At 35.4% G+C, this 112751-nt stretch carries 133 protein-coding genes (2 of these 133 cut by a window edge); 74 read left to right on the forward strand and 59 right to left on the reverse strand.

What is annotated here, in order from left to right; all coding sequences use genetic code 11:
- The 3 genes in view from K5783_RS00335 to K5783_RS00345 are tightly spaced (at most 49 nt apart) and all read right to left on the reverse strand, a layout consistent with a single transcriptional unit that may run on beyond the window.
- Positions 1-1023, reverse strand: partial view of an MFS transporter gene (locus K5783_RS00335; RefSeq protein WP_297471557.1) — the 5' portion only. It extends 132 nt beyond the left edge of the window; the window shows 1023 of its 1155 coding nt (coding positions 1-1023); it begins with the start codon at positions 1021-1023; the stop codon falls past the left edge of the window.
- The gene (locus K5783_RS00340) at positions 1020-1709 is read right to left on the reverse strand and encodes a class I SAM-dependent methyltransferase (RefSeq protein WP_278974458.1); all 690 of its coding nucleotides are present in this window, start codon (positions 1707-1709) and stop codon (positions 1020-1022) included. Before K5783_RS00340 ends, K5783_RS00335 begins: the two co-directional genes overlap by 4 nt.
- A gap of 49 nt (positions 1710-1758) precedes the next feature.
- On the reverse strand, positions 1759-2484 hold the full coding sequence (locus tag K5783_RS00345; protein ID WP_297471562.1) for an archaeal proteasome endopeptidase complex subunit alpha: 726 nt from the start codon (positions 2482-2484) through the stop codon (positions 1759-1761).
- A 107-nt stretch (positions 2485-2591) separates the two neighbouring features.
- Between K5783_RS00345 and K5783_RS00350 the strand changes: the two genes are divergently transcribed.
- Positions 2592-2975, forward strand: a complete 384-nt coding sequence (locus K5783_RS00350; RefSeq protein ID WP_297471564.1) for a winged helix-turn-helix domain-containing protein — start codon at positions 2592-2594, stop codon at positions 2973-2975.
- Between the two features lie 67 nt (positions 2976-3042).
- On the forward strand, positions 3043-4317 hold the full coding sequence (locus K5783_RS00355; RefSeq protein ID WP_297471566.1) for a Glu/Leu/Phe/Val dehydrogenase: 1275 nt from the start codon (positions 3043-3045) through the stop codon (positions 4315-4317).
- Here K5783_RS00355 and K5783_RS00360 read toward each other — a convergent pair.
- Positions 4314-4691 (reverse strand): toprim domain-containing protein, encoded by a 378-nt coding sequence (locus tag K5783_RS00360; RefSeq protein ID WP_297471568.1) that lies wholly within the window; start codon positions 4689-4691, stop codon positions 4314-4316. The two genes, K5783_RS00355 and K5783_RS00360, sit on opposite strands and share 4 nt — an antisense overlap.
- A 50-nt stretch (positions 4692-4741) precedes the next feature.
- On the opposite strand from K5783_RS00360, the gene K5783_RS00365 reads away from it, so the two are divergent.
- Positions 4742-5425: a type 1 glutamine amidotransferase gene (locus K5783_RS00365; RefSeq protein ID WP_297471569.1), complete on the forward strand. Its 684-nt coding sequence runs from the start codon at positions 4742-4744 to the stop codon at positions 5423-5425.
- Between the two features lie 25 nt (positions 5426-5450).
- On the opposite strand, the gene K5783_RS00370 is transcribed toward K5783_RS00365, so the two are convergent.
- Complete coding sequence (locus tag K5783_RS00370) at positions 5451-5615, reverse strand: hypothetical protein (RefSeq protein WP_297471571.1); 165 nt, start codon at positions 5613-5615, stop codon at positions 5451-5453.
- A 100-nt stretch (positions 5616-5715) separates the two neighbouring features.
- Here K5783_RS00370 and K5783_RS00375 point away from each other — a divergent pair, with 100 nt between their 5' ends.
- Positions 5716-6051 carry a hypothetical protein gene (locus K5783_RS00375; protein WP_297471573.1) on the forward strand — a complete coding sequence of 112 codons (336 nt, stop codon included), beginning with the start codon at positions 5716-5718 and terminating at the stop codon, positions 6049-6051.
- Here K5783_RS00375 and K5783_RS00380 read toward each other — a convergent pair.
- Positions 6037-6405: a hypothetical protein gene (locus tag K5783_RS00380; protein ID WP_297471575.1), complete on the reverse strand. Its 369-nt coding sequence runs from the start codon at positions 6403-6405 to the stop codon at positions 6037-6039. The two genes, K5783_RS00375 and K5783_RS00380, sit on opposite strands and share 15 nt — an antisense overlap.
- A gap of 720 nt (positions 6406-7125) precedes the next feature.
- Between K5783_RS00380 and K5783_RS00385 the strand changes: the two genes are divergently transcribed.
- Positions 7126-7290, forward strand: coding sequence for a DUF1059 domain-containing protein (locus K5783_RS00385; RefSeq protein ID WP_109876797.1), 165 nt, complete (start codon positions 7126-7128; stop codon positions 7288-7290).
- Positions 7291-7312: 22 nt separating this feature from the next.
- Entirely contained in the window at positions 7313-7969 is a 657-nt protein-coding gene (locus tag K5783_RS00390; RefSeq protein ID WP_297471578.1) for an EMC3/TMCO1 family protein, read from the forward strand.
- Between the two features lie 244 nt (positions 7970-8213).
- Here K5783_RS00390 and K5783_RS00395 read toward each other — a convergent pair whose 3' ends face one another.
- Both K5783_RS00395 and arsM read right to left on the reverse strand, forming a co-directional pair.
- On the reverse strand, positions 8214-8636 hold the full coding sequence (locus K5783_RS00395) for an arsenate reductase ArsC (RefSeq protein WP_297471580.1): 423 nt from the start codon (positions 8634-8636) through the stop codon (positions 8214-8216).
- Between the two features lie 5 nt (positions 8637-8641).
- Positions 8642-9400 (reverse strand): arsenite methyltransferase, encoded by a 759-nt coding sequence (gene arsM / locus K5783_RS00400; RefSeq protein WP_297471582.1) that lies wholly within the window; start codon positions 9398-9400, stop codon positions 8642-8644.
- 63 nt (positions 9401-9463) lie between these two features.
- On the opposite strand from arsM, the gene K5783_RS00405 reads away from it, so the two are divergent.
- Entirely contained in the window at positions 9464-9844 is a 381-nt protein-coding gene (locus tag K5783_RS00405; protein ID WP_297471584.1) for a helix-turn-helix domain-containing protein, read from the forward strand.
- A 310-nt stretch (positions 9845-10154) separates the two neighbouring features.
- On the forward strand, positions 10155-10376 hold the full coding sequence (locus tag K5783_RS00410; protein WP_297471586.1) for a hypothetical protein: 222 nt from the start codon (positions 10155-10157) through the stop codon (positions 10374-10376).
- 324 nt (positions 10377-10700) lie between these two features.
- On the opposite strand, the gene K5783_RS00415 is transcribed toward K5783_RS00410, so the two are convergent.
- Positions 10701-10829 carry a hypothetical protein gene (locus K5783_RS00415; RefSeq protein WP_297471588.1) on the reverse strand — a complete coding sequence of 43 codons (129 nt, stop codon included), beginning with the start codon at positions 10827-10829 and terminating at the stop codon, positions 10701-10703.
- A gap of 272 nt (positions 10830-11101) precedes the next feature.
- On the opposite strand from K5783_RS00415, the gene K5783_RS00420 reads away from it, so the two are divergent.
- Positions 11102-11500 (forward strand): response regulator transcription factor, encoded by a 399-nt coding sequence (locus K5783_RS00420; protein WP_297471590.1) that lies wholly within the window; start codon positions 11102-11104, stop codon positions 11498-11500.
- Between the two features lie 59 nt (positions 11501-11559).
- Here K5783_RS00420 and K5783_RS00425 read toward each other — a convergent pair whose 3' ends face one another.
- Positions 11560-12504, reverse strand: coding sequence for an ATP-binding protein (locus K5783_RS00425; protein ID WP_297471592.1), 945 nt, complete (start codon positions 12502-12504; stop codon positions 11560-11562).
- Between the two features lie 411 nt (positions 12505-12915).
- Here K5783_RS00425 and K5783_RS00430 point away from each other — a divergent pair, with 411 nt between their 5' ends.
- Both K5783_RS00430 and K5783_RS00435 read left to right on the forward strand, forming a co-directional pair.
- On the forward strand, positions 12916-13053 hold the full coding sequence (locus K5783_RS00430) for a hypothetical protein (RefSeq protein ID WP_297471594.1): 138 nt from the start codon (positions 12916-12918) through the stop codon (positions 13051-13053).
- 155 nt (positions 13054-13208) lie between these two features.
- Positions 13209-13856, forward strand: a complete 648-nt coding sequence (locus tag K5783_RS00435; RefSeq protein WP_297471596.1) for an isochorismatase family cysteine hydrolase — start codon at positions 13209-13211, stop codon at positions 13854-13856.
- 69 nt (positions 13857-13925) lie between these two features.
- Here the strand turns inward: K5783_RS00435 and K5783_RS00440 are convergent, their stop codons facing one another.
- Both K5783_RS00440 and K5783_RS00445 read right to left on the reverse strand, forming a co-directional pair.
- Positions 13926-14810 carry a nucleotidyltransferase domain-containing protein gene (locus tag K5783_RS00440; RefSeq protein ID WP_297471598.1) on the reverse strand — a complete coding sequence of 295 codons (885 nt, stop codon included), beginning with the start codon at positions 14808-14810 and terminating at the stop codon, positions 13926-13928.
- Between the two features lie 75 nt (positions 14811-14885).
- Positions 14886-15071 carry a hypothetical protein gene (locus K5783_RS00445; protein WP_297471599.1) on the reverse strand — a complete coding sequence of 62 codons (186 nt, stop codon included), beginning with the start codon at positions 15069-15071 and terminating at the stop codon, positions 14886-14888.
- A 94-nt stretch (positions 15072-15165) separates the two neighbouring features.
- Between K5783_RS00445 and K5783_RS00450 the strand changes: the two genes are divergently transcribed.
- The 6 genes from K5783_RS00450 to K5783_RS00475 all read left to right on the forward strand — a co-directional run bounded on the left by K5783_RS00450 (position 15166) and on the right by K5783_RS00475 (position 19994).
- Complete coding sequence (locus tag K5783_RS00450; RefSeq protein WP_297471601.1) at positions 15166-15378, forward strand: hypothetical protein; 213 nt, start codon at positions 15166-15168, stop codon at positions 15376-15378.
- Positions 15375-15803 carry a bifunctional nuclease domain-containing protein gene (locus tag K5783_RS00455; protein WP_297471602.1) on the forward strand — a complete coding sequence of 143 codons (429 nt, stop codon included), beginning with the start codon at positions 15375-15377 and terminating at the stop codon, positions 15801-15803. Before K5783_RS00450 ends, K5783_RS00455 begins: the two co-directional genes overlap by 4 nt.
- A 65-nt stretch (positions 15804-15868) precedes the next feature.
- The gene (locus K5783_RS00460; protein ID WP_366939160.1) at positions 15869-16675 is read left to right on the forward strand and encodes an ATP cone domain-containing protein; all 807 of its coding nucleotides are present in this window, start codon (positions 15869-15871) and stop codon (positions 16673-16675) included.
- Positions 16676-16776: 101 nt separating this feature from the next.
- Positions 16777-16923, forward strand: coding sequence for a hypothetical protein (locus K5783_RS00465; RefSeq protein ID WP_297471605.1), 147 nt, complete (start codon positions 16777-16779; stop codon positions 16921-16923).
- Positions 16924-17078: 155 nt separating this feature from the next.
- Positions 17079-19196 (forward strand): 3-hydroxypropionate--CoA ligase, encoded by a 2118-nt coding sequence (locus K5783_RS00470; RefSeq protein WP_297471607.1) that lies wholly within the window; start codon positions 17079-17081, stop codon positions 19194-19196.
- A 36-nt stretch (positions 19197-19232) separates the two neighbouring features.
- Positions 19233-19994: an enoyl-CoA hydratase-related protein gene (locus K5783_RS00475; protein ID WP_278974480.1), complete on the forward strand. Its 762-nt coding sequence runs from the start codon at positions 19233-19235 to the stop codon at positions 19992-19994.
- Between the two features lie 57 nt (positions 19995-20051).
- Here the strand turns inward: K5783_RS00475 and K5783_RS00480 are convergent, their stop codons facing one another.
- Positions 20052-20573 carry a plastocyanin/azurin family copper-binding protein gene (locus tag K5783_RS00480; RefSeq protein ID WP_297471609.1) on the reverse strand — a complete coding sequence of 174 codons (522 nt, stop codon included), beginning with the start codon at positions 20571-20573 and terminating at the stop codon, positions 20052-20054.
- A 94-nt stretch (positions 20574-20667) separates the two neighbouring features.
- Here K5783_RS00480 and K5783_RS00485 point away from each other — a divergent pair, with 94 nt between their 5' ends.
- From K5783_RS00485 to K5783_RS00505, 5 genes are all read left to right on the forward strand, one after another.
- On the forward strand, positions 20668-21009 hold the full coding sequence (locus tag K5783_RS00485; RefSeq protein WP_297471610.1) for an ArsR family transcriptional regulator: 342 nt from the start codon (positions 20668-20670) through the stop codon (positions 21007-21009).
- Positions 21010-21027: 18 nt separating this feature from the next.
- Positions 21028-21630 (forward strand): hypothetical protein, encoded by a 603-nt coding sequence (locus tag K5783_RS00490; protein WP_297471612.1) that lies wholly within the window; start codon positions 21028-21030, stop codon positions 21628-21630.
- A 91-nt stretch (positions 21631-21721) separates the two neighbouring features.
- Positions 21722-22072 carry an iron-sulfur cluster insertion protein ErpA gene (erpA, locus tag K5783_RS00495; RefSeq protein WP_109876785.1) on the forward strand — a complete coding sequence of 117 codons (351 nt, stop codon included), beginning with the start codon at positions 21722-21724 and terminating at the stop codon, positions 22070-22072.
- Between the two features lie 152 nt (positions 22073-22224).
- Positions 22225-23370 (forward strand): DNA primase DnaG, encoded by a 1146-nt coding sequence (gene dnaG / locus K5783_RS00500; RefSeq protein WP_109876784.1) that lies wholly within the window; start codon positions 22225-22227, stop codon positions 23368-23370.
- An 8-nt stretch (positions 23371-23378) separates the two neighbouring features.
- On the forward strand, positions 23379-24062 hold the full coding sequence (locus tag K5783_RS00505; RefSeq protein WP_297471615.1) for a DUF120 domain-containing protein: 684 nt from the start codon (positions 23379-23381) through the stop codon (positions 24060-24062).
- Here K5783_RS00505 and K5783_RS00510 read toward each other — a convergent pair.
- The 13 genes from K5783_RS00510 to K5783_RS00570 all read right to left on the reverse strand — a co-directional run bounded on the left by K5783_RS00510 (position 24059) and on the right by K5783_RS00570 (position 34880).
- Entirely contained in the window at positions 24059-24676 is a 618-nt protein-coding gene (locus K5783_RS00510) for an FAD synthase (RefSeq protein WP_297471617.1), read from the reverse strand. The genes K5783_RS00505 and K5783_RS00510 overlap by 4 nt on opposite strands.
- A 44-nt stretch (positions 24677-24720) precedes the next feature.
- Positions 24721-25758, reverse strand: a complete 1038-nt coding sequence (gene dph5, locus K5783_RS00515; RefSeq protein WP_297471619.1) for a diphthine synthase — start codon at positions 25756-25758, stop codon at positions 24721-24723.
- On the reverse strand, positions 25758-26843 hold the full coding sequence (locus K5783_RS00520; RefSeq protein ID WP_297472672.1) for a M20/M25/M40 family metallo-hydrolase: 1086 nt from the start codon (positions 26841-26843) through the stop codon (positions 25758-25760). Before K5783_RS00520 ends, dph5 begins: the two co-directional genes overlap by 1 nt.
- Before the next feature lie 42 nt (positions 26844-26885).
- Positions 26886-27728: a lysine biosynthesis protein LysX gene (gene lysX / locus K5783_RS00525; protein ID WP_297471621.1), complete on the reverse strand. Its 843-nt coding sequence runs from the start codon at positions 27726-27728 to the stop codon at positions 26886-26888.
- Entirely contained in the window at positions 27725-27892 is a 168-nt protein-coding gene (locus tag K5783_RS00530; protein WP_109876778.1) for an alpha-aminoadipate/glutamate carrier protein LysW, read from the reverse strand. The genes lysX (K5783_RS00525) and K5783_RS00530 overlap by 4 nt, the downstream gene beginning before the upstream one ends.
- A 22-nt stretch (positions 27893-27914) precedes the next feature.
- A complete protein-coding gene (locus K5783_RS00535) occupies positions 27915-29081 on the reverse strand; it encodes a 2-isopropylmalate synthase (RefSeq protein WP_297471623.1) in 1167 nt (388 codons plus the stop codon).
- Between the two features lie 117 nt (positions 29082-29198).
- Positions 29199-29618: an HTH-type transcriptional regulator LysM gene (gene lysM / locus K5783_RS00540; protein ID WP_297471625.1), complete on the reverse strand. Its 420-nt coding sequence runs from the start codon at positions 29616-29618 to the stop codon at positions 29199-29201.
- On the reverse strand, positions 29605-30786 hold the full coding sequence (locus K5783_RS00545; protein ID WP_297471627.1) for an acetylornithine/succinylornithine family transaminase: 1182 nt from the start codon (positions 30784-30786) through the stop codon (positions 29605-29607). The genes lysM and K5783_RS00545 overlap by 14 nt, the downstream gene beginning before the upstream one ends.
- Positions 30779-31582 carry a [LysW]-aminoadipate/[LysW]-glutamate kinase gene (locus K5783_RS00550; protein ID WP_297471629.1) on the reverse strand — a complete coding sequence of 268 codons (804 nt, stop codon included), beginning with the start codon at positions 31580-31582 and terminating at the stop codon, positions 30779-30781. The genes K5783_RS00545 and K5783_RS00550 overlap by 8 nt, the downstream gene beginning before the upstream one ends.
- Positions 31583-31584: 2 nt before the next feature.
- A complete protein-coding gene (argC, locus tag K5783_RS00555; protein WP_297471631.1) occupies positions 31585-32631 on the reverse strand; it encodes an N-acetyl-gamma-glutamyl-phosphate reductase in 1047 nt (348 codons plus the stop codon).
- Between the two features lie 28 nt (positions 32632-32659).
- Positions 32660-33517, reverse strand: coding sequence for a lysine biosynthesis protein LysX (lysX, locus tag K5783_RS00560; protein ID WP_297471633.1), 858 nt, complete (start codon positions 33515-33517; stop codon positions 32660-32662).
- Positions 33517-33684 (reverse strand): alpha-aminoadipate/glutamate carrier protein LysW, encoded by a 168-nt coding sequence (locus tag K5783_RS00565; protein WP_109876771.1) that lies wholly within the window; start codon positions 33682-33684, stop codon positions 33517-33519. Before K5783_RS00565 ends, lysX (K5783_RS00560) begins: the two co-directional genes overlap by 1 nt.
- Positions 33681-34880: an argininosuccinate synthase gene (locus tag K5783_RS00570; protein WP_297471636.1), complete on the reverse strand. Its 1200-nt coding sequence runs from the start codon at positions 34878-34880 to the stop codon at positions 33681-33683. Before K5783_RS00570 ends, K5783_RS00565 begins: the two co-directional genes overlap by 4 nt.
- A gap of 132 nt (positions 34881-35012) precedes the next feature.
- Here K5783_RS00570 and K5783_RS00575 point away from each other — a divergent pair, with 132 nt between their 5' ends.
- From K5783_RS00575 to K5783_RS00585, 3 genes are read left to right on the forward strand one after another with little or no spacing between them, the layout of a single operon-like run.
- Complete coding sequence (locus K5783_RS00575; RefSeq protein WP_297471638.1) at positions 35013-36038, forward strand: ABC transporter substrate-binding protein; 1026 nt, start codon at positions 35013-35015, stop codon at positions 36036-36038.
- Positions 36038-36802, forward strand: a complete 765-nt coding sequence (locus K5783_RS00580) for an ABC transporter ATP-binding protein (RefSeq protein WP_297471640.1) — start codon at positions 36038-36040, stop codon at positions 36800-36802. The genes K5783_RS00575 and K5783_RS00580 overlap by 1 nt, the downstream gene beginning before the upstream one ends.
- A 5-nt stretch (positions 36803-36807) precedes the next feature.
- Positions 36808-37566 (forward strand): ABC transporter permease, encoded by a 759-nt coding sequence (locus K5783_RS00585; protein ID WP_297471642.1) that lies wholly within the window; start codon positions 36808-36810, stop codon positions 37564-37566.
- A gap of 3 nt (positions 37567-37569) precedes the next feature.
- Here the strand turns inward: K5783_RS00585 and K5783_RS00590 are convergent, their stop codons facing one another.
- Positions 37570-38670, reverse strand: coding sequence for an MFS transporter (locus K5783_RS00590; RefSeq protein WP_109876766.1), 1101 nt, complete (start codon positions 38668-38670; stop codon positions 37570-37572).
- Positions 38671-38775: 105 nt separating this feature from the next.
- Here K5783_RS00590 and K5783_RS00595 point away from each other — a divergent pair, with 105 nt between their 5' ends.
- The 4 genes from K5783_RS00595 to K5783_RS00610 all read left to right on the forward strand — a co-directional run bounded on the left by K5783_RS00595 (position 38776) and on the right by K5783_RS00610 (position 43144).
- The gene (locus tag K5783_RS00595; RefSeq protein ID WP_297471645.1) at positions 38776-39738 is read left to right on the forward strand and encodes a homocysteine S-methyltransferase family protein; all 963 of its coding nucleotides are present in this window, start codon (positions 38776-38778) and stop codon (positions 39736-39738) included.
- A 32-nt stretch (positions 39739-39770) separates the two neighbouring features.
- Complete coding sequence (locus K5783_RS00600) at positions 39771-42269, forward strand: dihydropteroate synthase (RefSeq protein ID WP_297471647.1); 2499 nt, start codon at positions 39771-39773, stop codon at positions 42267-42269.
- A gap of 163 nt (positions 42270-42432) precedes the next feature.
- On the forward strand, positions 42433-42765 hold the full coding sequence (locus K5783_RS00605) for a hypothetical protein (RefSeq protein ID WP_297471648.1): 333 nt from the start codon (positions 42433-42435) through the stop codon (positions 42763-42765).
- Between the two features lie 241 nt (positions 42766-43006).
- Positions 43007-43144, forward strand: a complete 138-nt coding sequence (locus K5783_RS00610) for a hypothetical protein (protein ID WP_297471649.1) — start codon at positions 43007-43009, stop codon at positions 43142-43144.
- Between the two features lie 98 nt (positions 43145-43242).
- Here the strand turns inward: K5783_RS00610 and K5783_RS00615 are convergent, their stop codons facing one another.
- Positions 43243-43980 carry a 5,10-methenyltetrahydrofolate synthetase gene (locus K5783_RS00615; RefSeq protein ID WP_297471650.1) on the reverse strand — a complete coding sequence of 246 codons (738 nt, stop codon included), beginning with the start codon at positions 43978-43980 and terminating at the stop codon, positions 43243-43245.
- A gap of 73 nt (positions 43981-44053) precedes the next feature.
- On the opposite strand from K5783_RS00615, the gene K5783_RS00620 reads away from it, so the two are divergent.
- Genes K5783_RS00620 through K5783_RS00630 form a run of 3 tightly spaced genes read left to right on the forward strand, consistent with a single transcriptional unit; the run spans position 44054 to position 45410 of the window.
- Positions 44054-44602, forward strand: coding sequence for a CoA pyrophosphatase (locus K5783_RS00620; protein ID WP_297472674.1), 549 nt, complete (start codon positions 44054-44056; stop codon positions 44600-44602).
- A gap of 37 nt (positions 44603-44639) precedes the next feature.
- Entirely contained in the window at positions 44640-44798 is a 159-nt protein-coding gene (locus K5783_RS00625; RefSeq protein WP_048115676.1) for a 50S ribosomal protein L39e, read from the forward strand.
- Positions 44799-45410 carry a 50S ribosomal protein L31e gene (locus tag K5783_RS00630; RefSeq protein WP_297471651.1) on the forward strand — a complete coding sequence of 204 codons (612 nt, stop codon included), beginning with the start codon at positions 44799-44801 and terminating at the stop codon, positions 45408-45410.
- Positions 45411-45441: 31 nt separating this feature from the next.
- On the opposite strand, the gene K5783_RS00635 is transcribed toward K5783_RS00630, so the two are convergent.
- From K5783_RS00635 to K5783_RS00645, 3 genes are all read right to left on the reverse strand, one after another.
- A complete protein-coding gene (locus K5783_RS00635) occupies positions 45442-46386 on the reverse strand; it encodes a cell division protein FtsZ (protein WP_297471652.1) in 945 nt (314 codons plus the stop codon).
- A 73-nt stretch (positions 46387-46459) separates the two neighbouring features.
- On the reverse strand, positions 46460-47728 hold the full coding sequence (locus tag K5783_RS00640) for a tRNA (N(6)-L-threonylcarbamoyladenosine(37)-C(2))-methylthiotransferase (protein ID WP_297471653.1): 1269 nt from the start codon (positions 47726-47728) through the stop codon (positions 46460-46462).
- A 3-nt stretch (positions 47729-47731) separates the two neighbouring features.
- The gene (locus K5783_RS00645; RefSeq protein ID WP_297471654.1) at positions 47732-49093 is read right to left on the reverse strand and encodes an aspartate ammonia-lyase; all 1362 of its coding nucleotides are present in this window, start codon (positions 49091-49093) and stop codon (positions 47732-47734) included.
- A 148-nt stretch (positions 49094-49241) separates the two neighbouring features.
- On the opposite strand from K5783_RS00645, the gene K5783_RS00650 reads away from it, so the two are divergent.
- The 3 genes from K5783_RS00650 to K5783_RS00660 all read left to right on the forward strand — a co-directional run bounded on the left by K5783_RS00650 (position 49242) and on the right by K5783_RS00660 (position 52612).
- Entirely contained in the window at positions 49242-50636 is a 1395-nt protein-coding gene (locus K5783_RS00650) for a multicopper oxidase domain-containing protein (protein ID WP_297472676.1), read from the forward strand.
- A gap of 65 nt (positions 50637-50701) precedes the next feature.
- Positions 50702-51634: a D-2-hydroxyacid dehydrogenase gene (locus K5783_RS00655; RefSeq protein ID WP_297471655.1), complete on the forward strand. Its 933-nt coding sequence runs from the start codon at positions 50702-50704 to the stop codon at positions 51632-51634.
- A gap of 111 nt (positions 51635-51745) precedes the next feature.
- Positions 51746-52612: a hypothetical protein gene (locus tag K5783_RS00660; RefSeq protein ID WP_297471656.1), complete on the forward strand. Its 867-nt coding sequence runs from the start codon at positions 51746-51748 to the stop codon at positions 52610-52612.
- Here K5783_RS00660 and K5783_RS00665 read toward each other — a convergent pair.
- Both K5783_RS00665 and K5783_RS00670 read right to left on the reverse strand, forming a co-directional pair.
- Entirely contained in the window at positions 52609-53124 is a 516-nt protein-coding gene (locus tag K5783_RS00665) for a thr operon leader peptide (RefSeq protein ID WP_297471657.1), read from the reverse strand. The two genes, K5783_RS00660 and K5783_RS00665, sit on opposite strands and share 4 nt — an antisense overlap.
- Positions 53121-53789 carry a hypothetical protein gene (locus K5783_RS00670; protein ID WP_297471658.1) on the reverse strand — a complete coding sequence of 223 codons (669 nt, stop codon included), beginning with the start codon at positions 53787-53789 and terminating at the stop codon, positions 53121-53123. Before K5783_RS00670 ends, K5783_RS00665 begins: the two co-directional genes overlap by 4 nt.
- Before the next feature lie 369 nt (positions 53790-54158).
- On the opposite strand from K5783_RS00670, the gene K5783_RS00675 reads away from it, so the two are divergent.
- The gene (locus K5783_RS00675; protein ID WP_297471659.1) at positions 54159-54329 is read left to right on the forward strand and encodes a hypothetical protein; all 171 of its coding nucleotides are present in this window, start codon (positions 54159-54161) and stop codon (positions 54327-54329) included.
- Positions 54330-54730: 401 nt separating this feature from the next.
- Here K5783_RS00675 and K5783_RS00680 read toward each other — a convergent pair whose 3' ends face one another.
- The 3 genes from K5783_RS00680 to K5783_RS00690 form a co-directional block, all read right to left on the reverse strand.
- On the reverse strand, positions 54731-55060 hold the full coding sequence (locus tag K5783_RS00680) for a pyrimidine dimer DNA glycosylase/endonuclease V (RefSeq protein ID WP_297471660.1): 330 nt from the start codon (positions 55058-55060) through the stop codon (positions 54731-54733).
- Positions 55057-55242 carry a hypothetical protein gene (locus tag K5783_RS00685; protein ID WP_366939131.1) on the reverse strand — a complete coding sequence of 62 codons (186 nt, stop codon included), beginning with the start codon at positions 55240-55242 and terminating at the stop codon, positions 55057-55059. The genes K5783_RS00680 and K5783_RS00685 overlap by 4 nt, the downstream gene beginning before the upstream one ends.
- A 74-nt stretch (positions 55243-55316) precedes the next feature.
- Entirely contained in the window at positions 55317-56159 is an 843-nt protein-coding gene (locus K5783_RS00690) for a cobalamin-dependent protein (protein ID WP_297471662.1), read from the reverse strand.
- 178 nt (positions 56160-56337) lie between these two features.
- Here K5783_RS00690 and K5783_RS00695 point away from each other — a divergent pair, with 178 nt between their 5' ends.
- Entirely contained in the window at positions 56338-57717 is a 1380-nt protein-coding gene (locus K5783_RS00695; protein WP_297471663.1) for an NAD(P)H-binding protein, read from the forward strand.
- A 37-nt stretch (positions 57718-57754) separates the two neighbouring features.
- Here the strand turns inward: K5783_RS00695 and K5783_RS00700 are convergent, their stop codons facing one another.
- Complete coding sequence (locus tag K5783_RS00700) at positions 57755-58291, reverse strand: YbgA family protein (protein WP_297471664.1); 537 nt, start codon at positions 58289-58291, stop codon at positions 57755-57757.
- A 148-nt stretch (positions 58292-58439) separates the two neighbouring features.
- On the opposite strand from K5783_RS00700, the gene K5783_RS00705 reads away from it, so the two are divergent.
- From K5783_RS00705 to K5783_RS00720, 4 genes are all read left to right on the forward strand, one after another.
- Positions 58440-59339, forward strand: a complete 900-nt coding sequence (locus K5783_RS00705; RefSeq protein ID WP_297471665.1) for a peptidase — start codon at positions 58440-58442, stop codon at positions 59337-59339.
- Between the two features lie 246 nt (positions 59340-59585).
- The gene (locus K5783_RS00710) at positions 59586-60041 is read left to right on the forward strand and encodes a 50S ribosomal protein L15e (RefSeq protein WP_297472678.1); all 456 of its coding nucleotides are present in this window, start codon (positions 59586-59588) and stop codon (positions 60039-60041) included.
- Between the two features lies 1 nt (position 60042).
- Complete coding sequence (locus tag K5783_RS00715; protein WP_297471666.1) at positions 60043-60597, forward strand: hypothetical protein; 555 nt, start codon at positions 60043-60045, stop codon at positions 60595-60597.
- Between the two features lie 66 nt (positions 60598-60663).
- Positions 60664-61026 (forward strand): DUF6659 family protein, encoded by a 363-nt coding sequence (locus K5783_RS00720; RefSeq protein WP_297471667.1) that lies wholly within the window; start codon positions 60664-60666, stop codon positions 61024-61026.
- Positions 61027-61114: 88 nt separating this feature from the next.
- Here K5783_RS00720 and K5783_RS00725 read toward each other — a convergent pair whose 3' ends face one another.
- The 3 genes from K5783_RS00725 to K5783_RS00735 all read right to left on the reverse strand — a co-directional run bounded on the left by K5783_RS00725 (position 61115) and on the right by K5783_RS00735 (position 63671).
- Positions 61115-61777 carry a TlpA family protein disulfide reductase gene (locus tag K5783_RS00725; protein ID WP_297471668.1) on the reverse strand — a complete coding sequence of 221 codons (663 nt, stop codon included), beginning with the start codon at positions 61775-61777 and terminating at the stop codon, positions 61115-61117.
- 96 nt (positions 61778-61873) lie between these two features.
- A complete protein-coding gene (locus K5783_RS00730; RefSeq protein WP_297471669.1) occupies positions 61874-62965 on the reverse strand; it encodes a HAMP domain-containing sensor histidine kinase in 1092 nt (363 codons plus the stop codon).
- A 121-nt stretch (positions 62966-63086) separates the two neighbouring features.
- Entirely contained in the window at positions 63087-63671 is a 585-nt protein-coding gene (locus K5783_RS00735) for a response regulator (RefSeq protein ID WP_297471670.1), read from the reverse strand.
- 89 nt (positions 63672-63760) lie between these two features.
- On the opposite strand from K5783_RS00735, the gene K5783_RS00740 reads away from it, so the two are divergent.
- From K5783_RS00740 to K5783_RS00765, 6 genes are all read left to right on the forward strand, one after another.
- Positions 63761-64150, forward strand: coding sequence for a response regulator (locus K5783_RS00740; RefSeq protein WP_297471671.1), 390 nt, complete (start codon positions 63761-63763; stop codon positions 64148-64150).
- A 78-nt stretch (positions 64151-64228) separates the two neighbouring features.
- On the forward strand, positions 64229-64708 hold the full coding sequence (locus K5783_RS00745; RefSeq protein ID WP_297472680.1) for a HEAT repeat domain-containing protein: 480 nt from the start codon (positions 64229-64231) through the stop codon (positions 64706-64708).
- Between the two features lie 2 nt (positions 64709-64710).
- On the forward strand, positions 64711-65736 hold the full coding sequence (locus K5783_RS00750; RefSeq protein WP_297471672.1) for a plastocyanin/azurin family copper-binding protein: 1026 nt from the start codon (positions 64711-64713) through the stop codon (positions 65734-65736).
- Between the two features lie 174 nt (positions 65737-65910).
- Positions 65911-66402, forward strand: coding sequence for a hypothetical protein (locus K5783_RS00755; RefSeq protein ID WP_297471673.1), 492 nt, complete (start codon positions 65911-65913; stop codon positions 66400-66402).
- Positions 66399-66962, forward strand: coding sequence for a hypothetical protein (locus K5783_RS00760; RefSeq protein WP_297471674.1), 564 nt, complete (start codon positions 66399-66401; stop codon positions 66960-66962). Before K5783_RS00755 ends, K5783_RS00760 begins: the two co-directional genes overlap by 4 nt.
- Positions 66959-68113: a hypothetical protein gene (locus tag K5783_RS00765; RefSeq protein ID WP_297471675.1), complete on the forward strand. Its 1155-nt coding sequence runs from the start codon at positions 66959-66961 to the stop codon at positions 68111-68113. The genes K5783_RS00760 and K5783_RS00765 overlap by 4 nt, the downstream gene beginning before the upstream one ends.
- On the opposite strand, the gene K5783_RS00770 is transcribed toward K5783_RS00765, so the two are convergent.
- On the reverse strand, positions 68114-68245 hold the full coding sequence (locus tag K5783_RS00770) for a hypothetical protein (RefSeq protein WP_297471676.1): 132 nt from the start codon (positions 68243-68245) through the stop codon (positions 68114-68116).
- 43 nt (positions 68246-68288) lie between these two features.
- On the reverse strand, positions 68289-68579 hold the full coding sequence (locus K5783_RS00775; RefSeq protein WP_366939161.1) for an ATP synthase subunit C: 291 nt from the start codon (positions 68577-68579) through the stop codon (positions 68289-68291).
- A 130-nt stretch (positions 68580-68709) separates the two neighbouring features.
- On the opposite strand from K5783_RS00775, the gene K5783_RS00780 reads away from it, so the two are divergent.
- The 3 genes from K5783_RS00780 (at position 68710) to K5783_RS00790 (ending at position 69885) form a co-directional block, all read left to right on the forward strand.
- Positions 68710-68931, forward strand: a complete 222-nt coding sequence (locus K5783_RS00780; protein WP_297471678.1) for a hypothetical protein — start codon at positions 68710-68712, stop codon at positions 68929-68931.
- Between the two features lie 27 nt (positions 68932-68958).
- Positions 68959-69363 (forward strand): very short patch repair endonuclease, encoded by a 405-nt coding sequence (locus tag K5783_RS00785; RefSeq protein ID WP_297471679.1) that lies wholly within the window; start codon positions 68959-68961, stop codon positions 69361-69363.
- Between the two features lie 300 nt (positions 69364-69663).
- The gene (locus K5783_RS00790) at positions 69664-69885 is read left to right on the forward strand and encodes a hypothetical protein (RefSeq protein ID WP_297471680.1); all 222 of its coding nucleotides are present in this window, start codon (positions 69664-69666) and stop codon (positions 69883-69885) included.
- A gap of 11 nt (positions 69886-69896) precedes the next feature.
- Here K5783_RS00790 and K5783_RS00795 read toward each other — a convergent pair whose 3' ends face one another.
- The 4 genes from K5783_RS00795 to K5783_RS00810 all read right to left on the reverse strand — a co-directional run bounded on the left by K5783_RS00795 (position 69897) and on the right by K5783_RS00810 (position 74541).
- On the reverse strand, positions 69897-70592 hold the full coding sequence (locus K5783_RS00795) for a PmeII family type II restriction endonuclease (RefSeq protein WP_297471681.1): 696 nt from the start codon (positions 70590-70592) through the stop codon (positions 69897-69899).
- A 108-nt stretch (positions 70593-70700) separates the two neighbouring features.
- A complete protein-coding gene (locus tag K5783_RS00800) occupies positions 70701-72053 on the reverse strand; it encodes a DNA cytosine methyltransferase (RefSeq protein WP_297471682.1) in 1353 nt (450 codons plus the stop codon).
- A gap of 90 nt (positions 72054-72143) precedes the next feature.
- Entirely contained in the window at positions 72144-73295 is a 1152-nt protein-coding gene (locus K5783_RS00805; protein WP_297471683.1) for a hypothetical protein, read from the reverse strand.
- Positions 73296-73311: 16 nt separating this feature from the next.
- Complete coding sequence (locus K5783_RS00810; RefSeq protein WP_297471684.1) at positions 73312-74541, reverse strand: hypothetical protein; 1230 nt, start codon at positions 74539-74541, stop codon at positions 73312-73314.
- A gap of 192 nt (positions 74542-74733) precedes the next feature.
- Between K5783_RS00810 and K5783_RS00815 the strand changes: the two genes are divergently transcribed.
- From K5783_RS00815 to K5783_RS00840, 6 genes are read left to right on the forward strand one after another with little or no spacing between them, the layout of a single operon-like run.
- Positions 74734-75291 carry a hypothetical protein gene (locus K5783_RS00815; RefSeq protein WP_297471685.1) on the forward strand — a complete coding sequence of 186 codons (558 nt, stop codon included), beginning with the start codon at positions 74734-74736 and terminating at the stop codon, positions 75289-75291.
- Positions 75288-75494: a hypothetical protein gene (locus K5783_RS00820; RefSeq protein ID WP_297471686.1), complete on the forward strand. Its 207-nt coding sequence runs from the start codon at positions 75288-75290 to the stop codon at positions 75492-75494. The genes K5783_RS00815 and K5783_RS00820 overlap by 4 nt, the downstream gene beginning before the upstream one ends.
- Before the next feature lie 51 nt (positions 75495-75545).
- The gene (drmB, locus tag K5783_RS00825; RefSeq protein WP_297471687.1) at positions 75546-82130 is read left to right on the forward strand and encodes a DrmB family protein; all 6585 of its coding nucleotides are present in this window, start codon (positions 75546-75548) and stop codon (positions 82128-82130) included.
- On the forward strand, positions 82123-82668 hold the full coding sequence (locus K5783_RS00830) for a phospholipase D family protein (protein ID WP_297471688.1): 546 nt from the start codon (positions 82123-82125) through the stop codon (positions 82666-82668). The genes drmB and K5783_RS00830 overlap by 8 nt, the downstream gene beginning before the upstream one ends.
- On the forward strand, positions 82665-84155 hold the full coding sequence (locus tag K5783_RS00835; RefSeq protein ID WP_297471689.1) for a hypothetical protein: 1491 nt from the start codon (positions 82665-82667) through the stop codon (positions 84153-84155). Before K5783_RS00830 ends, K5783_RS00835 begins: the two co-directional genes overlap by 4 nt.
- Positions 84156-84177: 22 nt before the next feature.
- Positions 84178-84915, forward strand: a complete 738-nt coding sequence (locus K5783_RS00840) for a PD-(D/E)XK nuclease family protein (protein WP_297471690.1) — start codon at positions 84178-84180, stop codon at positions 84913-84915.
- Between the two features lie 17 nt (positions 84916-84932).
- Here K5783_RS00840 and K5783_RS00845 read toward each other — a convergent pair whose 3' ends face one another.
- Positions 84933-85355: a RusA family crossover junction endodeoxyribonuclease gene (locus K5783_RS00845; protein WP_297471691.1), complete on the reverse strand. Its 423-nt coding sequence runs from the start codon at positions 85353-85355 to the stop codon at positions 84933-84935.
- A 109-nt stretch (positions 85356-85464) separates the two neighbouring features.
- Between K5783_RS00845 and K5783_RS00850 the strand changes: the two genes are divergently transcribed.
- The 5 genes from K5783_RS00850 (at position 85465) to K5783_RS00870 (ending at position 93941) form a co-directional block, all read left to right on the forward strand.
- A complete protein-coding gene (locus tag K5783_RS00850; RefSeq protein ID WP_297471692.1) occupies positions 85465-86868 on the forward strand; it encodes an MBL fold metallo-hydrolase in 1404 nt (467 codons plus the stop codon).
- A gap of 723 nt (positions 86869-87591) precedes the next feature.
- Positions 87592-88689, forward strand: coding sequence for a DNA double-strand break repair nuclease NurA (locus K5783_RS00855; protein WP_297471693.1), 1098 nt, complete (start codon positions 87592-87594; stop codon positions 88687-88689).
- On the forward strand, positions 88689-90272 hold the full coding sequence (locus tag K5783_RS00860) for an ATP-binding protein (protein WP_297471694.1): 1584 nt from the start codon (positions 88689-88691) through the stop codon (positions 90270-90272). Before K5783_RS00855 ends, K5783_RS00860 begins: the two co-directional genes overlap by 1 nt.
- A 17-nt stretch (positions 90273-90289) precedes the next feature.
- Positions 90290-91531, forward strand: coding sequence for a DNA repair exonuclease (locus tag K5783_RS00865; RefSeq protein WP_297471695.1), 1242 nt, complete (start codon positions 90290-90292; stop codon positions 91529-91531).
- Positions 91521-93941, forward strand: coding sequence for an SMC family ATPase (locus tag K5783_RS00870; RefSeq protein ID WP_297471696.1), 2421 nt, complete (start codon positions 91521-91523; stop codon positions 93939-93941). Before K5783_RS00865 ends, K5783_RS00870 begins: the two co-directional genes overlap by 11 nt.
- A gap of 155 nt (positions 93942-94096) precedes the next feature.
- Here the strand turns inward: K5783_RS00870 and K5783_RS00875 are convergent, their stop codons facing one another.
- The gene (locus tag K5783_RS00875) at positions 94097-94234 is read right to left on the reverse strand and encodes an AbrB/MazE/SpoVT family DNA-binding domain-containing protein (RefSeq protein WP_297471697.1); all 138 of its coding nucleotides are present in this window, start codon (positions 94232-94234) and stop codon (positions 94097-94099) included.
- A 140-nt stretch (positions 94235-94374) separates the two neighbouring features.
- On the opposite strand from K5783_RS00875, the gene K5783_RS00880 reads away from it, so the two are divergent.
- Positions 94375-95838, forward strand: coding sequence for a CFI-box-CTERM domain-containing protein (locus K5783_RS00880; RefSeq protein WP_297471698.1), 1464 nt, complete (start codon positions 94375-94377; stop codon positions 95836-95838).
- On the opposite strand, the gene K5783_RS00885 is transcribed toward K5783_RS00880, so the two are convergent.
- Positions 95835-96572, reverse strand: coding sequence for a DUF6293 family protein (locus K5783_RS00885; protein ID WP_297471699.1), 738 nt, complete (start codon positions 96570-96572; stop codon positions 95835-95837). The genes K5783_RS00880 and K5783_RS00885 overlap by 4 nt on opposite strands.
- A 65-nt stretch (positions 96573-96637) precedes the next feature.
- On the opposite strand from K5783_RS00885, the gene K5783_RS00890 reads away from it, so the two are divergent.
- On the forward strand, positions 96638-96769 hold the full coding sequence (locus tag K5783_RS00890; protein ID WP_297471700.1) for a hypothetical protein: 132 nt from the start codon (positions 96638-96640) through the stop codon (positions 96767-96769).
- Positions 96770-97040: 271 nt separating this feature from the next.
- Here the strand turns inward: K5783_RS00890 and K5783_RS00895 are convergent, their stop codons facing one another.
- Positions 97041-97478, reverse strand: coding sequence for a hypothetical protein (locus tag K5783_RS00895; RefSeq protein ID WP_297471701.1), 438 nt, complete (start codon positions 97476-97478; stop codon positions 97041-97043).
- A complete protein-coding gene (locus K5783_RS00900) occupies positions 97468-97713 on the reverse strand; it encodes a hypothetical protein (protein ID WP_297471702.1) in 246 nt (81 codons plus the stop codon). The genes K5783_RS00895 and K5783_RS00900 overlap by 11 nt, the downstream gene beginning before the upstream one ends.
- Positions 97714-97959: 246 nt before the next feature.
- On the opposite strand from K5783_RS00900, the gene K5783_RS00905 reads away from it, so the two are divergent.
- Positions 97960-98757 (forward strand): hypothetical protein, encoded by a 798-nt coding sequence (locus tag K5783_RS00905; protein WP_297471703.1) that lies wholly within the window; start codon positions 97960-97962, stop codon positions 98755-98757.
- 67 nt (positions 98758-98824) lie between these two features.
- Here K5783_RS00905 and K5783_RS00910 read toward each other — a convergent pair whose 3' ends face one another.
- Together K5783_RS00910 and K5783_RS00915 are read right to left on the reverse strand one after the other, a co-directional pair.
- Complete coding sequence (locus K5783_RS00910; protein ID WP_297471704.1) at positions 98825-99013, reverse strand: HIT domain-containing protein; 189 nt, start codon at positions 99011-99013, stop codon at positions 98825-98827.
- Between the two features lie 52 nt (positions 99014-99065).
- On the reverse strand, positions 99066-100037 hold the full coding sequence (locus K5783_RS00915; RefSeq protein WP_297471705.1) for a hypothetical protein: 972 nt from the start codon (positions 100035-100037) through the stop codon (positions 99066-99068).
- A gap of 114 nt (positions 100038-100151) precedes the next feature.
- Here K5783_RS00915 and K5783_RS00920 point away from each other — a divergent pair, with 114 nt between their 5' ends.
- The gene (locus K5783_RS00920) at positions 100152-100724 is read left to right on the forward strand and encodes a PEFG-CTERM sorting domain-containing protein (protein ID WP_297471706.1); all 573 of its coding nucleotides are present in this window, start codon (positions 100152-100154) and stop codon (positions 100722-100724) included.
- 105 nt (positions 100725-100829) lie between these two features.
- Here K5783_RS00920 and K5783_RS00925 read toward each other — a convergent pair whose 3' ends face one another.
- Positions 100830-101663: a CBS domain-containing protein gene (locus tag K5783_RS00925; protein WP_297471707.1), complete on the reverse strand. Its 834-nt coding sequence runs from the start codon at positions 101661-101663 to the stop codon at positions 100830-100832.
- 180 nt (positions 101664-101843) lie between these two features.
- Here K5783_RS00925 and K5783_RS00930 point away from each other — a divergent pair, with 180 nt between their 5' ends.
- The 4 genes from K5783_RS00930 (at position 101844) to K5783_RS00945 (ending at position 105255) form a co-directional block, all read left to right on the forward strand.
- The gene (locus tag K5783_RS00930; protein WP_297471708.1) at positions 101844-102728 is read left to right on the forward strand and encodes a CBS domain-containing protein; all 885 of its coding nucleotides are present in this window, start codon (positions 101844-101846) and stop codon (positions 102726-102728) included.
- A gap of 258 nt (positions 102729-102986) precedes the next feature.
- A complete protein-coding gene (locus tag K5783_RS00935) occupies positions 102987-103805 on the forward strand; it encodes an aspartate dehydrogenase (protein WP_297471709.1) in 819 nt (272 codons plus the stop codon).
- A 92-nt stretch (positions 103806-103897) separates the two neighbouring features.
- Positions 103898-104854: a quinolinate synthase NadA gene (nadA, locus tag K5783_RS00940; protein WP_297471710.1), complete on the forward strand. Its 957-nt coding sequence runs from the start codon at positions 103898-103900 to the stop codon at positions 104852-104854.
- A gap of 5 nt (positions 104855-104859) precedes the next feature.
- The gene (locus K5783_RS00945) at positions 104860-105255 is read left to right on the forward strand and encodes a tetratricopeptide repeat protein (RefSeq protein WP_297471711.1); all 396 of its coding nucleotides are present in this window, start codon (positions 104860-104862) and stop codon (positions 105253-105255) included.
- On the opposite strand, the gene nadC is transcribed toward K5783_RS00945, so the two are convergent.
- From nadC to K5783_RS00960, 3 genes are read right to left on the reverse strand one after another with little or no spacing between them, the layout of a single operon-like run.
- The gene (nadC, locus tag K5783_RS00950; protein ID WP_297471712.1) at positions 105252-106070 is read right to left on the reverse strand and encodes a carboxylating nicotinate-nucleotide diphosphorylase; all 819 of its coding nucleotides are present in this window, start codon (positions 106068-106070) and stop codon (positions 105252-105254) included. The two genes, K5783_RS00945 and nadC, sit on opposite strands and share 4 nt — an antisense overlap.
- A gap of 43 nt (positions 106071-106113) precedes the next feature.
- The gene (spt4, locus tag K5783_RS00955) at positions 106114-106302 is read right to left on the reverse strand and encodes a transcription elongation factor subunit Spt4 (RefSeq protein ID WP_109876714.1); all 189 of its coding nucleotides are present in this window, start codon (positions 106300-106302) and stop codon (positions 106114-106116) included.
- A gap of 1 nt (position 106303) precedes the next feature.
- The gene (locus K5783_RS00960; protein WP_109876900.1) at positions 106304-106900 is read right to left on the reverse strand and encodes a DNA-directed RNA polymerase; all 597 of its coding nucleotides are present in this window, start codon (positions 106898-106900) and stop codon (positions 106304-106306) included.
- 167 nt (positions 106901-107067) lie between these two features.
- Here K5783_RS00960 and K5783_RS00965 point away from each other — a divergent pair, with 167 nt between their 5' ends.
- The 4 genes from K5783_RS00965 (at position 107068) to K5783_RS00980 (ending at position 111292) form a co-directional block, all read left to right on the forward strand.
- Positions 107068-108180, forward strand: coding sequence for an Mrp/NBP35 family ATP-binding protein (locus tag K5783_RS00965; protein ID WP_297471713.1), 1113 nt, complete (start codon positions 107068-107070; stop codon positions 108178-108180).
- Positions 108181-108221: 41 nt separating this feature from the next.
- Positions 108222-108686 carry a GTP-dependent dephospho-CoA kinase family protein gene (locus K5783_RS00970; RefSeq protein WP_297471714.1) on the forward strand — a complete coding sequence of 155 codons (465 nt, stop codon included), beginning with the start codon at positions 108222-108224 and terminating at the stop codon, positions 108684-108686.
- A gap of 153 nt (positions 108687-108839) precedes the next feature.
- The gene (locus K5783_RS00975) at positions 108840-109217 is read left to right on the forward strand and encodes a hypothetical protein (protein WP_109876712.1); all 378 of its coding nucleotides are present in this window, start codon (positions 108840-108842) and stop codon (positions 109215-109217) included.
- Positions 109218-109252: 35 nt separating this feature from the next.
- On the forward strand, positions 109253-111292 hold the full coding sequence (locus tag K5783_RS00980; protein WP_297471715.1) for a sodium-translocating pyrophosphatase: 2040 nt from the start codon (positions 109253-109255) through the stop codon (positions 111290-111292).
- On the opposite strand, the gene K5783_RS00985 is transcribed toward K5783_RS00980, so the two are convergent.
- Positions 111289-111471, reverse strand: a complete 183-nt coding sequence (locus K5783_RS00985; protein WP_297471716.1) for a hypothetical protein — start codon at positions 111469-111471, stop codon at positions 111289-111291. The genes K5783_RS00980 and K5783_RS00985 overlap by 4 nt on opposite strands.
- A gap of 54 nt (positions 111472-111525) precedes the next feature.
- On the reverse strand, positions 111526-111783 hold the full coding sequence (locus K5783_RS00990; protein WP_109876710.1) for a DUF2024 family protein: 258 nt from the start codon (positions 111781-111783) through the stop codon (positions 111526-111528).
- Positions 111784-111987: 204 nt separating this feature from the next.
- On the opposite strand from K5783_RS00990, the gene K5783_RS00995 reads away from it, so the two are divergent.
- A protein-coding gene (locus K5783_RS00995) for an adenylate/guanylate cyclase domain-containing protein (RefSeq protein ID WP_297471717.1) crosses the window boundary here: on the forward strand, positions 111988-112751 show its 5' portion. 55 nt of this gene lie beyond the right edge of the window; only the first 764 of its 819 coding nucleotides appear in the window; it begins with the start codon at positions 111988-111990; the stop codon falls past the right edge of the window.

Here is a 112751-nt window from a genome sequence, read left to right on the forward strand (position 1 = left end):
AGTTGGTCCTATTGCCCAACCCATTCCAAAAATTGTTTCATATGCGCCAATTATTTTCCCTGATATTGCTTTTCTAGTTTTGCTCAAAACAATCTCTAGTGTAAGAGGGAAGAATATGCTGAACCCGAATCCCATCAAAACCAGCGCAATTCCAAAAGTTACTGTTGAATCTGCAAAAACTGACATTGCCAATCCTATTGATGCTGCACTTGTTCCGGCAATCAGAGTTCGACTTGTATTTCTTGCCAACTTTCCAGCTAATGCAAGAGACACAACTCGTGATATCCCAAAAACAAAATAGAGTAGCAAGATATCGGAATCTGTCATGCCTCTGTCATTTAGAAATGCGGGATAAATTGTGAGTATGATTCCGAATGATGATGTACAAAAAATCAGCAATATTATGGCTTCTGGAAATTTTTTCATCTCTTTGATTGATGAAAATGAAAATCCTCCATGATGATTTCTGACGCTTTTTCTTGAGGCTAAAAGAGAAGTGATTATTCCAGCAGCTAGGATAAATGCCGCAATTTGGAATAGAATTCTGTATGTGACATCAAGGCTTTCTAGTACTGCTGTTCCAAGTAATGGGCCCACCATAAAACCAATTACAAAAAACATTGTAAACCAAGAAATATTTCTGACTCTGTTTTTCTCAGTGCTTTCATTAGATATTATGGATTCGCATGGTGGCCAAAAAAAAGCATGAGCTATTCCTGTCATAATTCTGAATCCCATTATTTCTGGAACTGATTGTGCAATTGATAAAAGGTAGATTGATGTAGAGTTGATTGTAGCTCCTAATGCAAGCAGATAACCATTGTTGATTCTATCAAGAAGAATTCCTACAAATAACGGGATGAACATGTAGGGGATGAAATTTGTTAATCCGATTAATCCGAGCTCAGAATATGTGGCACCGATTACATTCTTTGCAAAAACTGGTAGTATTGGACCGTGCAGTCCGTATGAAATTCCTATAATTAGACCTGTGATGTTGACTAATATCAGAACTCTGTTCATTTGTATGCGGCAACCATTATTGCCCCACCCATAAGATCTTTCTCAAATTCGACTCTGGAAAATTTTTCTAGTAATAATGCTTCAAGCTTTTTGTTTGCAGGCCATCTTTTGAATGTCCCATACAACGTTCCAAACTTTAATCCTAATCTTCCACCTGCAACAAACGCTAGAATGGGGAGAATGCATCGCAGATAAAATGAAACTCCTGCTCTGATGAATGCTTCATCTGGTTTTCCCAAATCCACAATCACAAATCTTCCGTCATTTTTTAAAACTCTGTGAATCTCAGAAATTGCAATCCTCAAATTGATTGCATCCCTTAACGAATACCCGCACAAAACTGCGTCAAATTCTTCATCTCTAAATGGAATGTGTTCAAAAACCCCATTTGCCATATCTGGTGATTTATCAAAATGCTTACCTGTGTTTTTTAGCATGGGGACTAGAGGATCATAAAGTGTAATTGAAATTTTTCCATCAGTTAATTTCATTGCAGTCTTTGACATGTTGCCAAAACCAGAACCTGCGTCAAGAATTTTATTCCCTGGAAGAACTCTTCCCGAAATTCCGCGATTTCTATGCTCTACGTCTTTACCTAATGAAATTATGGAATTTACTTTGTCATAAACAGGAATAATTTCTCGAAGTACATCCATTACTTCGCCCCAATAACTTCCTAAACCCATATTTATCGTCTCAGTATGATTGGTTGAATAGTTTTCAAATCTAAAACTTCTATTGAGTGTTAAACTTTGATGCGTTTTTAGAATAATTTTCCACGTCTGATTCGGAAACTTTCTCAAAAACTTTTGTCTTGTCTGTTATCTTTGCCATCTTTACATTGCTTGCACCATCTTTCTGTTCTGCCTTTAGATTGATTGCTGCAATTGCAAGTCCTGCTGCATCCTCCAAACTCATGTCTTGGCTGTAATATTTTTCTAAAAATTCATTGACATCCTCTGCACCTGCACCAATTGCCACTGCTGAATATTGCAAATAAGTTCCACTTGGATCTGTGACATAGATTGATCCTCCCTTTTGATCAATTCCTGCAATAATCATGGAAACTCCATTTGGACGGACTCCGCCATATTGTGTAAATTGGTGTGCTTGATCAGCTAAATGCTTGGCAACTGTTGAGACTTCTACTGATTCATCATAAGTCATTCTGTTTCCTTGTGAAAAGAATCTTGCACTATCTACTTGCACACGTGCATCTGGGATGTATCCTGCTGCGGCTACGCCAATGTGATAATCAACTTGAAAAATTTTCTGTGTAATGTTCTTAGTTTGTAATGGACGTGGTTTTTCCTCTACTGCTAAAATGACTCCTTCTTTGCTAAGAATTCCAATTGCAATGGTTCCTCTTTTTACTGTCTCAATTGCATATTCTACTTGGTAAATTCTACCATCTGGAGAATACATGGTTGGTGTCATATCGTAACCACGTGATGCCATCATGTTATCACGAGTCCATTCTCAGTCAATTTAAGGGTAATTGTCCTTGCCTGAATATGGAAAAGATCTGGAAATAGGGTTTTAAGCAAAATTCTACATATTTTTATTATATGTCAAATCAACTCCTGGAATTCAAAGAAATCATTCGATCAAAACATGTCTTTAATACAAGAAAACCCGACAAACAAACTCGGAAATTATTTCTCTACCTGTTCACAAGTACTAGGGGCGGATTCACTCGTTTAAGAATAATTATGCATCTTCTTGAAAAACCATTCAACACGCATCAGTTAGCGCAAACCCTTGATCTTGATTACAAGGCCGTTCAACACCACATGAGAGTTCTTGAAAAAAATAATATGGTCTCAAAAATTGGGGAAAAATATGGTGCAATTTTTCATCTCTCTAACTTCCTTGAATTAAACATCCATACTTTGGAAGAGGCAATAGATAAGCTAGATAGAAAACTAAATCAGAAAAAAATATACCTGTGATTTTATATTTGCCGATCTGAAATTTTGAATCAAACTTAATATAATATGATCAATTTTGAAAATTATCTTGGTCAAGAATGATCCTTTTGTAAACGCTACACAGCAAGTAAATGATGCTTGTGATCTTCTTGGAATTAAAGATCCTGGATTGCGTGAATATCTTGCAATGCCAAATAGAGTTTTGAGAGTAAAGATTCCAGTAAAGATGGATAATGGTAAAATCAGAATTTTCACAGGTTTTAGAAGTCAGCACAATAATGATCGAGGTCCCTACAAAGGTGGTATTCGTTACTTCAATCCTGAAGGTGGCGTTGAATACATGGAACGCGAAGTTATGGCACTATCATCTTGGATGACTTGGAAATGTGCAATTGTTGATATTCCGTTAGGTGGAGGAAAAGGTGGCGTCTATGTTAATCCTAAAACTGAAAAAATCAGTGAAGCCGAACTAGAGCGATTGACAAGAGGTTTTGCATTTAAAATATTTGAAGTGATTGGTCCTGGAAAAGATATTCCAGCTCCTGATGTTTACACAACAGGAAAAGAAATGACGCAAATCATGGACACTTACAGTAAACTAACTGGAAACATTTACTCTCCTGGTGTGATCACTGGAAAACCAATCTCCATGGGAGGATCTCTTGCAAGAAATGTTGCAACTGGTTTAGGTGCAGCATATTGTGTAAGGGAAGCTGCAAAAACAATGAAACTTAGTCTGAAAGGTGCCAAAGTCGTTTTGCAAGGATTTGGGAACGCTTCAACATTTGCCGGTGAATACCTGGAAAAAATGGGGGCAAAAATCATTGGTGTTAGTGACTCTAAAGGTTCAATATCTATTCCCAATGGTGCCAAAGTTAGTAAAATTATTGAATATAAACAAAAACACGGCTCTGTTGTTGGATTTCCAGGGAGTAAAAAGATCTCAACTGAAGAACTACTTACTACAAAATGTGATGTTCTAGTTCCAGGTGCATTGGAGAATCAAATTAATGCAAAGATTGCAAAGAATCTGAAATGTAAAATTATTGCCGAAGCTGCAAATGGGCCAACATTGCCAGAAGCTGATCCAATAATTTTCCAAAAGAAAATACTGGTAATTCCAGATATCTTGGCAAACTCTGGCGGTGTGTGCATCTCATACCTAGAATGGGTCCAAAATAACATGGGCTACTACTGGACATTTGATGAGGTTGCAAACAAGATGGAGAAAAATATCACTAAAGGATTCAAAGATGCATATGAAATGTCAAAGAAACACAAAGTTGACATGAGAAAAGCTACGATGGCTTTAGCAGTTCAAAGAGTTGTTGAGGCATTTAACGAAAAAGGAATCTGGCCTTAGACTAGAAAAGATTCGTAACAAACTAATTGTTCAATAAACATTATCTTTCCTTTTGTAATTAATCTTAGTTTTCTTTTAAAAGACAGATCGATATTTGTTCTTCTTTGCAGCAGTTGAATTGTTTTCCAAGTTAGGTGTCTTCCTTTTCTGTCTCTGTCAAAAAGTATGATGAGGTTTTGATATTTTGCAACGCTGTCTGTAAAGTCTATCATTCCTTTAAACTTGTGAAATTCTAACACTCTTCCAGAATATCCTAACTTTCTCAATGCATCAGTGTCCCTCTTTCCTTCTACAACAACCACGCTTTTTTCCTTTGAGTTCAATTGAAAAACAAAATTTTTCAATTCCCTAATTTCTTGTTCGGAAACTAACACACAAACTAAACTTGTTTTAACATATTAAGCACTTTTGCTAATAGAAAATAGTGTCTGATGTTTTACTTGTACAGAATACTAGGATTGAAGGCTCTGGATATCTTGGTGAACTCCTTAAAGAAGATGGGTTTGAAATCACCTCTGTTAATGCCAAACACGAACGACTACCTGAAAAAAAATTCTCTCTAGCAGTAATTTTAGGTGCGCCTGAAAGCGCAAATGATGACTTGGTATATCTTAAGGCTGAACAGAAACTAATCAAAGACTACGTTCAAGAAAACATTCCTGTATTGGGGATATGCTTGGGTTCCCAATTAATTGCAAAAACTTTTGGTGCCAAAGTATACTCTGGGCCTAAAAAAGAAATTGGATTTTACAATGACTTGAAAATATCTAATGATTCTCCATTATTTTCAGGCTTTACAAATCCATTCACTGTATTTCATTGGCATGGTGATACATTCGATTTACCTGAAGGTGCAATCAGATTAGCCTCATCTGAAAATTATCTCAATCAGGCATTTCAATACAAAAGCGCAATTGGGTTGCAATTTCATTTGGAAGTAAATGAGGAGATGGTGAATTTGTGGCTTGACAATGCTGAGGAAAAACTTCAAAAAATTTCATATATTGATCCACAAAAAATTCGATCAGATATTGTTGAAAATATTTCGACTGTAAAATCAAATATGAATAATTTTTACAACAATTTCAAATCGTCATTTGCCCTTTGACCAAAGTTTAACATAGATAAAGTTATTATTTTTCACGCTTTGGTTTTGAATGAGCTTTAATCATGTGTTTTTTGGTCCTTTCAGGATCGGTAAATTCCATGTTACAGATTTTACACGTGTTTGAAAAAGTTGTTTCTCTTTTTAGTATATTTTTCACCACACTTTTGTTAAATGAAATCTTTGTTTTCATGATAAAATCCTGAATTTATGATTATAAGGCATTGCTTAACATTGTTAATCCATCAAGACTAGCAACAATAGTTAAAGTCCCATAAAACATACAATCAATATTGGCAGAATCCAAAAAATACAGAGATCGAATTTACATTGTAAAAGACATTATTCTCACACTATCTGAATATGGGGAGTTGAATCAGACTTCGTTGTTTAGTTTTTGCGGATTAAACATTACAAAACACAAAGAGATCTTAAATAATTTGGAAGAAAATGACATCATACAAAGAACAGAGACAGTAGAGGGAAAAAGGATCATTACTATTTTCAAAGTTACTCCTAAGGGCATGAATTTTTGTCATGAAATACTAGAACCATATGAGCAATTATTCCCAAGAAGCGGAAAATCTTCTGATCCCTCAGTAAATCTAGGTTGTTTATTCTTCGTCTAAATGAAATTTAGACGATATGTCCTTGTCCAAATCATCTCGTTTTCGCAGATAGTTGGTGTATCTTTGGTTCCAGTTGCTAAGCGAGCGAAATTGCTGTATGCCTGCAACCAGCCAAATTCCAGAAGTGACCAATACGGCAGTCAGCAAAACTGTCAACAATATTGCAAATTCACCTTCATTTTCTATCAAATGAAGGAATTTTGGATGTGTCATCATGTATAGCGATATTCCAATGGCAAGTGGGGCTAAAATTACTGCAGAAAATGAGACGCCTAACATCAATCCCCTGAGTTGCTGAATTTTTTCAATGAATAAATCCATTGAGCTTAGAATATTGTTGTGGTTATCTGACATATTCTTCCTCATCAATATTTAGGAAAATTTGTTTTATGTGTTTTGAATTTTTCATGAATGGTAAAACAGCATATTCTTCAAGCAGTCTCATTTCTACTCTATAATCAATTTGAAGTATATAGGAAATACTTAACAATGTTAATTCAGTTTTATTAGAAATTATGCCAATCACTAGTATGAAGAAAAAAGTAGAGGTGGAGGATGATGATTTGGATAAAAGAAATGAAGACTGGTGGAGGTTGGAAAAATCCCAGATAGGGAGGAGGCGATTTTGTTAGATATGACTTTTTGTTGCAAAGGGATATGCGAAAACTTGGAATTAACTCCAGTTCCAACTTCGTTGCGCTACCAATTAGGACATAAGAGATGTACAATGTGTTCTATTTTTGTTGAAACAAAAAAACTGAGATGTCCATGTTGTGGTGTACGTCTAAGAACTAAATCACGAAACAAGAAACACTCTGAAGAAGAATTATCTAATTAACAATGTTAAGCATTATCTAAATACTAATTTCTCAATAATTAATTAATGCAGAAGCAACTACTCCAAATGGGAAATAATACCTGTATTGCTACCCTTGACACATGTCCTAGTTTTCGTTGTATGCCTCTAAATAAGAAGTAATATTTCCAATTGCTTCTGCATTGTATTTTCTAAATTACTCTATAGTTAACAATGTTAACTGAACTATATTACTAACAAATTTCCAAAATTACTCAATGACAAAGTTAAGATGTGGAGATTATGGGTTTGAGTGCGATTTTGTCTCAGAAGGAGAACTAGAGAAGGTATTATCTGAGTTTGGAAAACATACTGAAGACGAACATGGAATAGATTATTCAAAAGAAGCACTAATGCAGTTAATCCTGAGAAAAACTCGTTGAATGAATTTGAAGTGACGGTTTCATGGTTGAATGGATAGATCATAATGCCATATTGTTATTACTAGATTCTATTTTCTTGCAAGGGGATAATGGCGGAATTTTTGGGTTTCTTGGACAAAATAGAGGTGCACTGGGCAGCGATGATCCAATTGTGAAGGGTCTAATTCCAACATTATTTGGCGTTACAGGGTTTGGAATTGTACTGAATTTTTTTAATTCCACCGTCAGGAAAAAATTAGTTGATCAGACAAAGCTGAATCGCATAATGAAGGAAACGAAAGCTTGGCAAAAAGAGAGAATGGATGCAATGAGGGCAAAAGATCAGGCCAAAATTACTCAACTGAACAAAAAATCATCTTACATGAACAAGATGTCCATGGAGATGATGCAGATGAACATGAAGCCAATGATGATTACGTTTGTGCCATTAATCTTGATTTTCTATCTTGTACTGCCACAGCTATTTGCACACACAGTTGCATTGTCCCCCATTTCACTGAATGTTTTTCCGGGAGATTTCTTTCATCTCACATGCACTGTATCGCAAGCAATGGAGGAAGGCAATGTATGCTATGGTCATGAAAATGCATTATATCTCTGGGCATGGTATTTTCTCTCATCCATTTCATTTAGCGGAATTATAATGAAAGTGACTAAAACCTCGATGGGATTGTCTTAGTTTGGAAATTCAATCCTCACTTCTAAAAGACCATTTTAGTTCGCCACTCCTTTTCACAAATTCTTCAGGCCTAACTTTGCTATGATTAGTTTTGATGTGGGACATGTATGTTTCAAGTGATACATAGTTGTTTTTGCACAGGGGGCAAGTTTTACTAAATACCATGAGGACTATTGGTGAAATTTACTTTTAGTCTTTCCTTAACAATGTTAGTTATTGTATATATGCTTGAATCTATGATGATTTAATCCAGATCTGAAATTAGTTCTTTTATTTTCTGTTCTATTTGATCACGAATTTCTCTAACCTTTTCAATTGGTTTGTCTTTAGGATCTTCGATGTTCCATTCTAACATTTTTGGAATCATTGCGGTGGGACAAACTTCTTTATTCATACATCCCATGTTTACTGCCTTTGTGCTGGTTCTTATCATGTCTTCTGATATTCCCTTTGCTCTGTGTGTCGACATGTCAATTCCTACTTCGTTCATTGCTTGAATTGCGAGTGGATTGACGTATCCTTTTGGTTCAGTTCCTCCGCTGATTGCTTCGTATTTTTCTGGGGCGTATTTATTAAAAAACGCTTCAGCCATTTGACTTCTGCCAGAATTTTCAACACATGCAAACAGAATCTTTGTTTTAGATTTTGGTTTTTTAAACAATCCCATATCTATCACTTTATTGCCCTAACCACAAGACTAGATATTTCTCTTCCATTGATTTTTTCTCCATCCATGTATTTTCTTTCTTCTAGGATTTCGATTTTTTCAAATCCTGCTTGTTTCATACACGAAAGATAGTTTTCTTTTGTTAGCGCACCATCAATACATTCACACCATTGATCCGAATTGATTTCTTCTGGGTGTAGTTCCACATTAGTAATCAAGTCAGAAATCACCATTCTTCCATTACTCTTTAAAATTCGAAAGATTTCTTTGAATGCATTTGTTTTGTTTGTTGTTAGATTAATAACACAATTACTGATCACTGCATCTACAGAATTGTGATCCAGTGGGATGTTTTCTTCAATGTCTCCTTTCTTAAACTCGACATTGGAATAATTCCCTCTTAATGCATTTTCTCTAGCTTTTTCTAACATTTGGTCTGTCATGTCAATTCCGATTGCCTTTCCTGAATCTAGCACTTTTTTTGAAGCCAAAAAGATGTCAATCCCTGCACCTGAACCCAAGTCTACTACAATTTCGCCTTCCTTCAGGCCAGCATGGTTTATTGGTGCTCCGCATCCAACACCCAAAATTGCTTCTTGAGGGATTGATTCAAGTTCTTCTTGATCATATCCTATCAGCTTTGTCGCATCAATTGGAGAATCTCCCTTTTTACATTCTCCTGGCATACAACAACAGTCATCATTTCCAGACATTACTATCTTGGAATACCTTTTTTTGATATCATCTTTAATTGAATTTTTCATACAATAGTTTACTAGGTAAACTATTAAAGTTGTCAAGTATAAACCATTGAAGTAAGTGTAACTATGGAAACTAAAGGAAAAAAACTGCCCGTACTTCAAAATAAATGTGAATTTGCAGGGTACGATGCATCAAAATTACTAAAAGAGACGTCTACAATTAGAAATTTAATTACAAAAAGAGCAACACTCGAGATTCTATTTCCATTATGTTGCACAACACAACCAATAAGGCACAAGCAGTTCAAAGAATCCCTTAAGGGAATCAGCAGTAAGACATTATCCACAAGACTGGCTGAATTAGTTTCTGAAGGCATATTGAAAAGAGAAACATTTGCGGAGATTCCACCACGTGTAGAATACAGATTGACCAAAAAAGGTCAAGAACTAATTGAGTCTATAACTGATCTTTTACAATGGATGCAAAAATGGTCCAAATCAAAATAATTGATGGCCCAACCTTCCATGCCTTTCACTTTTATGGTCTTAAAGTTTAACAAAATTGATTATGAAATAATGGTTAGTCTGAGTCATAGATTGGCTCATGATCTGGGTCTTGTATGTTCAGATGGTATAGTATTGCGTTTCTATTTGACATCATACATGATTAGAGTTTTTAATATTTGAATAATGCCCCTATACTTTGGTATGCCTTACATGTAATCAATGATTATCATGGGCTCTTACATTATGTCAACAGACTATGAGTTATGGTAAAATTTTGTTTATTTTTGCTACTGTTGATAACCGTTACCAAATGAAAAGTTCAGCAACAAACAGAATCTATGATCTTCAACGATATTCCTGTAAAGTATGTAGGAAAAGATTTTCTTTTAATTTAGGATATGAGAAAATGAGGGTTTCCCCACAAGTGGTAACCTCAGCCCTCCAACTATACCGGGGAGTCCCTCAAAAACGTTCAGAAGTTCACAAGGCTTCAGTGTGGATGCTGCTCACTTTACTGTCTGCAAGTGGATAAAACACCTTGTGAATATCCACTTGGACAGTATGGTGCTACAAGTTGGTGGCTCACAGAGGACAGACGAAATTTGTAGTGTTGAGATAAAGGGAAATACGAGTGGATTACATTAATTCAGACCATTGGCAAAGAGATTCAATAGATCATGTAACAATGTTACATGAGGTTTTTGTATGAGAAAAAGCATGACAAATTAGACAAAATGGAAAAGATTTGCTGTGTATGTGGAAAAGAGTTTGAAAATCGTTCTACTGACTTTTGTTCACGAGAATGTGCTTGTGAAAGTTCAGAAGACCTAGTTTTACATACTGTGCCAAAAAATAATTAATTCTCGTGTCTGCATTCTTCACAATGAAGCGATTTGTCATAAGGAACCAATCCCATTTTCATCAGATATTCTACGGATGTTGCCAATTCATAATGTTCATGACAATTTGAACATGGAATTTTCATTATTATCATAACATCATAAAATAAACATAAGGAATAGTCTATATTTTTTGAACAGACAATACTTTTTCATATCATCCTGAAAAACGGAAATTATGAGCCAGGGTTACAGTTCTTTTTTGTGTATTGTACGGCAATATTTTTTCAAAAACCCATGACTTGAAAGAATCAACCTCGGATCTTGCATTTTCGATCATCTTAATATACCTCATTTTAATTGATTTGTTCGTTTTATTCAAACTCAATTACTTATTTTGATTATTTCTCATAAAATCATGAATCCTACAGTAATCCTAATTGATGATTATAAGGATATTACAGAAGTGATTTCAGAATACCTTGGATTTCACTCAATCAATGTTTTAGCTACAGGACGAAATGGAAAACAATGTGCGGAATTGTACAAAGAGCACCTGCCAGATGTCGTAGTATCAGATTTTTTGATGCCAAAATATGATGGATTGTACGGACTTGAGCAGATCCGCAAGATTAACCCTGATGCCAAAGTAATCATGATGACTGGTAGCATAGATGATAATCTGCATGACAAACTAAGATCTGCGGGAGCTTCTGTAATTTTGCCAAAACCAACTCCCTTAAACACATTGATTGAAACGATAAAAAGAGTAGCATCAGACAATATCGTTCAATCTAGTAATCAGATTGGCAATTAAAACAGATTTGTCATAATCATAAATTATGAATAAATTTTCCATCTGCTTTGATTTCATCATTATTTAGAAAAATGAATAGTGAATACACTTCCTTTTTTTGGTCTATTTGATGCTTTGATCAGGCCTCCTTGACTTTCCATTATGCTTTTACAACAAGACAATCCCAAACCTGTTCCAGTCTGCTTTGTTGTAATTAATGGTTCAAAGATTCTATCTAAAATTTTGGGATCAATTCCAACTCCATCATCTTCAATTTTAACTGTAATCCAATTTTTGTTTGAATCAAATGAAACCCATATGTTTCCATCATTTTCAAATGCCTGAATTGCATTGATAAAAATATTGACAAATACCACAATGGTTTTTTCATCATCACACAATATTTCACAGTCATCTGGAGGTAACCGAATCTTAATGCTTGCAGGAATGTTTATTCTCCTTAGACTTTCTTGCAAGAGATATGCCAATGAACAATTCTTCTTTTCTGTAGTGGGTGATTTTACAAAATCCCATATGTCATCTATTTGATGGGTAATTCTAAAAATTGAGCGATTAATTTTTTCAAATTGCTTTTCTTGTTCTTTGCTTAGCGGATACTGGCTTTTGAAATTTTCCAAGGTCATTTGAATGACGGACAGCGGATTCCGCATATCATGTGCAATTCTTGAGGATAGTTCTCCAATAATTGCTAATTTTTCAGTTTTAATCTTTTTGTTATTTTCATTTTTTAGCAATTTTACAACACCCAATATCATGACAAGACTGGACAGCGAATTGATTAGCAGAAAATTGACATCTGAAATCACAAATGACTCTTCATAATCAGGTTTGAACTCAAATTTTTCATTTTGTGAAAAATCATTTGTCGGGGTTTGAGATAGTCCTTGCGGTACAAATGCAACTGTGTCATATGGTTGATTTGATAGACTCAAGAACTGAGTCGTGAACATTATTGCCAAAATTTGGATTACAATTAATGACCCGATGATGATTTTAGCTTTCATGATATTTTTACATTTCTCGTATTCCTAAAATATTGTGTAATTAACTTGAACAAACTAATCATATTATGCTAATATATGAGCATATCATTCTAACAATTTTGATTACCCCTTGATTTGGTTTATCAAAAGAAGATAAACTTCATTCAGGACCCAAACATCGGTGCTGTTTTGTGATGTGTGTCAAGAAAGTCTCAAACATGCAATGTTTTGATTTAGAATTCCTGTTATACGTAGCTGAGTAGTTAATTCAGTCCTTCCTTCCAGATATGCAAACTCACACCACTACGTCACCCATAATACCCCTATTCCACTTATAGAGTTTCACACGATCAGTCCATTATTATAAAAAATAACATTATCAAAATTGACAATTATGACTTTGTTAATATGTCATATTATGTATAATAATTCATGTCTGAAAAAAATAATGAAGAACTAGATAAAAAATGGAAAAAACTAGAACAAGATGAAATGAAGGAGGAGGATCATCAGATTGAACTTAAAGAAGGATATGAACAAGACGAAGAATATGAACAATCAAAAGATTAACACATTCTAATCTTAATTCCGTTTTATGCAAATCTATCCACATAACAGCATTTACAGTTCTGTAATCTTTTGTACAATTCCGCAAGTTCCAAAATAACAAATTTGTTGAGATTTGAACTACAATTATTTACTGTAAACTATTTACAAGATTCATTATGAATGATGTTTTAACTGTACCTGAATGGCATGAAGAAGTAAACCTTCATTCAAAAATAACATTGGTTGTGGTAGACATGCAAAAACTGTTCTTGACTGATAAAAAATCTCCCTGGATGGATAAAAAATTACTCTCTATAATTCCAAACATAAAAAAATTAATCGAAATACTTGGAGAACAAAATGTGATATTCACTCGCTTTATGCCTCCTAAGAATTGGCAAGATGAACACGGTTCTTGGCAAGCATACTATAAAATGAATCAAAAAGTCACTACACGCATTCTGGGAACTGGTGCATTGGATATAATTGATGATTTTCTTCCATATGTCGCAAATGCATCTGTTGCAAGTAGAAAAAAATCAGCATCCGCATTCATGGCAGGCAATTTTCACTCCAAAATAAAAAAACAATCTGTACAAATTCTGATTTTCACAGGTATTGAAACGGATTATTGTGTGCTTTCAAGCGTACTGGATGCCATTCATTTGGGATACTTTGTGATTGTCGTGATGGATGCATGTGCAAGCAGCAAAAAACAAGGTCAAAAACATGCACAAGGAATATTTGAGCGATTCCCAGAACAGCTTTGGATAACTTCTACAGATGATTTGATAAAGCATTTTCAGAATCACATCAAAAATTAGGTTTCGTTTTTTTATGTCTCCTGAATGCAAAATTTCCATAAGCAATGAATCTTAATATCAAATTATGTCTCAACGCCGTTTGAATAGTTTCTTTAGAGTAACCGCATATAACCCATAAACAAATTTTGTACTTTTTAACATGTATCTAATAACAAATCCTTTATTCATTTTCATATTGTCTTTGGTTTTTTTGTATTCTAGGGATGTTAACAAATGATTTACATCAATCTCAGATTTATTAAAAATAGAACAGATTTCTCTTACTTCTTCTTTTGTTGTGGAAAGAGGTTTATCCAATGCAAATAAGACATCATCACAAGCCCAAAAGTTAGCCTTTACTGCATGAGAGAATGCCGACTTTGGACTGAATGGAAATATTACAAAACTCATCATAAGAAGCAACATTGCGTTAAATGATGCTTTTACCTTCTCAATTGTAGGGACTGTATTTGGAATATCTTTTCGAATGTCCTTGCCATACAAAATGATGCCCGTGTTTTTTATTCTCTGTAGGAATAACCCAAGGGATGCTATGGTTCTTGTACCGATCTCTATTTTAAGGTCTTTTCGTATCTTGAACCCCTTCAGGTCTAATTGATCAGATGCTACCACGTAAAATGGCTGTCCAAACATCATCTTGTTTTCAGTCTTAAAGATTAGATCCAGTGCGGGGTTGTCAGTTTTTTTGTACGTAGTGCATGTCTCAGATAGTTTCAAGTCATATTTTGCATCAAGCTCAAGTAAAAGTTGATCCAAGTATCTCTCAATTTCTTTACAGAGTTTCTTGTCTTTGATTATTACTATACAATCAATGTCTGATTTTCCACGTATCCATTCCCCCGTGGTTGCAGAGCCAAACAGTACGAAAGAAACTATCTCGTTTTGATATTTCTTGACTAGCTGAGATACCAGATTGTCCATGAATTGCTTTAGATTCTTGTTTTGAATTGGCAATTAAAATCGTATTGTATTTTGATATGGGACTCATAAATTCTTCTCCTGGTTTAACATGTCAGGATGATGTTATATTCATAAATGAAAATCCATATTGGTAATCTTTAGTTTATTGATAAACCAGTCCTCTGCTGTCCTAGGTATCCCTAGAGATTCGGCAAGTTCCCGAAATTCATTTTGCCTGTCTCGAAGCATTAGATTGAGCGTATCTCTGACTTTAGTTTCATCATATCCCTCAATTAAGCCAATTCTGTTCATCATATTACATTCTTGATTTGAATTAAAAATAAGTTCTGTATTTTTCAAATTTGATAACTTTGAACTAGTTTAACTATCATGACTTTTATTTGAAAACATGGATCCCCAATTACAAAAAAAGATTGATGATATCATGATTGAAACAAACGAAAAAATCTCTGCAATTGTAAATGAAATAAGAGATATTAGATTTTCTAAAATGGATGAAAATGAAAAACAAGTAAAATGTGATAAATTAAGAGAAGAGTTCGAAAAAGTCATGTTTGAAGAAGAGAAGAAAATAGAAAAAGTGATGACTGAATACCAATGAAAATTGATGAAATCGACACAGATTATGAGACTGTCAAAGTAGACCAAATTGGAATCACTGATTCACAAACAGGTGCAGTATTACTCAAAGACGAAAAAGTCGAATTTGTAATGTCTGGTTTTTCATCAGAGGTTGCAAGAATAATCTCCGATTTTGTTGAGGGAAAACGTGATGATCCCCCAACAATTTATCGACTAGTTGAGCAAATTTGTGAGGAAAATGAACTCCTTCTCGTCAAAGTCAAAATTTATGAAAGCGGCGGAATATTTAGAGCGAATCTGTATTTTACTGGAAAAAAAGATATGGTGTTTAGAAATTTTAGAGCATCAGACGCCATAGCGTTGGCAACTTATTACAACATCCCAATTCTTGTAAGAAAGTCTATGCTGAGAAAAATTGAAAAAAGTGAAATTGAAAAAAACTGAATCTCTAACGTAAAAGATTAATCTCTTTAAAATTAAACTACCTCATAACTCCTAGAAAATTTTTCATTTACAAAGCAGATGGAAGACGAGTTCAATTCAATGAACATAAGATACTTAGTACATGTATTAGAGCAGGAGCAAGTAAACAAACTGCAAAACAGATTTTAAAAAAAGTCAAATCTGAAGTTTATAGAGATATGACTTCAAATGATATTTACAAAATAGTTCTTCGAGTTATTTCTGAAGAAAAAGATCTCAAAGCATTACACCAAAGATACCAACTAAAGGATGCCCTAATGAGAATGGGTTCTGCAGGATTTGCATTTGAAAATTATATTGCATCGATATTGGAATTTTATGATTATCAGGTAATACGTATACGATCAAAAATCCGTGGAAAGTGTGCAATGCATGAAATTGATCTTATTGGAATGAAAGACAACAAAGAATTTTTGATTGAATGCAAATATCATTCGCTTCGTGGAGTGTACACTGGATTAAAAGAATCATTGTACACTCATGCAAGATTTCTTGACCTGCAGCCAAAATTCGCAGGAGAAATTATTTTTTGTAACACCCAAGTCTCAAATCATGCAAAAAAATATGCCAAATGTATTGGACAGCAAATATTCTCTTGGAGATATCCTGCAGCAAACAGTTTGGAAAAAATTATTGAAAAACATAATCTTTACCCAATCACAATTCTTAATTTAACTGAAAACGAATTACGGATATTCTCAGATTGCAACATGATGATTGCAAAAGATCTTCTAAGATATAATGAGACAAAGATAGCAAGAATGACTGGAATTTCTAAAAAGAGAATAAGCAATATGCAAAAATTAGTTGAACAAATATTCTATCCGACATAGACCTATCCAAGAAAATAATGTTAATTTATAATCACGTAACATAGAATTTCACATGTGATTTTCTACAATATGTTAAATATTTAGAATTTCTAGAATGACTCATGGTTCTAATTGATGATTTACGGGTTTGCAAGAACTGTGGAAATGTTTTTTCCAAGAAGGCAGGAGTAACTCATATCTCTGAATGCCCTCAATGCAAGGGAGTCAGTTTTGATCACATCGATGTTAACTATGAAGAACTGAATTAGGAGTACAATATACAAAAAGTAAAAATTCCTGATCGCAATCAGGATAGGTTTGCAATAATTTATGACCTGAACAACCAATTATTGAAAAAATTTGAATCTGACCTTGTCAATAACTTTACATTAATATAGTTAATTCTAATTTTATCGATCGAACGATGACTGCGGTTAAGAAAATTTTCGAAGACACCATTCTAACTGATCATAAAGTCATCACTGAAGAATCATCCAAATCTATCCTCAAAAGTTATGGAGTTAAAGTTCCCCCTTATGCACTTGCTACTTCTGCAAATGATGCAGTAAAACAGGCAAAGAAGATTGGTTTTCCACTTGTAATGAAAGTTGTATCTCCACAAATTTTGCACAAGACTGATGTTGGTGGAGTTAAAGTCGGAATTGACAATGTCAATGATGTAAAAAAGACGTTCAATGACATGTATGGTCGTCTTTCTAAAAAGAAAGGTGTTGAAGTTAAAGGAATTCTTTTGGAAAAAATGGTTCCAAAAGGTGTTGAACTAATTGTAGGTATTCAAAACGATCCACAGTTTGGCCCAATGATTATGGCTGGATTAGGAGGAGTGATGACTGAGGTCTTCAAAGATGTTGCATTCAGAATGCTGCCTATTTCAACTTCGGATGCTAAATCCATGTTGAATGAACTCAAAGGTTCCAAACTTCTCAAAGGTTTCAGAGGAAGCGAACCTGTTGATCTTAACATGGTTGCAAAAATGTTAGTTCAGATTGGAAAATTAGGCGTAGAAAATGCAGATTACATTAACAGCATTGATTTTAACCCTGTGGTTGTTTATCCAAAATCACATTTTGTAGTTGACGCAAAAATTATTCTGAATAATGAATTAAGAAAGAATTCAATCTCTAAAGCAAAACCAAACATTACCTCAATGGAATCCTTCTTTACTCCAAAATCTGTTGCACTAGTTGGCGCATCTGCTACTCCCGGAAAGATTGGTAATTCTGTTTTAGATGCCCTTGGAAAACAAGATTACAAAGGCAAGGTATTTCCAATTAATCCTAAACAAGAATCAATTCTTGGAATCAAATGTTATCCTTCACTAGATGCAATTACAGAAACAGTTGATCTGGTTGTTGTCTGCATTGATCTTGCAGAATGTGGACCGATAATGAAAATTTGTGCTAAAAAAGGAATTCATAATGTTGTCATAGTTTCTGGTGGCGGTAAAGAGCTTGGTGGTGACAGAGCAGCAATGGAAGCTGAAGTTAAAGAACTGTCTATTAAACATAAGATTCGTGTAATCGGTCCTAATTGTATTGGAATGTTCAATGCGGCAAATAGACTTGACTGTGCATTCCAAGGACAAGAGAGAATGGTCCGTTCAAAATTGGGACATGTTGCATTTTTCTCACAAAGTGGAACTATGGGAATTAGCATGTTGGAGAGTGCTGATGTATTTGGTTTATCAAAAATGATCAGTTTTGGCAATCGTTCTGATGTTGATGAAGCAGACATGATATGGTATGCTGCAAATGATCCTCAAACCAAAGTAATTGGCCTATACGTTGAAGGCTTTGGTGATGGCAGAAAGTTCATCAATACTGCAAAACGTGTCATGAAAGAAAAGAAAAAGCCCATTGTTATTTGGAAGAGTGGCAGAACTGCTGCAGGTGCAAAGCAAGCTGCATCGCACACTGGTTCCCTTGGTGGTTCAAATGCAATGATTATGGGTGCATTCAAACAAGCAGGAATCATTTCAGTTGATAGTTATCAAGAACTAGTTGGAGTCTTAAAGGCACTAGCATGGCAACCACCTGCAAAAGGTAATCGTGTTGCTATGACTAGCAATGGTGCTGGTCCAATGATTGGCGGAATTGATCAATTAGAAAGATTAGGTCTTACTATTGGAAAGTTATCCCCAGCGCTTCTCAAAAAAATGAAGGAACGTTTCCCCCCAACTGTTCCCATTCATAATGGAAATCCTGCCGATGTGGGTGGCGGTGCAACTGCAGATGATTACAAATTTGTCATCCAGCAATTCCTTGACGAAAAGAATATTGATATTGCAATGCCTTGGTTTGTTTTCCAAGATGATCCCCTTGAGGAAACAATAGTTGAACATCTAGCTGAATTATCAAACAAAAAAATAAAACCCATTCTTGCTGGCGGCAATGGTGGCCCATATACTGAAAAAATGATCAAATTAATTGAGAAACACAATGTCCCAGTTTACCAAGATCTTCGAACCTGGGTTGCAGCTGCCTCTGCATTAGCTAAATGGGGCAAAGTACTCGGAAAATAGAGAACATTTAAGTTTCACATCCCTTGGCAAATTAACATGTCACTAGTTACCACATCTACTTCTGATGGCATTTGTACTGTCAAAATTAACAGACCTGACAAACTTAATGCTATGAATATCGATGTTGCAAAAGAACTAATCAAAACTTTTGAAGAACTCAATCATGATGATGATGTCAAGGTTATCATCTTGACTGGTGAAGGCGAAAAGGCGTTTTCTGCTGGTGCAGATATTGAATACATGTCAAAAATCTCTGCAGATGAATCAGTTGATTATGCAAAAACTGGTCAGCTTGTAACTTCAACTGTTGAGTTAGTAAAACAACCCACTATTGCAGCCGTTAATGGATTTGCTTTAGGTGGCGGTTGCGAGCTTGCAATGTCTTGTGATATTAGAATAGCTGCAGATACTGCAAAGTTAGGTCAGCCAGAAGTAACAATTGGAATCCCTCCTGGTTGGGGTGGAACACAAAGATTGATGAGAATTGTGGGAATAGCAAAAGCAAAAGAACTTGTTTACACAGGAAAAATGATCAAAGCAGATGAGGCAAAAGAGATTGGCCTCGTAAATCATGTAGTTCCTCTTGCATCATTGCAAGAAGAAGCTTTGAAAATGGCACAACAGATAGCTGGGAACTCTATAATGGGCGTTCAAATGTCAAAAGTTGCAATCAACAAAGGAAGAAATGCAGATCTTGATACTGGTCTTGCAGTTGAACTTCTTGCTTGGAGAAATTGCTTCACTCATCCTGACAGAGAAGAACGTATGACGGCATTTGTCAACAAGTCAAAGAAATAGTTATTTCCAATTTCCTTCTTATTTTATTCAAAAACTAGGATTAGATTTTTTGTTAATCTAATTCACTGTAACTAATCCCACTCGCCATGGATGCCATGAGCAATGGTATTTGAAAATCCCCTCTTCTTCAAATGTGTATGAGAACTTGTCTCCGGTGTTTAATGGTGGACTGTTGAACATGTCTATTACTTTTCCAGAATCATCTTGACTTTGAATGTTATGTGGCACTGAATCGTTATTCACCCATGTCACTGTTGTGTCAACAGGAATCTCTAAATTCAGTGGCAAGTAAAATGATTTACTTGACACATTAAAGTTGCCATTTGGTATTGTGATGGTTGGATCCATTTTCATAGAAATCTCTTTTTGACCTTCTATTGTAATGACGTCATTATCAATCAAAAATTTTATCATGTTTAGAAACTCTTGTTCTGAAACAATTCCTTGCCCATACCATAAAGCTGTATTTTTCACCCATTCTGGAACCGATTCTGCATTTGCAGTATTACCTGAAACTGAAATCAGCAAAATTGAAAATACCATTATTGGCAGAATTGCTTTTTTTGGAAACTGTTTCATACTGTTATGTTGTTTTTGAGAATTTATTCAAGTTGTATACAATGTCTTGCAGTGCAATCGTATTCATTATATCATATTTTGATTTCAACCAATCATGCAAGAATTAGTTCAGTCTCAAAAAATAGTAGATGATGAAAGAAAGCAAGTAATTTTGGAAATACTTGCTGACAAATATTGCAAACAAATCCTGCACAACACATTAGAAAAGCCAAAATCTGCAATGGAAATCTCCAATGAAAAAAATATTCCAATCAGTACTGTGTATAGAAGGTTACAAACTCTTTATGATGCAAAATTGCTGGCAATTTCCGGCTCCATTAATCAGGATGGAAAAAAATATTTCTTGTACAAGAGTAAGGTAAAGTCCATTTCTCTAAAGTGTGATCTAGAAGTAACTGTTGTTGAATTTGTTCCAAACAAACCCAATGATGATTAGTTAATTTTTGGAGCAAAAATGTTGGAAGAAAATTTATCAACAAAGAGACAACACATAATGCAAAAAGAACCTACCCGAAGCATCACTTATCGACTTCCAGAAAAACTTGTTTCAGAATTAGAAAACGAGTCAACACAAAAAGGCATTTCTCAAAATGTTTTGGTCCGACAAATTCTTGAAAAATATGTGCAATGGGATAGATTCTCCGGCAAAATTGGAATGATCCCAGTTCCCAAAGGAATCCTGGAATCTTTGGGAGTAGAGTTAGATGAAAAAGATATTGATGAAATTATCACTTTGATGTTTCCTGTGATTAAAGATACGGTTTTGTTTATCAAAGGAGATTATGATTTGAAAAGATGTATAGAAACACTTGAAGATTACATGCGAGCATCTGGAATGAATTCTGATCATCGCATAGAAGGTGATATGCACATATTTTTGATTCAACATGAATTGGGAATAAAATGGTCTCTGTTTACAGAAAAACTTCTAACTCATGTTTTTCGAAATTTCTTGCCTGATAAAGAACTAAAGTTTCAAACAACTGATACAACTGTTATTTTGTCAGTATCTCTGGGCTCTGACTTTGATGAACACGATTACCATATCCAACGCTAGAAATTATAGTAAAATGATGATTATTTCTTGAATTACTAGTGTGTTGGGTGGGAAAAGCTTATTATAATTTGAAGCGGCTTTTTTACTTATAATGGCAACTGAGCAAACACAAAAGATGATCACAGTCACTGCAAAAGCAGCTGAGAAGATCAAAGAATTCATGAAAGAAGAAGCAGAATCGCCTGAATATCTTCGAGTATATGTTCAAGGTGGCGGTTGTTCTGGTCTATCTTATGGTATGGGCTTTGAAAAAGCACCAGAAGAAGATGACATCGTCATGGAAGAAAATGGGGTAAAACTCGTAGTTGACAGTTATAGTGTTGACCATCTACAAGGTGCAAACGTGGACTATATTGAAAGTCTAATGGGTTCTGGATTTAAAATCAACAATCCAAACGTTACAAAATCCTGTTCATGTGGTCACTCATTTAGTACTGAATAAACAACTATCATTATTTTTCATTTTTAGAATTTCTTAGCGTTTGCTGAGCTGATTAATCCCTTGAAAAATTTTATATCTTCACAGACTTTTTTGCGATACCCTCATATATCGAAGGCAGAAACCAAAATTATGATAATAAAGGAGATGAACTTATGTCCGGTAAATCAGGAATTGTCAAATATCATGTTAAACTTTCCTATGAAGTTGATGGGCTCGTTGAAAGAGCAGATATAATCGGTGCCATCTTTGGCCAAACAGAAGGACTGTTAGGCCCAGAGATGAATCTGAATGAGCTGCAACGTGTTTCCAAAGTAGGGCGTATTGAAGTCAATACAAAATCTACTTCTAACACTACATCTGGCGATGCTTTAATCCCAATGAGTACCGATATTGATACATGTGCATTAATTGCAGCTGGAATTGAAAGCATCGATAAAGTAGGGCCATTTGATTGCAAATTTAGATTAGAAGCCATTGATGATGTACGAGCTGCAAAGAAAGACGATATTGTAAGACGTGCAAAAGAAATCAAGCAAAAATGGGCTACCAAAACTGTCAGTGAAGGAGAAACAATGCTAAATGATGTTCATCAAGGTGATGCTGGAAAACTAGCAACTTATGGGCCATCAAAACTAACATGCAGTTCTGGCGTCTTTGATTCTAATTGGGTAATTCTGGTAGAAGGAAGAGCCGATGTTATCAATCTCCTAAGAGCAGGATATGATAATGTCTTAGCAATTGAAGGTGCAAAAATTGATGAGTCTATCAAAGAACTATGCAATTCTAAAGAAACTGTAGTTGCATTCCTTGATGGTGATAGATCAGGTGGATTCATTCTCAAAGAACTCAAATCTGTTGTTACTTTAGATTATGAACTACAAGCAGATACAGGTGTTGAAGTTGAAGAACTGACTCCGCAAAGAATTGATGAAATTCTGAGACCAATCGCTGATGAAATTAAATCCGGTAAACCGGCACCTGCACTCAAAAGTGAAGATGATAAGCCTCTTGCAGAAATTGCATCAAAGGTTTTTCCAAATCTAAATGAAACTCTTGAAGCAGTTGCATTGGATAGTGATCAGAATGAAGTTTTCAAAGTTCCAATCAGTGAAGTGGTAAGCAAACTATCATCACAATCTGGAATCAAATATCTTCTACTTGATGGAATCATTACTCAGAGACTTTTAGAAGGCGCAAAAAATGCAGGTGTAGAATGTGTTGTTGGTCACAGAGTTGCTAAACTTTCAAACTCTGATGGAATGACACTAAAAACATTCGGTGATTTGGGCGTATCTTAGGAATTTAGATGACTGAACTGAAAATTCAGCACATCTTAACCCTCTCTTATCTATTATCTAAAGGTGCAAAACACAACTATGTTACCATAACGACTTCCTCCCTTGGAAAAAACATTAAAAAATCTCAGCAAGCTGCATCAAAACATCTAGTCGAATTAGAACAAAATCAATTCATTGAGAGAATCATCAATGGAAGGAACATATCGGTAAAAATTACTCCGAAAGGATTCAGTGAAATGGTAAAACTTTCTACAATATTGAGAAAAAGTCTGGATTCTTCTCCATCTTATGTTGAATTAACGGGAACTTTGATTTCTGGAATGGGTGAGGGCGCATACTATATGGGATTAAAAGGATACACTACACAATTCAAGTCAAAAATTGGATATGTTCCATTCCCTGGAACTCTTAATGTCAGATTGGATCAAAAAATCCACCAAGAGGCAATAAAACAGTTTGAAACTTTGAACGGTGTAAAAATTAAGAGTTTCTCTGACGGGAAAAGAACCTATGGTTGGGTAAAATGCTTTCCAGCCAAATTAAATAATTCAATAAATTGTGAATTGATAATACTAGAACGAACTCATCATGACGATTCCATAATTGAACTAATATCCAAATCCTGTTTGAGAAAAACTGCAAAACTAAAGGATGGTTCAAAAATTTCAATTAAAATTCAAATTAATTCCTAAATCCCGTGAATCGATTCCCCGTACTCTTTTTCTATTTTATAACTGGAGCTTTCTGGAATTGGGGATTGCAGTCTTGCAACTTTTGCATCGAGATTTATTTTTTTACATCCTTCTATGATGAATTTCTCTTGATGTACCTGATCATAACCTAACGCAACAATTTCCGGCTTTACCATGTTGACTGTTTTAAAGATGTCATCTTCTTGTCCGATGAGGCATAGATCAACCATTGAGAGTGAATTTACCAACTCTTGTCTCTGTTCTTGACTGTGTATGGGGTTTCTTTTTTTCATTTTGACTGCAGTGTTGTCTGTTGCCACCACTACCACCAGTACGTCTCCTAGTGCTTTTGCCGCATTTAGCGTGTGGATATGCCCTGGATGAATTATGTCGAAAACGCCGCCTGCCAGAACTACTCGTAATGAACTCCGACCTATTTCTGTAAGTGTGGTTCTGTCTTCGTTAATGAATTGGTTCTTTACTAGTTCATCAATCTTTGATTTTATCATATCGTCTGAAAACATACTTTTTTTCTTAATTTCCTCAGTTACTGATCTTCCGTCAATTTGACATACATACATGGCTGAAAGAATTATTTTGTCAATCGGTTCCAATATTTTTCTATTTTCAGACCCTCTCTTTAATTCATCGCTAAAAATTACATCTTGGGATCCAGGCCTTTGGCCAATCTTAATGCATCAACAAGGCCATCTGCGTACCCTATACTCAAAATCGCCACCTCATCTTGACCGTCTTCTAGAAATTTCTCTGCATCATTGATGTATAATTCTGCATTTTCCAATATCACTTGATACTCTTTTTGATCTTTATAGTATGGTTCTATTTCTTTCAGCGCTTCTCTTACCATTGGAACATATTTTTCCATCATTTGAGTTGAAATCTTTTTTGTCTTCTCCGAATTATCAAATGGTTCATCAATGCATTTACCTAATATCTTCAATGCGTCTGATTCTGTAAAATGTAATCTTCCTGGAATAATTACTGTATGTGGCGGTTTCCCAAAATCTTTTTTCTTTAAACTAGAGATTTTACCCGAAATAATAGATTGATCCTTGAATCCAACTCTTGATGCTACTATTGCATAACTATCTAAACTAATTACATTTCTTTTTTGCCCTTTCTCAGTTTCCAGTAATCCATTCAATGCGTCCTTAGGATCTAAGAAAAAATCTCTGTCTTGGTTGTATTCTAAAAGAAGCACTGTGTGATTGCCTTCGATGATATTTTTGTAAATTACATAGTATGGCGTTGTAAGTGATTTCATTTCGTTCATTATAGTTGCAATTCTTCCAACTTTGTAAAAATGCAAACCACATTCTCCGATCATGGATGTAAGAGACGATGATGCATGAATGGAATATGTTTTGATTTTTTCTTCAATTGCTCTGGTTCTTAACTCGATATGTGTAGTGGCAATGTATGGATCCCCGTATGAAAGCAACACGACCTTCTTTTTCTTTGAATTCTTTAAAATCTCATTTCCATCTTCGACTAACCATCTTTTTGCTGGTCTAAATTCACCCTTTGTTGCATTTTTGATTTTAGTTAAATCTGATTTTCCAATTGGACTAGTAAATTGTTCCAGGTATACAATGTCTGCTTTTGATAAAACATCTAGCGCCTCAGCGGGAATTGATTTGAATCCCGAAATTCCTAGTCCTACAAACCACAGCATTACTGCATCTTTCTATCATGAAGTCTTTTTAAGTGCTGTAGGGTTTTCTTGAGAATTTCTATTCCTTTGAGGTATTCTTCGATGGATACTTTCTCATCGATTGTGTGGGCCTCGTGTGGATCTCCTGGGCCATAAGTTACTACGGGAATTGACCATTGATTTCCTAAAACATTCATGTCTCCGGTACCTGTTTTTCTAATTAGAGTTGGTCTGGATTTTGTCTCTTCAATAATTCCTAATGTCAATGCTCTGACTAATGGTGAATTATGTGGCGCCTCAAATGGTTCTGTTTCGTCAAGAATTGAATAAAATGCTTCTACCTCTCTTTTTTGAGAAATTTCTTTTACCAGCGTTGCAATTTTTTGTTCAATTGCTTTGCAGTTCATGTCTACCGGAATTCTGATGTCGAAAGTTGTCTCACATTCTTTTGGGGTTATGTTGTGACTTGTACCGCCTCTAATTTCTGTCATGGATGAAGTTAACAACATTCCTTTTGATCTGTTTTCTTGATTTTCTTCCAATCTGTCTTTGAGTTCTTTTGCAAAAATCATTGATTCATGAATTGCATTTTTTGAAAGCCATGGTGCACTTGCATGTGAGCTATCATCTACGCTAATTTTAAGACTGATTGCCAATCTTCCTTTATACGCAATTGTAACTTGATTGATTCCGCTTGGTTCTCCAAATATTGCATAATCAATTCCCATCTCTTTTTTGACGAGATTTTTAATTCCTGTTGCATTCCCTTCTTCATCAACTGCTCCTACAAAAATTATAGTTCCGCTGTCGTTTTGAATCGATGCTGCTGCAAACAGCATTGCCATTAAAGGTGCTTTTGCATCTGAAGCTCCTCTTCCATAAAGTGAATCTCCTTCTTTTCTTACTTTGACTTTTCCTGGAACAACATCCATGTGGCCACATAACATGACTTTTGGAGATCCCGTTCCTTTCTTTGCAATGATATTTCCCACTTCGTCAATTTCAATATCTTCAAAACCCAAATCATCGCACTTGTCAGCTAAAAATTCTGCTAATTGTTTCTCACTAAGTGATGGCGTGTAAAGCCTGAGTGCTTTTTCAAGCATCTTTACTGCAAACCTTGATTCTGATAAGTGACTGGTCAATTCTTATTTTTTTACATTCAGGGCATAATTTAGCATTAGTGATGGGATGTCTACTTGACAAACTCTGACTGTATTCTTGTATTCTGTGGTGTTATTGACCTCGTGAACAACTAGTCCTTTCTCATCGCTTTCCATCAAATCTACACCTACAATGTCTCCTTGAACGGCCTTTTTTGCCTTGATGCACATCTCTTCCATTTCAGGTGTAACCTTGCATGGCTCAGCTGTCCCGCCAAGTGCCATATTCGTTTTCCAATGTTCTGAAATTCTGTATATTGCTGCAACTATTTTATCTCCTACCATAATTGCTCTGATGTCTCTTGGTGGCCTTTTTACAAATTCTTCTAAATAATGTATCTGGTAAATTGGATACATGTTCTCTCTACTTTCCATTATGCCCTCAGCTGAATCTTTGTCGTTTAGTTTTGAAATTAGTCTGCCCCAACTTCCGACAGTTGGCTTGATGACTTTTGGAAATCCTTGTGTTTTCAGTGCTTCCAAAGCTGCTTCTTTTGAAAAGGCAACTGTTGCATCCGGTGTGGGAACTCCGAATTTTTTTAACAACATGTGTGTGAATAATTTATTTCCTGCAAAAATGCCTGTGTTCAGACAATTAATTACTTTGACTCCTAATCCTTCAAGAGCTGCAGTTGAATGCAAATTTCTGTAATAACTTACACATCGCTGAATTACTACTCCGTAATCTTCTGGTTTTTTTTCTAAATCTAATGCTACTTTCTTACAATCCACCATCTGGATATTGATGTTGTTTTTTTTGCCTGCTTCTAGAAGAGCTTTTTCTTCCCAACGGATGGTATCGTAAAGAATAGTGACGTCAGGACTCACTGTCCCCAATCCTCGCCAACCGTTTGGGCAGGCTTTAATTGGAAACCGTCTGAACCTTTTACTAATTCAAAACTTGCGCCACATTCCGGACATGTTACAATTTCTCCTTCAAGTGCATCACTTGGGACGGATATTTCTGCATCACATTCTTCACATTTTGACATATCTTATCTTCATTAATCCTCTTTATTTATCATTAGTTATCTTTTTTTCAAGTCTATCTTCAAGTGGGATTTCAATAAGATCTCCCATTCTAAGACCCTTTAATCCAGCAGCTACCGCCTTTGCGCTTTCATCATTTTTATCCAAGCCTAATAACGACATCAAATAGGCTGCACCTGTCTTTCCTGCAAGTTCCCCAAAGACAATCCTTCTTCTATTCCCAACTGCTCTTGGTGGTATGGGCTCATATGCGGCTGGATTTCTGAGGATTGCTGCAAGGTGTGTGCCAGCTTTGTGTTTGTATGCTGATGAACCGACAATTGGTTTTGAGTCATATGGTTTGATTGTTGTATACTCTTCAATTAATCTTGAAAGATCTAATAGCATGTCTAATCTGAAATCGTTTGGAGATTTGTACAGATATGTCAGTGCAACTGCTACTTCTGCAAGTGGTGGGATTCCAGTTCTTTCTCCAATTCCATCAATAGTGGTATGAATCTGATCAACTCCTGCATCACAAGCTGAAAAAGCATTTGCTACTGCAAACCCAATGTCATTGTGAACATGTGCGTCTAATGGAACATCTACTACATCTTTTACTTTTTTAACAAAATTGTACATTCCAATAGGACGCATTATCCCGACTGTATCTGGAAGACTGATTCTATCAACACCTGCTTCTTCAATCGCCTTGCAAACTTTGATTAAAAATTCCGGCTCTGCTCTACTTCCGTCTTCCACGGTAAATCTAATTTTAAGACCATGAGATTTTGCATATTCTACAGTTTCAACTGCTCTTCTAAGTGCTTCTTCTCTTGAAATACGCAGTTTGTCTTTAAGATGAATGTCTGAAATTCCTAAATAAGCTGCACACCATTTTGCATCGCAATCTAACGAAATATCTATGTCTTCTTTGAGTGCACGTCCGTGAGAGACAATGTCTGCCTTTAATCCTTGTTTGATAATTGTTTTAGTTGCTTCTTTGTGATCATTTGAAACTACTGGTGATATCTCTATTTGATCTACTCCAAAATAATCTAACATCCATGCAATCTGAATTCTCTGTTTGTTTGTAAATGACACTCCTGGATGCTGTTCTCCTTCCCTTAGAGTGCTATCTAGGACTCTGATCTTCTTTGGATTTTTGTCATATGCGTTATACAGGTTTGCATAGTGATTCGGATCTTTCATTACTGATATCGGTGATATGGATTGATGATATAAACATATTCGTACTATCTTCGTTGAAAAAAACTATTATTGATCCTAAATCAGTTATGAAATAAATATTGTTTGCGAAAGTCGTTTTTAGACTATTTTTCTCAAAATTATTACAGTGTTTGTATCTACCACACCTGGAATCTTTCTTAATGCATCAATGGCGTTGTTAATTTCAGCAATACTTGATGCACTTATTATTGTTGTAATGTCGTATTGACCTGTTATTTCATAAACTGTTTTTACTCCTTCTAATTTTGCAAGTTTGAGGGAAACTTTGGATGTATCAGTAGCGGAATCTACTGAAACTAAAACAATTGCACTTGTTGCATTTTCTTCGCCAAGTTCCAGGGTAAATTTCTTGATTGTGCCACTGTCTACTAAATTTTTTACACGCCTTCTAACTGCTGATTCAGAAAGTTTTAATTTTTTACCAATGTCTACAAATGATTCTCTGGCATCTTCTTTTAGGTATCCGATAATCTTCTCGTCTACTTTATCCTTGTACATCTCTTTTTTGCTCCTCTTCAGTAAGTACAGAATCTAGAGCATGTAAAACTTTTGTTATGTCGTCTTCGGAAATCACTAGTGGAGGAAGTACTCTGAGTATGTTTCTTCCTGAATATAACATAAGGACGCCTTTGTCTATTAATCCCATCAGGATGTCTTTTACTTCAAATTTTAATTCTATTCCTATCATTAGTCCCTTTCCTCGAATTTCCCTAATTATGGTGTGCTTTTCTTTTAGTTTCTCTAGACCCTCTCTGAATATCTTGCCCATCTTTTCAGAATTTTCTATTAATCCATCTTCTGTCAGTGCTTTAAGAGCTGCAGTCCCTGCAGCACATGATAATGGGTTTCCGCCAAATGTTGAAGAATGTTCTCCTTTACTCATTGCAGCAAGAATGTCTGGTCTAACAAGTGTTGCACCCATTGGAACGCCCCCTGCGATTCCTTTTGCTAGACACAAAATATCTGGTGCAGTATTCCAATGTTCGCATGCCCATAATCGTCCAGTTCGTCCCAAACCAGCTTGTATTTCGTCAAAAATTAACAGAATTCCTTTTTCATCACATAGTTTTCGCACATCTTGCAAAAATCCGTCTGGAGCAACAATTATCCCACTCTCACCTTGAATTGGTTCCAAAATTACAAATGCAGTATCGTCATCAATTGCTGAACGAAGTGATTCAATGTCTCCAAAGGATGCAAATGAAACTTTTTCAACTAGTGGTTCAAATGCCTTTTTGTATTTTGGATTAAATGTTAGTGATAAAGCTCCAAGTGATTTGCCGTGATATGATCCCTTCATTGCAACCATTCCTTTTTTACCTGTGAACTTCCTTGCAAACTTTATTGCTGCTTCAATTGCTTCTGCACCGCTGTTGTTTAGATGAACTTGTGTGAGTCCTTTAGGTGCCAATCCGATTAATGTTTTCAAAAACTCTTCTCTTGTTTTGTTGTATAGAGAACTATGTACTGTAATTATTTTATCAACTTGTTCTTTTATTGCATTGTTGACTCTTTGATTTTGATGGCCTACTAGTGCAACACCGTAGCCTCCCATGCAATCGATGTATTCTTTTCCATCACTATCCCATACATGAGATCCTACTCCTCTTTCAACTGTAACTGGGAATCTCTGATAGAGACTTCCCATGAATTGATCTTCACTCATGCTCAATCACCGTACAATTATCCTGCGCAATTGCTGAAGATATGGGGTTTTCTTTTTGGCCATTTGCAATTAGGGCTTTTTTTACTCCCATATCTAATGCTTCTGTTGATGCCAAAATCTTTTTTTCCATTCCTGGTCCAATTTTTGGCCTGATTTCTTTTGCTTCTGCTAAAGTTAATTTTGGAACAAGTTTGTCATCCATTAGCAATCCATCTACATTTGTAATGAATAGTACTTTGTCGCATCCTACTTTGCCTGCAATGTATGCCGCAGCTCTGTCCCCATCAACATTGAGAAATTCTGATTCTTCGCTAATTGCTATGGGTGAGATGACTGGAGTTAATCCCTGTTCTAGGAGTAATTTGATGAAATCAGAGTTGATATCGGTAATTTTTCCTGTATATCCGCCATCAATTGCCTGTTTTCTGCCTTTTTCGTTAACAATGAGGAGTTTCTTTTTTCTGTCAGCTTGAATAATTTTGGCATCTACACCTGAAAGACCAATCGCATTAATTCCATTTTTTTGAAGCATCTGAACAATTGTTTTGTTTATCCTACCTGACATGACCATTGTAAAAATTTCTGCAGTTTCTTTGTCGGTATATCTGCTCTTTATTCCGCTAGGAGACGTGACAAATTTTGGTTCTTTTCCAAGTTCTTCACAAACTTTTGTAACTTCTTTTCCTCCGCCATGAACTAAAATCACTCCTTCTGATTCTGCTACCTTTTTAATATCTGAAATTGTTGATGGGTGTAAATTATCTACCACACTTCCGCCAATCTTGATTGTGATCATTTCTATACTGGAGTTAGTGGGGTGTTTCTTAGTCCGTCCATTTCATCAAAACCACACATTACATTCATGTTTTGAATGGCAGAACCTGCTGCACCTTTCATCAAGTTATCTGATGCAGACAATGCGATTAATCTATTGTTGTCTTCATCTAAATCAAATCCGATGTCACAAAAGTTTGAACCAACTAAGAATTTTGGATCTGGGAATTTGTATAATCCCTTTTTATCTCGAATTAATCTGATGAATCTTTCTTCACCATAAGCTTGACGATATAATTTCCATAATTCTTTTTCTTCAATATCTTTTTTCAAGAATGTGTGATTTGTACACAAAATTCCACGAACTACATCCACTGCATGTGGACTCATTGAAACACGAATTTTATGTCCTGCAATTTCACTAAGCTCCTGTTCAATTTCACCAGTATGTCTGTGTTTTGCAGGTTTGTATGGTCTGATGACTCCAGCTCTCATTGCATGTGCAGTTCCTGAACCAGAACCTGCGCCAGAAGAGCCGATTTTAGAATCTACTACAATATGTTCTGTATCGATTATGTCATTTCGAATTAATGGTGCAAGAGCTAACATCGATGTAACTGCCATACATCCAGGACAGGAAACAAGTTGTGCTTTTTTGATTGCTTCTCTATGTAATTCAGGTACTCCAAAAACTGATTTTGCTAGGTAATCTGGGTGTGGGTGTTTCCAGCCATACCATTTGTCATATGCATCCTGATTGTGCAATCTATAGTCGGCACTCAGATCTATCACTTTGATTCCTCTGTCATAAAGTGCCTTTACAATTTCAGTTGCAGTTCCATGAGGAACAGCAGTGAAAACTAAATCACATTGATCTGTTAATCTATCATAGTCTAATTCTGAAAACATCAGATCTGTAAATCCTTTCAAACTTGGTTGAACTCTGTGGAGATACTCTCCTACATGTTGCCTTGATGTAACCATGGCGATTTCAACATCTGGATGATTAACCAGCAGACGAAGTGTCTCTCCGCCTACATATCCTGATGCTCCAACAACACCTACTTTCATGATAAGTCTCCTCGCAAAGGAGTATAATTTATTTCCTAACGTAGTTTAGGGCAAATTCTACTATTTCTTTTGGTATGTTTCGTTTAGAAACTCTTGCCAATCCTTTGAATTCTACTGTGTTGTTCACTTCGTGGACTACCAGTCCCTTTTGATCGTCTTCCATCATGTCAATTCCCAAAATTCCTCCGCCCATGGCTTTGGATGCTTTTACGGCCATATCTTCCATCTCTTTTGAGATCTCACAAAGTTCAGGATCTGCCCCAAGTGCAATGTTTGTTTTAAAACCTCCTGAAGATTTTCTATACATGGCTGCAATGGGTTGGTCTCCCACTGTAATTACTCTGATGTCTCTTGGTGGTCTTTTGATTAATTCCTGCAAATAGTAAATTCTATCGTGTGGACTATCAGTTATGTCTCTAATTTCAAAAACTGCCTCCATGGTATCCTTGTCCTTTAATGGCATTACTCCTCTTCCCCAACTTCCAATTACAGGTTTGATCACTAGGGGAAATCCAACTTTCTCTAGATTCTCAGCTGCGCTTTGACTGGAAAATGAAAAATATGTTCTTGGTGTTGGAACGTTGTTTTTCTTTAGTAACAATGTCATGAACATTTTATTTCCACAAATGTTTGCGACTTCAAATTTGTTTAAAACTGGAACATCTAAAAATTCTAGACTTGCTGTAAAATGCAGACCTCTGAAATAGCTGACGCATCGTTCTAAAACAACGTCGCCAAAATCATAATCTTCTTTTTTACTATCTGTGTTTATTTGGGTGATTTTTGCATCAAGCATTACTGCATCATGTCCTAGATCTGATGCTTCTTTTTGGAGCATCTTCTCTTCCGCTCTTAGGCGGTCAAACACGATACAGACTTTTGACATTACTCTCCCCAGTCTTCGCCTACGCTTTCTGCTTGTTTAAGCTCAACATTTGATCCGTCTTTTTTAGATATTTCAAAGTCAGCGCCACAATCAGGACAGGAGACAATTTCTCCTACTGAGGCATCGTCTGGGATGTTTAGTGTTGCATCACATTCTGGGCAGTTCATGTTTTTGTTGACCTTTTCTTTTGTAATTTATTAGCTTCTGTTGACTGCATTCCCCACAATTCTACAAATCCTTTGGCTAATCTTTGATCAAATGTTGATTCTGTACCATATGTGGCGATTTTATGACTGTATAATGAAAAATCTGATTTTCTTCCAACAACTCTGAGACTTCCTTTGTACATCTTGAGTTTCACTGTTCCGGAAACTGGTTTTTGTGATTCCTCGATAAATCCGTCAAGATCTCTTCTTAGTGGATCTTGCCAAAGGCCTGAATACACCAAATATGCCCATTCATCGTCAATTAGTGATTTGAACTTGTTTTCATGTTTTGTATGGACCATTTTTTCTAGATCTGAATGAGCTTCAATTAGGCAGGTCGCAGCTGGTGTTTCATAAACTTCTCTGGATTTAATTCCGACAACTCTGTCTTCAATATGATCAACAATTCCGACCCCCGCATTGCCTGCTTTTTTGTTTATGTATTCAATAAGTTTCTGCGATTCTAATTTTTTTCCGTCAACTGCAACTGGAATTCCCTTCTCAAATTTGATTTCCAAATATGATGCTTTTTCAGGCAAGTTTTTTGTCTTAACCCAAATGAATGCGTCATCTGGCGGTTCGTTGTATGGATCCTCTAGCACCCCGCCTTCAATTGCGCGTCCCCACAAATTTTGATCAATACTGAACCTCTTTGCTACCGCATCAATTTCAATTCCGTGTTTCTTTGCAAATTTCAATTCAGTTTCTCTGTCCAAGTTCTTGTCTCTAATAGGAGCTATAATCGGAAGATCTGAACCCGAACGTAAAGTGATGTCAAAACGCACTTGATCATTTCCTTTACCTGAACATCCGTGTGCAAGCGATGTCACTTTTTCTTTTTTTGCAATCTCTAAAACTTTTTCTGCAATTAATGGCCTGGCAAGAGCTGTTGCAAGACAATATTTTTTTTGATAAAGTGCATTTGCTTTGATTGATGGAAAAATGTACTTGTTGACAAATTCTTTTCTAGCATCTATGTTGTAGTGTTTTTTTACACCAAGTTTTTTTGCTTTGGCTGCAATTTTTTTAGCATCATCGCCTTGACCTACATCTACAGTTACTGTAATGACATCCATGTCGTGTTCTTCCTGTAAATATTTCACAACTACTGAAGTATCCAAGCCTCCAGAAAATGCAAGAATACCTTTTTGAGTCATAAAACAACTTTCCCGTTGTATTTTGGAATTTATCTTTTGTGATAGCCTGAGTTCTAATTATTTTTGAAAAATTTCTGACTAGCTTGAGCTAAAATTCGATGATTATTTAACCGCCAAATATAACGCTGTTTTATGAAAACTCGATCAATTATCTCTGCAGGTATTGCAGGAATAATTTTACTGACAGTAATGGGAATTACTCTTAATTCTAGCGTTGCCACACATGAAAATAAAATCCGTATCGCGTATTTTCCAAATATTGGGCATTCAATTCCAATAGTTGGAATGGAAAAAGGCTTTTTTGAAAAAAGTGTTGGGGATGAAATAAAAATTGAAACACGTATTTTTGATAGCGGTCCACAAGCAATTGAATCCTTGTTTGCAAATTCTGTTGATCTTGCATATGTGGGACCTGGTCCTGCAATTAACGGCTTTTTAAATTCTGAGAATCACAATGTAAAGATTCTTGCAGGAGCTGCAAGTGGAGGTTCAAGTTTCATTGTTCATCCTTCATCTGAAATAAAGTCTGCATCTGACTTTGCAGGAAAAAAGATTGCTGCACCTCAAATTGGAAATACTCAGGATGTATCCCTTCGAAATTATCTTTCAGAAAATGGATTGAAACCTGCTGAAAAAGGCGGCTCTGTAATAGTTTACAATATTTCAAATCCTGACATTTACACATTATTTGTTAAGGGTGATATTGATGGAGCTTGGGTTGCAGAACCTTGGGCAACAATTTTAGAAACTGAACTTGGAGGAAAAAGATTGTTTCATGAGGAAGAATTGTGGCCAAATAATGAATTTGCATCTGTTCTTTTAATTGCAAATGTGGATTATGTTGAAAAAAATCACAAATCAGTTTCTGATCTGTTAACTGCGCATCATAAAACTGCCGACTGGATAAATCAAAATCCGACTGAAACAAGAATTGTTTTTAATAATTTTCTGAAATCACATTTAGGAAAATCACTGCCTGATGAAGTTGTTGATGTGGCATTATCCAATGTTGTTATTACGTCAGATCCTTTACTTGATTCTGTTTACTCTTTTGCAAAAAAGTCAGATGCGTTAGGATATTTGGGACGAAATGGATATGACTTATCTGGAATCTTTTACCCTGTTGATTCAAATTCTATCTTGGAGGAAAGCAAGTGATGACTAAACTCGAAGCAAAAAATATTGTAAAATATTTCAGCCATGATTCACACAAACTGAAGGCACTTGGTGGAGTTAACCTCAAAGTTGAGGCCGGTGACTTTGTATGTTTGGTAGGACCATCCGGATGTGGTAAATCGACATTTTTACGCATAGTTGCTGGCTTGGAAACTCCTGATGATGGCCAAATTTTGTTTGATGGACATCCTGTTGCAGAAACAGGACCTGAAAGAATTATGGTCTTTCAGGAAGGAGCTCTGTTCCCATGGCTCAAGGTTCAAGATAACGTGGAATTTGGATTAAAGATGGCAGGTATTCCAAAAGAAGAACGTGCAAAGATATCCCATAGATATCTTGACATGATGCAACTTACCAAATTTGCAGATTCTTATACGTATCAACTTTCAACTGGAATGAAACAACGTGTAGCTATAGCTAGAGCACTTGTAATGGATCCTGACATTCTACTTATGGATGAGCCATTTGCAGCACTTGATGCACAAACTCGTGATTTGTTGTTAGTTGAGATGCAGTTAATTTGGGAAAAGACAAAAAAGACAATTCTTTTTGTAACTCATAATGTTTCAGAAGCTGCAGTTCTTGGAACTAAGGTTGCAATTTTTAGTAATCGTCCATCAATTATCAAAAAAGAAGTTGATAATAATTTTCCACGTCCAAGAGTAACTGAGGACGAGTCATTACTTAAATTTCAACAAGATATTTTAGCAGAATTAAGACCTGAGGTAAAGAAAAGCAAAGAGTGACAAGGATGGCGAAAAACTTTACTCCTCACAGAATTGCTTTTTACATTGGAATAATTGCAGTCTGGCAAATAGTTGCAATGACTGGAGTGTGGCCAGATAATGTTTTTCCATCCCCGTATGAGGTAGCTGAAGATTTGGCATATAGTGCATCTGACGGTAGTCTATTTTATGGAATTGCAACAAGTATGTGGAGATTAATTATTGGATTGGCAATTGCAATTGCTGGTGGTGTTGTACTGGGAATTTTTATGGCCAGAGTTGAAGTGATCAATAAAACAGTCGGTTCCCTAGTTTTAGGATTACAATCAATTCCTTCAATTGCTTGGGTTCCACTTGCAATACTCTGGTTTGGATTAACTGATGGAGGAATTATTTTCGTTACTGCGATTGGAGCTATTTTTGCAGTTACAATAAACACCTACACTGGAGTCAAAAACATAGATCCTCACTTTATTGAGGCTGCAAGAAATATGGGTGCAAAGGGCAGTCAGCTAATCACTGCTGTCTTAATTCCAGCAGCATTCCCATACATGATTACTGGCTTCAAACAAGGTTGGGCGTTTGCCTGGAGAGGTGTAATTGGTGCTGAAATCCTCTTCTCATTTCTGGGTCTTGGATTTTTACTAAATGCCGGACGTTCTCTTACTGATGTCTCACAAGTAATTGCCATAATGATGATAATTATGGGAATTGGATTGGTAATTGACGGAGTTTTATTTACCCGATTAGAGAATAAAGTGATGTCTCGTTGGGGATTAAGATAATTTTTATTTTTTAATCTTTAGTGATACTACAAACGCACAAACAATTATGGCAATTGCAAAATACATGACTGCCGCATAATCAAAAACAAATGCAATGCTTCCTGCAACTACTGGACCTACTACTGTTGCAATTGATAATGTTGAACTAAATATTCCAGTTGATGTCGAACGTGGATTATTTTCCATCAAATGGAAATTTCCACCAATAAACAAAAATGCCCACGTTGCTCCAACAAGTGACATGAATGGCATTACCATCCACCAATCAGTAACTAACACCAGTCCAATAAATACAAATGTTGTAAACCCTATGCCGATTTTGAATTTAGTTACATTGGATAGGTGTATTTTGCTTGCCATCACATTCATCAAGATAAATGCAGTCAGTGTGTTTGCAACATATACGATTGATACCTGATAAAGCTCTGCACCTAATCTTTCCATTAGCATAATTGGAAGTATAGTCCATACAGCAGCTGCACCAATGTGTCTTAATAGTAATGATGAGAATAGAAATTTGTTTTTTGCAATGACATTTTTTGTAGTTCCTGGTTTCAGCTCTTTTTCTTGCTGGGGATTTGGAAGTTTGATTGTAAATAATAATCCAATGACAAACGATGCTGCACTGATTAAGAAAATCAATTTTAGATCATTTGCAATTCCGGCAGCTGCAATTCCAGCTAGCCATCCCAATGCATGAAACGAGATTACAGTAGCTGCTCGTTTTTTATCAATATTTGCCTCATAGGTATATGCAATCATTGCAGGAATCATAATTCCGCTTGCTACTCCTGCAGCAATTCTGACAATGAAAAACATGGTGAGATCAGCCGCAAAATAATGCAATCCAAAGGTAATTGCACATCCTATGAAGCCTATTCTGATGAATTTGAGCCTAGTTCCTTTTTTGTCTGAATGTCTTCCAAAATAAATTTCAGATAAAATCTGAGCAAAACTAAATGACGCTACTAAAAGTCCAATTTCAAAAATAGATTCTGTTACACCTTTTGCAATAATGGGCATGAAAACAAAGATAATTGAGATTCCAGCATGCTGAAAAAATGTTGCACTTCTAACTAGGTTGTTTACTTGAAGTTTTTGCATAAATGTACATAAAATCTCATTTCACCTAATTTCAACATACTCCTACAAATGCATGTGGATTTTTCTGAAAAGAGTTAAACTATCTAATCTCATTTTAAAATCAAGTTGCAAGAAAAAGAACCCTTTCTGACTGCATTACAAAAAAGAATATTGCTTTTTGATGGTGCAATGGGAACTGAGATTCAAAAATATGATCCAAAACCAGAAGACTTTCCAAATAATCAAGATGGATTCAATGATGGTTTAGTAATTACACATCCTGAATGGATTAAACAGATTCATAGAAATTATTTAGATGCAGGTTCTGATTGCATTGAAACAAACTCTTTTGGTTCAAATAAAATAAAATTAGACGAATACGGGTTTGGTGATCAAACAGTTGAATTCAACAAAAAAATTGCAAAACTCGCATGTGAAGTTTGTGAAGAATATTCAGACAAACCACGATATGTAATTGGCTCTATGGGGCCATCAGGTTATCTTCCAAGTTCTAATGATCCTGATTTAGGTCAGAAATCACTTGATGAAATCAGGGAAGCATTTGCGTTACAAGCTGAAGGGTTAATTCTTGGCGGTGTTGACGCATTACTCATTGAAACTAGTCAGGATATTCTTGAAGTGAAATTAGTTATTGAAGCATGTCACAATGCTATTAAAAAGACCGGCAAGAAAGTTCCAATAATAGCTAATACTACTTTGGATCAATATGGCAAAATGCTACTTGGGACAGACATCCAAGCTGCATACACTACTGTCTCTGACATGGGGATTGATGTGTTTGGATTGAATTGCTCCACTGGCCCAATCGAGATGAGTCCTAGTGTCAGGTGGCTTGATGAACAAAAAGACCACGACATCTTGGTAGTTCCGAATGCAGGTATGCCTGAAAATGAAGGCGGACAGGCAATTTACAAAATGACTCCTGAAAAAATGGGTGAAGCATTAGGTGATTTTCTTAATCAATACAGCAAAGTACGAATCATTGGTGGATGTTGTGGCACAAATCCAGAACATATTAGAGCACTAAGAAAAGTAATTGACGAAAAAGCCAACTCTGTCGAGGGTTAAGTATTTAGAAAAACAATGGTGATTTTTCAACGTTGACAATTCCTAGAGTGAGTTCTGCATTAAAGGCAGTTGAACTCAAACAGATTCCTCCACCTCTAATTATTGGGGAGAGAATAAACACTCAGGGATCTCGTAAAGCAAAGCAGCTAGTTCTTACAGATGACTTTGATGGGTTGGTGGATCTGGGAAGAATGCAAGTTGAAGACGGTGCTCATTGTCTTGATGTCTGTGTTGCAACTACTGAGCGTTCCGATGAACGCTCCTTTATGTTAAATCTTGTAAAGCGACTGAGCTTAGAAATTGATGCTCCTCTTGTTATTGATTCTACAGATCCTGAGGTAATTGAAGCTGCTGTAACACAAATTCCTGGAAGGCCTATAATTAACTCAATTAATCTTGAAGGTGATGGAAGTAGATTTGAAAAATTAGCTCCACTGATGGCAAAATACGGATTGCCTGCAATTGCATTGTGTATTGGTCCAAAAGGAATGGCAAAAACACCTCAAGAAAAACTTGAAACTGCTGAGCTTCTCTATGAGACAGGAAAAAAATATGGGCTAAAAATTGAACAGTTTATTTTTGATGTTCTTACTTTTACTTTGGCAACGGGCGAAGATGAATTTCTTGATGCGGGAAAAAACACTCTGGAGGGAATTCGCCTTGTTAAAGAAAGATTCCCAAACTCCTTTACTACATTGGGTCTTAGTAATATCAGCTTTGGATTAACACCTTATGCAAGAAAAATTCTAAATTCTGTATTTTTGTATCATGCAGTTAAAGTTGGGTTGGACACTGCAATTGTCAATGCAAAGGAAATCATTCCTTATGGTGAACTTGATGAGAAAGAAAAAAAACTGGCAGAAGATTTGATTTTTAACACTCATCCTAATGCACTTTCTGATTTAATCTCTTATTTTGAAAAAGCTGGAACGCAGGAAACCAGTGCTTCTAAAAAAGTAGATGTTGATCCATCTTGGGCACCTGGAAAACGAGCAAATTTTAGAATTGTCAATCGTCTCAAAGATGGCATTCAAAATGATGTGGTATGTGCAATTGCCGAAAAACTAGGAAAAAATGAAATCATCAAAGACAATGATGGGGTTCTGTCTTTAGATGCATCTCAAGAAATTACTCATGATGGCGCAATTAGAACCCTAAATGAGGATCTGCTTCCTGCAATGAAGGAGGTTGGTGACAAATTTGGTGCAGGTGAACTCATTTTGCCATTTGTTCTCAAATCTGCTGAATGCATGAAGGCTGCAGTTGGAGAACTAGAAAAATATTTGGTAAAAGAAGAGGGAACAAGTAAAGGCAAACTTGTCTTGGGTACAGTTTATGGTGATGTGCATGATATTGGAAAAAATCTTGTAAAGACCATCTTTCAAAATAATGGCTACACAGTATATGATTTGGGAAAACAAGTACCATTGCAAAAGTTTCTAGAAAAAATTGATGAAGTAAATCCTGATGCTGTAGGTCTTTCTGCATTACTTGTTTCGACATCAAAACAAATGAAGTTTTTTGTAGAACACGCAAGAAAAAACAAAATGAATGTGCCTATTCTTTGTGGCGGTGCTGCAATTAACAGCAACTACATTAATCGAATTGCAAAGGAAGACGGAATATATGATCCAGGGGTGTTTTATTGCAATACAATGTTTGAAGGTCTCAAAACAATGGACATTCTAATTTCAGATGAAAAACCAAAACTATTGTCAGAATGGAAACGAAATTTAGAAAATTGGAAAGATAAATCAACTGCATCAATTGATCCATCCACGCTTCCCAAAAGTCAAATCAAGCCAGTTGAACCGCCCACTCCCAAAATTATTGGGGAACCCATTCGTCTAAAATTAGAACAAATCAAAATGGACGAAGTTTGGTCAATGATTGATAAGAGATCTCTCTTCAAACTATCTTGGGGATTAAGGGGAAAAGCTGGCTCTGAATCCGAATCAGATCATGAGCAATTACTTACAGAATGGAAAATTAGAATAATTCGAGAAAAACTCTTTGAGCCAGAGGTTGTTTATGGGTATTTTAGATGCCATAACAAAGATGGTAAGTTATCCGTTGAAAATCCTTCTGGTGAAAATGTGGAATTTGACTTTCCTCGCTCAACTAAACCTGAACATCTTTGTTTAACTGATTATTTTGGTGACGATGATGTTGTAGCGTTCCAATCTGTAACTGTGGGAAACAAAGTTGCGGAAATTATTGAACAATGGAATAATGAGGACAAGTATACTGATGCGTATTATCTCCATGGATTAGCTGTTGAAGTTGCAGAGGCTTTGGCAGAATGGGTGAATCAGAAAATAAAATCCGAACTGAATCTAGAAAAAGGTGGATTACGATACAGTTGGGGTTTTCCTAGTTGTCCTGATGTCTCACAGCATCATCTAGTATGGAAACTTTTAGACCCTGAAAAATCTGGAATGACTCTGACTGAGTCTGGCCAAATCATTCCTGAACAATCAACTGCGGCAATTGTGGTTCATCATCCAAATGCACAGTATTTTGTACTTTAATTTACTATTGTGGCAAATGTGATCAAAGAAATTATTGCAATATTTTTTATTAATTTCCAAGATCTAATAATTAACATCCATGTATGACATTGAAAGCATACCGTCTGAAAATGCATGGCAGTGCAATCTGACTGCATAAATATATTTTAGAATAAATTGTAATATGTCAGAAGTAGAAATTCATTATAATGATTTTTTATCCTCACTTGGACAATTAATCGCAAATGTTGATGTTAATCTGATGATGAAGATTATGTATTTGGAGAGAAAATTGCCCGACGTAGATCCCAAAGTAGAATTGCACATAGATTACAAATCAGGAGTTGATCTAATGAAGAAACAAGAACAAATGAGAGGAAAATATGGATTTCCAACACAGACAAGTGATCATGAATTAACAGTAGTAGGACGTATGAATATTGATCTTATTGAAGAAATTTCCAAAGATCAGGACATAGAACATGTTTCAGGTAATGCAACTCCAGCGTCGTACTAGATATCACATGTTACTGCATTGCAGTGCATACCAACAAGTTATCTTCTCGCTTAACAATCATGTTTGACGTGAAACCCGTAAAAGTGGAATTTAATTGGGAACATCCAAGTATTGAAGAAAACCACGGTCATACACAAAGTGAGTGGGGCAAACCTATCTTAAATGACAAAAAAGAATCATCGGTCATTTATTCTTACAAAATGAAATGGGAGTAACTGATTACTAACTATCATGAGCTGTAATGGGATTTGCCATAGATACAAGAATTTGGTGCCTGTTGGAATTCCGAGATACCGCGAAGGAAGAAAAAGATGTAACACTTGTGGAATTTTCATTATATGGGATGGATTGTTTTGCCCCTGTTGCAACATGCAATTAAGAGTCCATTCCCGTCACAGAAAATACAAGGAAAAATTTCAAGAGTTCCAACGAATTTAAAATATTAAATGATCTCCTGATGAGCTAATCTTTGGAACTTTAATTAGAAAATTTTTCTAAAAACTCATTCAATCCATTGAAGTCACTAGGTGATGTAATCAATATGTCTCCCGTAACATCATGAACACTTTTTACAAATTCTTCAAACCCGTGACTATATGATGTTAAATCCAAATTCAAAAATTTTGCAGATTTTTCGTTTTTTTCTGAAGGGAATAATATGATTGGAATTACTGAAAATTCCTTTAGGTTGTCTGCTAGATTTTTGACTTGTTCTATGTTTTGTACAACCTGAGTCATGAAACCTTTAGGTTTTGATTCTAATTTCTTTCCAATTTTAGAAAAATCCGGTTTATTTGAAATTGAAAGATACAAATCAATTTTTGAATCCAATTTCATTTCTCTTAATTTTTTTACAATTCTACTTGGAATTTGACCAGAATCTTGTTTTCCTGATTGTGATGGATCCCCCATTAGGACAAGAATTCCTGAAAAACCAATAACAATGCAACTTTCTACAAATTCTAAAATTTCGTCTTCACTCTTGTCTCTGACTCTAAGACTTACTGTAATTGGTAAATCTGGAATTTCTTTTCTAATTACTTTTCCAATCTCAATTGGTGAAACACGTTGATATCCCAAAACGTTTTCCGTAAGATGAATTGCATCACATTTTTTTGAAATAATTTTTATTTTTTCTATGAATTTTAAAATTGATTCATTTGTATCGACATCAGGTAAAATTTTTGGTGGATTTGCTTCGTATCTGATTGTCATATTCTCATTTCTTTTATCCTTGGTTAAAACCTTTGAATACCAAAACCCCTATGAAATTGTAGGGAAGATTGAAATGAATTTAGATGAATTAAAATCAGTACTCTCCAAACCTGTAAATCTAAAAATCGATTATGATGAACATTATAGTTTGGCGTCAGTACTTGTAGTGATTCATGGAAAAGAGCCGCAAATTGTAATGACTGAAAAACCCAAACATATGAAATTCCATGCTGGAGAGATTTCATTTCCGGGCGGAAAACTGGAAGATGATGATTCTGATCTTCTTGATACTGCATTACGTGAAACTAGTGAAGAGATTGGATTGCACATTTCTCGTGAACAGGTAATTGGTCAACTTGAACCGGTTGTTACATTGAATTCTGGATTTTTAATTCTGCCATTTATCTCAGTAATTAATGAGATTCCCCCTCTTTTAGCTAATCCTGAAGTTGAAAAAATTTTTCATATTCCATTGAAATCCTTTTTGAAAACTATGGCTAAAGATCCAGATCCTTCCCATAACATCATACAAGAAATGTATACGTTTGAATATCAAAATCAAATTGTCTGGGGTGCATCTGCTAGAATTCTTAAACAGATTAGAAATCTTGTCGAATTCTGAGATTCATTTAAAAAGAGCTCTTCGTGCCTGAAAAACTATGGCCGCACGCAAGTCATCTCCAAGGAAAATTCGTCTCTTAAAAAAGACAAGACAAGCATCACCCGTACCAGCTTGGATTATTCTTAAAACAAAGAGAAGTGTTAGAACAAACCCAAAACGTAGAGCTTGGAGATCAACTGATGTGGAGGTAGGATAGATGTCTCAAGAATTAGAACGCGTTTATACGATTAATCTAGGTAAAGCTTTACTTTCACAGTCTCAACACAGAGCTGTTAGAGCAATTAACATGATCAAAGAATTTGCTCGTCATCATATGAAAGTGGAGGATATCAAAATAGAAGAAGAACTGGCTCATCAGATCTGGGCAAGAGGAGTTAGGAGTCCTCCAAGAAAAGTTAGAGTTCGAATGAGTAAGACTGATGAAGGATTTGTTCTAGTTTCACAGTATACTGATGAAGTGGAATCTAAAGTCACTCCTGAAAAAGAAACCAAAAAAGTTTCAGACAAAGTAGAAGAACCAACTAAAGAAGCTCCAAAGAAAGAATCCTCTGATGAAGTAGAGTCTAAAGTCACTCCTGAAAAAGAAACCAAAAAAGTTTCAGACAAAGTAGAAGAACCAACTAAAGAAGCTCCAAAGAAAGAATCCTCTGATGAAGTAGAGTCTAAAGTCACTCCTGAAAAAGAAACCAAAAAAGTTTCAGACAAAGTAGAAGAACCAACTAAAGAAGCTCCAAAGAAAGAACCAACTAAAGAAGCTCCAAAGAAAGAACCAACTAAAGAAGCTCCAAAGAAAGAACCAAAAAAATAGCTTTCAAAAAATTATTAATTTAAAAATTATTTTACTCTAATTGATACAAATCAAGTTTGCAATCAATACTGCAATCTGGTGTCGACCAATCAAGTGTGTCTTCTTGTGGAATCATTCCAAGTGGGTCATAATTATCAAATTTTGTCATTCCTTGAACTGATGATAACATTACAACTTTGGATTCTTCAGAAGTTGAACTCATATCTATCTGAGAATTGGCATCATTTAGAATTCCGCCAGTTATGTTTGTAATTGAATTGAGTATCCCTACAGGAATGTTGCCTCCGCCAACTACATACAACATAGAACGTTTAACTGCGTTTGGTGGCGCATTTCCATATAGCATTTTTAGTGAATCTCTCAAGGAATCTTCAATGTTTTGTCCGTCTTTGCTTGTAGTTAGTATGTTAGTTTCATTAGATATTTCAGATGAACCTATTGATTCAACAACATGCATAATTGCTGAATTTGCAATGTCATAACATGTTTTTGGGCTCAAATCTGGGTTGCTCTCAAGTAATGAGTCATTATCTAAAACAACTGTGCATTTTGAATTTTCTCTGATTCTTTTCAGAGATATTCCTGAATTGAAAATTCTATCTTTTTCGTATTTGAAAGGCATTATTGCAAATGAAACTAGTCCTTTATCTTTACACATTTCTGATACGACAGGAGCTATAGCTGAGCCTGCTTTACCTGCTAAATTACTCATCAGAATAATTGTGGAATACTCTTCTATCTTTGATTTAATTTCATCCGATACATTGTATGTTGAGCCTCTGATTAATTGGACCGATGGATTAACTACTCCTTTTGTAGAGACATGGACCGATGGATTTCCAGAAGTGAGATCTTTCTCATCATTGCTAATTAATAGACAATCTGAATTAAGCGAATCTTTAGCCTTAATTGCTAACTTTGAGCCTACGCCGCCCAAGCCTATTACTAAAATTGGTTCTTTTACTTGAAAACTCATTTCTGATCCTATTTTCTGATTTACATAAAAAACCTTCTTACGTTTTTTTAATCAAATCTTAGATCTAAAAAATTTAGCTTGCGATCTTCCCAACAAGTCTCTTTACAGAGGCATCTGTGATTTCAACTATGTGTGATTCGCCAATGTTTACTTTATCTGCAACTGCTACAGGCTTGTAAGCAAAGTTTCTGCCTTTGATGCCTTCGTCTGTATTTTCATCAAACAGAACTCTGCCCTTCCAACCGATCCATTTTTTGTTGCTCTCCATTGATAGTTTACTGATCTGTTCGAAAACTATCTTGGTTCTACGTTTCACTTCTGCCGCGTCTAACTGCTTCAATTCTGCAGCATCTGTACCTGGTCTTGCGCTGAATCTGGATAGATTTACAACATCTGGTTTTGTCTCATCCAGCAAAGCAATTGTTTCCTGAAAATCTTCCTCGGTCTCTGTAGGGAATCCTACTATGATGTCTGTGGAAATTGTAAATTGTTCAAATCTCTCTCTTGCTTTTTTTACTATGTCTCTAAAGGTCCCAGATGTGTGGCCTCTCTTCATATCATGTAGAACCTTATCGCTTCCACTTTGTACCGGAATGTGCAGGAATTTGAAGACTTTGCCATTATCAAAAGACTCGATTAATTTATCTTTGATTCTGGGCATATACATTGGATTCATCATGCCAACTCTTACCATAAAATTATCTGGAATTTCTACAACTGCGTCAACCAATGATGGCAAATCAGTTCCGATATCGAATCCATAACATCCATTGTCTGTTGAAGTTAACCATACTTCTTTACATCCTTCTTTGATCTCTGTCTGGATTTGCCTGACAATGTCTCCTAATCTATAACTTGAAAGATCACCTTTGGATAGTTTTGTCTGACAAAATGTACATTCACTTAAACACCCACTCGCAATCTCTACAATTCCTACAGTTGGATTGAGTCTGACTTTTGGAAGTCCAACTTTGGATAAATCAGAGTCTTCTAAAGCAATTTGCTTTCTTCCTTTCAGAGTTGAATTAATTATCTGAATTGTTTTGCCTAATGAATTGGGTCCTAAAAGACTGGCTTTTTCTGAGAATTTTTCAACAGCACTTTGTTCTGCTTTTGGTAAGCATCCTGCAACAATTAGCGGTTTTGTCTTTAACGATTTTATTCTATGCATCATTTTGTTTGCAGTAGAATCTTTGACAGAACATGTGACAACTATGTTGAGATCTGATTCTGAAGAACTTCCTACCAGAGTGTGACCTCCATTTTGAATCAGTCCTGAAATCATCTCCGAGTCTGCAAAGCTTGCGGAACATCCGTAAGCTTCTACGTAAATTTTTGCCATGCTCTATCCAAAAAGAGAATCAATCTCTTTGTTACTCATTAGTTTCTTTGAAACAACAAGTTCTCTGATAGTTTTTCCTGTTTTTAGAGATTCTTTGAAAAGTTCTGCTGATTTTAGATATCCAATTTTTGGAGTTAGTAATGTAACTATTACTGGACTGTTTTCAATATCTGCACGAAGTTTTTCTTTGTTAGCAGTAAGTCCATCAATTAGATTTGCAGAAAATATTGGCAAGAAATTTTTAAGCATGTCAGTTGATTCTAACATGCATTTTAGCATTCCAGGCAACATTACATTAAGTTCAAACTGTCCGCTCTGTGCAGCATAAGATACTGCCGTATCATTTCCAATTATGTTAAAGCAAATCATGTTCATGCATTCAGCTAAAGATGGATTTACTTTTCCTGGCATGATTGATGAGCCTGCATGAACTGCGGGAATTCCGAGTTCTGCTAATCCTGCAATTGGACCTGATGCCATTAGTCTGATATCGTTTGCCAGTTTTCCAATCTCTAAAGCCAAATTTCTTAAAGCACTTGATGCATTTGCAACTGCGAATTTACTTTGCAAACCGTGCTGCATGTCTTTTTCTGGTTTTAATGCAAGTTTTGAAATTCTTGAAAGTTCGGAAATTGCAATTTTTCTATAGCCTTTGGGAGTATTTGCACCAGAACCTACAGCTGTGCCCCCCAGTGCAACGTTTTGTAATTCCTTTTGGGACGAAACGATTTCATTTCTTGCTTTTGTGATTGATGTTGCATATGCGCCAAATTCACTTCCTAATGTAACTGGCAGTGCGTCCATCAGGTGGGTCCTTCCAATTTTCTTAAATGATGAAAATTGTTTTGCCTTTTTTGATAATGATTTAATTAAAATATCTATTGCAGGAATTGTGTCTTTTAGATTCATCAAAATTGCAACATGCATTGCAGTTGGATATGTGTCGTTACTTGATTGCGACATGTTAACATGGTCATTTGGATGAAGGAATTCATACTGTCCTTTCTTTTTGTGTAATACTTCTAGCGCTACATTTGCAATCACTTCATTAGAATTCATGTTAAATGCAGTGCCTGCTCCAGAATTTATCATGTCAACTACAAACTGATCTATGTATTTTCCAGAGATTATTTTGTCACATGCTGAAACTATGGCTTTTCCTCGTTTTGCATCAATAGCTTTGGTCTTCATGTTTGCAACTGCTGCTGAACGCTTAATCATTACAAATGATTTTATTAAATTCTCATGGCTTTTGTTTCCAGTAACATGATATTGTTTGATTGCTCTTCCAGTAAATGCCCCGTAGTATGCATCCGATGGAATTTTGACTTTTCCAAGTGAATCTTGATCTAGCCTGAATTTCACGTCGACTTTATTGAATTTCTACCCATTATTCATTCTTTTTCAGATATTTTCATTCTTTTTCAGATATCTTCATAATTTCACAACATTCCAATGGGAATTATTATATAGGATTTGCTAGTCATCGTGCTTAATGAATAAGCGTGTTAGTATGCTCTTTACAATTGCAGCAGTAGCTGTAATGGGGGCAACCTTATTCGGAAGCACATACACACAAACCCAAATCAGTGGACAATCACTTGACGTCTCCAAAATGGATGTCAATGTAATTGAACAAATCCACCAGATGGGCGGTTTACAGCTTGTAATGCCTCAAGCATTCGCAGAAACTGATTGTGGTGCATTAGAAAGCTCTGGACGTACAGTAGTCGAGTTTAACTTGACTGGTGAGAGTGTTGAACTTCCAATCATGGGAGGAAAAACTTACAACGCCATGACCTTTAGTGGACAAGTCCCAGGACCAACACTAAGAGTTACACAAGGTGATGTTGTAAAAATGACACTTACAATTCCAGAAGATGAAGTTACTGGACACGGTAACGACATGCACGCATCTCAAATGTCAGCATCAAACTTTGAATCAGTTAATCCTGGTGAAACAAGTCAATACTGTTACATTGCTGAGTCTGCAGGTGTTTTCAAATACCATTGTTCTGGTGTCAAACTAATTGGTATGGACCAACACGTTCTTTCCGGCATGTACGGAATTGCAATCGTTGATCCAGCTAATGGATACAAGAAATTAATGGTAGAGAAAACCAGCGGCAGCGGTGAATTAGACAGAAAATTCTACGATGCAGATGCATTAGAGTTCCAACTCCAATACAACCAATTGTACCTTACACCTGAAGGCAATTATGATGCAGGAGCAATGTTCATGCATCACAACACTGCAACAGTTGTTAATGGAATGCAATTCGGTTATGTACCAAACATGGCTCACAACTTACTCGTCAATGGCGATGTAAAGAAGAACATCTTTGTTGCACAACCATGGAATGGAATTGAACACAAGCAATACCAATCACAACTCTTGTTTGTTGAAAATGATCAACACGTGAGACTCTTTGTTGAAAACCACGGTAACGAACCAGTCTTCTTCCACATCGTTGGAGAAATCTTGGACAGAGTTACTCAAGGTAACAGAGTACAATCCGCAGCAACTGAAACATGGTTACTCGGTGGTTCACAGAACATGATTGTTGACTTGGTCTTTGATGAACCAGGTGCATACGCAGCAGTAAACCATGATTATGCAGCAATTTACACTGGCGCAGCTACAGTATTTGTGGCAGGTGACCCATTCGGCTTGAACCCAGTTCTAGTTGAGAAAGGAGTTATCCCAGCACCAGTAGCATCTTATGCATATGCTTTAGGCAATCCAAGTGATGCTGTCCCACCAATGGGAAAGAACAGTATTGCTCATCCTGCACTAAACATTCACGGTTTATACACTGATGAAGTAGCTTCTGAAATGCAAGCAAGTGGCGATTATGTCGCATTATGGGAAGTAATTCCTGTAGTAGCAGAAATCCTTACTTCTTGATCTTTTAACATCTTTTTTTCTTTTTATTTTAATGAATTATATTCCGTAGCTCATTTTCTGATGTTATGGGATTTGACGATTCAGTGTTGATCTGTGATGAAGTAGATCCCATTTTGAATAAAATTTTAGAAGATAACGGGCTGAAAATCTCTTATGAACCTGAGATAACTCCTGAACAAATAATAGAAAAAATTTCGAATTTCAATATTGTGATTGTCAGAAGCAGGACTACCATAACAAAAGAGATGATCGATAAAGCAGATAATTGTAAGATCATAGCACGTGTTGGAGTTGGACTTGATAATGTAGATCAAGTGGCCGCCAAAGCAAAAAACATCCGTGTCATTAATGCAGTAGAAGGTGCTATGAATGCAGTTGCAGAATTAGTTTTGGGTTTGATGCTTTCACTTGCAAGACAAACTGCAAGAGGTGACAGAGCAATAAGAAACGGGCAATGGCTCAAAAAAGAACTAAAGGGAACTGAACTTAGGGGAAAATATCTTGGAATAATTGGTTTGGGAAATATCGGAAAAAGATTGGGGAGGCTAGCACGTGCATTAAACATGAATATTATCGGATATGATGTTATTCCAATTGATGAGGAATTCTCAAAAGAAGTAGGATTGATGAAAGCTGACTTGAATACTCTTTTGCAAAGTTCTGATTACATCTCAATACATGTGCCGTTATTGGATTCCACACATCATCTTTTGGATGCACAAAAAATGTCTACAATGAAAAATACTGCAAAAATCATCAACACCTCTAGAGGCGGTGTTGTTGATGAGGATGCACTTTACGACGCTCTTAAAAATGGAAAATTAGGTGGAGCAGCTCTGGATGTTTTTGAAAAGGAACCTGCAATTGGAACCAAATTAGCAGAACTTGACAATGTGATCTTGACCCCTCATATTGGTGCTCAAACAAAGGAGGCACAATCTCTGGCTGCAAACGTAATCGGTGAAAAGATCATTCAAATTCTCCGTGGTGTCATCTAAAAATCGCATGATTTCTGCCTGAACTTTAAAATAAGTAAAAAAGCTTGACTTTTACGTGATTTATTGTCGCCTCTTCATTTTTAACGTCCATCTGGAGGTTAAAATATCGTAATGAATAATATAAATAAATTGCAATCTGACAGATTGAAGCCTTTTCCTAATGTGAGTTCCCTATTGAAAATTTCACTTGGACTCGTTTTATTTACTATAGTTTCCACTGCTCTTGTTTATGCTGAAACAATTTCTGTTGATGTTGACGGTACTTCGTACAATGTTGACTATACTGCAACTGGAATGACTCTTGATGCCATTGAGGCTGACTTGGATTTTGTTTCATTGATTCTTACAGTTGATGTTCCTGATTCTGATGCAACTCTGGATATTACATTTGAACGCTCTTTCTTTGATTCTACATTTGATGGATTGGATGATGATTTTATTATTCTAGTTGATGGTGATGAGCCAACTTTTACTGAAACTGAAACAACTTCTCAAAGTAGGACTCTGAGTATTGATTTACCTGCAGGAACTGAAGAAATAGAAATAATTGGTTCTTCTTTTGGTGCGGCTGCATCAATTCCAGAAGAGACACCTATTGAGGAACCCGTTGAAGAAACGCCTGTTGAGGAACCGGTAGTTGAAGAAAAGCCAGTTGTAACTACGCCAAAAGTTGAAGAAAAGCCAGTTGTAACTACACCAAAAGTTGAAGAAAAGCCAGTTGTAACTACACCAAAAGTTCAGTGCGGACCTGGAACCATTCTCAAAGACGGAGCATGTGTACTTGATGAAAGATGCGGACCTGGAACCATTCTCAAAGACGGAGCATGTGTACTTGATTCCACTCCAGTTCCAGCTGAAACTTCTGTAAAGGGAATGGGTAAGGAAACTATAGTTGCATTTGTTGCTGCATTTGTAATTGCAGGAACTGTTGGTGTGATTTTAGCATTGATTTCTAAAGCAAGCAAGAGTTCAAACTAATCACAAGACAAATTTTCTGCGTTCATCATTTTATCAAAATCAAACCCAGACATTTGAGTAATAGTTGAATATGGAATTATTCCAATAATCGGTGTATCTGTTTGAATTAAAATTACGAGTTTGTTGGGATCCAGTCTTATGTCCCCTCCATCAAACTCAAAGTCCAACGTCATGAAGATGTGTTGGGATGCTTGAATCTCCTCTGATGAAAAAATCCCTCCTTGTACATGTGATGACAAAGGATTGATTACTGCTGGTTTTACTACAAAAGACCCTATATTTTTTGAATCATAAAATGCCCCTATCTCAAATTTCTGAAAACTTGTCCAAAACGGCACTGTGTTGCAAAATTCCATCTCTCCGTGATTGGACATTGTAAAGAACGTAAATTCTCCAGGGCTGTCCCATCTGTATTCTAATTGTTGTGCTCCAAGAATGTTTAATCCTGAAACTGCAAATGGAATAACAATCACAATTATTGCAATTCCTGTAATGACTGAATGTTTGTTCATATTTCATCGATTGTATCTGCTGAAAACGAGATGATTTTTTTACCAATCAAATAATTTACAGCATTTCCCAAGTCTTCATCAGATATCTTTCCTTCAATCCACCAATAGCCAATGTTTTTTACCCAATACGGAATTGAAACATCGTAGACATTATTTTCATTAATCTCAATAGGGATGTTGATTAATTTCTTATCAATATACTTCTCAAACGCATCAATTAGAAATCCATCTGAAATATTTCCAGAAAGCCAGTTTGCCATGATTGGCTTTATTAATTCCGGGATGCAAATTGAATCTGAATCAATCAAATTAAATTCCGCTGTTGCTTGTGAACCGGAATATTTTACATCTATGAAATATTTTCCCAATGGAAATATCTCCTTTTCAAATGCAATTAGTGACGGAACTGGAGTTTGTAACTCCGTTATTGGAATTGGAATTGCACTGCTGCCTTTGCCTGCTTCATCTCTTATGTGGATTATTGCAGGATCTCCTGTAATTTCTGAAACTTGAATTGTGTAGAATAATTTTTCACAGTAACTGTATGTTGTTTTCTCCATTGTTATTACAACAGAGGGCTCTGCGCTGATGTCTGGTAGAAAGAATGTCAAACTCAATGCCAATATTGACGTCAATATTAATGACCATTGGGCATTTGTTTTCATATTTTTTTTCATTTTCTGTCCAATAAAAATCTCATAACTTCTCAGGAATGCTTTTTAACAACTTGGATTTAGTTAAATTATCGAGTTTTCTGCGGAAGCAATTCTTTGAGTGAGTGGAATTCCTTCACTCAAAGCAATTTTTACTGCTTAGCGGTGCCTATAACGAATAATCGATTCACAGTTAGAATGTACTCAAGACCATGGAAGACAGAGATAGGCAAATGATTTTCTAAATACGTTAGACGAGATTACATTTCTGGCTTTAAAAGGAAAAATCCAAAAAACAATCTACCAGATCTGTGTTTACATTTAATTTCAATGATAGACATTTACCAAAATGCACAATAAGGAAATCAGAGTAATAAAATCATGGTAAATTTAGAATATCTAAGAGTATGCAAATCATGCGGAAATGTATTTTCTAAAAAAGCTGGTGCTACAAACATTACAGAATGTCCACAATGCAAGGGAACTAGTTTTGAACAGATCATAACAGAAGAAAGTTCAGAAGACGAAGTTTATCTGGATGAATTAGACTAACTGTACCGTTTGATTGGATAAGAACAAAAAAAGGTTTTCACGATATGTGCCCAAATCAAAACAAAGTTGTTCTGACAATTTCTAATCATCTGTTTTCTAAAAATTCAAGAAAGAATCATTCAAAGTGGTTTTAACTCGAGTTACGACATAGTTTCAAAAAAATAGATCTCAATTTCATATGTCTGGTTTACAATTTTGGCTCTAAAATAGTTAAAATCTACTGCTGCATTTTTGTTCAAACACTGTGTCGTGTCTTCCTGAAATGATCTGAGTTGTGAATATGTTGCCTTTGTATTTTATTTCTTGTATTTCTCCCATAGTATGTTGCGCTTTAGATCATATAATGCGATATGTTTTCATTACTGGTGCAAACTAATTTGAATTAATTTAATAAACATGGATCATACTTGACAACTACAATTTTTTTGTTTTAGAATTTGGATTTGTTTTAAAGTACTGTCCACCAAAACATCTTGTTTTGATTTACCTGTCGCATTTTTTTTATCAAGAGGACTTTGGTGATTATATCCTCTGCGCTTCATCTCTTTAACTAATTGTTCGTGTCTGAAATATAATGCTCCAAGTTTTCCTATCCACCTGATCGTTTCAGGGTGTTTTGAATATCCCTTTTTGTTCTCAGTTATTACCGCCCATATTGCATGAATCTCACGATGTTCTCCTAATAGATGATTTTTGCACAATTTGACAGGAGAAATATCCCAAATTCTCATCTGGCCTTTTTTCCTCTGGCTTTTGTTCTCAAAACTGCTTTGCAACAAATACATCTTGTATCTTCAATTAGCAAGAATAACCCACAAAATGTGCATCGCTTGTGCCCAATCTCGTATCTGATTCTATTTGGAACCGGTTTTGCTTTATGCATTTGACAGATTCCTCTACATGTTCTACCCATAATTTTTCACTTTGATTAAAATTCGGAATCATGCTATTTGAACAAATGATCTTTTTTATTCTAGTGGTAAAATTCTATATCTTTCTGAGAATCTTAGGTAATTCTTCTAATCCGCAATCTGGAATGATGTTTCCTTCAAATTTAGGAATTTTTTTAGAATTGAATGCAAAGCCTCCAATTAATATTGGGATATCTTTATGATCCTTAATTTTTCTAACGAGTCTTTGTCCTGCTGCAAGATTGTCTTCTAAAGTAATTGAAACTAATACTGCATCTGGCTTATTATTGTCAATAAAACTAAGAATTGACTCTGTTGGAATTGGTGTTCTTATATTGTATACTTTGAATCCTTTGATTGAGAGATACGTTTCTAACACATCACATCCTAAATGATGTTCTTCCCCCAGTGGAACACAAATGAGGATTTTTTTCTTATTGCCTGTACCTGACACTTGATCCATTATTATTTTCACTAATGTTTGTGCTACATTACTTGAAACATGTTCTGTTGCAATGCTGATTTTGTTATTGGCCCAATCATCTCCAATTTTATACATTACTGGTTTTAGGATTTTATCAAAAAAACTTGTTGTATTAAATAACTTAGCATATTCCTCATAAATTGTTACGGCATCATGAATATTGCCTTCTGTTAATTTTTTGTACAATTGTTGTTTTGATTTGTTTGTGGCATCTTCTCTTTTTTTGATGTCTTTTGGATTGAATGACGCTAAAACAGCTAATATTTTGGAATTATTTCTATAGTCTACTGGTATGTCATCTTTTACAACTTCGGACGCTTTTCCAAGATATTTTACTATCTCTTGCTTGGATGTACTCTTTTTTGAATCCCACACGCTTTTGACCAAGTAAAGATATTGATCTGACTTTACTTTTTTTGCTCTTATGTAGACCATGCTTTTTTCTCATATTTTTGTTATTTAACTAATGCCAACCGCATATCATAGTGCTAAAATTTCGTTAATTTTATGATTTAGGTGTGGTTTATTCTAAACATTCTTCAGAATATGCCATAATTACCACTAGTATTTTTAATTATCACTAGTTTAAATAATCTGGAACAAAAAAATCCTCATGGGGCAAATTCTTTCAAATATTCCTATTTCTCAGTCACATCCTTTTTCGATTTTAGTTACTGGTGCTACTGGTTTTATTGGTTCTAGATTGGTTTCTGTGTTGGCATCATCAGGGTATACCATAAAAGGTCTTACTAGAAAAAAACTTGCTGATACTAAAAATGTAAAGTACGTTCAAGCTGATGTTTTTGATCTTGATCAATTAAAACATGCCATGCAGGGAATTGACACTGCATATTATCTACTTCATTCAATGGAAGGAAGTAAATCTGAATGGCAAGAGTTTGCATCAAGAGAAAGAATTCAAGCTCAAAATTTTCTTAATGCTGCAACTGCTGCTGGCGTAAAGAGAATTATCTATTTGGGAGGATTAGTTAATGATAGTTTAGAATTATCTCCACACATGCGCAGTCGTAAAGAAGTTGGAGAAATTCTTGCTTCTGGTAATATCCCTGTGACTGAATTGCGTGCATCCATAATCATTGGTGCAAAAGGAGGATCTTATGCTATGTTACGTTATCTCGTAGAGCGTTTACGTATAATGATATGTCCTTCTTGGGTAAAGTCCTTGGCACAACCAATTGCAGTTGATGATGTAGTATGTTATTTAGCTGAATGTCTTACACAATCTAAAACCATTGGAAAAATATTTGAAATTGGTGGACCTGAAAAAATAACTTATGAGCAACTAATGAGAGTTTATTCTGCATATCTGAACAAAAATTTGTTTATTCTACAAATTCCTTTTTTGACAACCAGGCTGTCGTCGTATTGGGTAGATCTTATCACTCCTGTAAAAGCCTCTCTTGCAAGACCGCTGATTGATAGTCTAGTACATGATACTGTCGTAACTGATGATTCGATTACAAAAATTATCCCCCTGCGTTTGAAATCTATTCGCGAATCAATTGATATTGCAACCAAAGAAATGAAGATGTCTCCGCCTGAAACTGAATTAAAAGAAGAAAAAACTGGATTTAAAATTAATCAAAAACTCATTCAAATCTCTCTTTTAGCCTTGGCTGTTATTGGAACATCATATTATTGGCTAGATAATCGACCTGAAATTTATCAGCCAATGTGGCTACTTGGATCACTAATTTGGTATGCTGTCATTGTTTTGTCAATTATCGGCATTCGTAATAAAACTAGATTAGGTTATCTTATGGCAGGTGTTTTATCGTGGTTCACTTTGGTGTTTTGGTTATTTGATAATTATTATGTTGTATTTCAAACTTCACTGATTGCAAGTCAGCCAAATGATTTGATGACAATTAGAAATTTCATAGGGATATTTGCTGCAGTAATTACTGTGATAGCATCTCATAATCTGTTTCATAAAGTCTTTGATTATCAAAGCAAAGGCAAACCTATTTGATTTTAATTCGAAAAACAACCCTCATTTTTCAATTTTATCACTTTTTCATTAAAACATCAAATAGATTATCTTGATGAGGTTCTACATATAGCAGAAAATAAGTTTGACTGGCAAGGTATGTGTTATTAAATCTAAAAATCATTGGATTTATTCTAGCAAGAATATCTCCTATTGCAATCTTTTTTTCTTGAAATTGTATTAGGTGTTCAAAGAACTGTTCTTTTTCTGATTGTGTGAAATCTTTAGAAAAATAACCAAAAATATGCATTAGAACATTGCTGTGTGTTTTAGTTGTAGGTTCTTTCTCAAATGCTTTTCTCAAATGCTTTTCATACTCTGTTAAAATTTCTGAAAATTGAATTTTTTTGTTACTTGCAACAATGTTGCCTAAAATTTTTAATTCATTTTGATCATGTGCCATTATCATGTATTTATTCATGGCTTGAAACAAAATCAAATTTTTTATTTTGTTTGAAGTCTTTACATTTTCAAATCTCTCAATAACATAATCCCTGATTTGTTTTTCTGATACTTTTTGTTCTTTTGTATTGAGAGTTTCTTGATTTTTATCCACTTTTGAAATTTATTTTATTTTGCATATAAGGCAGAACGAATTGTAATCTGTTTACCACTAGATTTTTTCTATCTCATCTATTTGGTATTTTTAGCACTAGAATATTATTTAGCACTAGCTTATATGTAATGAATGCAAAATTCCATTAATGAAAACCACAATAACTGCAATCGCAGCGATTCTACTGGTTACATCAGCAACATCTTTTGCTTATGCGGAAGTACCATCCTGGGTTAAGAACAACGCAGGTTGGTGGGCTGATGGCACTGTCTCAGATACTGAATTTTTAACAGGAATAGAGTTTTTGATCAAAGATGGAATCATTGCAGTACCTCCAACAAATGTTTCTTCTGAAAAATCAGATGGTGTTCCAGCTTGGGTTAAGAACAACGCAGGTTGGTGGGCTGAAGGAATCATTTCTGATGATGAATTTGTAAATGGTATTCAACATTTAATGATGACTGGATTGATTTCGGTTGTTAATAATGAAGAACCACAACAAATTACTTCTGAATCACAAAACAATGATTCTAAACTAGCAGAACTTGAAGCAGAACTAGAAAAGTGCTCTGAAATTGTTAAATCTTACAAAAGAATTGATTGCCAAAAACCAATTGAAAAAGCAATAATGTTATACAAATATCAAATGAATGCTGAGAAATTCATCGTTGGGCCAATTACATACTATTGGTTTGGTATAAATTCTGAAGGAAATGGATTTGAGATTAGTCCAACTGGACAACCAATACTTTCAATTCGTATGCTAGCTGAGAATACAAGTTCTGAAATTGTTGCACTAAATTGCACTAGTCCACAAATATGTGCATATGATGTTTGGGATGGTTCTAAGGCCTTCAAATATTCTGGCATGGATTTTACCAGTGGACAAATTGCACTAAATCCAAATGATTCGAGAGAATTCAATATTCTCTTTGGACCAAACATTGGATATGGTGGAACTGAGTTTGAATATGATTCTTCAAAGAATTATGAATTTAGAATCAATGAGAACTTTGGAAGTGCGACCGTCCAATTAAACTTGGAATAGGCTCTTCCCCCTTTTTCCTTTTTATTTTTATACCTCTCATGTATGGCCGATACTTGGTAATCCGCATTTGCATGCTCAAAGAATTCTCTATCTGGATCCGATAAACTCGTTTAGTGGCTTCTGTCTTTAGGGATTCATAGAAAAGCTGGTACGGGGTAACAATAGGGAATATTTGGCCGTGAATATAGTTAAAGAGAATAGAATGACGATTTTACAGTTATTAATGGGGATTTTTCTATGCCTGATATGCCTAGTCATCAAGACAAAACATGGATCCGACTTTGGAATGAGAATGCTCCTGAATTACGTGAGCGCATTGTAGGATGGCGTAAACAAAATGCTATCACTAGAATTGACAAACCTAGTAGAATAGAGAGAGCTAGAAGATTAGGTTACAAAGCAAAACAAGGAATCATTGTTGTCCGAATGAGAGTCGGAACTGGTGGTATGAGAAAACAAAGACCTACTGGTGGTAGGAGACCAAAACATCTGGGTGTCACAAGAATCAAGGCCGATGATGATATGAAAACTGTTGCAAATAGAAGAGTTCTTGAACGTTACCCAAACATGAAACTTTTAGGTTCATATTTTATCTACAAAGACGGAATGCATTACTGGTTTGAAGTAATTTTAGCAGATCCACAGCATCCACGAATTGCTCAGGATAAAGAATTAAACAGACAGATTCCTCAAACTGCATAAGTTGAAAACATTATTTTTAGTTTCACTAGTTTTACTTTTTGTAATTTCTCCTGCATACGGACAATCGCTATCTGATGCAACAGGATTAGTTACTAGACTAGATGTTAAAACGGGTGGACATACTTTTGAAGTTGAAACAGTTTCAAATTTTAATATTCAAGATTTTAATTTTGACAAAGATGAAAAGAAACTGTCTCTCTTCATAAATAGTGGATTGGAACGTAATTTGGGAGAGTTGCTTATCCCTCAAACACTTTTGGGAGGAAATTTTACATTTTATCTAAACGATCAGCCTTATTTCCCGAAAGTTCACTCCAATGAAAAAATTTCTTTTGTTACTTTGAATTTTACTGGTTCTGGTGAAAACAAATTGGAAATTTTTGGAACTACTTATCTTGACGGCTTAACTGACAAATCTGAAATAATTCCAGAAGAACTACCGCCATTGCAAAAAGGAGAAACATTGCCTGATTCACTTGGATGGCTGATATTGGTAGGATTTTTAGCTGTTGTCTCTGCAGTTGTTGTTGTAAAAATTAAGAAACAAAAATCCTAGTTTCTATTACTTGAAATCTGATTCTAATACAAAAACTCTAATAATTTGAGATGTGCCATACAATCAATGAATTATGAAAAATTTTGCTCTGAAATCTTAGCCGCAGATCCAAAAATTAGATTTGCAACAGTTTACGATGAATGGGCAGTACGCGTTGCAGGTGGGATGAGAGAAGGGATTGAAAATTTGCTTTCTGACCATGCTGAAAAAGAGTTGGTCAATCTCTCAATCATGGATTGGAAGGCGCGCAAGGATATGTCAAAATGGCTTGGCATGACAAAATACACTCTGGGTGAATATGATAAAGTAAAACGTTTTTCATTCTATCTTGGAGATGATCATCTGCTGTTAGTCAGCGCTGAAAAAGATTCCGATACAAATGTTGTAGTTGATGAAGTGATCAAAATTTATTACAAAAATCAAGACTAGTCTTTTGTGGATAATGCAAAAATTGCCCTGATTGGAGGGTTTGTCATAGTTGTTGCTTTATCAATATCGCTTGTCTTGATTCACTGAATCAGTCTTCAGCGAGTAATTTTTGAATTAATGGCTCTATATGTCCAGTCTGTCCAAAAGACACATCTCTGAGAATTCCTTTTCTGTCTACTATGATGGTAGAAGGCGTTCCTTGCAATGCAAATTTTTCAAAGGTTTCAGCCGAATATTCTTTTGATTTCATATAGTCCTTGACTCTTTGAATGATCTGTTTTTTGTAATCCTCTGATTGAGAATCAAAATCGGGGATTTGCGGATATATGAATTGCATTATCTTTTCTTGGCTGATTTCACCCGAAGTCTTTGTTAAATTGTCCATTCCTAACGGAAATGGAATCTTGTAAGGTAGTTTTCCGTCTTTGAGCTGTCCGTACATTGAGAGCGCATTCTTTGTCTCGCCAACTACCTCTCCAGTTTCTGCAAGCATCTTCAAATTATCCAGCGTATTTTTATCAAAATCTTCAAACGCTGTGGCAAGACCCAAAACTCTGACTCCGTCATCTTTGTATTTGTTGTAGATTTCAATTGCCTCTGGAAGTGCATGCATAAAACATCCTGGACAATTGACCTGAAATACTTCCAAAATCACAATGTGGTCTTTTTCTTGGTCAAAGTTGGTTGGAGATCCCTGAACCCATTCAGAAACCCCGAAATTTGGTACTTTCTCGCCTATTACTGCGCTCATGATGACTGTTGTATTTTTTCCATTAAATACTAATTGATCATTATTCGTAATTGAGATCTAAAAATCATCTGAAATCTCATTATGCTTTTTCAGATTTTATTTAGTTGCTTTTGGAAAAACAACTGTAAACTTTGTTGGATTATTTGTAAAACTGATTTTACCATTATGCTGCTCTACGACGTTCTTTACGCTGGAGAGTCCCAAGCCGGTTCCATCTTGTTTCGATGAAACTAGTGGCTCAAAAATCCTCTCACCTAATTCATCTGGCACACCAGATCCTGAATCTTGAATCGTGATTTTGATAGAATCTTCTGTTTCGCCAAGTTCGATTGCTATTTGTCCTGATTCATTTCCTATTGCCTGAACTGCGTTTAACAAAAGATTTCCAAATATGATCTCCATTTTTACCGAGTCACAGTTGTATGTGATGTCGTTTTTTGGAGTGAGAATTGTTACGTTTGGATTCTCAATCAGTGATAGCGACTTTTGAAGAACTTGTTTTAATGAAACATCTTTTTTATCTAGTGGAATCTTTTGAACATAATTTAGAACCTTCTCCACTTGATGGTTCATCCTACTAACAGATTCCTCCATCAATGCCAGTCTTTCCATGACAAAATTATCAATCTCTGTCCCCTTTCTAAGCTTTAGAACTCCTACAGACCCTTTAATGACAGTTAGGGGTGTACGTAACTCATGTGCGAGACGTCCTGACAATTCCCCTATTGCTGCCATTCGTTCAGAGCTTACTAGCTGTTTAGTCTTCTCATGTAGTTCGTCTTCTAATTGGTTCTTTCTTTTTATAAGATCTACTTCTGCGCTTGCAATTTTTGATAAATTTGCATGAAGTTTTTTATTAAGTTCTTGGGATATTTTTTTCTCTGATTCTAACTGCATGTAGATAATGTCATTTCTTTGTTTGTCAGCTGCATTCAATGCAGCTAATGAATCTTGAAAAATTCTTTTTGCTTCCGTATTAAGTAATGGTTGGTCCTCTTCTGAATCGATCTTTTTAGTTTGAATCAATGAGGCGGTTGGTTCTACTTCCTCTTCAATTTCTGAAGACAATTTTTGTGTGTTTTGCTCATATGATTTTTTCTCTTTTTCATAAAACACTGTTCTGTTAGGAGCATTCATGGGATCTGTGTTGTTTTCATCAAAGTTCTTCCTGACAAGATATTTGCGCATAGGCGATATATGAAAAATCAGCATATAGTTTTCTCTTTGTTTGTTTCATACAAACATAATTTGTTATTTTACTAAATGGTATGTTCTCAACTGTAATTGTTGTAACTGGTTATATGTGGACTCACAAAATTATCTCGTAATAATTTCCCCTATCCTCAATATCTTGCATTTGTGATACGATTTTGTCTGCTTCTTCATCTTTATTTACGCTAAGGATGAACTCTCCGTCATTACTGATTCCGTTTACACTTCCATATGTTACACCGTTGTACACCAGTGGCTTTTTTGTGGAATTGTTTGCAGGTTTTGTTATTTCCTTTTTCATAAGCAGTTGTTTTGAAACTGCCATCACAACCACTCCGGAATGAAATGGCTTGAAGATAAAGTCTTTTGCCCCGCCTGTCTTTATTGCGTCGTCAACTAGTTCTTTGTTGTCTTTAGTTGACGCAACTATTATTTTTGCATTAGGATCATACTTTCTGATTGCAGCTATTGCAGTCAGGCCATCGACCTTGGGCATCAGTATGTCCATTATCACAACATGTGGTTTTTTAGAGATATACTGCTCTACTGCTTCCTTCCCGTCTCTTGCTTCATAAAAATAATATCCTATTTGAGCATCTATGAGGATGCTCTTCACTTTCAATCTGAATGCCTCTGAATCATCTACGATGAGGATCTTACTGAAGCGCAATGGGTTTGCCATATTGAACTGGCGGTTTTATATGATATTATGGATTGTTTGTAATAAAATTACAAACAACTCGTAATCTAGCATTTTGGCCTTGTACTTGTATGGGTATTAATCCTCGTGTTGTTGTAGTGGATGACTCGAAATCCAACTTGGATGTTTTTTGCGAGTTCCTGACTCTGAATAACGTGGATGTTGTGGGACAGGGAAAAAACGGTGTTGAGGCAGTCCAACTTTTTGAGCAATATAATCCGGATGTCGTGTTGGCAGATTTGGCAATGCCTGTCTATGACGGGTATTTTGCGCTAAACAACATTTTGGCAGTGGATAAAAATGCCAAGGTTGTAATTATCACTGCCTTGGAAGGAAAAAAAGACACGCCAAAATTATTGAAACTTGGCGCAGTTGACGTTCTGCAAAAACCTATTGATCTGAATCGAGTTGTTGATGTGATAAATAAGATATTCAAAGAAAAGAAGCTTCTGCAAGTTTAGCATGTTTCTAAAATGATTAGACTTTTTTTCAAGTACCCTAATATATGACACACAAAGTTTCAAAACAAATTGCAAGCAGTGACTGAAGAACGATTGGCTCTTTTTGCTGAAATGGAGTCAAAGTACGAGCAAAAAGACACTGATTATTTTGTATCTCTTTTGGAGCATCCTGATTATGTGGTTAGAACAAGGGTTGCTTGCATCCTGGTTGATTTTGGTGGAGAAGATAAAGTTCAGTATATCGCCAAAGTTTTAAAAAATGATGAAAATGAACTGGTTCGGCATGAGGCAGCATTTGCATTGGGCCAGATGAGTTATTCCAGTGCAATCCCACCATTGACTGATGCGACCCTTAATGACCCAAGCATGTTTGTCAGACATGAGGCAGCAATTGCTTTGGGTGTTGTGGGAAATAAAGATGCAAAAGAAGCTCTTCAAAAGGCATTAAACGATCCAGACCTGCCAGTCGTAGAATCTGCAGTTGTCGCGCTATCTAATATTGAATTTATGGAAAAGTTAAGTAAGAATGAACAGTTTGCAAAGTTAACGGGTGGATGAGATTGGATTTTTCGGTTGGAATTATTGTAATAGTTGGCGTTCTTGCGGCTGTGTCTCTTGGATTCATTGCAATGAATCCTGATGAAATCATTCAACCAAGAATGGTCTCAGTAGAAGAGCCGACTGTCTGCACAATGGAGTGGAATCCTGTGTGTGGTGTTGATGGTGAAACTTATGGCAATATGTGCATGTTGAATGCCGCTGATGTGAAACTAGATTATGCCGGTGAATGTGTGGTTGCAGAACCTGAACCGGAACCTGAACCAACACCAGAACCAGAACCGGAACCTGAACCAACACCAGAACCAACAATGACTATGCCTGTAACTGGGGCTCACACTGTAAACATTGCTGAAGGTTCTTCAATTCCAGGATGTGAAGAGACAAACGAATGTTACTTGCCTTCTTCAATTACAATTTCTGTAGGTGATACAGTAACATGGAATAATCCTGACAGTGCAGCTCATACTGTAACTAGTGGAAACATTTCAGATGGACATGACGGTGTCTTTGACTCTGGTTTGTTTATGTCTGGTTCAACTTTTGAATTTACTTTTGATGAGTCGGGAACTTTTGATTACTTTTGTATGGTTCATCCTTGGATGACTGGTCAAGTTATTGTCAATGATGTTGAAGAGATGGTAGTAATTGAAGAGCCAACTCCTGAACCAGAACCTGTGATGGAGCCAGAACCTGTGATGGAGCCAGAAGCAATTGCAGAACCGGAAAAAACATCTATAGTTTCAATTCCACCTGGCGCTGCAATTCCAGGATGTGAAGAGACAAACGAATGTTACTTGCCTTATGAAATTACTATTTCTGTTGGTCAAACAGTTACTTGGAGCAATGATGATTCAGCAGCTCATACTGTGAGTAGTGGAACTGTTAATGCCGGAGTGACCGGAGTGTTTGACTCTGGTTTGTTCATGTCTGGTTCAACTTTTGAGCATACGTTTGAGAAAGCAGGAAAATACGATTACTTTTGCATGGTTCATCCTTGGATGACTGGCGTTGTTATCGTGGAATGATGTGTTTCTGATTTTCTAATTTCTAAAATATTCTTAAAAAATTCTTTTATTGTACAAGACTTTCGATAATCAATTACTGATCTTTTAAAAAAATTCCATCTGTTAACTTTCGTGGGCTGACAACAAGTAGGAACTTTATTTATTCCTAAAACATCCATAAAACGAGTTTTAAAAATGGAAAATCACGATGTTTGTCCTTTTTGTGGAGGCAAACCAATTAAAAAAAACCCTTATTCTGATCGAGTAAAAAAAGCAGGTATTGGTGCAGGTGCACTAGAAGTATCAGGTAGTGGAAATGTGGAAATGGATCCAAATCCTGAAAAAGAAGAATATTTTCTTTGTAATGGTTGCAATCAAAAGTATGTTTGGGCAGATATTGACATTAACTTAATTCTTAAACATTTGAAAGGTGAAGAAAACATTCCAAAATTGATCAAATATTATTATCCTGATAATGTGTCGTTAACTGATTTGTTGACAAAACATAGAACTGGCATAGTAAGAAGACACAGTGATAAAGTCTCTTGGCTTTCAAATATGATTATAAAACGTCAACTTTACATTTGTTTTAACTATGACGGCAAAAGAACTTTCGGCACCTTTATCAGAAAGGAGAAAGAAAAATACTACTATACGATGAAAACCATGGGGGTTCCAAAATTATGACAGATACTAATCATGACAATACTTTGACATTGCAAGAAATTGATGAACAAATTCGAAAAGAGAAAATTGATTTTAAATATACTTTGAGCGACGCAATTCTCTTTTTATTATATTCAGATCGAAAACCAATCAAAGGTAAAATCAAACAGCAAAAAGAAGTATTCTTAGCATTAAATTTGGTATTAGATAAAATTCCCATTCAACCAGTGTATTTTAAAAAACATAGATTTGGACCTTATAGTGAGGAAGTAGAACATACTATAGATCAATTAGTATTCTCAAATCATCTCAAAGTTAGTGGTGGAGACAAACGATCGAATCAATTCTCAATTAGTATTTCACCAAATGGGATGAATTACATAAAAGATAAGTTCAATGAGTTGCCTAATGATATACAAGAAAAATTGGAAACAAGTAGAGAAGAATGGGATACCCATACCCCAGAAGGAATTCTAAATGTAGTTTACACCCATTATCCAGATTATTTGGAAAACTCCGTATTGAAAAATAGATATCAGCAACTTGATTGGGATGATGATAAACAGGTGCCAACAAAATGATAATTGAAGATGTCAAACTAATTGATCGTATAGACGTGCCAAAATCTGCACCATTTCATCATAGTCGAGTTTTTCGCATAATTACAGATAATGGTGTAATATACACACCGCATAAAACAACAAATCGATTAGAGTATAATGCAAGATCTGGGGTACCGTTATTGAAAACATTACCTAGCGAAATAACATCTGATTTCAAATTACTGGATTCCAAAAATATTGATGGTTTTTTAAACGATGGTAAAAAAGCAACACATCTGATAAACATAGTAAAACAGTTTAACGATATTACACGTCGTTCTGTTCTAAGAATATCAATATTCCAACCAACAAGTGATGTTTTAAGAGGTTGGACTAAAACTGAAAAAATAAAATTTGCTGAAATTCAGGCTGAATTTTTACAAAGTAGAGTGGGCTCAAATCTAATCACATATCCATTTTTAGATTTGGGAATTTCTGACTATATTGAATTTATTGATAATCATCATATACGAGATGAAAATCAATCAACAATTTTCACTTTTGACATGGGGATGGATCCAACCAATCTGAAAAAAATACTTGATTATATGCAATCTAAAGATGAACCTATGATTATTGCATTAATTCACAGACCATGGGCAAACACAATCCCTCAACATATTATTCTCAATAGTTATTTCAATAATGAAAAAATAGTGTTTTTTGGTTGTCAGATAGAAAGGAAAGATAGAGATTCTGACACCAGTAATCCTCATGCAGTTGCTATAGGAGCCAATTTCGATATTGTTGCATTAAAACAATCACATGGATTTTCTACCAATAAAGATTTGATACTTAACAAAATTAACTTTTTTTCTCCACATTCGTTATTGATTGACAATGTAGAAAATACTCTTAATGATCCAAGTCGGGATATAATACGGGAATTTCAAATCCCAGTAGACAATTATTTGGATTTAATTCATCTACACAGAATAATCAAAGGTTACAAAGGTGCAGAAGTACATCCAAAGAAATATCAAATCTTATTCTATCTTGCACGTGCACATGAAGCAATGACGAGTACACCGATATTTACTCGAATTGTAGAACGTATAGTACAGAAAAACATCATACAACACATTAATGATACCCATCTAAGATTTGTTCCCATGATTAGAGGATTCTAATCATTTTTCTTTTCTAAGATATTCACTTAAAATTACTCGTATCGTTTCGGGCATGTTTTCAATCTCTGTTAATTTTATGTTGTTTTTATCAAATATTTTTTGTAATGCATCTGAATCAAGCATACTTTGCATAGGACATTTCTATTTAAAACTTTGATTAATCTTCTGACTATAGTTATTGTCCTAAAATGATGAACATCATAACTATACCGTAGATTGCGATTGATTCAACCATGCCTACGAAGATGAACACTTTGGATTGCAAGGCTGGGTTCTCACTAATGACTGCAAGACCTGCTGCACCTACCTGGCCAAGACCTATTCCTGCTCCACCCGCTGCAATACCAAATGCCAAGCCAGCACCGAGAAGTTTCATAGATTCGCCATTAGATGCACCGCCTTCTTGAGCAAATGCAACTCCAGTTGAACCTAGAATCGAAATTACTGATGCTGCCAAAAACAGCATGACGATAGTTTTCATCTTATTCAAAGATTTTTTTACTATATTTAACTTAACACTGGAAAATCATGATGTGTATCTTCTGAAAAAATAATCTTTTTTAATATTGCAAGCACTATAACTTCTTAGAGTAATTGTGGATGATAGCGAAATTTGTACAAAACTGATCCAGATAGTCAAAGAAAGCAGTTCCAACCCTAAAGGCATCACAAAAACCGAACTTGGAAGAATTTTCATTCAAAGGTGGGGAACCTCCTACAACATGATTTGGGATCATATCCTTGATTTGATTGATTCGGGAGAGATTGAGTCTAGAAAGATAAGCAAGCAGCGATACGGTTTGTTTTTGATTCAATGATCAGGCATATCTCAATGCAAGAAAATTATGACTGACATATTTTCCCCTGAAAAAAGATCTTGGATCATGTCAAGAATCAGAGGTACCAACACAAGGATTGACCTTCAGATGAACGAGATTCTCAAAGGATTAGGGTTTCCTTTTGAAATGTATCCGAAGATGTATGGCAATCCTGACTTTGTTCTTGAGGAAGAAAGAATCGTTATCTTTTGTGACGGCGACTTTTGGCACGGCTATAATTACAACAACAAGAAAAAACCACGACAAAAATTCTGGAAGGATAAAATCAAGAGAAACATGAAACGCGATGCCAAAATAACAAGAAAACTGAGAAAGGATGGTTGGTCAGTCCTGAGGTTCTGGGAGCACGACATCAAAAAGAGAACAGGTGTATGCATTGACAGAATTATTGGAAAAGTATTGGAAAAATGAAATAATAAAAAAATGGAGTTTTGCACTGGTTTTTTCAGCAGTTGTTATTTTCTAGGAGAGATTGTTTCCTCTACCGCCGCCAGATGGTTCTCCTGTTTTGCCTGATCCATTAGATGGCCCTTTACATTGAGTTTGTTTCATTCACTTCCCCTTCACTTCAATAATTTCGGAAAGAACTTCGTTTTCCATGGTAGAAAATTCACAAATTTGCTTTTGAATAAATCGTACACTAGTACTATTTTGGATTTGCATCAGAATTATCCTTTTTCCTTAAATAAAAAATCATCCCATTCCTAGCATGTGGGAAATGCAATTACATCATTTACTGATATTTTTGAATACGAAAAACAGTCATTTGAACAACGAATGCAACAAGGACTATTGATTGATAGAGGCACATTGAATCTTTTTCATATTCTTCCAAGAATTGATTTTGAGAACTATGTAGATAAGACAACATGTATTCAGACATATCTTAAAAACCACTATATTTTCTTAAAACTGATGTTGCATTATTGCTGAAAAATTGAATTCTAAAAAGTATCCAAAAGTAACTCATCAACAGAATTGTATTTTTTCTTGAATGACTTGCTTATTTCCTCAACCTTCTCGTCAATCAGATTGAGAATTGATTTTCCTTTTATAACATTGGACTCAACGTTAACTACAAAATCAAGTAATTTTAGGTAATAGTCTTTCTCCCCACTCAACTGTTCATACAATCTCTTTCCTACAAATGTGTGTTTGTCGGGATCTAGATTTTGCTTCTTTAATGTATCTGTAATCACGGGCCATGCCTTTTTGCCGTAACCCATTGCAATGAAAGGATGTGCCTTGTTGTCTTTTTTCATAACATCCTTTGCACGGCGTGAAAATTCCACTGTCTGATCCTTGTTCATATCCCTTGGCCCGCTTTTTACAGAGACATAGTAGTTTGCATCATTTGATTTTTTAACGACATCCCACCATTCCCCTTTTTCACCGTCAACTACTAATTTTACAAGGTTTTCCATCTTCATGCCGAAACTTGTTACAAGACTTCGTCCTATCCTTTGATAAACATAAAACCTGGCAAGCGAATCAAAATCCTTGAATCCTAATGCTTTTGCAAGAATTGGGTTGATTGCACTTTCTTCAATCATTCGTTCAGAGGATAATTTCCCAATTATCACTGAAGCATTCTTTACAAAATTTGCAAGAAGTTCCTGAATTTGAGCCTCTTTTGACATGTTTTATGTGATGAAAAATCTGTAAAATCCAAGGAATTAGTTAAAGATGACAAACCGCTTTCTTTTCGTTAATCCTGGGAGCATCATTTCAAGATTAAAGTTTGAAATCTATGTGATATGTTCATGAATTGTTTCTGCAATAATCATTGCAAGTTTCACTGGGACAGCTTCTCCAATCATCCTGTATCTATCTGCAAGTGAACCTTGAAATTTCCAATTTGTTGGAAATCCTTGGATGATAGCATATTCCTTTACGCTTAATGGCCTATCGTATTCAGGATGAGCCATACAAGTGCCTGTTTGTGTTGGTGATGTAACAAGTGTTGGAGCCGGTTTATCCCAACTTAATCTTCTGTAAAATCCACGCCGTCCTCCTTGTTTTCCTTTTCGTTTAGGATCTTCAGTATCTGCAGCTCCTCCCATTGCTTCTATTTGCAATTTCTTCGGTAAATCTATCCAACAACCTCCTGTCTTTTTTGGAATGTGCTTGAGAAATTTCATTGTATTTGCTGAAAATTTAACGTATTCTTCAGGGGTTTCGCCTTCAAATTTATTTTTAAGAGTTTTCAATGTTCTCCATTCTTTTTTGTCTAGTTTTTCAGCTTTTTTCTTATACTCATCTGCTTTTCTTTGATAGTTTTCAGCTTTTTCTGGTTTATTGTTTTCTAAAGCTTTGTTGGCTATTTCTTGATACTTGACTGCTTTTATTTGCAGATCTTTTCTAGTAGATATTTTTTTTGGATCTGCATATTTGGCTTTTGATTTAATCCTATCCATCACTTCTTCTGCATTTCCGACATCTTTTCTGATTCCAATCATTACAAATCGTTTCCTGTTTTGTGGAATTCCAAAATCTGCAGCGTTCAATATGTCGTGTTTAATGGTATATCCAATTCCCTCTTTTGGTTTTTTTAATTCATTGAATTTATTTTCGATATATCTAAACAAGGAACCTTTTCTTTGTGAACGTCTTAGTTCAGAATCATTCATTTCGATTCTGTCGTAAAATGACATTGGATCTATTGCCATAGAAATTATTCCATGGACATTTTCAAATACAAATGCCTTTGGTCTTATCTCATTAATTTTCTTAATATACTCCATCACCGCCATTCCTCTTTCATCTTTGAGCCCCTTTCTCGTGCCTGCAGTAGAGAAAGATTGGCATGGTGGGCCGCCTATGATTAAGTCTGGTTCTCCTTTTTCAAGTTCTATATTTTCCAAGATTTTTTTAGACGGAATGTCGAAAATATTTCCCTCATCAAGATGCAGTGTTTTTTTTCCTATTTCCTCTTTCTTTACATTTCTAATTGTCTCACAAGCAAATTTTGTAATGTCATTTGCGTAAACTGTTTGAAATCCCCCAAGTTCAAATCCTCTATCCATTCCCATTCCACAAGTAAATAATGAAATTACAGTGGGATTGCCATATTTTTTATTTTTACTTTTGTTTACTAACATATTATTCAAAAATTCCATATTGTTTAAAAAATGATTCTTTGATCCAACATTTACTGAATGTCAGTGATGAGTTTATACAATACAAGTTCATCATGTTTTTGTCCTCCTTAGCCAATCCCCTATGGTGCCCGATTTCTCAATATCTTCTTGTGAGCTATTGGTTTTATTTGGAAAGCTACTCCCAAGGCTTGAATTACATTTGTTACATGTCAAATACAAATTATCAGGATGATGAAGAATAGTTTGATAATGTGGAAATGTTATTGCCCAGTCTTGAGGAATTATATGTCCAAAACCGATCTCTGAATCTGAAATCTCATCAAATTGTATGTGTCCACATTTACTTCCAGGACATTTTTTATCATTGTCCTTGAACCATTTTTTGATCTCTTTTCCTTTTTTTGATGAATGTATTTCCTCAAATGACCATTCTTCTGCTAGTCGTACATCAAGATCACTTCTGAATCTTATCTCTGCTAATGTATCTTGCATTGATTCAAAACGATGAATTGACTTGTATACTTCGGCTCTATTGACAATTTGTAGTTCTAAGGGGCTATTCAGAGATTTACCAAAATCCCTCAAGTTTTTTTCAGAATTTATAATCTGTGCAGGTGATATTATGAATATTGGAATTTTTGTTTTAACATCAATGGAATACCATAGCCAAATTACTGCCAGCATTGTAAATGGAATTTCAAGATTTTTGCTAAGAAACTCACACCATCTATAACGTAACATTCCAGGAACGGTACGTGGTGGTTGATATGTAAATCGTAAATCATCAAGTTCATCATCATAATTTCCTGCAGAATGTCTAACTCCCATAATAAGTCGTTTGTTTGGTCCTAACATTACTCCTTGTTGATCTCTTATTCCAAAAATATTTGAAATTTTATTTTGCGGAATAAGTTGTGCTCCTTCATTTGCTAATCTATCTGCTGCAAATTTGTTGAGATTATTTGTTCTAAGTTCCCATGCTGAATGAAATGCTTTTGGAGTGGATGAAAATGGAATTAATTTCTCAAGTTCATTAAAATGAAGTATTATGTCGTCTGAGATCTGTGATTTATCTGATGAAAATAGAATTTTGGATGCCTTCTTGAGGTTTTTATTATTTACAATGACTGGTTCACTTGCTTTTGGTGTGGCAACTGGATATTCTCCTTCTTTGATTTCTGTTTCTACTTTATTGCTAAATTCCTTAATGAGTGAATTAATTTTTCCCACAAAAAGATTCATTGATTTCACCTCTCAATTATGGAAGGGAGTATTCTGATTCCCCACTTGAATTGATTTCCCAATTAACTATTCTTAATTCGGATATTCTTCCCATAGTAGCTACCCTCCATCCAACAATCCTTTTTTTTGTTATACCGTCTGCAAGAGTTAGAATGTTGTTCAAAGCATAATCTGCAACTTTTTTTGGGTTTTTAGCCTTGAATTTTTTGAATGTTTTAAGAAATTCTTCATCTAACACGTCTGTAATCCTCTCTTTTCCATTATGCTTTTCTATGGTAATCAGTGCTGTATCGATGAATTGTTTTTCTAATTCTAGCACTGGAATAAGCTCATTTATAATAAATTCTGATTCCTCTTTTGTAAGAGCATTTTCTTTATAGTTCCCGCTAATAATTGGATTGTACATTAAAGCAAATTTCCTTCCTTTTTCTGTCATTGATACAAATTTTTCTCCATTTTCTTCAAAAACATAAATTAATCCTAATGCTCCTGGCGCTCCTTCTACAAACTCTTCTCCTGTTTCTCTATCTTTTCGTAGCTTTCCAATATATTGATCTTTGAATCTCTTTTGAGCTTGTGCAATTTTTTCTATATCTTCATCTTCTTGTCCTTTTTTTGGTAATCCTGTGGAAATTTTCTTATTTCTTGGAATGTTATTTTGTTTTTCTATTTCTGTGAGATGACTCGAAATTTCTTCAGCAATATCATAAGCTGCTGCCCTGAAATCTGTTAACTTTACTTTAGTTTGGTTTTTTTCATACAACATATTTGCTAATACTGCCATCACTATTTTTACTGGGAAGAATCTACTGTAGAATCTAAATAATAATGGATATCCATCGTACTCGTACACGTTATTTGGTTTTGAAATTTCTAATCGTGCTATGAATTTTAAAACATTGTCAATATTACTTTGTAATCTTACATGATCATGATCTGATATTGCAAGTGTCTTTTGTTTTTCTGATTCTTCTATTGCCTCTTCATGTTCGCCTTTTCCAAAGTGCCTTTCTCTTTCTTGATCTTTCATCATCTGTTTCATGAATTTTTCTTGAATGGGTGTAAAAGGCATCATTGATTGCATAATCTTCATGGTGTCCTCTGGGTGGTCACTCTCCCAGGTTAGCAAAATATTGACTGCAGTATCAATGAAAACATCAGAGTTTCTGTATCGTTCATTCTCTACTAATTCCCTTATTCTTGCTGCATGTTTATCCATTACTTCATAATGAATTTTCTTCTTCATGGGTCTTTATACTAGGTGTTTACTATAAAACACTATGTATAAAGGTAAAAATGACTTTTTATTATTAGCGATCAGATTATTTTATGAAATTAGGCATAAAATTATCATATTTGGATCTACTTTACATTTAGCATAACGAACTTATATCATACATAAAGATATGCTTATATAGATTACTGCCTATTGCCTAACATGGTTAATGGGTCAAACAAGCATAACTACACATTTGATACATGCGTAGGAATCAAGATTTGTGAAAATCCAAATGTCGGTAACTTACTATCTTGTAGAATAAACTTTGAAAAATCTACCATACATCTAAACTCACAAACTTTGATGGAAGTAAACCGATTTGGTTTTGCCGTAGATACTATAACCCAACAAATCAAAAAATCAATTGGAGCAACAATTGTTTTTGGCACTATTACTAATGAAATGATTAATGATGCATCTTACTTGCAAACTAAATGCCCAACTTTACACGATGGCGATGATCATATTTTAGCATATGCTAGAGCAACTAAAACTACCTTGGTAACCTGTGATAAAGGACTTGAAGAAGCTGCTATTTTGTGTGACACCAAAGTAATCAACCCTGATATTTTACCATGTGATAAAATTGGATTAAAAAAATCAAAAATACAAAGGATTGTGGCCCAAACAATCCGTAAACCTTCTAAGGCAAAACAAACGGTAAAATCATTCGTACTAAAGCCAAGTCAAAAAATTGTTTGGAGGTCATTTCAATGATGATGTTTGATGAGAAAACTGGCAAGCGTATTGTTAGTGTACATAAGACTCATCAGATTCATGATGATGTAGTAGTTGATTTAGGTTCTAGGTTTGATGGATTATCTGATAATGCTGTTAATGTTGTACGAGATATGGTAAAGAAGGATAAAATTGAAAAATTAGACAAATTACTCATTACTTTAAATGGTCTTTTAAACTGAAAGTCATGATCATCTTTAATTCATACTCTCATAATTCATTATACTATAGTAATGATTAGAACTCATCTTGTTAAAGCACTTTATGAAAATCTTCTTGGACCAAAATTCGGTTATAATGAAATCATCGAGGAACCTTATCTGAAATATGAATTGGGGGTTCTAAATTCATCATATTTGCCTGAAAATAACTCTGTATCCCCCGATCAAAAACTGATAGATGATGCACTTATTTCCGATATTAATGAAATTTCTGAAGAAAACATTGACGCGTATTCTAACAATGAAAACACCCAGGGCTTGGATCATCTTAGACGGGATGTTGACACTGAATTAAATCTGATAAAAGGAGCGTCTTCTCTTGGGATTTCTTTTGTTTTGGAGACTAAAAATAATGTTGAAACTCAAAATGCTGAAAAAATTATTCCAAAATTTAAAATCTGTTTAACTTGGGCACGATACACTAAAAATTTGGAATTTGGAACAACGCCTAGAATCTTTGATAGACGTCCTAACTTTTTTGCAACTAATTGGATAAATCCTGACATTCAATTCCCTCCTCTTGAATTAACATCAGGTGTTAACGGCAGCATAATTACACATAGAGGAGTATTTCTACATGTTATTTCTACTAAAATTAAAGATTCTGATAAATGGGTTATTAGGATATTTTTAGTAAATGAATCCCAGTATGATGTTACAAAACGTCAAAAAGAAATTGATAGAATCTTTCAACCCCAAATCAGAGTAATTGTAAATGATGCTGGTGACATTGGAGATTTAGATTCTATTAATTCCAAAGATCTTGATGAACAAGATAAATCCGATGCATTATTGTATCACAATCTTAGAACTAAAGCCAAGGGATATCTTTGTGCTGCCGTATGGAAGGATGTTGATCCTGAATATTTTGAAGGCGACATTAAAAAAATAACTTGGAAGGACTCTCAAATTGTTCCTCAGGAAATAAAGGATGAATTTTTTGGAAAGACACATGTACGAACAGAGTACCTTCCTCTTTATTCTATTTTAAATCCCGAAACCGAATCAGAACATAAATTTAATGCAGAATTACTTTCAAATGTTTGGAATAAAAAAGATCTTGAAGACCAACTTCGAAGTATAGAACAAGATTATGGGAAGTGGATTGATCTTCGACATGAAGAACTAACTAATGATGCATCTTTGGGCAAAATTAGTGAGTCTATTAAAGAAACTGGAATTAAACATCTCAAAGTTTGTACTAAATCTAAAGAAAAAATTTCCAAAGGAATTGATTTTTTAATTAATGATGAAAAAGCAAGAGCTGCTTTTTGTTTTATGAATGCTGTGATGAATGATAAACGAATCTATGATACCCGAAACGAACGAAATCCTAAAGGGGATAAACTTAACTGGAGAGAATTTCAAATGGCGTTTATTTTACAAAGTCTAACTGGGGTTACTGGGGAATCTCCTGAAGAACGAGATGAAGCAGACGTACTTTGGTTTCCTACGGGAGGCGGTAAAACTGAGGCATATCTCGGGATTGTTATTTTTGCTATTGCATTTAGACGCCTATCCTTTGATTCCAATCAAAGCAATGGTGTAACTCTAAGTAATGATGGTGGAGTCAGTGTTATTTCCAGATATACTCTAAGGCTGCTTACTGTCCAGCAATTTCATAGAGCATTAGGAGCCATAGTTGTATCTGATATTAGACGTGTAACAAACTGGCTGCCTCAGGATGCACTCACAGGGTCTGAAAGAATATCGGATCCTATTTTATTAAAAAAATTAGATGATGGAATTTTTTGGGGAAATCAAAGATTCTCTATTGGTCTGTGGATAGGAAATAAAATCACGCCAAAAACATTTTCATGTGGATACAAACGATCTACAAACAAGGTTCTGCTTAATTGTGAGGGTGCACTATTGCCACAATGGCATGAAAAACGTAAAAGATCTGAATCTGCAGGAGATCCTGATCAAGTACAGAATTGTCCTGTATGTAAAAATATTTTATGTGTCCCAAAAGACCAAAAAATCAATCAAAAGTTTACAAAAATTACTTGGATAGTTCGATTATCAAAAACTAAAGACATTCTAGAAAAATTGCCTCAAGAATTATTTGAAGATAATTCAATTATTCTTGATACGAAACCACTCTTTGAAATTGTTTCACATCCATCTGACAATGAATACTATTACAGATTAACTATGGATATTAAACCTAAAAAAAACACTCAATCACTTGATAGGAGTTTAATTGATAGATGGTGGATAGGTTGTGTAAAAAACCAATTAGTTACAGCTGATGAGGATGACCCACTTCAATCTACTGCTCCATCCATGCCTGGTTACTTTTTTCTTAAGTATGGTGAAAAACGATATGATTTTGCAATGTTTTGTACAAATAAAGATTGTGAACTAAATCAAGTTGAATGGTTTGAAAAACTTGAAAATAAATTCAATGCGTCAATACCTCCAGCTTTTCAAATTAAAAATTCTAGATATCTCTCAACATCCGTGCCAATTTCTGCTTTTTTGTATGATGATATAGTTTACTCCAAATGTCCTAGCTTTTTAATTACAACAGTTGATAAATTTGCAAACCTCCCTTTTGAACCTAAATGCTCATCCATTTTTGGAAATGTGAATGTTGTCCATCCTGTTTTTGGATACGGGCGAAGAAGCACCATTGAATCCCCCCTTTTGAAAAATGGCGTTAGATCTCAAATCCCTCCACAAGAACTTCAAGATGTTCCTGGATTTAATCCACCTTCGTTGATTTTACAAGATGAATTGCATCTTATCGAAGGCCCGTTGGGAAGTATGATGGGAATTTATGAAATGGCAGTAGATGTACTTTCTAACAATGGATTAAAACCAAAATATATTGCATCTAGTGCGACTATCAAAGAAGCTGAAAGTCAGGTTGGAACCATCTTTAGAAAAAAGGTTTCAATTTTTCCCAGTCCTGGAATTGATTCTTTTGATAACTATTTCTCTAAAATTGAAGAAGACCCATCATGTATTGATGAAAAACCTGGAAGACTTTATCTTGGTATGCTAAGTGGAAAAACTGCCGTATATCTTCCAATTCAATCACAGTCAATTATAATGGCTGAAATTTTTAAGATGAGAAAACATCCTGAATTCTATGATTTAACTGCTAAAGAAAGGGCAGATATAATTAAAGAAACAGATCCCTATTGGACTTTTGTTTCTTATTTTACTGATTTGTCATTACTGTCAAAATTTACAAATTATTATTCAGAAAATATTGTGCCAAATGTCAAAAAATTCAGTTCTATTAAAATTCTGAACTCTTTAACACGAGTGAATAATCAATCTTTTCCTGAAGGATTAAGGCTTTTCCCTGTTGTTTCAGATAAAGAAATGTCTGTTGAAACTGTGAGTGTTTTTTGTACAAATTCTCCTGGCAGAATTAGAATTGCTCTTTATGAAGACGGATCTCCAATTGGTAAACCCATAGTTACATCTGACTACAAAGAATGTATTGTTGGTGAAAATAATTTCAATTTTGACAACAAGCTAAACTATGAAATAAAAAATAATCAAAAGATATGGATCTCAGTTATTAATGATAATTCGTCCACCGAATTTGAATCTGTAAATTCACAATTAGATTCATTTGAAATAACTCCTTTACATATTCCTGACGAGTTTCCAGATTCTTTTCAAAATCTTTCTAAACTGCAAAAAAATTCTATTAAAATCAGTCTCAATTCAACATCACGCTTTCTAAGTTATGAAAAAAATATTCAATTGTCTAGTGAAACTGATGCGCAAGACCTTGTAAAACATTTAGGTGAATTACAAGAATCTTCCAACATTGATTCACTTCAAACTTCTCCTGTATTTGGAACTGGTATTGATGTAACTAGACTTGGTATAATACAAATCATGAATCAGCCAAAAACAAATTCAGGATATATTCAATCTTCGGGACGTGTAGGCAGGACTAATTTTGGTCTTGTATTAACCTGGTTACGCGCAGGTCGTGCAAGAGATCTTAATCATTATGAAAACTTTATTGGATATCATAGAATGATACATAAATTTGTAGAACCCATCACCGCATCTCCATTTTCAGATGAAGCTATGGAGTTATGTCTTGGCCCGATAATTGTTGCAATTTTAAGAAATGCGCGTAATGTGAATGGAATTCCTGTTAGTAGCAAGTGGGTAACATCAGATGGGCCAGATCGTATGAGAGATCATAATAATGATGATGATGTCAAGGAAATTCGTAAAACACTAATCAAAATTTCACAATCTGATGAAATTGCGCCTTTTAGGAAAATGTATGAGGAACAATTTGCAACTCATTTTGATGAATCTAAAGCACGTTGGCATAGATTAGCAACAGAATTACACAATGAAGGAAAAGAATTTGTTTATCAGGAAAGAATCCCAAACTCTATTCCTGAAAAATGCGTAGTTCTCGGAACTCCTGGTCATAAAGTTATTGATCTGCCTCATGCCTTTGAAAATGCTTCCAATTCACTTAGGCAAACAGAGCCTGCTGCAACCTTTTTTGGTGGGCTAGATATAACTACCGAGATCCGTCCTTCACAATTCATTACACGTTATGGACCTGGCACTTTACTGTCTGGAAAATATCATACTTTTGTAGTCCCTTCTATTCAAAGCCTGGTTGGAAATTTGAATGGCAAAGGTAATTTTGCTGATGATAATTTACAAGGTATTTCAGGATTGTACAAGTATGAAGTCAATGATTCTAGGATGAGACGAATGTTACTTAGGACTAACACGGATATTAATTGGCGAAAATTGAAACTTTTTTCTTTACCTACAAACACCTCCCTGATAATTCCAGCAACGGAAAAAGTTTATCGCTGTGATGCTTTTCCAAAGTGGGTGTATTGCACAAATAAGATTCATGACAATGTAAAGATTCTGGCTGAGCTTAACTTTGATGATGGGACATATGTAAAATGTCCTGAGTGTCAAAGATTATCAGTTGATAATAATGAAAAAAGTAAAAATTATGCTGCATCAACACTTGTAATTGCTTGTTCTGAAGGCCATCTGGATGACGTAAATTGGCCTTTTGAGGTTCATCGTGAGAATGGAACTCAATGTAATGGAAAAGTATTTTCAGTTATCTCTTCTGGTGATAATGACAATGCCGTAATTCGATGCATGGGTTATTGGAATGGTGGCACATTTGTTCAGAGTACTTGTAATTCATCTGTGGACAATTTAGCACTTAAGGGAAGATCTGGTACCGGGCAAATCGCTTGTACTGCAAAAATTGCAGAAACCAATCGTGAAGATCGACACGGTTGTACAAGGAATGGAAACATGTCTAAAGCAAAATTGACCAACAAAACACAGATGAGTATTAGAATGCCTCTTGTTGCAACCTCGATGGAAATTAAGCCACAAAAATCACAATTGTTCAACACTTTACAACCGCTTGCAGGAGCAATCACCCAATTTGTAAAAACCTATCTGAAATACGAACATCCGGAAAAACAAACTGTTACTCAAGAAGATTTTGTGAGAATTTTGCGAGATGAACAAAAGGATCATAAAGAAATTACTTCAGAATTGATTCGAAAAACAGAAAATGTGCGAGAAGATGTATTTACAGATGTTGTCCATCAAATCATACAGTTTAGCGCAAAACCAGAAACCCCTCTTGAATTATTATCCGAAAAAAAATCTTTTGAAGAGGAATTAAGCAGTTTAGAAACTCTAACACGTGAAAATGGGCCTAATGTATCGATCACTCCGGGAACCATTTCTACTAGAAAACGATTTCCAATCAAATTCACCACTACTTGGAATCTGTCCTTCGAATCTATGCCCTTTGAAGGTGTGAACGTAACTCAAGTACAAACAGGATACAGTAGGGAAATATCTCCTCCTAGACCTCCTGGAATTAATGACGATAGAAATTCCGACATAAGAATTGGGAAAATAATTTCAGATACTGAAATTTACAAGGATGAAAATGATTCACGATGGTATCTTGCAAATCAATTACGTGGAGAAGGAATTTTCATACATTTGAATCCGCAAGTGCACAAGGACGCGATGGATATTTTTGAAAAATCAAACGATGATTATGCTGTATGGAAAAAAATTCATCAAGAAACATTAGAAAAAAATAATATTGAAATTAAACGATTAAAAAATGAAGAACATAAAGAGCAAGACATAGATGCGCTAGAACGTCAGAATCTGCAAACAAATCCTCTTTTTGTTTGGTGGCATTCATTTGCACATGAATTTATTAATCAGCTTTCAATTGATTCTGGATTTTCAGGAGTTTCTCTAGGAGAGCGTATTTACTGTGTAAAAAAGCCTGATGACACATTTACTGCGGGAATATTCATTTATGCTTCAAGTCCTGGTACTGATGGGACTCTTGGGGGTCTAACAAGTTTAGTTGATGAGAGAATTCTTCCAGTTATTGTAAACAAAACCCTACGTAAAATAACCTCATGTTCAAATGATCCGATATGCTCTGCATCAAAAATTAACAATCACAAAAGAACCGGTGCAGCATGTCATATCTGCTTGATGAATTCCGAAACTTCTTGTGCCTATCTTAACAAATTTCTCGATCGAAATTTAGTTCGAGGCACTTTAAATGGATAATTACTCTATTGGAGATGTCCAAGCCATTGGCGCATCAGGTAAAGTATGGATGGGATTCCATGCTGTAGATATTGCTGATCTCCTGTTTGGCGAATTAGAAAAAGCTGATTCTTCCATACAAATTTCATCCTTTTCTACAGGACATGACAGTAGTGAGATGCGTCATTTTTTTAATTTACTTGAAAAAAAACTTGGTGACCCTACCATGAAAATTAATATGATTATTAATGATGATGGAAAAAACAATACTGTTACTTCATTTGCTAGAAAAAAAATTCAAGAATTGGAATGTGATAAACCAGAACAGTTTTTTCCACAATTTTTTAAGCAGACAAAAATTAATAATCTAAATAAAATTTTGCATGCAAAACTCATTGTAATTGATGGAACAACTGCATTAATTGGGTCTGCAAATATTTCAAAGGGTGCATTGGAGTCAAATTATGAAATAATGCTAAAAATAAAAGGAAATGTTGCTGTTGATCTTTCACGAATGCTTTCAAAACTATCTGAGGAAATTAGGAAAGAAAATGCATGAGTGAGAGAAAATACAATCCTGAAAATGCCGAATTTAACCAGAAACAAGACTTTGATTTTACTTTATTTGATAAATTACTCCCAAACTTTGATTTTCGTTACAAAAAAAATCTAATGACACGTATGATTGAAGATTGTACATCGATTCAAGCAAGAATTGAAAGATTATCGTTTAAGATATCTTCTAAAAATAGAGATGATTCAAACCTCCTGAGATTTTTTACGATAAGAAATGTACAAGGGGATGCAAGTTATTTTAAAATAAAATTTCCAATGCCAATCATTCATCACATCCATCCGGCATTCAAACATCTTCATAAAAAAATTGGCAATGCATACTATCCAGGAGTTGAAGAATTCATGCCGTGTTATTTATTAAATTTTAACCACGTATCTCTTTCCAAGATAGGGCTAAATTCTATTAATGACTCAACCATTGATTCCATTGGAAATGGTATCTATACTAAATTCAGTCATGAAAATAGTGGAAAATATGCCCAATTTTCATCCACAAATATTTTACGACTAGGTGGCAGTCACGAAAATATTCTTGAAGGAAAAGAAATCATCGATTGTTGCTTTGAATATGCTTATTGGAATTTACCTGCCCCACATAACACGACGTCACCCACAATTAATAATTTAATTTATCACTCAAGTAGTAAAATTTATGAAAATAATGTTTTGGAATTGAATAAAACTTTAATTAAAATTATAAAAATTAGAAGAAAATCTGAATCATTAACAATTTTGAAAACACAGAATATTAAATGCATGTATGCAGATGTTGTAATACTTGTAGATGACGGAAATAATATTTCTTCAGAAAAACGCACAGTACTCCTAATTGAGAGTCTTGCAAATTTATTTAAAGATGGTGAAATGTTCACTGGATTACTTTTAAGACAAAGTTTTTCTCAGCCATACTATTCAATAATTATTGGAAGCGTTGGTAAAAAAATAGAGTCAAATGACTTAACATATTTAATTAGTATTGTAATGCAAAAAAGACTTCAATTCTTGGAAGAGAATTCCAGTATCACATATGTGGATAAAATAAGTAGACTTTCTGTTGATGTTTCGGAAATTATTAAAAATAATTCTTCTGAAGATGGTATTTTCAATTCTTCCTTTAAATCAATTAGTGATTTTGAAAACAATATGGAAAAATCAATTGAAAAATTATTTCCAATATACATAAATTATGATGGGGCAATTCATCAATTATCCTCAACAATTATTTCTTTTCTTTTAATTTATGATCCAGAAATTTTACAAAATAAAAATGCACTAATTACAATTATAAAAATCCTTGATTTGATAAGTGTTAATTCAAAAGAATGGGGCGAATCTGCACAATCACAATTAAAAATATCAAATAATGCATCTGATCATCTTACTTCAACTACGATGAATCTTCTTATTGAAAATTTACCAATTTTAGTCAATATGATGATGTATTCAAGAATTTTTTCACAGAATTATTGAGATTTGAGCGGGGTGATATTTTTTGATTAAAGTCAACAAAGAAAACGACATTGCTTTCTTGACTGCATCGGTTACTGATTTTGCAGATTCGTTAGGATACTGTAACTACAAAATACCACTATACATTCAAGGAGTCAAGCCAAAACCTTCGGCATCCCTAATTCTAGGCACGAAAGCCCACCATGAAGAGGAAAAATATGAACAAGAACTTGCAGAGTTAGAGCCAGTATCATTTGAGCAAATCGAAGACAAGCAAAAAAACATCGAGTTTGCAAGAGAGAACATCTATTCTTCGCTGAGTATCCCATTTGAATTTCCTTCCGAGAATGTTTTGGTTTCACTATCTGGTAGAATTGACAAAATTCTGCGAATTGACGAAACACTGGTTATTCAAGATGACAAGTTTACAGGACGGCCCCAAACATACGATGCTAAAACGCAACCATACCCAAGTCAATTATTGCAAGTTTTAGCATATCTAAATTCCAATTACTCTGCAAAGAGAACCAGGAATCCTGAAGATTTTTTTGAAATGCCTCACACCCAAAAGAAATGGCAGATTAGAATCTGTGACAGCAAGACCAGAAAGCCATACAAAGTGTTCTCTGATTTTCAAGACTCTTTTTCTTTGCATTACTTGCATTCCTCATTGGAAAAATTTGCAGCGATATCTCTTGGAATTGCACCTCCGGAACACCACAACAACGTAAACAAGTGTAATGCGTGTAATTTAAAATCATTCTGCTCTTACAAGATTTAATTTGTCTTTGATTTGTTTCATTTTGTTATTACTATGTCTATTCCTTCTTCATCTTTATCATAAACGATCTTTTTTATAGATTTTATCTCATATACTAAATGATCATAATCTCTTTTGATCAATCCCAAGCCGTCATTTTCTCCCTCGGAGTCCATCTTTTCAGGAAGAACATCCAGAACTATCTTCAATAAATTATCAAGATCTTTTTTTATTCTGCCTTCTGGTTGTGGGTTTTGATCCTTACTTCCGTCGTATAGGAAAAACCGTACGTCTATAGATAACTCTTCATCATGACAAAATTTTCTGATTTCATCTAAATTTTTTGTTTGTTTTTTGATTTCTTCTCTGAGTTTTGTTTTTCTCTCAACTGCAAAACTTGATGCTGTAAGTGGCTCAAAATTTCGGATTCTGATGGTGTGGGATTTTTTCCTAAAAAACATAATTTAGTTTCAACTTTTTACTTGAAATCTACATATATAACAAAATCTCTATTTTTAGGCATGAAAACAAATCACTACTCTTTAACATATGAAAATATGATTATTTATCATGACCAGCCTTACTTTCTATGGAGGAGTAAATGAAATTGGCGGAAACAAAATTCTGCTCCAAGATAAAGACACCAAAGTATTCCTAGATTTCGGTAAAAGCTTCAGCCGTAGAGCGTCATATTTTGAGGAGTATCTCAATCCCAGAACATCAAACGGGATAGTTGATTTTCTAACAATGGGGCTAGTCCCAAACATCAAAGGTGCATACAGAGATGACTTGATGACAATGGCAGGAAGAAAACCAGAAGAGCCTGATATTGATGCGGTGTTGCTTACCCATGCACACGCAGATCATGCAGATTACATTTCATTTTTGCATGAGGATATACCAGTCCATATGGGGGCTGGATGTCATCTTATTCTCAAAGCATTGGCAGAACGGGCACAAAGAAATATTGAAAAAGAAATTCTTGATTACAAGCCAAGACCGTATAACGCAAAAGATGAACCGATTACAAGAAAAATCAATGAGTTCAGAACTGGAGATAAATTCAAGATTGGCTCATTAGAGGTAGAACCGATTCACGTGGATCATTCTGTTCCCAGTGCATATGGATTCATCATTTACACATCTGAAGGCCCTATTGCATATACTGGTGACATACGATTACACGGAACACATCCAGAGATGACTCAGGACTTTATTGAAAAAGCAAAGGAAGTCAAACCAATTGCATTGATTTCTGAAGGAACGAGAATTTCAGACAAAGAAACACAAGAATCAGAGAAAAAAGTATACGAGGAATCCAAAAAAACAGTTTCTGAAACCAGCAATCTGGTATTTGCAGATTTTAACTTCAAAGACGTAGACAGACTAATGACATTTTTCAATATCGCAAAAGAAACTGGAAGAAAGTTTGTAGTAAAAATGAACGATGCGTTCTTTTTGAAGCATCTGTCTCAAGACAAGCACCTTAATGTGCCAAACATTGATGACGAGGACATTATCATCTATTTGCCAAAGAGAGGATCTGGCCAATATTCAGACAAAGATTACAAAGGGAAGGATCGAGAATTTCTGGACATGCACAACACGTGGACTGCCGAGCAGATTGCTCAGAGACCTGACAAGGTACTTTGCGCTATTGGGTTTTACAGCTTTACAGCACTGATTGACATGCAACTAAAGTCAGGTGCACGATACATCCATTCTTCTTCTGAGCCTTACAATGAGGAACAAAAGTTATCAAAAGAACGTCTAGACGCGTGGATCAATCATTTTGGCATGCATAAATTCCAGAGTCATTGCTCAGGACATGCAAGAGGACAAGACCTGCTTGATGCAGTTAAAGAAATTGGAGCAAAGATGCTTTATCCTGTTCATACCGAGCACCCAGATGCATACAAGAAAGTTGCAAAGAATATGACAATAGTTGAAGAGGGGAGACGATATGATCTTTGAGGTTCATAACAAACACACTTTATCCAAAGCCAACGAATCCCTCAATAAAAGAATTGACTAAACAATTTCCAATAAGATAACTAATGGGCAGATTTTAGGCATTACTTTTTCGAAAGTTTCTTCACTTAATCGTTAATTTTGAACATATTAGAAGATTAATGGATTTTTTAAAACAAATCATATCATCGTTTCTCTTAAAACAGAAAACAAAAAAGTCATTTTTAGAAGGAATTCAAACTTTACAATATTCTACTAGAGAAAATTATCAATCAGCACTAAACAAATTTGAAATATTCTGTAATCACCAATACAATCAAAGAACAAGTAATGAAATTATTTAAGAGATAAAGACATTTTCAATGGAGGAACGCAATGACTATTTTTTAAAGAACTAAGACAGGATTTGATACTTTGAAAATAATCTGAATGCATTAATCGTACATTTTATGATGTTTTAAAATATTTTCAAGACTAGTACGACAAAAAACCCAATCTTAGTTGGGTGGAAAATGAAATGCAGCCAACCTGCCAAGAGGGAGATCAAATAAAAGGCACCATTTAGTGCATGAAGGGATATTTTGAGCCTAAAGTATCGATTGTATAGATACTCATGTTTCCCAATACCATTTGATTGATCCATGAATCAAGTTGAAACTCTGATAGCTAACAGTCAGATTATTACTCTAGGAAAATATCATACAACACAGAGGGGAAAAATTAGACATGAATGAAGATCCAGTAAAAAGCATGATTGCAGAATTGGGTGCTCATCTTTCACAAAAAGAGCATTCAGATATAGTTCTAAACAATGGGAATGGTAAGCAGTTTCTCATTGCACCCTCAGAGTTTGTTGAAATAAAACCCATTGATTCACCTCGCAAGATTGCATTTGTAGATGGAGGGGACGGCCCACTAGAAGAGTCACCAAACTTTTTAATCACAATTAATCGGGTATACTTTTCATTGTTCCAGGGCAAAAAGAGAATAAAACCAAAAGCGAATCCTCGAGTCCAGTTTTTCTCGTGTGTAACATCAAACATTCAAACCGTTAACGGTAAAAAAATAGTCAGTTACGATACAAAACTATTCCCTCACACTACTGAAGATAAAAAATATCTCCCAGTAGAGTCTGATCTGACTTCAAACACTGAAAGCGCCACGGTACTACAAGGTTCAAGATTGAATTCATTGGGCAGACGATTTGCTGAATGGCAATTGGCAATTCATGTAGTGGAATCAGAACTAGAAAAAGGAGACATGCTAGTTATGGACGGCTCTCTGCAGACCAGTTTCAAAAACGAGATAAAGTATGCAAACAAACTGTACGATTTGGCAATTAGTAAGGGAGTGATCGTGTGTGGTTTGGCAAAGACAAGTCGATTAATCACAGAGTCTGGCCATCCATTATTAGCGCGAGTTGCAGAGATTGCAGAAGATGTTCCATTTGGAAAATGGCATGTCAAGGTAGCTGAAGAGATATCCTCTGATGACAGAGGTTTCATGCTTGCTGTAAAGTTTCATGAAAAATCAAGATACGTGTTTAGATTTGAGATACTGCGAGAACAGTTTTCTTTAATGACTCCTGATGAATTAAATTCAGTTCTTGGCAGTTTGGTTGAGAATTCTCAGGATGTAGCCATGATTGGTTATCCATATGGGGCAATTGATGCAGACAGATTTGCTCAAGTCAGGCGTGATGAACTGGGAATGTATCAAGGGTTCATTCTATCTGAGAAGCTTCGAGATCCCATTTGGAAGAGACTGCAAAAATATTCTGCCAGCTTGTCTGCACATGACACACTAAACGGAGTGACCAGCTGATGGATGAGATTTCCATAGTAGGTCAGGTAGTAGGAGGAAGCTTTGGAGATATTGTAATTCGCCAAAAATCCGGAACCAACCTGGAGATTGGGGATTTGATGGTCTCTGAAGAGAACGGTTCATTTTTGATTTTGCAGGTGTTTGCATTGGAGTATGGCTCTCAAATACAAGACAAGATGCAGCAGATGATGTCCGGTGTTAATTTGGAGCAGGGAATAGTTGATGCAAATTTCTATGAACCAGAATTTGTAAACTATGTTCTAGCTAGAATCAAACCACTAGCACGAGTGTACAAAGAAAATAATGACGTAAAGATTCCAAAATCATTACCTTCGTTTTTTAACAAGTTACGATTAATTAGCAAAGATGATTTAAAATTTCTGCAAAAGGAGAAAGACTCTATCTTTGTAGGATATATCAGAAGTGGAAGCAAAATAATTAAGGAAGCCGAAGTTTGGTTGCCAGCAGAAGATGTGTTTTCGCATCACGTGTTAATTCCTGCAACTACAGGCCGTGGAAAATCAAATTTGGTAAAAACAATTCTCTGGCATGTGCTAGATACAAACAAGGTTGGCGCGTTGGTGTTAGATGCACATGACGAATACTTTGGGAGAAACGGAGTAGGACTCAAGGACCATCCAAGGGCCAAAGAGAACATGGTGTATTATACTCCGTCAAATCCACCAGTCGGCGCAAACAGATTGACAATCAATTTGCAATCAATCAGGCCGGAGCACTTTGAGGGAATTGTAGATTTTTCTGATCCTCAATTCCAGGCAATCAGAACTGCACACAGACAGCACAGGGCAAACTGGATTCGGGAATTGATGATTACCAATGTTGCATCAATTGAGAACAGTGGGGACACAAGACGACAGGGAGAGTTTGCAGTTGGTACGATGATGGTGGTTCAGCGCAAATTACGCCTGATTTTGAGCCTAGAAGTAGATGAAGAGCAGGTAATCGTATCAAGACACGAGGTCTTTGACAGTACGACAAAGGGACTCAACACAGTAGATGATATCGTACGAGACATAGAGCAAGGCAAAGTCGTAGTTTTGGATACGTCACGATTAGGGGATGAGGCAGAGTTGTTGGTCGGAAACATCATTGCATCCAAACTATTGCAGAAATACAAGGATGCCAAAGCTTCAGGAGAACTAGATAGAAAGCCGGTAGCTACCATAGTCATTGAAGAAGCACCACGTGTCATCGGTGTGGATGTGTTGACATCAAGAAATGACAACATCTATTCCACCATAGCCAAAGAAGGACGCAAGTTCAAAGTCGGACTAACTGCAATTACACAATTGAGCAGTGTCATTCCAAAAACAATTCTAGCTAACATGAATACAAAGATAATTTTGGGAAACGAGATGAAGCAGGAAAGAGAGGCAATCATAGCTTCTGCCTCCCAGGATTTATCCGAAGATGACAAAAACATTGCAAGCTTGGATAAAGGCGAGGCAATCATTACCAGTATATTTGTGCCATTTGCAATGCCAATCAAAGTTCCTTTGTTTGAGGATATAGTGAAAAACAGAAAAAGTACAGCAAGCACTGGCAAAACAAAGGTGTTTTAGTTTTGTTATTTGCGCATTTGTCTGATATTCACCTAGGTTTTCAAAAACACGAATCATTGCAAAAGATAGAGCAACATGTATTTGAAAAAATAATGGATGAATGCATTTCTCGCAAAGTAGATTTTATTTTAATCCCAGGAGATTTGTTTCATGTAAACATTCCAGAGATGAGAGTTCAGAAATTTGCATTTAAAAAATTTCGTGAAGTGTATGATGCAGGAATTCCAATATACGTAGTTTATGGGAGTCATGATTTTTCACCAGTGTCTAACTCGGTAATTGATCTGCTATCTGAAATAGGATACATTACCAAAGTGACCAGAGCAACAAGCAATGAGAATGATACCATATCTTTGGATTTTTTAATTGATGAGAAGACTGGCGCCAAAATTGCAGGACTGTCCGGACTCAAAGTAGGAAAGGACAGGGAATGGTATGAGAAACTAGACAGGGGTTCTTTGGAGGCAGAATCGGGCTTTAAGATATTCCTGTTTCACGGGGGAGTCTCTGAAATGAAGGCTGATTCAGGCATGGATGGGGACCATATGCCGCTTTCTTTACTGCCCAAGGGATTCTCATATTATGCAGGAGGACACATGCACAAATGGAATCACCAATCATTTGAGGGATATCCTAATGTCGTATATCCTGGAACTCCTTTTGCAGGGTACCATGCAGATCTGGAAGATAATGCAAATGGGCAAAGACGCGGATTTGCCCTAGTAGAGTTTGATGATGTAGTAAAGTCTGTCGAGTTTGTAGAGATTCAAAACACATCGTATGAAATCATTGAAGTTAATGCGGATAACAGAAAAGCTGATTCCATCAATCAGGAACTGGTAGAGAAAACAAAAGACATTGATCCTGCAAACAAGGTTGTAATTATTAAGGTCAGAGGAGAGTTGACTTCAGGCAAGACTGCGGACGTAGATATTTCTACAATCAGAGATAGTTTGAATGAACGCAATGCAATGGTAGTTAATGTAAGCAAGAACGGACTAACATCAAAGGAATATTCCATTACAGAAGCAAAGGGGAATAACAAAGAAGAGATTGAGACGAACGTATTTTCAGAAAACATCGGGCAATTACGTTTTGATCATGCAGAGTTGTTAGGTGATAATGGAATCAAACTTGCAAAAAAGTTACTGCAAGAATTGGGACAGCCCATCTTAGTCAATGAAAAGAAAAACGAGTACGTTCCAAGGATTCGCAACAACGCCCTGGCAATTTTAGGATTAGATAAAGATGATTCTTAATAGTATCATTATTGATAACATTCGAAGTTACGAACACGAAGAAGTAGAGTTTCCTCGCGGAATATCTCTGTTTGAAGGAGATATCGGTTCAGGAAAATCAACAGTACTCATGTCAATTGAATTTGCATTGTTTGGTTTAGGATCTCAGAAAGCAGAGGCACTGCTTTCAAAAAAATATGATTCAGGATCAGTGATTTTGGATTTTTCAGTTGATGGTGAAAGATATGAAATCAAAAGAACCTTGATGAGAAAGAAATCAGCCATTAACCAGGATCCAAAAAATTCCTGGATAAAGATTGCAGGTGAGAAAGAACTGCTATCACCATCGGAACTAAAACAGCGAGTGCTGCAGATTTTAAAATTCAACGAGCCTGCAGACCCCAAGGCTGAGAGCAAAATCTTCAGATATGCCATATTTACGCCCCAGGAAGCCATGAAGGAGGTGCTTTTTGACTCTGCAAAAAGACTGGAGACAATTCGCAAAGCATTTGGAATTGAAGATTACAGCATCGCGCATTCCAATGCACGTGAAGTGCTTTCTGAGATAAGGACCAAAGCTGCAGTTTTGCAGGTAAAATTCAGCGACATTTCTGAATTGGAATCCCAGATTAACGAATCAAAGAAAATGATTTCTGAAATCAATGAAGAGATGTCTAAAAAACAAAAAGAATCAAAGAATCTCCAATCACAAGAAGAAAAGAACAATGATGAACTGAGAAAACTGCGAGCTAAAAACAATGAGAAGATAAAACTTGAATCAAGAAAAGAAAACCTGGAAGAAAAGATCGAATCTGGAAAAGAACGAATTGAGAACATAGAGAAGGACTTTGAATCATTTGAGATTGAATTAAGAAACAACAATGAAAAGATGGAGAAATTAATTGAGATAAAAAAGCCAGACACTACAAAGAGCATTACTCAATTAACAACAGAGATTAAAAAATTCCAGGAAACAAACAACGAATTGATCAAACTAGAATCTGAGAAAGATAGCATTACATCAGACATTACAAGACTGAAAGAGAATTTAGGGGACAAGATAGACTCTGATAAAGAATCCATTCAAAACACATTAGACGATCTAGTTCAAGAAAAAGAATCATTAGAAAAATTTGCTGAGGAGATTAAAGAAAAACTGGACAAAGTAAAAGACAGCAGAGTTCAAAAGGAAACCCTAAAGAATTCATTAGAGAAAGAAATTGAAACATTTACAGCATTGGGAAATGCATGCCCGACTTGCAAGCAAGAGATTACTGATTTACACCATCACAATCTAGTTGATGAAAAGAAGAAAGAAGTAGATGCATTAACTCTAGAATTGAAATCAATTACTGATTCTTTTTTTGAATCAAACTCAAAATCCAAAGAGATTCAAACAAAGATAGAATCGTATGAAAAAGAGATTCAACAAATACAGAGAACCATTCCAGGAATTGAAGAATACCACAGGAAAACAACACTGATATCGCAAATTGAGGCTAAAATTAATAGATTAAAAGAGAGTTTCTCAGAGTTTGAAGGAAATAATCCCGTAGAATACCTAACAGAAGTCAAAGACAGCCTGACTATCTACGAGAATGCAACGGAGCAAATGAAACAGATAGTGGAGGCAAAACAAAAAGTCGAGAAACTAATTTCAAATTATCAAAGAGAAATAGAATTAACTGAATCGCAAATTACTCAAAGGGAGTCAGAACTAAAAGAAATTCAATTGGAACTAGAATCATTTGGGAATTTAGACAAGGAAATCTCTGGCAAAGAAGAAGAACTGGGTTCGCTTCGAAATGAGATTTCAAGAATTTCAAATACCATTGCGGCATCTCAAGAGAAATCAAACAATGAATCCCAAAAAATCGAGCAAAACAAACTCAAAATAAACGAATCCAAAAAATGGGAAGTAAGATACAAGAAATTTGTCCAGTTCCAGGAATGGTTAGAGGTGTTTTTCATTCCAACAATATCTCAGATTGAAAAGCAGGTGTTACTATCCATATTGCAAAATTTCAACGAGACATATTCCAGATGGTACTCCATTCTGGTTGAAGATCCTACCAAAGAATCACGAATTGATGAGAACTTTACACCGATTGTAAATCAGGACGGATATGATCAAGAAGTGGGATTTTTGTCAGGCGGGGAAAAGACAAGCATTGCATTGGCATACAGGTTGACTCTGAATTCCCTGATGAGGAAAGAGACAGAGTCCATGAAATCCAACTTGTTGATTTTAGACGAGCCCACAGATGGGTTTTCCAAGAATCAGTTGGGAAAGGTAAGAGAGGTATTAGATGAGCTCAAATCAGAGCAGATAGTGCTTGTTTCCCACGAAAAAGAACTTGAGGGGTATGTAGATAACATTTTTCAGATTTCAAAAAGCGATGGAATATCAAAGATTGTAAGAATGAACTAGTCAGAATTATTAATTTATGAAAAACAGGTACCCATTGCTTGTCCACATAACATCAAGGTATGTGTTGTGAAAAAAGATAATGATGATCAAACATGGGAAAAAGTTTTGGAAATGGCTGGGCCAAAACCAAAAAAATCTTCTTAGTTTAAAAAAATCTACAATTCCACACTGGTCTTGAGATAAATTCTGTCATTTTCTATGACAAATACAATTTTGTCGCCTTCACTCCATTTCTGTGATCTTCTGACTTCCTTAGGAATTGTTACTTGAAATTTGTGGCTGATGGTACTCATGCCTAGTATCTCTTTTTTTGATTTGTCACTCAATACAATGCGCCTTACTTGTAAAGAAAGTAGGTAAAGTTGATTAAGTAGGCCAAAGAAAGTAAAGAAATCTTTGCAAGTAAAGGAGTTTTGAGGTTGAGAAATAAAGCATGTTAATCAATAAGGGAACAATTGTATTCGGATTGCTATCTGTTTCACTTTTAATAATTCCAGCATTTGCAGAATCACAAATACTCCCAACTGAGAAAGGAACACTAGCTGTTAAATTAACATATGATGAGATAGATCCAAACACTCAAACAAAAATAAATATTGATTTTATCAATCCTCACACACAAAAAATCCAGGCGCATATTGATTACACTGTGTCAGTTTCAAAAGATGGCGAGACGGTATTTGGTCCAATTCCATTAACACATGCATCATTAGGTTCTGTAAAGATTCCAATTGAATTCAATCTTGGTGAAGGAGTATACACTATGAATTTTAATATTGAAGGAATTTTATTCCAGCCAATCCCGGCAGAAGATGTTTCTTTTGATATAGTGGTTAAGAATTCTTTGGACTCACCAAATGATTCCATCTTACCACAATCAAAGGAATCTGAAATAGATTCAGATAATTCGCCGTTTTCTTCCAGAGAAGATGCATTGCCCGTGGTAGATACAACAGTCGAATCAATCCCTCTGCAATTTGATATCTTTGGTGGTGAGAGGTCTGCAGTATTGCCAGAATTAAGTGGGGAGGAAAAAGCTGAAGAAATTGTCGAATTGTACTATTCAGATTCTTTTGCTTATCTGGATCTTAACAACAATGACTTTCAGATTATTGCAGACTTGCTCAACAAGTATGTTTCTAAGATAAAAGAAGAAGTTCCTAAAGAAGTAATTGCCAGTCCTGCATATCTTTCATCAGATGTAGATTTGATTGATGATATTCTTGAAAAAGCTGAACTGAAAGAAGAGTTTTATTCAGAATATGTAAAGGCATTGAAAGATATTGCTAAAAACAAATTAGAATTATTAGATTCCCTTGAAACAGAAAAGAAAAATGAGATTAATGAATTAGAACTTGATGACACCTTAAAAGAAGATTACATTTCAAGAATTTCCAAAATAACAGATATTCAGAAAAAGAGCTTTGCATCTAAAATGGCAGAAATCATTACTCCTTTGGAAGAAAAATCAAAGCCAAATTCTGCCCAAAATAAAATCAAAGATGAAATTTTGAGTCAACCTGAAGGCGGAGGCTGCCTTATTGCAACTGCAGCATACGGTTCTGAACTTGCTCCCCAGGTACAGCAATTGAGAGAGATTAGAGACAATCAATTACTAAACACAGAATCGGGTACAAATTTCATGGAATCGTTCAATCAATTCTACTATTCGTTTTCACCAGTAATTGCTGATTACGAGCGTGAAAATCCATTATTCAAAGAAGCAGTAAGGATTGCAATCACTCCGATGATTAGTTCACTATCTGTCTTGAATTATGTAAATGTGGATTCAGAAATTGAAGTTTTGGGATATGGGCTATCCCTGATCATACTTAATGTGGGAATGTACTTTGTAGCACCTGCAATTATCCTTATGGGCATCATAAAACGATTTTAAATCAAAAACTCTGCAGCATTTTTTCCATCTTCTGTAATGTTAATCCATCTAGTTCGTCCGATCTTTTCTACTTTGATAAACTTCCACTGGTTCTCCAATGTATTGATGATGTTTTTATCTAAACTTGCAAATGTTGCCTGACTTTGATTTTCCGCATTGACCACAATCAGTTTTTCTTCTTTGGCAAGGCGAGCCATCTCTTTTTTAGAAATCCTGCCGCCCTTTTCTGAGATAATTCTTAATGCATCAATGTGTTTTTTGTCTGGCCTTTTGATTTCATAGGTTGGAACGTCTTGAATATCTTTTATCCCGGTAGATATTGCTTTGCCTGAAAAGACAAGATAGTCTTTTGCCTCTACATAAAATGGATGAATGTTTTTTTCATCATTGAACATCATGCATGCCATCATGCATGCAATTGCTTGAATTTTACTTCCTGCCGCCAAATTAACATAAATGATGTTTCCTTTTTCTTTTTCAATAATTTCTTTTACAGATTTGATTATCTTGAAGAGGTCGAGTCTGTCATGATACTCCCTAACTACTTCGATGTTTTGTTTTTGTAATTGTTTTGATATTTTTTCATAAAACGTGATTGCCTTGTCAATACTAGGATTTTCATGAACTAGTAGGCAGACCTTGTCTGCTTTCATCTTCTTTGCAGGCAAGACGATTCTGTCAATTTCATAGCCTACAGGAGCAATATGCACACGCAAGTTTGTCAGTTTAGCCATGATAGTATCTACAGTATGCATACTATGGTCATGATATATAATAATTTTGCAACTCAAGATAATTCATGAAATCAATCACACTATTGCACAAAAGCCATCAAGTGGGGGGAGAGCCCACACTCTCTACCTTTTTCCCAAGAATAATTCGAGAGTTTGATGATAATGATGAACCAATGATGTATGGGGAAAAATATTAGATGATTTATTCTAAAAGAAGATCAAGCATCAATTAGGAGAAAATGTTTAACATTCAAAAAATCAAAGAAAAAAAGATGGACATAACCCGTGAACAAAAAAGATATCGTAAACCAAGTCTTTTTAATTTAAAAGAGGAACTTTAGGAAAAGCGCCAATTTTTGACACCAAGAAGATCTTCTTCAAAGTACCAACCGACTTTACAGAATCTGCTCTTGACAATAAAACATAACTCTATTTTATCAAAAACAGTTTTACAATTGTGCGATGTAATTAAGGTGATAGTTTAGATGCATAATCTGCTAGTTCTTTATCACATGCACTTTTTCTTTTCTCGAAATCCTTAATTTCCTCATCATTCACATATCCGCGCATCTCAGCAAATCGTATAATTTCATAAATCCGCGTTCCATCAAGAGGACTATGTTTCTGAAAACCAGGAATCCCGCATATTTCCAGCCCCAGTGAATCCATTTTCATAAGAATAAGTTTAGCCTGACTCAGATCACATTTTTTCAGTTTTAATATTTCAAATGTGAGTTCATTTCTAGAGTAATTGGGATGAGGATAACCCTCCTTTAGGCATATCAGATAATGGATAATGTTGTGGATTGTGTCATCTGAGGGAAGTTGCATTTCACCCTCAGATGACGAATTATCCACATCTAGGAATTTTAGAGCAATTCTGGTAATTCTGTCCTCAAAACTCATGACATGATCCATTTTTCTTCCTAGTTACATCCTCTAATTTTTCAATTCTTTCTGCGAGTTTTGATTCCTCTTGTTTGAGAAGATTGTTCAGTTTGTCTGACAGATAACCTATGTTGGTGGCAATTTTAATTGCAGTTTCGTCATCCGTGGTTTTCTCAAAACGTTCTGCTTGTCGTATGATGATTCTCCGTAACAACTTTCCATATGTTGCACGATTCTTCCAGCTAGCAGGCATCGTTGTACTCCTTTTTTGGTATGCATTTGTTCCTAGTTAGGAGCAAAAACGGTGATGTTGCTGTCATTGTAATGCACCTATCTCGTGGAACCCTACTGACAAATCCGGATTCCAACACTCCCAATACAGAATCCCTGGTAGTATGTGTGATATTTATGGTCATTAACAGAATAACGGTCACTATAAATATATACATTTAACACCTAATATGTGCCTCTAAGACCCACATCATACCTAAAAAATAGTTTGGATATTCTGCTAGCGATATTGGAACATGGAGAAAAGATACTACGTGGAAAGAAAACAATAGGACATGGTCTCCTTGAAGCAGATTTTGACAAGAATAATGTACCCGGAACAAGAGAGATCATGCGTTCAAGAAGTGAACCGTTTCTAGAATCAAAATACATCAAAATGCTGAGGGCAAAAGGTAAAAAATCAAAAGGATATTATTCGATTACTTCCTTGGGATTGGTGTTTCTATTTCAAAACAAAATTGAGATCACGGAAACAATTTTCAAGAAAACTATCACAAACTTACAATTTTTTATCAGACATAATCAAAAGAACTCAACTAGATTAGAATATGATCCAATTCTTGATTTTAAATTAATAGAAAAACAACTCAAGGAAATAGATAAGAAATTATTGTTTCAAATTCTCAGGAATGTTTTCAATCAAATAGAAATTAAAAAGGATGCTGACAAAATAAAAATTAATTTGAATTACATGGTGGATGAAGAAATTTTTTCGATTACAAAGAGATTTGTCATAAAGAATAAAAAAATCTATGAGAAAGAGACAGAAATTACTGAGGAGGAGTTTGGCCACTATGTGGCGTTATTTGTTTTATTATCGTTTCACCACGCATTGGTCGTACATTTTATCAGGGAGGAGGACAAAAAAATGTTTGAATCGTTTAACATAGACCTGTTAAAAGAGATAAGTGACTTTAATAGTTCCAGATTAAGTGATATGTCCCACAGATTTACGGATTACATTAATGTTCAGAGAAACATAGATGAAAGATTGAAGATTATTTAGTTTTTAATAATCATTAGTGTTAATCGAATATGGATCAGACTAGATTTTAATTACTGTGTGGTCATTGTCAGTATCTTTCTTTTCTCGGAATGACATTTCTGATTCCACCTTGTGGTTCAGCAACATCACCGTTCCTCCGCGGAATCAGATGAATGTGACAATGCATTATTGTCTGCCCAGCATCTTTTCCAATGTTTATTCCAACATTAAATCCTGTTACTGTTTTGTCTTTTTCAAGAATTTTTCTTTTGGTCATGTTGTTCTCACTATTGCAATTATTTTATTAAAAATTATGATGTCTTTTGAATTTATCCGATTCTTCCTTTGAGAATAATTTTCTCGTCGGTTCCAGAAGGTGTAGACCTGTCGATGTATCTGATTTCATAGCTGTCTCCAATGTGGATGACTTTGCCATCTAATTCTCTTGGAATCTTGATCTTCACCTCAAATGTGCTTGTATTGGGGCCTGTCTCAATCAGATAGCTGGAGTTTGCGTCAAATCTTGGATTTGCTAGAGTGGTTCTGATTCCTCCATCCCCTCTGTATTCAAGAGAACTTAGTGGAATCTTGTCTTCGTCTTTGGAGTCTCTATTTGCATCAGGCTCGTAAATTCTTATGGTGAATTCATGGCCAATTCGCGAACCTCCTCCAGACGATTCTACTTTGGCAAACGTCTTTGTCAATGGAACTGACTTGACCAGGATTCTCTGCTCTCCTGAATAGTCTGATTCATCCAAGTATTTTATCAGAACAATGTCGTCTTGACTCAGAGGTCTTCCATTTATCGTATCTGGCAGTTCCAATTTGATGTAAAATTCACCGGTGTCTGGTCCTGTCTCAATCATGTTTTTTGGACCGTTAATGGGAATTCCGTTAATCGTAAATTCAAACAATCCCTGAATGGGAACAACCTCTATTCCACTATGTGCCGTATTCAGGTCCTGATCAGTGATATAGAAATTCACCACTGACATGCTTGATGCGGGAACTGTCTGCATCTCTTTTTCTGATGCCGTAACTGATTGGATGTCTTTTTGCAAATCTGAAAAATTTATCGGGATAAATAACATTCCTGCTTTTTTCATCCTCTCTGCAGTATCCGGTTTTACACAAGCAGCATCTCCGTTTGTTCTGATTACTAGTTCTAATCCCGCTTTACAAATTACGTCTGCGGCTGGAATTCCTTGCTCCATCTGTTTTCTGGGAGATTCCACGTCTCCAAATGATGGTTGAATCATAAGAAATACACTGCAAATAATTGCTGCATAAACTAAATTCATTATTTTTTTTGTATTTCTTTACATAAATAATTTGATAACAAGTTGTACTCTTCAGAAAACCACATCTGAGAATTTGCCGTTTTATTATATCTGATAAAATCTATTGATTTTTGAATGATTCGCTTTGTATTCCTGCTTCTTTTGGTTGTTCCTGCCAACTATGCATTTGCAGAACACATCTTCAACCCTGAGGCACATGCTCAATATCTTGATATCTCTCAGTTGGAATCTGAAAAAGTTACGTTTGATTTTGATGGAAAATCTTATGACATTTACTATGGTTATCACGGAAGTCTTGATGCCATGGGATCCGATGACCCACTTCCAATATTATCCTCTATGAACATCAACGAGGAAAGAAAGTCAATTGAAATTATCATGGAAGACGTCCCTGAGAAAACCGATTTTTGGGTAAGAGTGCCACAAGACGTTCTTTATGCGGAAGGTGAAAAATTTACAGTTCTAGTCGATGGGGCTGATACTGGATATGACTTGATGAAATTTCCAAATGATTACGTGATTGGGTTTATCGTTTCAGAAAATACTAAAAACATTGAAGTCATTGGAACTAGAGTGATCCCGGAATTTGGGGCACTGACAATCCTGATTCTTGCAATATCCGTAATGGGAATAATTTACCTTGCTCGAAAGAATCCCATTCTGAGTGGTTGGACTAGAATTAATTAAGCGAAATATCCTCAAAAATCTGGTATCATTCAAAAAATGAATGTTGGTCTGTGAACAAACTTTTCATTTAATCTCTCAAGAATAACGGTTCAAACATCACGATTCTCATTTTACAACATATTTTGTGATTTTTTCAGATAACAAAACATTGCAAATATCCCAAGGCGTTACTAGCCAATCTTTGTACATAATACATGGATGTACCATATCGTACATCATCTTTGATAATTCATCAATTTTCAAATTATCTGATACAACTTTGGCTTCTTCCAGCTCTACGATATCTGCTGATTCATTTAGAAAGTCATCCGTTTCTGTTAAGTGCTTCATTTTCTCTGATATTGCCTCTATGATTAACCTGTCGCTAAGATACTTGTTGGTGCCTTCAAGCAAAATCTTTCTTGCTTTGTTATCAAACATTGAATTGATCAAATCGCCAAAAGTATCTCCTTTTCTGAATGTAACTAGTTTCTTTTTTGGCAAATCCTCAATGGTAAGATTCGTCCTACATTTCTTACCTATCTCCAGAACTTTCTGTGCAGAGATTGCAGAATAAAATCCCCATTCGTTAGGAATGATAGCATATGCTCTTCCTCTCTCTTTCCAAAAATTCATCAAATCTTTGTACTTTGTATCTTTGGATACTGTAACTAGATTTGGCTCCATTATGTCTTCAACATTGGTTCCATAGAACAAACTCGAAGTAGGATTCTTTAACAGATTTGCCATTATTTCCTTACCTCCAATTGTTCCTATTGGATTTTCTTTTTCATCTCTTACAATAATTGAATCCGTGGCTGACTCCAAATATTGCACCAGCATTCCAGTGACAACCCATACTTCTGTTCCTTTGTTGGTGTGGATACATAGTGACCACGTTAATCTCTCAGGCAGTAATTCTCCTAGTGTTCTTTCTGCTATGGGAATGTTTTGTGACATACAACTAGTTTGATTTTATTGCATAAAGCAGCCATATTCAATTCTCAAAAATGATAAGATGTGTATGATTATTTTGACAAATACATAACATAAAATGAATTAGCTGTATTCCTTGATTTTCTAACATAATAATCAAGAATCTGTTAAAATACCATTTTTACGTATTTCAAGTGAGAACAAATGGGATCTGTAAACAAAGAAGGAATTATGGAATTGACATTAGGACAACTATTTCCAGATACCTTAACTGATACAAATTGTGTGTTTGTAGATAAAGACAGAGAGATTTGGGTATCTACTGAAATGTGTGCTCAATATTTGGAATCTACAATAGATGCACTTGTAGTTCAAGATGATGGAAAATCCATAGGACTTGTAGGTGGGTACGACATTTTAGATTTTTTGCGAAAAAATCCTACACGCGATTCTCAATATCAACACACAACCCAAGAAATTATGTTCAAGGACGTCCCTCAAGTTACTAGCCAAACTAAATTCAAAGATCTAATGGATACTTGGAAAAATAGCCGAAGAGCATTTGCAGTTATACAAAATAAGTCTGGAAGTTATTCTCCGGTTTCTGCAAGAAAAATGCTTGAGGTGGGAAAAAAATACAAAACTGATCTTTCGATATCTTCAATGCCAAAAAAGAAGATTATTACATTTCAAGGAGACGAACCATTAAGAGAAATACTTGATCTAATGTTTAACAACAAAACACGAAAATTATTACTGGGGACCTCAAACCAATTTATCAGTGATAGAACAATTCTTGAAGGACTCTCACGAATTTTAAAGTTCCAAAAAGATATTGATAACTTGCTGGATGTCCCAATTAACAAATTCACATTTGATCACATCAAAGTTCTTACTGAAGATCTTCCATTTGACAAACTTTGTTCAGTGATGAACAGAATGGAACATCCTTATGTAATTTACAAGGACATCGTTGTCAGTCCCTGGGATATTTGTTTGGCTCTATCATCTGAAGATTTGCAGAAATCTGAAGTCAGACTTGAAATGACAAAAAAATGTCCTCATTGCGGCAAGGATGTAAACTTCTAACAATGGTAAAAACCCCTGATTCTATTTGTGATTTTATTGGGAGTCCAGAATTTTTGTTGTGGGTACCGTAAGCGGAAACAATTTTGCAAATCTGTCTCTTAGATTTTCTTCAAAGTTGAGGTAGCCAAAGTTCACTAAAACTATTTTGGCGTGCAAAACAAACATCCTTGGTAAACCTTGGTAGATTCTAGTCGTAATGCGGAAAATAATACCTGATTTTTTTAGATTAATTAAGTGACTCTTCCCTAGTATTATTAATTGAAAAGAATAGGTCTGTTGGGTTGTGGTGCAATTGGAACCCAGATTGCTCATGCAATTGACACAGGTAAAATTCCAGGAGTTCTGACTCACATTTATGATAACTCAAAAGATGCTGCCACTGAACTTGCATCAAAATTAAACAACAAGCCCTTGATTGTTGAAAATTCGCATCTCTTGTCTTCAAATCCAATTGACATTATTGTGGAAGCTGCATCCCAGGACGCAGTAAAAGATGTTGCATTGAGTGTATTGCAAAACAAGCGTGACTTGATGATCATGAGTGTTGGTGCTTTATTGGATGAATCAATTTATGATGTTTTATCAGATGCATGCAACCACTTTAAAAAAACAATCTATCTTCCATCCGGCGCAATTGCAGGACTGGATGGCTTAAAATCAGTCAAAGATGAATTGGAATCCTTGTCCCTCACAACAACCAAACATCCACGTTCCCTAAAAGGTGCAAAGTTTTTTGAAACTTCGGATATTAATTTAGATGCAATTGACTCATCAACAATAATTTTTGAAGGAACTGCCAAAGAAGCTGTGTCTATGTTTCCTGCAAACATCAATGTCGCTGCTCTTTTATCATTATGTGGAATAGGAAGTGAAAAAACAATTGTAAAAATCATTGCAGATCCCAATACTGACAAAAACACACATCACATTGAAGCTAAAGGAAAATTTGGAAAAATGACCTTTACCATTGAAAATTTCCCTGATCCTAGCAATCCAAAAACCAGCAGGTTGGCAATTTTGTCTGCAATTGAAACTCTGAGAAAATACTGCTCTGATGATATTCAGATTGGCACCTAATGTGGCAATAATTGCCACATTAGCTATATTTTCAGAGAATTACGGTCTACTTCCCATTCTTTAAATTCTCACAAACTCAAATTTCGTGGTCTATGTTAGTCCAACAGTCATCCCAACTCAAAGATGAGATTTTGAGACTCAAGAAGGAAAAAAATGTGGTAATTTTAGCTCACAACTACCAAATTCCTGACGTACAGGATGTTGCAGACTTTGTTGGTGACTCTCTGGGTCTATCACGACAAGCAGCAAACGTGGATCAAAAAATAATTCTGTTTTGCGGTGTAAATTTTATGGCAGAAACCGCAGCAATAATCAGTCCTGACAAAAAAGTACTGCTTCCTGATTTAGATGCTGGATGTTCCTTGTCTGATTCTATCACTGTTGATGAACTGCGTAACTGGAAAAACCAACATCCAAATGCCATTGCAGTAGGATATGTCAATACCACTGCAGAGATTAAAGCAGAGCTTGACTATTGCTGTACTTCATCGAATGCCGTTAATGTGGTAAAGTCCATTCCTGAAGAAAAAGAGATTTTGTTTCTGCCTGACATGTTTCTTGGATCTTATGTCGCAAAAATGACTGGAAGAAAAAATATGCATATCTGGGCAGGCGAATGCCATGTGCATGCAGGTATTAGGCCTGAAGACGTATCTGAAAAATTAGACTCTATGAAGGATGCCGAATTTATCATTCATCCAGAATGCAGTTGTACAACACCAATGATGTATGACGTTGCAGATGGAAGCTTTGATGACAAAAAAGTCTCAATTCTCTCAACAGAAGGAATGCTGAATCATGTAAACAAATCAAAATCAAAAAACTTTGTTGTTGCAACTGAAACCGGTATCTTGTATAGGATGAGACAGCAAAATCCTGGAAAAACATTTGTTCCTGCATCTGAGAAAGCTGAATGTCAATACATGAAGATGATTACTCTTGAAAAAGTATATGATGCACTAATTAATGAAAAAAACATCGTCACTGTTCCAAAAGAGATTGCAGATAAGGCTCGTTTAGCAATTAATAGAATGCTTGAAATCAGCTAAACTGTGTGATATTTTTGGTTGGATTATTCACTCCAAAAGATCCTCAAAAGAAAAAAAATATTGAAAAACTTAAAGAGATCAAAAAATTAGTTAAAGAAAAAAAATACGATGCTGCATTAAAATCCGGCACAGAATATCTGCACAAAGTTCCACATCATCATGATCTTTTGTTTACTTTGGGTGGCATTTACTATTTGCAAAAAAAGTACAAAACCGCAATAACTTATTTTGAGCGAGCACTTGAAATTGGTTCTTATGACATTGAAGTTTTATTACTGAAAGCGTATTCTCACCAAAAATTAGGTGAAAATAAAAGATCTATTCAATGTTGTGAAAAGATTCAAGAAATTAACCCCAAAAACAAAGCAGTTATTGCATTATTGGAAGAACTGAATCATTAAATTTCTAAACTCACATCAATTCCTTTAACCGAATTCGTTATGCTTCCAACCGATATGATGTCCACTCCTGTTTTTCCATACTTTTCGATATTTTTGGAATTGATTCCGCCTGATGCCTCCAGCATTACTTTGTTTCGTAATTTCTGATTTTTTAGCTCTTGAATTGTCTTCTTGATTTGTACTGGTGAGAAATTATCTAGCATGATTATTGTTGCTCCTTCTTTTGCTGCAAGAATTGCATCAAAAGTATTTTCAACTTCAACCTCAAATTTCTTGTATCTCTTCTTTGTTTTTTTAATTAACGATTCCAATGACCCCTCAATTGCAATGTGATTGTCTTTTATCATCACCATTTCATCTAGTCTGAGTCTGTGTTTTCTACCCCCTCCAATCTCTACTGCCTCTTTATCAAAATATCTTAGTCCTGGGGCTGTCTTTCTTGTTGCATACAATTTTACATTTTTTGGAATCTTCTTTACAAGATCATTTGTTTGAGTTGCAATTCCGCTCATTCTTGTAATGAGATTTAACACAGTTCTCTCACACGCTAGAATCTTGCCAGCATCTCCTGAAATGATCATTATTGCTTGATTGGGTTTAATTTTTGAGCCGTCTTTTCTCAGAATTTTTGCATTACATCCTTTTAATCTGAAAATCTCTTTTGCATGTGATGCTCCTCCTATTACGGCATTCTCCCTTGAAATTATTTTGGCTGTGATCTTTTTTTTTGATAACAGAGAACTTGTAATGTCTCCTGTACCGATATCTTCAGCAAGAAACTGTGACAACTGTTTTTTGGAATTAAATGACAACATTATTGTTAAAACGCTAATGTGATTTTAAAGATTTAGAAATTTTTTATGTTACTTTGATTGCATACTTGCCCTTTTGGGTAATGCCTAAAGTTTTTGAAATCTCTGAATTAGTTGGATCAACTACAAGTACTATTCCACTCCAATCTGGTGTCAAATCTGATGATTTACAACCGGGACAGACTTTACCTGTGGTAACAAACTTGCATTTTCTGCATGCCATCTCTCGTGCCATTCTAACTTGCCTCTACTTCAGCTTCTTTTGCTGGTTTGTCTGAACCTCCACCAGCTTTCTTTATCTCTTCTGCAATCCAATCATCTGCACCAAGGAATGGTTGTCTGCAAGTAATTCCAATCTTGCCCATTGCGGCAGCTTTGCCTAATGATACTGCAGTAATTCTTGCACGCAGTGTAGAACCAACTTTTAGTGTTCTTCCACTTTGATTAGCTAAAATCATTCCAGATTTTACATCGCTCTTTAGGTAATCATCCATAACTTGTGATAAATGAAGCAATGCATCAGTTGGACCAATTCTTACAAATGCTCCAAAGTCTGTAATGTCTACAATTTCTCCCTGAACAATTTCTTGTAATTTTGGATAAAATGTCAATGCCTCAAATTGAACCTTATGGAATGTTCCACCGTCGCCTGCAATCATTTTTCCCATTTCGTCAACTTTGGCATCTAAAATCATAATGATGTAACCTAAATCTGCATTAATCATACTCTCGTACTTTTCTTTGAGTATGTTCACTGCCGCCTTTTTGAGTGTGGTTCCAAACAAGCTAGGGGGAATCCTAACAACATCAACTAGGGTGGATATAGAAAACAACTGTGTATTTTCCTTGAATTTCAATTTATGAATGTTTAGGTATTTTAGGCTTGAATTTCCAAAGATTTTGCTAATTTTTCAAATAAATGACAATTTTTTTTGTAATCTAACTTATAGTTGCGAGCTGTAGTTCACGTTTAAATAAAGTGAACTGACTTTTTGACACAATGGTTGGAATAGATCAAGTCCTTGAAAAACTTAGCACTGTCATTGATCCTGATTTGAAAAAAGACATTGTATCAATGGGCATGATTAAAGATTTGGAACTAAATGATGGTGATTTGAAATTTACTTTGGAACTAACGACTCCTGCATGTCCATTCAATGTCGAAATTGAGGATGATGTGAGAAAGGTAATTGGTGAAATAACTGATTTGAAAAATTTTGATTTGAAGGTAACTGCCAAAGTAATGGAAGGTCGTTCACTTGATGCTGATACTGGAATGGCAACTGTCAAAAATATCATTGGTGTTGCAAGTGGCAAGGGTGGAGTTGGAAAATCAACTGTTTCTCTGAATTTAGCATTAGCTTTATCTGAATCAGGAGCTAAAGTTGGATTGTTAGATGCTGATATCTACGGTCCTAGCATTCCACTGATGTTGGGAATGAAGGATGGATTCATGGAAGTAGAAGACAACAAACTCCAACCTGCAGACTCTAATGGATTAAAAGTTGTTTCTTTTGGTTTCTTTGCAGACCAGTCTAATCAAGCAGCAATTTACCGTGGTCCAATCATTTCTGGAATACTGAAACAATTTTTAGTTGATACTAATTGGTCTGACTTAGACTATCTTATTGTAGATCTTCCACCGGGTACTGGTGACATTCCACTAACTCTTGCACAAACAATTCCTATTACTGGAATTCTTGTTGTCACTACTCCCCAAGATGTAGCAAGCAACGTTGCAGTCAAAGCTGTATCCATGTTTGAAAAACTAAACGTTCCAATCATTGGCGTAGTTGAAAACATGAGTTACTTTCTCTGTCCAAATTGCAATGACAAACATTACATCTTTGGTGAAGGCGGTGCAAAGAAAATTAGCGAACAATTCAACATGCCTTTCCTGGGCGAGATTCCATTAAACTCTGGAATCATGGCAGGTTCTGATTTGGGAAAACCAATTATGATTACAAATCCTGATTCTCCAAGTGCTCTGGCTTTTAGAAAGAGTGCAAAAAATATTGCAGCACAATGCAGTATTCTTGCAGCAAAGTTACAAGATGAGATGGCATCTGAAAGTTCTAGTGAAGAGTCATCTCCTGAGGCAAGTACTGTATAGTCACGATTAATGTGAAATTATCTGAATCTCTACGAGACCAATTGAAAGTTCCTTTAGGATTACTTTTACCTGAAAGCCAAGCTGACAAAACAAATATTCAAAAACATCTTCCAGAGAATTCCTACATTATCACCGTTGGTGATAGGACAACTGAAAAAATGATTGAGTTTGGTCTGATTCCTTCTTTGCAAATAATTGACAATTTGGAAAAAAGGAAAAAAAGAGAACCTCCCAAGTTGGAATCTGCAATTGAATTGACAGTTGATAATCCTCCTGCAGAAATCACATCAAACAGCATGGATGTAATTAAAAAAGCCTTTACAATGAAAACTCCAATACGATTAACTGTAAACGGTGAAGAAGATCTTCTGGTCTTACCAGTCTGTATTTATGCTCCTGAAAATGCAACTGTTCTGTACGGTCAACCAAATGAAGGACTAGTTATAGTCAAGATTACCCCAGAAATTAGAAATAAAGCACAATCATTACTTGATTCAATGGAATAATTGGGGTATGATGAGACGGTGGCTGTATGATTGATGATTACTCTACTAAACCTTCTGACCCTATTAATTCATATTTTTAAAGAATCAAAATACACCAAACTTCTCACAACAATTGACATTTCAAGATAAACGCAAATTGTTGTAGAAAAAACAATGAAACTTGATCCTGAATTACGATTACAAATATTAGAAAAAGTTGGAATCTACTCAAACCGTTTCTCTATTCCAGAACCTAGAATTCTATTGTCCACAAAAGAAGTTCTTGATGCTCCAAAGGAAATGACTGAAGGCAGACGTACATCTGCATACAAGTATTATGGGGTATCTTACCTTCAGCATAATTTAGTATTCATAAATGTGAGAAAAATTCCTGATGAGAAAACTCTTGAAAACACTCTTGTCCATGAATTAATCCATATGAGATTTCCATATCTTGCTCATGGCAAAAGATTCAACAAATTAGTAAGACAAGGGCTTGGAGGCAAAACATTTTTGCCTTATCGAAAAAGAAACAAGATCTCTGCTATTTGATTTATATTTCCAGACTTTGGCAAGCTGGGTATAACATGGAAATATCGGGGATTCTGCCTTTTGCTGCCGGCATTGCATCATTTTTAGTCGCTGGAGGTTTGGTTGCATGGATCTCCAAACAACCAACAGGAACAAAAGAAATGATGGATATCTCCAATGCTGTCAAAGAAGGCGCAGCAGCATTTCTAAAAAGAGAGATGAAAATTATCATTCCTGTTGCTATAGGATTATCAGTAATTATTGGCGCTTTTCTTCAACCTTCAAACGGATTGGCATTTGCAGTAGGTGCTACCTTGTCTGCAGTTGCCGGAGTTATTTCATTAAAAATCACAGTCAAAGCAGCAGTTAGAGCTGCCCATCTAAGTAGCAGTGGACTAGGAAAAACATTTGCCATGGCATTTAGAGGCGGTGCTACAGTTGGTCTAGCAGTTCCAGCAATGGCCCTTTTAGCAATTACTGGTCTTTATGTGATGTTTCCAGATCCAATCACAATTGCAGGTGTAGGTATTGGCGCAAGTCTCATAGCACTATTCATTAGAATTGGCGGTGGTATTTTCACAAAAGCTGCAGATATGGGCGCTGACTTGGTAGGAAAAGTTGAAGCAAATATTCCTGAAGATGATCCACGAAATCCTGCAACAATTGCAGATAATGTAGGAGATAATGTGGGAGATGCCGCTGGAATGGGGTCTGATGTTTATGAATCTTATATTGTTACAATTCTTGCAGCGCTACTTATTGCAGCATTAATTGGCGCACCAAACTTTTTCCTTTATCCAATTTTAATTGGTTCTTCAGGAATGATTGCATCTATCATCGGTGTTGTAATTGTTGGCTCTAAGAATATTACTGATGTAATGAAACCGCTTAGCCGTTCATTTTATGTATCTGCAGCTATTGCAATTGCATTAAACTTTGTATTCATTACACAATTCATTGATGATTCCTCAACAGCTTATGCCCTGTTTGGCTCTACCGTGATTGGTGTAATTCTAGTTCCAATCATACAAAAAATTACTGATTTCTACACAAGTTACAAACAAAGCCCTGTAAAAGAAATTGCAGATTCTGCAAAATGGGGATATGCATCATTGACATTAATGGGCATTATCAAAGGAATGCAATCTACCGGACCATTTATGATTGCACTGGTTGTAGCGATTATTCTATCTTATAGCATTGCTTCTGCAGCTGCTCCTGAAGGCGCAGACCCAGTACTGTATGGAATTTTTGGAACTTCTTTGACTGCAATGGCAATGCTGAGTCTTGCTGGAATTGTTCTAAGTATTGATGCATTTGGACCAATTGCAGATAATGCTGGCGGAATTGTAGAGATGACTGGAATGGGCGAGGAAAATCGTAAAGTCACTGATGAAATTGATGCAGTTGGAAATACCACAAAGGCAGTTACAAAGGGATTTGCCATTGCTAGTGCCGCATTAGCTGCTTTAGCTATGATTCAAGCGTTCCAATTTGAAGCATCTCATATCTTTGCAGGTATTTTGGTATTAGATTATAGTTTAACAAATCCGGCAATTATAGTTGGATTATTAATTGGTGGTCTGATTCCCTTTATCATTACAGGCCAACTCATTAACGGTGTATCAAGGGCTGCAGGAAAAATGGTTGATGAAGTAAGAAGGCAATTCAAAGCTGATTCTGGAATTCTTGCTGGAACATCAAAACCTGATTATGCTAAATGTGTAGACATAGCAACTGTTGCGTCAATTAAAGAACTATGGAAACCTGCAATTGTTGCAATTCTTGCACCAATAATTTTGGGAATTTTGTTAGGTCCAACTGCAGTCGCAGGGCTATTGATGGGTGCTGTTGTAACTGGAATCCTCTTGGCATATCACTTGGCAAACACTGGTGGTGCATGGGATAACGCAAAGAAACTGGTAGAAATGAGAGGAGAAAAAGGTTCTGAAATCCATAAAGTTGCAGTAGTTGGAGACATCATTGGTGATCCTTACAAAGACACTGCAGGACCTGCACTAAACACTGTGATCAAATTACTTAACACAATTGCTATAGTCTTTGTGTCTGCATTTGTTGCAATTCTTGCAATCTAATCTTCAACAATCAACGTCATATCTAACTCGTCAATTTGAGCTTGAATTGCCTTTTGCAAAGTTATACCGTGTATATCGCAGAATTTGAAATAATTATCTGCTGTCTGAAAGCATCCGCAAATCCATTTGGTTTTCTTGTCTCCTTCAACAGTCCACTTTGAATACTTGTGTTCTGACATGTTGTTTCTAAAATGATCAATCTAAAAAAGTCTTGTAGAAAAAGAAAAAAATGTTTAAGGACAGCCTTCCATCTTTTGGATAAAGTAGCCTTTCTCCTTAATTGCCTGCTCTACAGGCTCTGGTGCACCTTGTGAATGGCAGAATTGACATTCGTTTGTAGTCATCTCTGCTTGTCCTTCACCTATTGATTCTAACCACTCTTTACCATATGTTATGGCTTTATCGTGATCTTTTTCACCAGTAATTACATCAAAGTGCATGGTATGACCATCTGCTGCTTTGACATAAGTGTCGTATACGTGAATTTCCATATTGTCAATTAACAAAAGGGGTATTTAATTCAAAACACCTTTCATGCTAGTCTACTATCGCTCATTCTATAATTGTATAACATGCAAAGAAGATTCTTTGTTTTTAAAAATTCCATTAAAAGTGAAGAAACTCTGGAAAGATGCTCAGATATTATCTTGATACCTTTTATCTAACAACTTAAACTAGCGTGTATCACAAGTATCTTGTTGGAAAACAATGCAAAAGATATTGCAAAAATAGGAATTAAGAATTTACTATCACCAAAAACCCCGAGTATAGTTGATATGTTACTAGGACGCGGTACAGAAAAAGTTGTAGATTCTGAAACACTAGTTGAAGAGATACAAGACAGAGTACACAAATCACTAAATCAGGAGTTTCTGTATTCTGCGGTAACCGAAGAATCAGAAATATTTCTTAGAGAAAGAGTATTGCAGAGTCTGAACATGGCAGTCTTGTTTGTAGACTTGGTTGGGTCCACCTCCATGATCTTAAATTTGCCAAAAGAAAAACTTGCTACTATTTTTACCACCTTTGCTCAAGAGATGGCTTATGTGATAAAACGCCATGATGGATTTGTATTGAAATTTGTTGGTGATGCTGTGATTGGATATTTTGTTGCAGAAGAACTGTCCACATCTGTTGCAAACAGGACAGTTTCTTGTGCAGAATCAATGTTGAAAATTATCAAAGTTGGAATAAACCCGATTTTAAAAAGTAACAACCTTCCGGAATTAAAGATAAAGATCGGTATAGATTATGGCGAAAACACAATTGTACGATATGGGGATGATTTGCAAGAGGCACATGTGGATATTTTAGGACCGTCTGTTAGCATGGCAGCTAAAATTCAAAATTTAGCTCAACCTGACCAAATAATGGTTGGCGGTGATGTGTATACAAAACTTCATGGCTCCATTCAAGAATATTTTGTTCATTTAGATTTGGAAAAATCTAATTGGGATTA

The sequence above is a fragment of the Nitrosopumilus sp. genome (genome assembly GCF_025699125.1).
In the GTDB taxonomy this organism is placed as follows: Archaea; Thermoproteota; Nitrososphaeria; order Nitrososphaerales; family Nitrosopumilaceae; genus Nitrosopumilus.

What these genes read in the sequence shown, in the direction of transcription:
- K5783_RS00340 (WP_278974458.1), bottom strand. Translation starts at nt 1,709, where the DNA reads ATGGGTTTAGGAAGTTATTGGGGCGAAGTAATGGATGTACTTCGAGAA.
- K5783_RS00345 (WP_297471562.1), bottom strand. Translation starts at nt 2,484, where the DNA reads ATGATGGCATCACGTGGTTACGATATGACACCAACCATGTATTCTCCA.
- K5783_RS00350 (WP_297471564.1), top strand. Translation starts at nt 2,592, where the DNA reads ATGTCAAATCAACTCCTGGAATTCAAAGAAATCATTCGATCAAAACAT.
- K5783_RS00370 (WP_297471571.1), bottom strand. Translation starts at nt 5,615, where the DNA reads ATGAAAACAAAGATTTCATTTAACAAAAGTGTGGTGAAAAATATACTA.
- K5783_RS00380 (WP_297471575.1), bottom strand. Translation starts at nt 6,405, where the DNA reads ATGTCAGATAACCACAACAATATTCTAAGCTCAATGGATTTATTCATT.
- K5783_RS00385 (WP_109876797.1), top strand. Translation starts at nt 7,126, where the DNA reads ATGACAAAGTTAAGATGTGGAGATTATGGGTTTGAGTGCGATTTTGTC.
- K5783_RS00390 (WP_297471578.1), top strand. Translation starts at nt 7,313, where the DNA reads ATGGTTGAATGGATAGATCATAATGCCATATTGTTATTACTAGATTCT.
- K5783_RS00395 (WP_297471580.1), bottom strand. Translation starts at nt 8,636, where the DNA reads ATGGGATTGTTTAAAAAACCAAAATCTAAAACAAAGATTCTGTTTGCA.
- arsM (WP_297471582.1), bottom strand. Translation starts at nt 9,400, where the DNA reads ATGAAAAATTCAATTAAAGATGATATCAAAAAAAGGTATTCCAAGATA.
- K5783_RS00405 (WP_297471584.1), top strand. Translation starts at nt 9,464, where the DNA reads ATGGAAACTAAAGGAAAAAAACTGCCCGTACTTCAAAATAAATGTGAA.
- K5783_RS00410 (WP_297471586.1), top strand. Translation starts at nt 10,155, where the DNA reads ATGAAAAGTTCAGCAACAAACAGAATCTATGATCTTCAACGATATTCC.
- K5783_RS00415 (WP_297471588.1), bottom strand. Translation starts at nt 10,829, where the DNA reads ATGAAAATTCCATGTTCAAATTGTCATGAACATTATGAATTGGCAACA.
- K5783_RS00420 (WP_297471590.1), top strand. Translation starts at nt 11,102, where the DNA reads ATGAATCCTACAGTAATCCTAATTGATGATTATAAGGATATTACAGAA.
- K5783_RS00425 (WP_297471592.1), bottom strand. Translation starts at nt 12,504, where the DNA reads ATGAAAGCTAAAATCATCATCGGGTCATTAATTGTAATCCAAATTTTG.
- K5783_RS00430 (WP_297471594.1), top strand. Translation starts at nt 12,916, where the DNA reads ATGTCTGAAAAAAATAATGAAGAACTAGATAAAAAATGGAAAAAACTA.
- K5783_RS00435 (WP_297471596.1), top strand. Translation starts at nt 13,209, where the DNA reads ATGAATGATGTTTTAACTGTACCTGAATGGCATGAAGAAGTAAACCTT.
- K5783_RS00445 (WP_297471599.1), bottom strand. Translation starts at nt 15,071, where the DNA reads ATGATGAACAGAATTGGCTTAATTGAGGGATATGATGAAACTAAAGTC.
- K5783_RS00450 (WP_297471601.1), top strand. Translation starts at nt 15,166, where the DNA reads ATGGATCCCCAATTACAAAAAAAGATTGATGATATCATGATTGAAACA.
- K5783_RS00455 (WP_297471602.1), top strand. Translation starts at nt 15,375, where the DNA reads ATGAAAATTGATGAAATCGACACAGATTATGAGACTGTCAAAGTAGAC.
- K5783_RS00465 (WP_297471605.1), top strand. Translation starts at nt 16,777, where the DNA reads ATGGTTCTAATTGATGATTTACGGGTTTGCAAGAACTGTGGAAATGTT.
- K5783_RS00470 (WP_297471607.1), top strand. Translation starts at nt 17,079, where the DNA reads ATGACTGCGGTTAAGAAAATTTTCGAAGACACCATTCTAACTGATCAT.
- K5783_RS00475 (WP_278974480.1), top strand. Translation starts at nt 19,233, where the DNA reads ATGTCACTAGTTACCACATCTACTTCTGATGGCATTTGTACTGTCAAA.
- K5783_RS00480 (WP_297471609.1), bottom strand. Translation starts at nt 20,573, where the DNA reads ATGAAACAGTTTCCAAAAAAAGCAATTCTGCCAATAATGGTATTTTCA.
- K5783_RS00485 (WP_297471610.1), top strand. Translation starts at nt 20,668, where the DNA reads ATGCAAGAATTAGTTCAGTCTCAAAAAATAGTAGATGATGAAAGAAAG.
- K5783_RS00490 (WP_297471612.1), top strand. Translation starts at nt 21,028, where the DNA reads ATGTTGGAAGAAAATTTATCAACAAAGAGACAACACATAATGCAAAAA.
- erpA (WP_109876785.1), top strand. Translation starts at nt 21,722, where the DNA reads ATGGCAACTGAGCAAACACAAAAGATGATCACAGTCACTGCAAAAGCA.
- dnaG (WP_109876784.1), top strand. Translation starts at nt 22,225, where the DNA reads ATGTCCGGTAAATCAGGAATTGTCAAATATCATGTTAAACTTTCCTAT.
- K5783_RS00505 (WP_297471615.1), top strand. Translation starts at nt 23,379, where the DNA reads ATGACTGAACTGAAAATTCAGCACATCTTAACCCTCTCTTATCTATTA.
- dph5 (WP_297471619.1), bottom strand. Translation starts at nt 25,758, where the DNA reads ATGCTGTGGTTTGTAGGACTAGGAATTTCGGGATTCAAATCAATTCCC.
- K5783_RS00520 (WP_297472672.1), bottom strand. Translation starts at nt 26,843, where the DNA reads ATGCTTGAAAAAGCACTCAGGCTTTACACGCCATCACTTAGTGAGAAA.
- K5783_RS00530 (WP_109876778.1), bottom strand. Translation starts at nt 27,892, where the DNA reads ATGTCAAAATGTGAAGAATGTGATGCAGAAATATCCGTCCCAAGTGAT.
- K5783_RS00535 (WP_297471623.1), bottom strand. Translation starts at nt 29,081, where the DNA reads ATGAAAGATCCGAATCACTATGCAAACCTGTATAACGCATATGACAAA.
- lysM (WP_297471625.1), bottom strand. Translation starts at nt 29,618, where the DNA reads ATGTACAAGGATAAAGTAGACGAGAAGATTATCGGATACCTAAAAGAA.
- K5783_RS00545 (WP_297471627.1), bottom strand. Translation starts at nt 30,786, where the DNA reads ATGAGTGAAGATCAATTCATGGGAAGTCTCTATCAGAGATTCCCAGTT.
- K5783_RS00550 (WP_297471629.1), bottom strand. Translation starts at nt 31,582, where the DNA reads ATGATCACAATCAAGATTGGCGGAAGTGTGGTAGATAATTTACACCCA.
- argC (WP_297471631.1), bottom strand. Translation starts at nt 32,631, where the DNA reads ATGAAAGTAGGTGTTGTTGGAGCATCAGGATATGTAGGCGGAGAGACA.
- lysX (WP_297471633.1), bottom strand. Translation starts at nt 33,517, where the DNA reads ATGTCAAAAGTCTGTATCGTGTTTGACCGCCTAAGAGCGGAAGAGAAG.
- K5783_RS00565 (WP_109876771.1), bottom strand. Translation starts at nt 33,684, where the DNA reads ATGAACTGCCCAGAATGTGATGCAACACTAAACATCCCAGACGATGCC.
- K5783_RS00570 (WP_297471636.1), bottom strand. Translation starts at nt 34,880, where the DNA reads ATGACTCAAAAAGGTATTCTTGCATTTTCTGGAGGCTTGGATACTTCA.
- K5783_RS00575 (WP_297471638.1), top strand. Translation starts at nt 35,013, where the DNA reads ATGAAAACTCGATCAATTATCTCTGCAGGTATTGCAGGAATAATTTTA.
- K5783_RS00580 (WP_297471640.1), top strand. Translation starts at nt 36,038, where the DNA reads ATGACTAAACTCGAAGCAAAAAATATTGTAAAATATTTCAGCCATGAT.
- K5783_RS00585 (WP_297471642.1), top strand. Translation starts at nt 36,808, where the DNA reads ATGGCGAAAAACTTTACTCCTCACAGAATTGCTTTTTACATTGGAATA.
- K5783_RS00590 (WP_109876766.1), bottom strand. Translation starts at nt 38,670, where the DNA reads ATGCAAAAACTTCAAGTAAACAACCTAGTTAGAAGTGCAACATTTTTT.
- K5783_RS00605 (WP_297471648.1), top strand. Translation starts at nt 42,433, where the DNA reads ATGTCAGAAGTAGAAATTCATTATAATGATTTTTTATCCTCACTTGGA.
- K5783_RS00610 (WP_297471649.1), top strand. Translation starts at nt 43,007, where the DNA reads ATGGGATTTGCCATAGATACAAGAATTTGGTGCCTGTTGGAATTCCGA.
- K5783_RS00615 (WP_297471650.1), bottom strand. Translation starts at nt 43,980, where the DNA reads ATGACAATCAGATACGAAGCAAATCCACCAAAAATTTTACCTGATGTC.
- K5783_RS00620 (WP_297472674.1), top strand. Translation starts at nt 44,054, where the DNA reads ATGAATTTAGATGAATTAAAATCAGTACTCTCCAAACCTGTAAATCTA.
- K5783_RS00625 (WP_048115676.1), top strand. Translation starts at nt 44,640, where the DNA reads ATGGCCGCACGCAAGTCATCTCCAAGGAAAATTCGTCTCTTAAAAAAG.
- K5783_RS00630 (WP_297471651.1), top strand. Translation starts at nt 44,799, where the DNA reads ATGTCTCAAGAATTAGAACGCGTTTATACGATTAATCTAGGTAAAGCT.
- K5783_RS00635 (WP_297471652.1), bottom strand. Translation starts at nt 46,386, where the DNA reads ATGAGTTTTCAAGTAAAAGAACCAATTTTAGTAATAGGCTTGGGCGGC.
- K5783_RS00640 (WP_297471653.1), bottom strand. Translation starts at nt 47,728, where the DNA reads ATGGCAAAAATTTACGTAGAAGCTTACGGATGTTCCGCAAGCTTTGCA.
- K5783_RS00650 (WP_297472676.1), top strand. Translation starts at nt 49,242, where the DNA reads ATGCTCTTTACAATTGCAGCAGTAGCTGTAATGGGGGCAACCTTATTC.
- K5783_RS00655 (WP_297471655.1), top strand. Translation starts at nt 50,702, where the DNA reads ATGGGATTTGACGATTCAGTGTTGATCTGTGATGAAGTAGATCCCATT.
- K5783_RS00660 (WP_297471656.1), top strand. Translation starts at nt 51,746, where the DNA reads ATGAATAATATAAATAAATTGCAATCTGACAGATTGAAGCCTTTTCCT.
- K5783_RS00665 (WP_297471657.1), bottom strand. Translation starts at nt 53,124, where the DNA reads ATGAACAAACATTCAGTCATTACAGGAATTGCAATAATTGTGATTGTT.
- K5783_RS00670 (WP_297471658.1), bottom strand. Translation starts at nt 53,789, where the DNA reads ATGAAAACAAATGCCCAATGGTCATTAATATTGACGTCAATATTGGCA.
- K5783_RS00675 (WP_297471659.1), top strand. Translation starts at nt 54,159, where the DNA reads ATGGTAAATTTAGAATATCTAAGAGTATGCAAATCATGCGGAAATGTA.
- K5783_RS00680 (WP_297471660.1), bottom strand. Translation starts at nt 55,060, where the DNA reads ATGAGAATTTGGGATATTTCTCCTGTCAAATTGTGCAAAAATCATCTA.
- K5783_RS00685 (WP_366939131.1), bottom strand. Translation starts at nt 55,242, where the DNA reads ATGGGTAGAACATGTAGAGGAATCTGTCAAATGCATAAAGCAAAACCG.
- K5783_RS00690 (WP_297471662.1), bottom strand. Translation starts at nt 56,159, where the DNA reads ATGGTCTACATAAGAGCAAAAAAAGTAAAGTCAGATCAATATCTTTAC.
- K5783_RS00695 (WP_297471663.1), top strand. Translation starts at nt 56,338, where the DNA reads ATGGGGCAAATTCTTTCAAATATTCCTATTTCTCAGTCACATCCTTTT.
- K5783_RS00705 (WP_297471665.1), top strand. Translation starts at nt 58,440, where the DNA reads ATGAAAACCACAATAACTGCAATCGCAGCGATTCTACTGGTTACATCA.
- K5783_RS00710 (WP_297472678.1), top strand. Translation starts at nt 59,586, where the DNA reads ATGCCTAGTCATCAAGACAAAACATGGATCCGACTTTGGAATGAGAAT.
- K5783_RS00720 (WP_297471667.1), top strand. Translation starts at nt 60,664, where the DNA reads ATGAATTATGAAAAATTTTGCTCTGAAATCTTAGCCGCAGATCCAAAA.
- K5783_RS00725 (WP_297471668.1), bottom strand. Translation starts at nt 61,777, where the DNA reads ATGAGCGCAGTAATAGGCGAGAAAGTACCAAATTTCGGGGTTTCTGAA.
- K5783_RS00730 (WP_297471669.1), bottom strand. Translation starts at nt 62,965, where the DNA reads ATGCGCAAATATCTTGTCAGGAAGAACTTTGATGAAAACAACACAGAT.
- K5783_RS00735 (WP_297471670.1), bottom strand. Translation starts at nt 63,671, where the DNA reads ATGGCAAACCCATTGCGCTTCAGTAAGATCCTCATCGTAGATGATTCA.
- K5783_RS00740 (WP_297471671.1), top strand. Translation starts at nt 63,761, where the DNA reads ATGGGTATTAATCCTCGTGTTGTTGTAGTGGATGACTCGAAATCCAAC.
- K5783_RS00755 (WP_297471673.1), top strand. Translation starts at nt 65,911, where the DNA reads ATGGAAAATCACGATGTTTGTCCTTTTTGTGGAGGCAAACCAATTAAA.
- K5783_RS00760 (WP_297471674.1), top strand. Translation starts at nt 66,399, where the DNA reads ATGACAGATACTAATCATGACAATACTTTGACATTGCAAGAAATTGAT.
- K5783_RS00765 (WP_297471675.1), top strand. Translation starts at nt 66,959, where the DNA reads ATGATAATTGAAGATGTCAAACTAATTGATCGTATAGACGTGCCAAAA.
- K5783_RS00770 (WP_297471676.1), bottom strand. Translation starts at nt 68,245, where the DNA reads ATGCAAAGTATGCTTGATTCAGATGCATTACAAAAAATATTTGATAAA.
- K5783_RS00775 (WP_366939161.1), bottom strand. Translation starts at nt 68,579, where the DNA reads ATGCTGTTTTTGGCAGCATCAGTAATTTCGATTCTAGGTTCAACTGGA.
- K5783_RS00785 (WP_297471679.1), top strand. Translation starts at nt 68,959, where the DNA reads ATGACTGACATATTTTCCCCTGAAAAAAGATCTTGGATCATGTCAAGA.
- K5783_RS00795 (WP_297471681.1), bottom strand. Translation starts at nt 70,592, where the DNA reads ATGTCAAAAGAGGCTCAAATTCAGGAACTTCTTGCAAATTTTGTAAAG.
- K5783_RS00800 (WP_297471682.1), bottom strand. Translation starts at nt 72,053, where the DNA reads ATGTTAGTAAACAAAAGTAAAAATAAAAAATATGGCAATCCCACTGTA.
- K5783_RS00805 (WP_297471683.1), bottom strand. Translation starts at nt 73,295, where the DNA reads ATGAATCTTTTTGTGGGAAAAATTAATTCACTCATTAAGGAATTTAGC.
- K5783_RS00810 (WP_297471684.1), bottom strand. Translation starts at nt 74,541, where the DNA reads ATGAAGAAGAAAATTCATTATGAAGTAATGGATAAACATGCAGCAAGA.
- K5783_RS00815 (WP_297471685.1), top strand. Translation starts at nt 74,734, where the DNA reads ATGGTTAATGGGTCAAACAAGCATAACTACACATTTGATACATGCGTA.
- K5783_RS00820 (WP_297471686.1), top strand. Translation starts at nt 75,288, where the DNA reads ATGATGATGTTTGATGAGAAAACTGGCAAGCGTATTGTTAGTGTACAT.
- drmB (WP_297471687.1), top strand. Translation starts at nt 75,546, where the DNA reads ATGATTAGAACTCATCTTGTTAAAGCACTTTATGAAAATCTTCTTGGA.
- K5783_RS00830 (WP_297471688.1), top strand. Translation starts at nt 82,123, where the DNA reads ATGGATAATTACTCTATTGGAGATGTCCAAGCCATTGGCGCATCAGGT.
- K5783_RS00835 (WP_297471689.1), top strand. Translation starts at nt 82,665, where the DNA reads ATGAGTGAGAGAAAATACAATCCTGAAAATGCCGAATTTAACCAGAAA.
- K5783_RS00845 (WP_297471691.1), bottom strand. Translation starts at nt 85,355, where the DNA reads ATGTTTTTTAGGAAAAAATCCCACACCATCAGAATCCGAAATTTTGAG.
- K5783_RS00850 (WP_297471692.1), top strand. Translation starts at nt 85,465, where the DNA reads ATGACCAGCCTTACTTTCTATGGAGGAGTAAATGAAATTGGCGGAAAC.
- K5783_RS00855 (WP_297471693.1), top strand. Translation starts at nt 87,592, where the DNA reads ATGAATGAAGATCCAGTAAAAAGCATGATTGCAGAATTGGGTGCTCAT.
- K5783_RS00860 (WP_297471694.1), top strand. Translation starts at nt 88,689, where the DNA reads ATGGATGAGATTTCCATAGTAGGTCAGGTAGTAGGAGGAAGCTTTGGA.
- K5783_RS00870 (WP_297471696.1), top strand. Translation starts at nt 91,521, where the DNA reads ATGATTCTTAATAGTATCATTATTGATAACATTCGAAGTTACGAACAC.
- K5783_RS00875 (WP_297471697.1), bottom strand. Translation starts at nt 94,234, where the DNA reads ATGAGTACCATCAGCCACAAATTTCAAGTAACAATTCCTAAGGAAGTC.
- K5783_RS00880 (WP_297471698.1), top strand. Translation starts at nt 94,375, where the DNA reads ATGTTAATCAATAAGGGAACAATTGTATTCGGATTGCTATCTGTTTCA.
- K5783_RS00885 (WP_297471699.1), bottom strand. Translation starts at nt 96,572, where the DNA reads ATGGCTAAACTGACAAACTTGCGTGTGCATATTGCTCCTGTAGGCTAT.
- K5783_RS00890 (WP_297471700.1), top strand. Translation starts at nt 96,638, where the DNA reads ATGAAATCAATCACACTATTGCACAAAAGCCATCAAGTGGGGGGAGAG.
- K5783_RS00895 (WP_297471701.1), bottom strand. Translation starts at nt 97,478, where the DNA reads ATGAGTTTTGAGGACAGAATTACCAGAATTGCTCTAAAATTCCTAGAT.
- K5783_RS00900 (WP_297471702.1), bottom strand. Translation starts at nt 97,713, where the DNA reads ATGCCTGCTAGCTGGAAGAATCGTGCAACATATGGAAAGTTGTTACGG.
- K5783_RS00910 (WP_297471704.1), bottom strand. Translation starts at nt 99,013, where the DNA reads ATGACCAAAAGAAAAATTCTTGAAAAAGACAAAACAGTAACAGGATTT.
- K5783_RS00915 (WP_297471705.1), bottom strand. Translation starts at nt 100,037, where the DNA reads ATGAATTTAGTTTATGCAGCAATTATTTGCAGTGTATTTCTTATGATT.
- K5783_RS00920 (WP_297471706.1), top strand. Translation starts at nt 100,152, where the DNA reads ATGATTCGCTTTGTATTCCTGCTTCTTTTGGTTGTTCCTGCCAACTAT.
- K5783_RS00925 (WP_297471707.1), bottom strand. Translation starts at nt 101,663, where the DNA reads ATGTCACAAAACATTCCCATAGCAGAAAGAACACTAGGAGAATTACTG.
- K5783_RS00930 (WP_297471708.1), top strand. Translation starts at nt 101,844, where the DNA reads ATGGGATCTGTAAACAAAGAAGGAATTATGGAATTGACATTAGGACAA.
- nadA (WP_297471710.1), top strand. Translation starts at nt 103,898, where the DNA reads ATGTTAGTCCAACAGTCATCCCAACTCAAAGATGAGATTTTGAGACTC.
- nadC (WP_297471712.1), bottom strand. Translation starts at nt 106,070, where the DNA reads ATGTTGTCATTTAATTCCAAAAAACAGTTGTCACAGTTTCTTGCTGAA.
- spt4 (WP_109876714.1), bottom strand. Translation starts at nt 106,302, where the DNA reads ATGGCACGAGAGATGGCATGCAGAAAATGCAAGTTTGTTACCACAGGT.
- K5783_RS00965 (WP_297471713.1), top strand. Translation starts at nt 107,068, where the DNA reads ATGGTTGGAATAGATCAAGTCCTTGAAAAACTTAGCACTGTCATTGAT.
- K5783_RS00975 (WP_109876712.1), top strand. Translation starts at nt 108,840, where the DNA reads ATGAAACTTGATCCTGAATTACGATTACAAATATTAGAAAAAGTTGGA.
- K5783_RS00980 (WP_297471715.1), top strand. Translation starts at nt 109,253, where the DNA reads ATGGAAATATCGGGGATTCTGCCTTTTGCTGCCGGCATTGCATCATTT.
- K5783_RS00985 (WP_297471716.1), bottom strand. Translation starts at nt 111,471, where the DNA reads ATGTCAGAACACAAGTATTCAAAGTGGACTGTTGAAGGAGACAAGAAA.
- K5783_RS00990 (WP_109876710.1), bottom strand. Translation starts at nt 111,783, where the DNA reads ATGGAAATTCACGTATACGACACTTATGTCAAAGCAGCAGATGGTCAT.